Below are 111,419 nucleotides of genomic sequence, written 5' to 3' on the forward strand. Positions count from 1 at the left end.
CCGAACTCAGTAGTGAAACGATGCATCGCCGATGGTAGTGTGGGGTTTCCCCATGTGAGAGTAGGTCATCGTCAAGATTAAATTCCGAAACCCCAATTGCGAAAGCAGTTGGGGTTTTGTTTTGGGCTGTCGAAAAGGCTTTGGCATATCGCCATTGTTCATTCCGACAAATTTGCACAGTTATTTCTGAACCAGAACACTAGAATAGACGCCTGATCATTTTAGACTTAGAGCCCTATATGTCCGACCCGGTTGATATCACCCAGGTGTCCGACCTACCGCTAGAGGACCTGGTTGCCTGCCACGAGTGCGACTTGCTGATGCGCAAGCCAGAGCTTGCACACGGTGAAAAGGCCCTGTGCCCACGCTGCGGTTATGAGATGTACGCCCACCGCTACAATGTCGTCGAGCGCAGCCTGGCCTTGGTGATCGCAGCTTTGTTGTTATACGTCCCTGCGAACTTTCTACCCATCATGCAGCTCAATCTACTCGGGCAGTCTTCTGAAGACACGGTCTGGAGCGGCGTAGTCGCCCTGTTTAATACCGGCATGCAAGGCGTCGCCGTGGTGGTGTTCCTGTGCAGCATGGGCATTCCATTGCTTAAGTTACTGTGCCAACTGGCGGTCTTGCTCAGCATTCGTTGGAACGTAGGCCGCAACTACGGCCTGTTGCTGTACCGCATTTATCACCATCTGCGCGATTGGGGGATGCTTGAGGTCTACCTGATGGGCGTACTGGTGGCGATCGTAAAATTGGCCGACATGGCCGCCCTCAGCATCGGCCTGGGACTGGCCTGTTTTGTCAGCCTGTTGATGGTCCAGGTACTGTTGGAGGTGGTCATGTCACCTCATCAGATCTGGCAAGCGTTGTCCGGGGAGGACGAACATGCGGGCGATTGATGCTGGCATTCTGATTTGTACCGAATGTCACGAATTGAACAGGCAGGACCCAGACACCGACGAACAAACCTGTACCCGCTGCGGCGCGCTGGTCCACGCTCGCCGTCCGAACAGCCTGATGCGCACCTGGGCATTGCTGATTACTGCGGCAATTCTATATATCCCGGCTAACCTGTTGCCTATCATGACGGTCAACTCCCTGGGGCAGGGCGCGCCGAGCACGATCATGGCCGGCGTGATCGAACTGGTTCAGCACGGTATGTTCCCGATTGCCGCCGTGGTGTTTATTGCCAGTATCCTGGTACCAACCTTCAAGCTGGTAGGCATCGCGCTGCTGTTGTTCTCGGTGCAGCGTCACCAGCCGCTTTCTGCCCGACAACGCATTATCATGTACCGCTTTATCGAATTTATCGGCCGCTGGTCCATGCTGGATATCTTCGTGATCGCTATTCTGGTTGCGGTCGTAAACTTTGGGCGACTTGCTAGTATCGAGGCCAATCTCGGTGCTGTGGCATTCGCCAGTGTGGTGATTTTGACGATGCTTGCTGCAGTAACTTTCGATCCCCGACTGATTTGGGATAACACGGAGTCGGACGACGACCATGACTGATTTGCCAAAGGCTAAAACCCGCCCCGCTTCGAACTGGTCGGCCATTTGGGTGCTGCCGTTGATCGCCCTGGTGATCGGCGGGTGGCTCGGATGGCGTGCCTATACCCAGACGGGCATCGAGATCCAGGTGCGCTTTGAAAGCGGTGAGGGCATCCAGGTCAACAAGACCGAAGTGGTCTACAAAGGCATGACCGTGGGTAAGGTCAAAACCCTGGCCCTGGATGACGAGGGCAGCAATCGCGGGGTGATTGCCACCATCGAGATGAACAAGGATGTCGAGCAATATCTCAAGGCCAATACGCGCTTCTGGCTGGTCAAGCCTAGCGTTAGCCTGGCTGGCATTACCGGCTTGGAAACCCTGGTCTCGGGCAACTATATCGCCGCCAGCCCCGGCGACGGTGAGCCCACGCGCAAATTCAAGGCGCTGTCCGAAGAGCCTCCATTATCCGACGCCAAGCCCGGCCTGCACCTGACCGTCAAGGCCGAACGGCTCGGTTCGCTCGACCGTGGCAGCCCGGTGTTCTACAAACAGATCCAGGTCGGCCAGGTCAAAAGCTACCTGCTGTCCGCCGATCAAAACACCGTAGAGGTAAAGATCTACATCGAGCCAACCTACGCCAGCCTGGTGCGCAAACATACGCGCTTCTGGAATGCCAGCGGCATCAGCATCGACGCCAACCTGTCCGGGGTCAAAGTCCGCAGCGAGTCCCTGGCCAGCATCGTTTCCGGGGGCATCGCCTTCGCCACGCCGGAAAATCGCAAGGACAGTCCGCCCACCGATCCGAGCCTGCCGTTCCGCCTTTACGAAGACTTCGATGCCGCCGCAGCAGGTATCCGGGTCAAGGTCAAACTCAGTGACTTCGAGGGCTTGCAGGCAGGTCGCACCCCTGTGATGTACAAAGGTATCCAGGTCGGCAGCCTCAAGGCCCTGAAGGTGGACTCTGACCTATCCAGCGCCAGCGCCGACCTGACCCTCGACCCGTTGGCTGAGGACTATCTGGTAGAAGGCACCCAGTTCTGGGTGGTCAAACCGTCCATTTCCCTGGCGGGCATTACCGGTCTCGAAGCCTTGGTCAAAGGCAACTACATCGCCATCCGTCCCGGCGACAAAGGCGCTAGCCCCCAGCGCGAATTTGTCGCCCGGCCCAAGGCGCCACCGTTGGACCTGCGCTCCCCTGGCTTGCATCTGGTCCTGCTCACCGAGAGCCTTGGCTCCCTGGAAGTCGGCAGTCCGATCCTCTACAAGCAGGTCAAGGTTGGTTCGGTACAAAGCTATCAGTTCTCGCGCAAGCGCAAACAACTGGTCATCGGCGTGCATATCGAGAAAGAGTACGAAGGCCTGGTCAACGGTTCGACGCGTTTCTGGAACGCCAGTGGCGTGACCCTGACCGGTGGACTCACCGGCGGTATCCAGGTCAAAAGCGAATCCCTGCAAAGCCTGATGGCCGGTGGTATCGCCTTTGAAACCCCAGAGCCGAATGTGCCGCTGAGAAATCGCATCCCGCGTTTCCGCCTGTTTGCCGATCACGAAGCCTCCCGCCAGCGTGGCACCCTGATCACCATCAAGGTCGACCGCGCCGATGGCCTGCGCACCGATACGCCGATTCGCTTCAAAGGCCTGGACGTGGGCAAGATTGAAAGCGTCGATCTGAGCGCGGACATGCAGTCGGTGATGCTCACTGCACGCATCACCGAAGTACCTGAGCGGATCGCCCGTGCCGGCAGCCAGTTCTGGGTAGTCAAGCCTGAACTGGGCTTGATGAAAACGGCCAACCTGGAAACCCTGGTCACCGGGCAGTACATCGAAGTGCTTCCCGCGGTGAAGAGCACCGGCCCGCAAAAGAACTTTGTAGCCCTGGCCCAGCCGCCAGAGAGCAACGTGCAGGAAGCTGGCTTGAGCCTGGTACTCAGCGCTGCCCGCCGTGGTTCATTGAAAGTCGGCGTGCCGGTCACCTACCGTGAAGTCACTGTAGGCAAGGTCACCGGTTACGAGTTGGGCAAGACGGCGGATCGCGTGCTGATCCATGTGCTGATCGAGCCCAAGTACGCACCGTTGGTTCGCGGTGGCAGCCGTTTCTGGAACAGCAGTGGCTTTGGTCTGGACTTCGGCCTGTTCAAAGGTGCGACGGTACGCACCGAGTCTTTGGAAACCCTGGTCCAGGGCGGTATCGCCTTTGCCACTCCGGATGGCGAGCGCATGGGTAACCCGGCGCTGCCCGAGCAGACCTTCCCGTTGTTCGACAAGTTCGAAGACGAGTGGTTGATCTGGGCGCCGAAGATCCCCCTGGGTAAATAAATCCACGCCACAAAAAAGGCCGCGATCCAAAAGATCGCGGCCTTTTTAATACCTGTAGAGGCCCGCTTCTACAGGTTGTATCGCAACCGATCAGACCTCATCCAACTCCGGCTCATCGGCCTGCACATTGACCGTCGCCTTCACCACATCATGGCGGCGGATGTACTTCCAGTCCGCCTCATCAATGTAGATCCCGTTCGGCCCGCTGCCGCCTTCCAGGTCGATCGCCACCTGGGCGGAAACCTGCGGCTTCACACTGGCCAGGATCGGCACAAAGCCCAGTTGCAAGCTGGTTTCCAGCAAGGCTGCCTGGTTCTTCTCGTCGATATCCGCCGCCTCGTCGAGGTAGTAAGGCAGGCGCACACGACCGGCCTGGTCGCGGTCCATCAAGTGCAGCAACAAGTACATGTTGGTCAGCGCCTTGATGGTCATGGTGGTGCCGTTGGACGCGGCGCCATCGATGTCGGTGTGAATGATCGGCTGGCCATTGACCTTGGTAATTTCGAACGCCAATTCAAACAGGTCCTTGAGCCCCAACTGGTTATGGTTGGCGGCGACCAGGCGCGCCAGGTACTCCTTGGCCTCTTCGTTCTTGTTGTCCTGCTCGGCACTTTGGCTGAGGTCGAACACCGACAGGGTTTCGCCTTCCTCATACTGACCGGCACTGTGAATGATCTGGTCGATATGCTTGAGCGCTTCCTTGTTCGGTGCCAACACAATACGGAAGCTCTGCAGGTTGGACACCTGGCGCTTGTTGATCTCGCGGTTGAACAGCGCCAACTGATGCTCAAGGCTGTCGTAGTCGCTGCGAATATTGCGCAGGGTCCGCGCGATATCCGTCACCGCCGCACGGCGCGCCTTGCCCAGGGTCAGGGCTTCGTCCGTACGGTGCGCGTAAGCGTTGATCAACAGATGCAGGCGACGCTCCATATCGTCTTCGCTGTCAAACTTGGCCACGCCTTTGAGACGCACCTGTGCATACAGCGCGTCAATCTGCCCATCAGCACGCAGCAAACCCTGCCAGCTATCCTGGTAGTCATTGAGCAGCGGCAGCAGGTTGTCCATGGAGTCGTCGACCGGGTCCATGAACGGCGTGCCGAACGGCAGGTCAGCCGGCAACAACTGGCGACGGCGCAGGGCGTCATCCAGGGTGCGTTGCTTGGCTTCCATATCACCGATCTGCCGCCCTACCAGTTGCAGCTTGGCCGACAGCTGTTGCACACGTTCGGTAAACGCATCGCTGGAGCGCTTCAATTCGTCCTGCGCGGCTTCCATCTGTGCCAGGTGCTCCAGCTTCTCGCCTTCCTCGGCACTCAGGGTCTGGCTGCGACGGAAGTCTTCCAGGGCTTTCTGCGCATCCAGCACTTGCTGGTACAGCGCTTCAGTCTGGGTCTTGCTCGCCGCCCGGTCAGACGCTACCGCCTGCTGGGTTTTGAGTTGCTTGAGTTCTTTTTCCAGGCGCTCTTTCTGGTCGCGCAATGCCGCACGATCCGCCAGGGCTTGCAGAGCCGGCGGCTCGATATGCGAGATGTCGATGGACAGCCCCGGTACTTCAAAGCGCTCGCCCTTGAAACCATCGAGGATCAGTTCCAGGGATTTGACCCACTGGCCGTCCTCATCCAGGGTGATGCCATGCTCGCCCAGTGGCAGGCTGAACAGCGAACTGTTGAACAGGCGCATCAGACGTTCGACGTCCTGTTGCGAGAATTCTTCCCGCAGTTTGGCGTAGCTGTTGTTGTCGGCGTGATCGAGTTGCTGCTTGACCGACTTCAGGCGCTTTTCCAGATCGCGTAGACGCTCATCCAGATCCTCGGCGCTGAACTGTCGCGACTGCGCCAGGGCGCCGGCCAGTTCATCGTGCGCATCCTTGGCCGCCAGCAGTTGCTGCTCCAGGACCTTGACGTCATCCACCAGGGCAAAGCGATGCTTGAGCACCGACAACTCGCCCAGCCAGCGTTGAATACCAGTGATTTCCCGCTCCAGGCGCATCAGCTCCTGGGTGCCGCCGCGCTGGTCGTTCTGCAGCGCGTCTTGCTCGTTGCGGTAGTGTTCGGCCTGGATTGTCAGCTCTTCCTTGCGCGCACTGGCGTAGTCCGACCAGGTGCCTAGCAACGAGTCGAGCAACGGCGACAAGCGATGCAGCTTGCCACGTAGGATATCGCGCTGTTTCACGCCATTGGCCAAGGCTTCGACCAAGGGGCCGGCGGCGACCAGGGAGTTGTAGTCCTGCTCCATGCGCCGCACATCGCGGAAGGCTTCTTCGCACGCGGCGATGTAATCGACGCTACCCGAGCGCAGGCTGTGCTCGAACGCATCGAGGAACAGCTGCTTGAGCTTGGCTGCGGTGATTTCGCGCATGTGCAGCAGGTTGATAAACAGTGCGCGGAAGGTCTTCAGGCTCTGCTCGCTGGTAGAACGCAGCGGAATCAGGGTCAGGTCCAGCGGGATCGAAGTATGGCCACCCACCAGCAAGCGTCGCAGTTCATCGGGCTTGAGCTCATAGGCTTTCAGGCCTTCGCGCTCAAGGTTGGTGAACAGCTCTTTCTGGCGCAGGCAGGTGTCGTTCTTCTGATAGTGGGCCAGGTCCAGCTTGCCGGCGTAGGCAAAGAACTGGTGACCGAAGCCGCCACCCGGGCCGCGACCGACCACGCCGATCACATGTGGGCCGTGGGGCAGGGACACTTCGACAAGGATGTAGCTGGTGTCGGTGGCAAAGTAGAAGCGTCGCGACTGCTCAAGGGTGTACTTGCCGAAGCTCATGTCCGACATGCGTGCCAGGATCGGGAACTGCAAAGCGTTGATCGACGCTGATTTACCGAGGTTGTTCGCGCCATACACCGACAGCGGCTCTTCCAGCGGGAACAGGCCCAGGCTGTAGCCGGCGGTATTCAATAGGGCGAAGCGGCGAATGCCGTAGCGTTCCTTGCTCATGCATCGGTCTCCTGTTCTTCGGCAATGGCGCGGGCCAGGGCGTCTTCCTCGCTTTCTGCTTCAAATTCGCTCAAGTCCAGCGGGTCATCGGTCTGCAGCAGTTTTTCATCGCTGTCTTCGTCGATGATCACCGGCGCCGGCAACGGCAGCACGCTGTGCACGCTGGCTGCCAGGTCGCGGTCAGCCTGGACCGATAGGCACACGTCGAGGAAACGGTGCATCGGCGGCAGGAAGCGATAAATACCGTTGTCTTCACTGGCAAACCCGAGCTGGGTCATGCGGCGCATGATTTTTTCTTCCAACTCCTCAACGGTCTGCACCTCGGCCTGGATAAACAGGTCACGGTACTTCTCCAGCAACGATGGCAGTTCATCGCGGCCCAGGCTGCCACCATCGAGCACGGCAATCGGGTCGCGGCCCTGATCGGCCAAGTGCTCGACGATGATGAAGGTGAACAGTGCCAGGCGCTGTGCGGTCTTGTTCACCTGCGCGGCGGCCACGGCGGTGTCCGGCACGAAGTAGTAGAAACCCCGGGTATCGCACACCAGCTCAAAGCCCAGGGCCTTGAACAGCGTGCGGTACTGATCCTGGAAGTTCGACAGTTGCGCATACAGCTCTGGGTCGCGGCGGCTGACGTGGTAACCCTTGAACAACTCGCGAAAGATCGGCGCCAGTTGGGACAGTTCGGATAGATCAAGATGCATGAGGTGTGCTCGCAGAGTGCTCGGCCGCGTCGCTGGCCGGGAGCAGGGCGAATGAGCGCAGGCTGACCTGGTGCTCGTGAGTATGGTAATCCCGGCGTTCCAGGCGCTCGCGCTTGAAACGCTTCTCCCGCGACAGGCGCGAGAACCAGTACAGCAACTCGTCGGTAGCACCGTCCGGTTCCTGCTCCAGCAGCCAGGTCATCAGGTCCGGCATCGGCAGGGCGTCTTCGCAACGCTCCAGCATCTCCTTGACCGTACGCGGCGCACGCTGGGCTTCGCCCTTGTGGGATTTGTGCGCCTTGGGGAAACGCGCCGGTTTAGGTTCGAAGTTAGCCAGGGCATATACATAGGCTTCAACCTGGCTGGCACTGCCCAGGAAGGTGCTTTGTGGCCGGGTAAACATCGGCATCGCCGCTTGCGGCACCGCATCCAGGCCCTTGCGCCGGATCGCCGACAGGGCCAGCGCCGCGCCACGGGTCACGGCGTTGTGCCGGCGCGCCTCTTCGCGCAGCGGCAGCAGCAGCTCGCGGGCATGACGCAAGGTCAACTGGGCGCTGGTCTGCATTTCGAGGATGCGCGCGTGGGTGCGCAGCAACATATCGTCGTCCACCAGGTGGCCTAGGCGCTGCTGCTCGGTGAGCATGCGCAGCAGCACGTTTTCCACCTTGCGTACGCCTTGTTCGAAGGCGCCGTCGGCATTCACCAGTTGAATCATCGGCTCGACGTACTCGTCCCAGGTCGCCAGGACCTCGGCATAGCGCTGGCGCAACGGGATTTGCCGGTCACTGGTCTTGGCGCGGTCGGCCACGGCAGCGAGGGCCTGTTCGTCGTTGGCGAGTTTTTTCAGCACGTCGCGCACGCGCATGTCCAGCAGCCGCAGTTGGCGGGCCAGGTCATGGCCGTCGCGGATGTCGAAGGCGTCCTGGATATAACCGGCCAGGCGCTCGAGGTGGCGCAGGTAGGCTTCGATTTCCAGGCACAGGCCTAGCCGGTGCTCCTTGCGAAGATAGGCCAGGAAGTCATGGATCTGCGCGTTGAGCTCGAAACGGTTCGGGCTCTTGGCCACAGGCACCAGGATATCCAGGCGAATCCACACGTCCAGCAGGCTGGTGATGTCCTGTGGCGTGCTGTCCAGTTGTTGGGCGGCCAGTTGCGCGCGCAACTCGCCAAGGCTCAGGGTGCCTTGGTCGAAGTGTTCGCACAGTGGCTCAAGCAGGGCCCAGTGTTCGGCGAGGGCGCGCAAGACGCGCTTGGGTTCGATCATCGGAATGGCCGGCTGGTTGGCGATTAAAAGCAGCGATTGTACTGCATCAGACGCGGGATTTATCCACAGCCGGTCAGGGCGCCTTCGCGATGGGCGGTCAGGAATGCAGAGAAAAGCATCAACGGTGGGCGATCATCGTCGAAGGGCGGTAGAATCCACGCTCTTTAGTTATCCACAAGTGGCCGAGCCTTGCTTATCGAGTCCCGACGTCGCGCTTACTTGACCGCCATGCAGGTGGTCAACTGGCTGCCGCGCACCGAATTGCCCTTTGCCGCCCCGTCGCGGCCCGAACTGCTGCAAGCGCTGGAACCGTTCGAGCCATTCGACGCCTCGGGCGAGGAAGCAGCGGCGCCGGTTGCGGTGGTCAAGCCCACGGCTGAAGCAGCCGTGCGGCCATCGGAGCGGGTCAAGATCGAAGTGCCACGCCCTTCGACGGCGCCCAAGCCCGTTGCAGCGGCTGACGATACCCCGGCCCCGGTCGCCAAGGCCCCGGTCGTACCGCCACCGCGCTTTGCCTTGCAACTGCTGCGGGCCGGGCGCTGTTTGTTGTTGGTGGAGTTGCCGACCGGCGAACGTTTCCAGGCCCGTGATCCTGCCTATCTGCTGCTCAAGGACATGCTGCGCGCCGCCGGCCTGCCCGACAGCCCGCAGATCGTCGGCGAGCCCGTGCGCTGGCCGCTGCTGGTGCGCGGCAATATGGACCAGGGGCCGGACGCCGCACGTGACTTCGTGCAAGGCTTTGTTTCGGCCCGCCTGGAAGATGAACCCTGCGTGTGCCTGTGGCTGATCGGTCTGCCTGCCGTGCGATTTGCCGGCGAAGCCAATGCCGAGGCCTGGTACCGCGAACTGCAGGTCGAAGGCCTGGGCTCGGTCTGGGCCTTGCCGGGCCTGGAATTATTAATGGAAGAGCCACAGCGTAAGGCTGATGTCTGGCAAGCCATGCGCCGGCTGATGGCGCGCTGGAAAACAACCGATGAGTGAGGCTTTATCCTTCCGCCCGATGACCGAGGCTGACCTCGACGCCGTGTTGAAAATCGAATACGCGGCGTTCAGCCACCCCTGGACCCGTGGCATCTTTCTCGACGGGCTGGGCAAGTACCAGATCTGGTTGATGTTCGAAGGCGAGCAACAGGTGGGCCACGGGGTGGTGCAGATCATCCTCGATGAAGCGCATTTGTTGAACATTACCGTCAAACCGGAAAACCAGGGCCGCGGCCTGGGCCTGGCGCTTCTGGAGCACCTGATGTCCCGCGCCTATGCCGCCAACGCCCGGGAGTGCTTCCTGGAAGTGCGCGACAGCAATACCGGCGCATTCCGCCTGTATGAACGCTACGGGTTCAACGAAATCGGCCGTCGCCGCGATTACTACCCTGCCGTCGGTGGTCGCGAAGACGCAGTCGTCATGGCCTGCACCCTAGTCGACTAAACACCCAACCCCCTGTAGGCGCTGGCAAGCCAGCGCCTACAAGGGCCAGGTGTGTCAGCGGTTGCCGTCTATCGGGTCAACATCGGCCAACTCAGCCTCATCCAACCCATTACCGCCGCCAATCTCATCTTCATCGACGACACTCAGGTCCCAATCGGCCGGTTCGCCTTCACCTTCTTCCCGGGCGTCCCGCGCGCCATCTTCATGGATCAGGGTTTCGGGGCTCATATCATCATCCGTGGGCTCATGATCCGCCGTCGAAGCCCCAGTCATCCCGGCCTCGCGCACCCGTTCGTCGGGCATCAGGTGCTCGCGCTCAGCACGGGGGATCTCATCGCCGATTTCCGCCGTCGGCTCCTGCTCGTCAAACTCCAGCTCTCGCATCGAGCCCATGCGATCTTCGTTGTCATCTATCGGCTCGGGCTGCGTAGCGCCGTACGGACGTCGTGATTGCGTCATGGTCAATCCTCATGCTGTGGGGCCTATAGTGTGTGGACAGGCTCGGCGCTCCAAAGATTCAAGCTAATTTGCGTGCGGCGTGACCTGGGCGAGCGGTTGTCAGTCACAAAACTGCGCATCATTCCTGAGGCTTTCCCTGATGAACGAACTACAAGACCTGCTTGATAACAACGAACGCTGGGCGGATGCGATCAAACAGGAAGATCCCGAATTCTTCGCCAAGCTCGCCCGCCAGCAGACCCCAGAGTATCTGTGGATCGGCTGTTCGGACGCCCGGGTGCCCGCCAACGAGATCGTCGGCATGCTGCCTGGCGACCTGTTTGTACACCGCAACGTGGCCAACGTGGTGCTGCACACCGACCTCAACTGCCTGTCGGTGATCCAGTACGCGGTGGATGTGCTCAAGGTCAAACATATCCTGGTCACCGGCCACTATGGCTGCGGCGGTGTGCGTGCCTCGATGCAGGACCGCCAGTTTGGTCTGATCGACGGTTGGCTGCGCTCGATCCGCGACCTGTACTACGAGAACCGCGAAGTGTTGGCCCAGTTGCCCACCGAAGAAGAACGCGTTGATCGCCTGTGTGAACTCAACGTCATCCAGCAAGTGGCCAATGTCGGTCACACCAGCATTGTGCAGAACGCCTGGCACCGCGGGCAGAGCCTGTCGATCCACGGTTGCATTTACGGCATCAAGGACGGTCGCTGGAAAAGCCTCAACGCCACCATCACCGGGTTCGAGCAATTGCCGCCGCAGTACCGCCTGCGCCCGATAGAGGCGATTTAATAGCGTTTGCGCTGGCGCCACTGTTCCATGAACAGTTGGCCTTGCGGGTTCAGCGGCTCTTTTGCGCCGGTGATCCAGCCGCGGCAGTTACCGGCACCGCAGCGGCAAGCGAACTGGCGGAACAGTACATCTTCGGTGGTGGCGTAATCCATCGTCAGCAGCGTTCCGGGGCGAATGGCCTGGACCGACCATAGCTCCAGTTCGCTGATGTCGAGAAACACATTCGGATCGCACGAATGCAGGAGCAGGCCGCTGAACCACGGGTCGTACAAGTGGATGCGCGACGATATCTGCAGCGTGTGCAAGTGCCGTTCGCCCAATGCGTACCCGGAGATCTTCGCAATACGTATACGGCTCTTAAAGTCGACGCGGGTCTTGATGCCGGTTCCGCGACCATTGCGGGTGGTTACGACTTCGAACTGCCGGGGCGAGGGGTAACCTTTTTTGGCCAGCAGGTTGGCGAAGGGATAAATACAGTCGATCGCATCAGCCGGCGTATCTTCCATGACTTGGGTTTTCATAGCGTTCCTTGTCGGGCTGCATCGACCTCCTGATGTTGATGTAACTGCCAGTCATGCAGCAAATGGGCACGATCTAAGATTTACGCAAGTTGCAGCCGATATCTACTGTCAAATCTGACAGTAGATATCGGCGTTTTTTTGCGTAAGCCAATACGCACAAGCAGGACGCTTAAAGGGCGGGGGCTGGCACAGACGCTTCTGGTAGTGGGCTTTTCAGACGCTTGAGCTGAGTCCTCATTGTGACGGTGGCGCATTTTTCCCTGGCCTGGTCGCCGGACAGTTCGCGAATCGAGGTGTAGAACAGCTCGCAAGTCTGTTCCTTGCGTGTCACCTGCCAGGTATTCATACAGCCCTTGAGTAACACATTAGGGTCACTGGCCGGCTTCTGGCCCATGCCGGCCTGCCAGCAGGCCGCGCTCAGGTCCTGGCCCATGACTTTCAGACCGGCCTCGTCGGCCTTCTGTTCGTCACCGTCGTAGCTGTCCGGGTTGGCGGCGTACCAGATGTAACTGGGGTGATTGGCCCCCAGTACTGCGACTTTGCTGCCTTCGGCCGGGCTGATCTGCGCCAGGTCCAATACCCCGAGGGTTTGCCCGTACTGTTGCTGGATCCAGCTGCGCACGGGCGCGCCGAAGGCGACCATTGGCAATGAGCCTGTGGGGTGCAAACTCAGTTCCCGGACAATCCGGGTCTGGTACTCGCTGAAATAGCCGTAGACACCTTCCAGGTCCTTGCCCGCCGACGAGGGCGCGGCAATCGGCGCAATATCGATAATGGTCTGGTATTCCGGGGTCTGGGTTGCCGGTATCCCGTTGGCGGTCAGCAACGTAGCCCATCGATCGGTGGTGGCGGACTCCAGATAGTCCTGATAATGAGTCAGTGAATAATCCGGCGGGAAATGCATCAACTCGATGCTCTTGCGGTTCTCCAGGGCCATGCCCAACGGCAGGAACAGGTACCAGCTAAATTGCCACTTGCCCTCGCGGTTGAGCCGGCTGGCGCCCTCATAGGCCAGGTCGGCGGTGTTCAGCAACGCAGTCAGGGGTTGGTCATAGCCATCGGGCACGCCGGTAAAGTGGGCCAACACCTGATCCTGTCGGGTTTTCACGCTGACCCTGGCGCGGCTGTAGCCATCCCGCTGCAGGCTCTGGGTCAGGTAATGCTCCACCGTCTGCTCCAGCGTCCATGGCCGAAAACAGATCACACCGCAATTGTTGGGGTAGGCGAACAATTGCGTGACCCGTTGCGCGCTGCCTAGATTGAGTTCGACATCAGCGTGTAGGACCGTGCTCAAGGTGAGTACGGCGAAGGTGAAGGACAGCCTGATCAGTTTAAACATAGGTGTTTCCTTGTCAGCTAAAGCCCGTCTGCGCGGGATGAATGCCCACCCTCACACAGTAGCGGCTGACCGGGAAAATGCGTCGGGAAATGCGCTTTTTTGCATCCCCCGACACCACTGGCCCCTAAGGCATCACGGGCGGCATGTACTTCAACGTCGTCCCCAACGCCCACAGCAAAAACAGCACCAACGGCGTGTGCACCAGCAACTGCACAAACGAGAAGCCAATCAGGTCCCGTGCCTTGAGCCCCAGCACACCAAGCAACGGCAGCATGTAGAACGGGTTGATCAGGTTCGGCAGCGCCTCGGCAGCGTTATAGATCTGTACGGCCCAGCCCAGGTGATATTGCAGGTCATTGGCCACCTGCATCACATACGGCGCCTCGATGATCCACTTGCCACCGCCCGATGGGATAAAGAACCCGAGCACCGCCGAGTACACGCCCATCAGCAGCGCATAGGTGTCGTGGGAGGCAATGGAGGTGAAGAAAGTGGAGATATGGTGAGCCAGGGTCTGGCCGTCGCCGCCCTTGACCACGGTCATCAGCGCCGCGATGGAGCCGTACAGCGGAAACTGGATCAACACCCCCGTGGTGGTTGGCACCGCGCGGGCCACTGCGTCGAGGAAGCTGCGCGGGCGCCAGTGCAGCAAGGCGCCGACCATGATGAACAGGAAGTTATAGGTGTTGAGCCCCGAGATAGCGCTGATCGCAGGTTTGGTCGAGAACTCATGGAACAACCAGCCGGCCGCCAGCAGCGCCAGCAAAATGGTGAGCAATGGGCTGTGTTCCAGCCATTCTCCCGGACGGCTTGGCGGCTGTGGCTTGGGCAGGTTGAATGACGGGTCCACACCACAGGCCTTGGCGTCCCGCGCAGAGTTGGGGCCCGGTGCGGTGACGTAGGCGATGACCAGCGACACCACAATCAGCGCCAGCAACAGCACGCCCGATTGCCACAAAAAGATGGTGTCGGTGAAGGGAATGGTGCCGGTGATCGCCAGGATCGACGGCGGCAGGCTGGCCGGGTTTGCCTGCAATTGCGCGGCCGAAGACGACAACCCCAGCGCCCACACGGCACCCAGGCCCAGATAGGCCGCCGCGCCGGCAGCGCGATAGTCCATGCGCAAATCCGTGCGCCGGGCCAGCGCCCGCACCAGCAACCCGCCGAACACCAGGGACAGGCCCCAGTTGAGCAGTGAGGCAACCATCGAGATCAACGCCACCCACGCCACGGCCGAGCGGCCGTTTTTCGGGATACGCGCCAGGCGATCGATCAACTTCACAGCAGGCGGCGAGCTGGCGACCACATAGCCACCAATCACCACGAAGGCCATTTGCATGGTGAACGGTATCAGGCTCCAGAAACCATCGCCAAAGGCCTTGGCGGCGTCGGTGGGCGCAGCGCCCATACCCAGGGCGGCCACGGCGACAATAATCACGGCGAGGGCGGCAAACACCCAAGAGTCAGGAAACCAGCGTTCGGCAAAATTCGAGCAACGCAGGGCAAAGCGGGCATAGCGGCTTTCTTCGATAGGATCGGCCACGTTATTTACCTCTTGTATTTATTATGGGGCGGATTGCGGGCATCTTGGCCCACGGCCATTTATTTGGGAATGTTGTTATTTTCATGGATCAATGAGTAAACCGAATATATCGGCGGCGATTGCCAGGATCCGGTCCAGCTCATAACCTGCACGCCATTTTGTCTGTCTGCCGAGCTTCTCCATGACTGCCACCGCTTATCCACAGGCGCAGCGTTTTTCCCGCTCCGACTACAAAACCCTGGGCCTGGCCGCCTTGGGCGGTGCCCTGGAAATCTACGACTTCATCATTTTCGTATTTTTCGCCCTGACCCTGAGCCAGCTGTTCTTCCCCCCGGAAATGCCTGAATGGTTGCGCCTGTTACAAAGTTTCGGGATTTTTGTCACCGGCTACCTGGCGCGACCGCTGGGCGGGATCCTGATGGCGCACTTTGCCGATCACCTGGGGCGCAAGCGGGTATTCAGCCTGAGCATCCTGATGATGGCCTTGCCATGCCTGTTGATCGGAATCATGCCGACCTACGCGCAAATCGGCTATTTCGCGCCGCTGATCCTACTGGCGCTGCGGGTCTTGCAGGGCGCGGCGGTGGGCGGCGAAGTGCCCAGCGCCTGGGTCTTCGTCGCCGAGCACGCGCCGGCCAACCATCGTGGTTATGCCTTGGGGTTCCTGCAAGCCGGGCTGACGTTCGGTTACCTGTTGGGGGCATTGACGGCGACCTTGCTGGCGCAGATGTTCACCGCTGAACAAATCCTCGATTACGCCTGGCGCTTTCCGTTTCTATTGGGCGGTGTGTTTGGTGTGATCGGTGTCTGGCTACGCCGCTGGCTCAGTGAAACCCCGGTGTTCCTGGCCATGCAGGCGCGTCGCCAGGCCGGCGCCGAACTGCCGCTGCGCACGGTATTGCGCGCCCATCGCCAAGCGTTGCTGCCGGCCATGTTGCTGACCTGTGTGCTCACCTCGGCGGTGGTGGTACTGGTGGTGATTACGCCAACCATGATGCAGAAAACCTTCGGCATGAGCCCCAGCCACACCTTCGCATTGAGTGCATTGGGCATCGTCTTCCTGAATATTGGTTGCGTATTGGCTGGCCTGTTGGTGGATCGCATCGGCGCCTGGCGCGCGGTGCTGGTCTACAGCCTGCTGCTGCCGGTGGGCATCGCCGTGCTTTACGCCAGCCTGATTGCCGGCGGCGTGTGGCTGGGCGCGGCCTATGCCATTGCCGGATTGAGTTGCGGGGTGGTGGGCGCGGTGCCATCGGTGATGGTCAGCCTGTTCCCGGCGCCGGTGCGCGTGTCGGGGATTTCCTTCACCTACAACATTGCCTATGCGCTGTGGGCGAGCACTACGCCGTTGATGCTGATTGCGTTGATGCCCACCAGCCCATGGATTTGCGTTTTTTATTGTGTGGTGATGGGCGCGGTCGGCGTGGCCAGTGCAGTGCGGTTTGCCACTCGACCTGTTTTTTAAAGCCACCACCTTACAAATGTGGGAGCGGGCTTGCTCGCGAAAGCGGTGTGTCAGTCGGCACATGCATCAACTGACAGGCTGCTTTCGCGAGCAAGCCCGCGCCCACAGGAGGCAATCCATACCGAAGGCCAGGGTTTTAGCCAGGAATCGCTCACGCACTGACCGCTATTCGCGGTCCTCCAGCACGTAGCCGACCCCGCGCAAAGTGTGGATCAACTTGCGCTCGAACGGGTCGTCGATCTTTGCCCGCAGGCGGCGGATCGAGACCTCGACCACATTGGTGTCGCAATCGAAGTTCATGTCCCACACAAACGAGATGATTTGCGTGCGTGACAGCACCACGCCGCTCTGGCGCATCAGCAGGTGTAGCAGCGCGAACTCCTTGGTGGTCAGGTCAATGCGCTGGCTGCCGCGAAAAGCCCGGTGGCGACCCTGGTCCAGTTCCAGGTCGCCCACCCTTAGCACGTCCGGCACGGCGGCCTCGATACTGCGGCGCATCAGGGTGCGGACCCTGGCCAGCAGTTCGGGAAACTCGAAAGGCTTGACCAGATAGTCGTCGGCGCCCAGTTCCAGGCCCTTGATCTTGTCGGCCAGGCGGCCTTGGGCGGTCAGCATCATGATGCGCGTGTTGCTGGTCTGGCGGATCCGCTGCAACACATCCCAGCCGTCCATCAGCGGTAGGTTCACATCCAGAATCACCAGTTCATAAGCGTGTTGCCGGGCCAGGTGCAAACCGTCGGTACCGCTGGCCGCGCAATCAACCACATAGCCACTTTCGCTTAATCCCTGCTGCAAGTAGTCGGCGGTTTTCAGTTCATCTTCGATAACCAGGATTCGCATGTTGAGCGTGCCTCGGGGCAGGGGAAAGTAGCTGCAATTGCCGCGAAGGTTAAAGCAAAAGCCCGGACCAGAGCCTTTGCTAACGGATTTGTAATGTTCTGGCCACCCCCCTGATAAGTAGTGAAAGTTACATTGCCCCTGCTTGGATTTGTCCGCCAACTCATGGGTGTGGAACGCTTGTTATGCCAATGTTTTCAAGAACTATTGTGTGCTCCGTAGTGGGGTTATTGGCGATGGCCCAAGTGGCAAGCGCACAGACCCTGACCCTCGAATCGGCCCTGCAAAGTGCGTTTGCCGGCAACCCGGACCTGGCCGCTGCGCAATGGGAAATCGACATCGCCCAAGGCGGTCGTCAGCAGGCCGGGCTGATCCCCAACCCGGTGGCCTCCTGGGATGCCGAAGACACCCGCCGCAGCACCCGCACTACCACCGTCAAGCTGAGCCAGACCCTGGAGTTGGGCGGCAAACGCGGGGCGCGCATCGATGTGGCCTCGCGGGCACAAGAGGCCGCAGCCCAGGAACTGGAACAGCGGCGCAACGTGCTGCGGGCCGAAGTCATCGATGGCTTTTATGGTGCGCTGCGGGCCCAGGAACGCCTGGAGCTGGCCCAGCGCTCAATGGCACTGGCCGAGCGCGGCCTGGTGATTGCCAATGGCCGGGTCACGGCGGGCAAGGCGTCGCCGGTCGAAGCCACCCGCGCCCAGGTACAGGTCTCGGAAATCCGCCTGGAGCGCAGCCGCGCCGAGATCGGCGTGAGTGATGCCTATCGCCGCCTGGCGGCCATCACCGGCAGCGCCACTATCGGCTTTGAGCGCGTGGAGGCAGGTGCGGTGAATCCGCCGGCGCTGCCTTCGGCCACCCAACTGCTGGCGCGCCTGGAGAGCACTGCCGAGTTGCGCCTGGCGCAGCTACAAATCCAGCAACGGGAAGCCGGCCTGGGCCTGGAAAAGGCCCAGCGGATTCCCGACCTGGATGTCTCCATCGGCAGCCAGTACGACGCCAGCGTCCGCGAGCGGGTGAATCTGGTGGGCGTATCGATGCCGATCCCGCTGTTCAATCGCAACCAGGGCAATGTGCTGGCCGCCAGCCGCCGAGCCGACCAGGCACGGGACTTGCGCAACGCCACCGAGCTGCGCCTGCGCACCGAAACCCGCCAGGCCCTGGACCTGTGGTCGACCGCCGACAGTGAGGTGCGCACCTTCAACCAAGTGATCCTGCCCGCCGCCCAAAGCGCGGTGGACAGCGCCACCCGTGGCTTTGAGATGGGCAAGTTCAACTTTCTCGAGGTGCTCGACGCCCAGCGCACCTTGATCGCGGCCCGCACCCAATACCTCGCCGCACGCGCCCAGGCCACCGATGCCTGGGTGCGCATCGAACGGATTTACGGCGACCTCGCCCGCATTTGATCTTTCAGGAGTTTCCCATGAACAAACAACAAGGCCTGGCTTTGGCTGTTGCAGCGGCCATTGCCCTCGGGGCGATGGCGTTTTGGCCGGCCACCAGCGTGGCGCCTCAGGCACCGGTGGCGCACGCCGAAGCGCCGGAGGACGCAGAGGAGGAGGGTGTGCTGGTGCTCAATGAGCAGCAGATCCAGGCCGCCGGTATTCAACTGGCCAAGGCCCAACCCCGACAAATCAGCACACTGCTGTCGTTGCCCGGCGAGGTGCGATTCGACGAAGACCGCACCTCCCATATCGTGCCCCGTGCGGCGGGTGTGGTGGAGTCGGTCAAGGTCAATCTAGGGCAGAAGGTCAAGCAGGGCGAGCTGTTGGCGGTGATCGCCAGCCAGCAGATTTCTGATCAGCGCAGCGAGTTGGCGGCCAGCCAACGCCGGGTCGAACTGGCCCGCACCACCTTCCAGCGTGAGCGCCAGTTGTGGCAGGACAAGATCTCCGCCGAACAGGATTACCTGCTGGCGCGCCAGACCCTGCAAGAAGCGGAGATAGCCCTGAACAACGCCCGGCAAAAGATGAACGCCCTGAGTGGCAGCGCGGTCCTGGCCGGCGGCAATCGCTATGAATTGCGTGCGCCGTTTGCCGGGGTGGTGGTGGAAAAACACCTGGGCGTCGGCGAGGTAGTGAGTGAGACCAGTGCCGCTTTCACCCTGTCGGACCTGTCCCAGGTGTGGGTCACGTTTGGCGTATTCCCCAAGGATCTGAACAAGGTCCAGGTTGGTCGGCCGGTGAAGGTCAGCTCGGCGGAAATGGGCACCGAGGTGATGGGCACCGTGGCCTATGTCGGCAACTTGCTGGGCGAGCAGACGCGTACCGCAACGGTGCGGGTCAGCGTGGCCAACCCCGATGACTCGTGGCGCCCCGGGTTGTTCGTAGCGGTGCAAGTGGCGACGGATAGCTACCCGGCGGCGGTCACCGTGCCGGTGGACGCGATCCAGACCGTGGAAGACAAACCGTCGCTGTTTGTGCGCACCGCCGAAGGTTTCGTCACCCGCCACGTTGAACTGGGTGTCAGTGAAAACGGCTTTGTCGAAGTGCGCCAGGGCCTGGAGGCCGGCGCCGAGGTGGCGACCGTTGGCAGCTTCGTCCTCAAGTCCGAGCTGGGCAAGGCTTCGGCCGAGCACGCCCATTGATCCTGCGAGTGATTCCCCATGTTTGAACGTCTGATTCAATTTGCCATCGAGCAGCGCATTATCGTGCTGCTGGCGGTGTTGTTGATGGCCGGTGTTGGCATCGCCAGCTACCAGAAACTACCGATCGACGCGGTACCGGACATCACCAACGTCCAGGTGCAGATCAACTCGGCGGCGCCCGGCTTTTCACCGCTGGAAACCGAACAGCGCATCACCTTTCCTATCGAAACCGCCATGGCCGGTTTGCCGGGCTTGCAGCAGACCCGTTCGCTGTCGCGTTCGGGGCTGTCCCAGGTCACGGTGATCTTCAAGGACGGCACCGACCTGTTCTTCGCCCGGCAACTGGTCAACGAGCGCTTGCAGGTGGCCCGCGAACAATTGCCGGACGGTATCGAAACGGCCATGGGGCCGATTTCCACGGGGCTTGGGGAAATCTTCCTGTGGACCGTGGAAGCTGAAGACGGCGCACGCAAGGAAGACGGCTCGGCCTACACCCCGACGGACCTGCGGGTGATCCAGGACTGGATCATCAAGCCGCAGTTGCGCAACGTGCCCGGCGTTGCCGAGATCAACACAATTGGCGGCTTCGCCAAGGAATACCAGATCGCCCCGGACCCCAAGCGCCTGGCCGCGTACAACCTGACCTTGAACGACCTGGTGACGGCGCTTGAGCGCAACAACGCCAACGTCGGCGCCGGTTACATCGAGCGCAGCGGCGAGCAATTGCTGATCCGCGCGCCGGGGCAAGTGGCGTCCATCGATGACATCGCCAATATCGTGATCAACACCGTGGATGGCACGCCGATCCGCGTGCGCAATGTGGCCCAGGTCGATATCGGTCGTGAGTTGCGCACCGGCGCGGCCACCGAAAATGGCCGCGAAGTGGTGCTCGGTACGGTCTTCATGCTGATCGGCGAAAACAGCCGCACCGTGTCCCAGGCCGTGGCGAAAAAACTCGAAGAGATCAACCGCTCCCTGCCCGAAGGCGTGGTGGCGGTCACGGTCTACGACCGCACCAACCTGGTAGAAAAAGCCATCGCCACCGTGAAGAAAAACCTCTTCGAAGGTGCGCTGCTGGTGATCGTGATTCTGTTCCTGTTCCTGGGCAACATCCGCGCGGCGTTGATTACCGCGATGGTGATTCCCCTGGCCATGTTGTTCACCTTTACCGGCATGTTCACCAACAAGGTCAGCGCCAACCTGATGAGCCTGGGGGCCCTGGATTTCGGGATTATCGTCGATGGCGCGGTGGTGATCGTCGAGAACGCCATCCGCCGCCTGGCCCATGCGCAGCAACGTCACGGCCGCCTGCTGACCCGCAGCGAGCGCCTGCACGAAGTGTTCGCCGCGGCCAAGGAGGCGCGCCGTGCGCTGATCTTCGGGCAACTGATCATCATGGTGGTGTACCTGCCGATCTTCGCCCTGACCGGCGTTGCCGGGAAAATGTTCCATCCCATGGCGTTCACCGTGGTCCTGGCCTTGTTGGGCGCGATGATTCTGTCGGTGACCTTCGTGCCGGCGGCGATTGCGCTGTTCGTCACCGGCAAGGTCAAGGAAGACGAAAACTGGGTGATGCGCAACGCGCGCCGCGGTTATGCGCCGGTGCTGGATTGGGTGATGGCGCACCGTACCTGGGCGTTTGGCCTGGCGCTGTTGACCATCGTGATGTCTGGCGCAGTGGCCAGCCGCATGGGCAGCGAGTTTATCCCCAGCCTCAGCGAAGGTGACTTCGCCCTGCAAGCCTTGCGCGTACCGGGCACCAGCCTGACGCAATCGGTGCAGATGCAGCAGCAACTGGAAAAAACCTTGATGGCGCAGGTGCCGGAAATCCAGCGGGTATTTGCCCGTACCGGCACCGCAGAAATTGCCTCAGACCCGATGCCGCCGAATATTTCCGACGCCTATCTGATGCTCAAGCCCAAGGAGCAGTGGCCGGACCCGAAAAAATCCCGCGAAGCCTTGATCGCCGATATCCAGCGCGCCAGTGCGATTGTGCCGGGTAGCCAGTACGAGCTGTCGCAACCGATCCAGTTGCGTTTCAACGAGCTGATTTCCGGGGTGCGCAGTGACGTGGCGGTGAAGGTTTTTGGCGATGATCGGGACGTGCTGAACACCACCGCCGGGGAAATTGCCGAAACCTTGCGCAAGCTCGATGGCGCCTCGGAAGTGAAAGTAGAACAGACCTCCGGCCTGCCGGTGCTGACCATCAATATCGACCGTGACAAGGCCGCACGCTTTGGCCTGAATGTGGGCGATGTGCAAGACATCATCGCCGTCGCCGTGGGCGGGCGCCAGGCCGGCACGATGTACGAAGGCGACCGGCGTTTTGACATGGTGGTGCGGTTGTCGGAAACCCTGCGTACCGATATCGAGGGCTTGTCGCGGCTCTTGATCCCGATTCCGGCGCTGGCCGGCAATACCACGGGGCAACTGGGATTTATCGCCCTGTCGCAAGTGGCCAGCCTGGACCTGGTGCTGGGCCCGAACCAGATCAGCCGCGAAAACGGCAAGCGCCTGGTGGTTGTCAGTGCCAACGTGCGCGGGCGGGACATCGGCTCGTTTGTCGCAGAAGCCGAACGCGTGATGGCCGCGCAGGTGAAGATCCCCGCCGGCTACTGGACAACCTGGGGCGGCCAGTTCGAACAGCTCAAGGAAGCCTCCGAGCGCCTGCAGATCGTGGTGCCGGTGGCGTTGCTGCTGGTGTTCGGCTTGCTGTTCATGATGTTCAACAACCTTAAGGATGGGCTGCTGGTATTCACCGGGATTCCCTTTGCGTTGACCGGTGGGATCATGGCGCTGTGGTTGCGCGATATTCCGTTGTCGATTTCTGCCGGTGTGGGGTTTATCGCGTTGTCGGGGGTGGCGGTGCTCAATGGCCTGGTGATGATCGCGTTTATCCGCAACCTGCGTGAGGAGGGGCGTTCGTTGTCGGTGGCGATCAATGAAGGAGCCTTGACCCGCTTGCGCCCGGTGTTGATGACGGCGTTGGTGGCGTCCCTCGGGTTTATCCCCATGGCCCTGGCCACCGGCACCGGCGCTGAAGTGCAACGGCCACTGGCGACGGTGGTGATTGGCGGGATTATCTCGTCGACCTTGCTGACCTTGCTGGTGTTGCCAGCGCTTTACCAGTGGGCCCATCGGCGCGATGAAGAGCCGGTGTCTTGATCTCGCGCTGGACGGGCTTACTGTGGAGAGGGGGCTTGTCCCCCGTTGGGTGGCGAAGCCGCCCTAAAACCTGCTTGCTCGGTGTGCCTGGCGAAACTGGGGTGGACTTGTTGGGGCTGCTGCGCAGCCCAGCGCGGGGCAAGCCCGCTCGCCACAGTAGGGTGGTTGGCGCGGGAAATGTGGAGTTGCCGGCTTACTGTGGAGAGGGGCTTGTTGTGGAGAGGGGGCTTGTCCCCCGTTGGGGGGCGAAGCCGCCCTAAAACCTGCTTGCGCGGTGTGTCTGGCGAAACTGGGGTGGACTTGTTGGGGCTGCTGCGCAGCCCAGCGCGGGGCAAGCCCGCTCGCCACAGGGGGGGTGGCTGGCGCGGGAAATGTGGAGAGTTGCCGGCTTACTGTGGAGAGGGGGCTTGTTGTGGAGAGGGGGCTTGTCCCCCGTTGGGTGGCGAAGCCGCCCTGAAACCTGCTTGCTCGGTGTGTCAGGGGGAACTGGGGTGGGTTTGTTGGGGCTGCTGCGCAGCCCAGCGCGGGCGATGCGGCGTTCCGACAAGCCCGCTCGCCACAGTAGGGGGGCTGGCGCGGGAAATGTGGAGAGGGGGCTTGTCCCCCGTTGGGGGGCGGAGCCGCCCTGAAACCTGTTTGCTCGGTGTGGCAGGGGGTGGGGTTGTTGGGGCAAGGGAGTCGGTCTCTACGGGACTTGCGGGGTGGTGGACAGGATGGGAAATATCAGCCGGAACTGGGTCTCGCCGCCCGGTACGCTGCTGGTCTCGGCCTGGCCTTGGTGCAGGCTCATGATCGAGCGCACGATCGCCAGCCCCAGCCCGGTGCCGCCTTCGGACCGGGCGCGGCTGTTGTCGGCGCGGTAAAAGCGCTCGAACAGGTATGGCAGGTGTTGCGCTTCAATCCCCGGGCCCGGGTTGCTCACGGCCAGCGCTACATGCTGATTGTGGGTGTCGACCTGCAATGAAATCCTAGAGCCGTGCGGGCTATGGCGGATCGCGTTGGACAGCAGGTTGGAAATGGCCCGTTGAATCATCAGCCGATCACCCAGGACCCAAGCGTCGCCGGCCTGGGTCAACTTCAGTGCTTTGTCTTCGGCGCTCAAGGCAAACAGTTCCATGACCCGCAGCGTTTCATCCCGCAGGTTCACTGTGGTGAACGAAGCCCGCGCCGCCGGATGGCTGACCTGGGCCAGAAACAACATGTCGGCAACGATCCGCGCCAAGCGGTCCAGTTCTTCGGTGCTGGATTCCAGAGCCGATTTGTACTCGTCGGGCGCCCGGGCGCGAGATAACGTCACCTGGGCCTTGCCCATCAGGTTGGTCAAGGGCGCGCGCAGTTCGTGGGCCAGGTCGTCGGAGAATTGCGACAGCTGCTGCACACCGGCATCCAGCCGATCGAGCATCACGTTGATGCCCCGGGCCAGTTCGTTGAGTTCCCTGGGCAGATTCTCGACGGCCAGGCGATGGCTCAGGTCCTGGGTGGTGACTTTAGCGGCGACGCGGCTGAATTGCTGCAACGGGGCGAGCCCGCGCTGCACCAGCCACCACGCACCCATGCCAATCAAGATCAGCAACAGCGGCAGGGCGATGACCGTGGATTGCAGGTAGGCACTGAGCAACGCCTGGTCGTCAGAGCGATCCAGGGACAGTAACACCCGCACATTCTCCCCGGTGTGCAGGCGCATCAGGCTCGATGCGCTGAGGATCTGGTTGTCACGGCCATCGGTCCAGTTCAGAAAGCCCAGGGTTTTCCCGGCGGTAAAGTCCAGCAGCAAGGGCTCCTGGGGCCTGGCGCCGACGCTCAGCAGCACCGCGTTGGCGGGTGCCGGGCCGATGATGGTCAGGTAGAAGTTGTCATGGCCCATCACCAGGTCCAGCAGTGAATGGGGCCGGGCACTGATGTCGCGGGTGTTGAGGTCTTGCAGCAGGCTGTGCTGGATCTGCTCCATCTTGCTTTCCAGGCCCTTGCGCGCAAGGTTTTCCAGCTCATGGGTGAGGGCCAGGTACGCCAGACTTGCCAGCAACAACACCAGGCCGGCGCCCATCAGGCTGACGGTGAGCCCCAGGCGCATGGATAGACTGCCGGTTCTCATTGGCGTGCTTCCAGCACGTAACCCACGCCACGAATGGTATGGATCAACTTGACGTCGCTCTGGTCATCGACCTTGGCCCGCAGCCGGCTGATCGAGACCTCTACCACATTGGTGTCGCAGTCGAAGTTCATATCCCAGACCAGCGAGATAATCTGCGTACGCGTCAGAACCTCGCCGCTCTGGCGCATCAACACCTGCAACAGCGCGAACTCCTTGGTGGTCAGGTCGATGCGCCGCGTACCCCGGTAAGCCCGGTGGCGGCGCGGGTCCAGCTCCAGGTCGGCGACGCGGAATATCTCCGGCAACGCAATCGGCTCACTGCGCCGCAGCAACGAGCGCACCCTGGCCAGCAACTCGGGAAATTCGAAAGGCTTGACCAGGTAGTCATCGGCGCCCATGTCCAGGCCCTTGATCTTATCGGCCAGGCGCCCACGGGCGGTGAGCATCATCACCCGCAAGGTATTGTCGCGGCGCAACTGTTCCAGCACCTGCCAGCCGTCCTGGCCGGGCAGGTTGACGTCAAGGATCACCAGTTCATAGCGGTGCTGGCCGGCCAGGTGCAGGCCGTCGATGCCGCTGGCGGCGCAATCGACGACATAACCACTCTCACTCAAGCCTTGATGCAAGTAGTCGGCAGTTTTTGGTTCGTCCTCAACCACAAGGATACGCATGCAGATTGACCTCTTACTGATAAGCGAATAGGTGACGGGAGCTACACGGGATAACGGCTGTAGTCCGCAAAGTAGGAAAATTCTGAGCCTTGAAGTAGCTTCAGGGTCAAGGAGGGGGTTGGATAGCATCGAGCGGGCAAAAAAAAGCGCCCGTGAGGGCGCTAAAAATTCATCTCCTTCCAAAGGAGCTCCACAAAAAAAGCTTCAAGAGATGAATGTGCTCGGGGTACGCCGCTCAGATGGCTGTTGGGGCCGATGCATCCGAGGGCGCTGGATTTTGCTCGGCCACGGCTTGGCTGCCGTGGATCTGCTGCTGTTGCTGGCGAAACTCGGCCAGCCACTGGCGGGAACGCTCACCGCCGTCATCGGCCAGGGCCGCGGTGGATGCCGCACCGATTAAAACGCTGAATAAAATGTGCAGTGGCTTCATAAACTTTCTCCGCAAAAGACCCGTGCCGTTAGTTCGCGGTCGGTCGAGGCAGGCAGTATATGAAGGCCAACTTAACGAGAACGTGAGGCGCATATTACAGTTCTGACAGACTGCAAATTGTGAAGAAGTGCTAGTTAACGGCAAGTGAATGTAAGCACTTGCCGTTAAGTGTTATCAGAGGATGGCCAGCGGGTATTCAATGATCAGCCGGAATTCTTCCAGGTCCGATTCAAAGGCGCTGGAGCGTACCGTCGCCTGGCGAATGCGTACCGACAAGTCTTTCAGAGTGCCGCCCTGAAACACGTACTTGGCCTCGATATCGCGCTCCCAGCGGCGCTGGTCGGTGAGCGGGTCACCCATGGCGTCGCGGCGCATGTACACCGAGTTGGCGTTGCTGTAGTCAGCGCCGGTGCCCTTGCCATAGCGAGTCATGAACGACAGGCCCGGGATGCCCAGGGTCTGCATGTCCAGGTCATAGCGCAACGCCCACGAGCGTTCCTTGGGCGAGTTGAAATCGCTGTATTGGATCGAGTTGTCGAGGAAGATCGAATCTGACTGGCGCAGGTAATCGAAGTCATCGTTGCCGTTGTTGCGCTGGTGGGAAAGGGCCAGGCGATGGGCGCCGACCTTGACCCCGAGCTTGGCGCTCCAGATATTGTTGTTGAGCTCGCCCAGCAACCGCTTGCCCTCGTCCTGGGCGTTGTAATAGTTGAATCCGGCAAACATCGCCACCTCTTCCGTCAGCGGATAATTGACCGCTGTACCGAAGTAGTACTGGTCCCACGCGTCCTTGAGGCGGCTGCTGTAGAGGCTCAGGCTCCAGTGCTGATTGGCCTGGTAGTCGCCGCCGAAGTAACCGACCCAGGGCGCATTCACATTGCCTGCGTAAAACGTCGCGAAGCCCTCACGCATGCCGCTTTGGGTTGGCTGGCTCATGGCGTGCAAACGCCCACCTTGCAAGGTCAGGCCTTCCAGGCTGGTGTTTTCCAGCGTGACGCCACGAAAGCTTTCCGGCAGCAGGCGTGAGTCGCCGTAGTGCACCACCGGGGTTTGCGGGAAGACGTCGCCGACTTTGACCACGGTATCCAGCAGGCGCATTTTCAGCGCGCCGCCGAGTTTGCTGTAGTCGTCTTCGGGACGGTTGTCGCTGTCCACCGGCAACATACCGAATGAGCCCTTGGCGCCGCTGCGCCCGGTGCCGGAGTCGAGCTTGAGGCCGTACATCGCAAACGCGTCCAGGCCAAACCCCACGGTGCCTTGAGTGAACCCGGACTCGAACTTGCCGATCAGGCCCTGGGCCCATGCCTCTGAGTAGCCATTGCCGGTCGGGCTGGACTGGCCTTTGCGGTCATCGCGATTGAAGTAAAAGTTGCGCGCCAGCACGTTCAACGTACTGCCTTCGATAAACCCCTCGGGTTTGTCTTCTGCGGCCACGCCCGCCAGCGGTGTTGCGCTGGCCAGTGCCGCGATGATGGAAAGGGAAAGTGTGCGGTTAGTACGCATGTATCGCTCCTCGGTGTTGGCAGCTATGAGCTTTTTTAGTCGCCTGGGGCGTTCTTATTGGAGAGCTATCCCTGATGCGGGGAGCCCGGCTCATAGTTGCAAACAGCGAATAACGCCGAGGTGGCATGGGCATTACAATTTTGCTAGTTCAGCGGTTTATAACGGATACGTAATCCGCCCGTGAAGCTCCTGACAGGAAGCGTTAGTTACTCTCGATCCTGAACTTTCAACCACTTGAAGTCAGACGAGGACACTTTAATGAAGCGTTTAACACGAGCCCTGGGCGTGCTGGTTTTTTCTCTGTCCATGGCGGCAATGGCCGAAGGCGGTGGGGATCGCGCCATGGCGCAATTGATGCAAAACAACCAGGAGGCCATGGCGCGTTATGCCGCCGAGCAAGGCAAACCCGTGCCTGAAGTGCAGGCTTATCGCTACGGGATGAAGCTGGATATCGCCCGGGTGGTGAGTGTCACGCCGCCGGTTCGGACCTGCAAGGTCGTGCCCTCGCGCATGACCTATGAAGACTCCAGCGGTCAACTCAAGACCCTTGAGTATCAGGTCTTGGGCTTGTGCCGTAACAACGGCAGTTGAGGGACTGAAAAAATAGTTGAATCGGGGGCTCAAGTCCTCTTCAGAAAACGCCAGCAGCGCCGATGGTTAGACAATCCACTATTGACTGCCCTCCGGTGCTCCCCATGTTCAATACCCGCTTGAAGCAGGAGCTGTCCGCTCTTCGCGAAGAACTGTCCAGCCTGCAGCAGGTCAAGGAAAGCCTGGAGAGCGAGATGCTGGCCCTGAGCCTCGACCCCGAAGGCCGGATCGAGTCGGTCAACCAGAACTTCCTCGACGAAATGCTCTACAAGTCCAGCGACCTGCTGGGCCATGCCATCCATGGGTTTGTGCCAGAGCACGTGAAGCGCGACGAGTTCCAGCAGCGCTTCAGCAATGCCTTGAGCCGTGGCGAACACTTTGCCGGCACCGTGCGCCTGCTGCGTGGCAATGGCAAGGAAGCGTGGTTGCGCTCCATCGTGCAGCCGGTGCGGGGCGCGGATGGGCGCATCAAGCGGTTTTCGGTGTACTCCAGCGACTTGACCCGCACCATCGAGGCGTCCCGTGAGCACGAAAACCTGATCACCGCGCTGGTGCGTTCGACGGCGGTGATCGAGTTCGACCTCAATGGTCACGTGCTGGCTGCCAACGAGCGTTTCCTCCAGGGCATGGGTTACAGCCTGGCGCAGATCCAGGGCAAACATCACCGTATGTTCTGTGAGCCCCAGGATTACAACAGCGCTGAATACCAAGCCTTCTGGAAACGTTTGAACGACGGTGAATTTGTCGCTGGCCGCTTCAAGCGCGTTGACGCCCATGGCCGCGAAGTATGGTTGGAGGCGTCCTACAACCCGGTTCTGGATGCCAACGACCGGCTGTACAAAGTGGTCAAGTTCGCGACGGTGATCACCGACCAGATCCATCAGGAACGCGCGGTGGCCGAGGCTGCCAACATTGCCTACAGCACTTCATTGCATACCGACAGCAGTGCCCAGCGCGGTACCGCCGTGGTCACCCAGGCGGTGGAGGTGATGCGCGACCTGGCCAAGCACATGGAACAGGCTGGCGAGGGCATCGAGGCCCTCAACGCCCAGTCCCAGGTGATTGGCACTATCGTCAAGACCATCAGCGGGATTGCCGAGCAGACCAACCTGCTGGCGCTCAACGCCGCGATTGAAGCGGCCCGTGCCGGCGAGCAGGGGCGCGGGTTTGCGGTGGTGGCCGATGAAGTGCGGCAGTTGGCCTCGCGTACCAGCAAAGCCACGGAAGAAATCGTCGGCGTGGTGCGTCAGAACCAGGACATGGCCCGCGATGCCGTGGCGCTGATGACCGATGGCCGGCTACAGGCCGAGCAGGGTTTGTCCCTGGCGGCAGAGGCGGGCACGGTGATCGTCGAGATCCAGGACGGCGCGCAGAAAGTGGTGAGTGCCGTTGGCCAGTTTGCCAACCAGTTGTCCACCTAGACGCAAGACCAGCCAATCAGGGGGCATGAACCTCGAACAGCAACAGGTCGAACCATTGCCCGTCGAGCAGGAACGCCTTGCGTGAATGCCCATACTGGGTAAAGCCGCTGCGCTGCAACACCCGCAGCGAGCCCGGGTTCTGCGGGCGTACAGTGGCTTCGATGCGCTTAAGGGCATGCTCGCCAAAGGCTTTTTCCAGGCCCAGCGCCACGGCTTGTCGCGCCAGGCCACGACCGGTGAACTCGGCCCCCATGCGGTAGCCCAGGGACGCCGAGTGATAATAGCGGCGGCGCACTTGGGTAAAGTTGATCCGCCCCACCAGCACGCCGTTTTCGCGGATCAAGTATTGATAGGCGCGGTCTTCGCTGGCCTCCAGCAGCGCGCTCTCGATGGCGCGCTGTACGCCTTCGACGCTGTAGTACGCTTCGGGCCGGGCATTGATCCAACTTTCGAAAAAGTCCCGATTCGCCAGCTCGAACGCCAGTAACTCGTTCACGTCATCCCACTGTGGGGGCGTCAATGTCAGGTTCATCCCTGGAAAACCTCTTGGTGGTGGCCGCGCAGTCTTTCTTCTCACACTCGGGGCGCTGGATTCAAGCGCTGCCTACCAGTGCGCCTGTGCCAATGCATCGGCAAAGGCGATCAGCTTCGGCGAGTACTGGCGCGAGGGTGGATACACCAGGGAAATTGCGCGGCTGCGCCCAGCGAAGCCTTCCAGGATCGGCACCAAGCGCCCGGCAGCGAGGTCGTCGCGCACGGCAAAGTCCATCACTTGGGCAATACCGAATCCGCCCACCGCGCCGTCCACCAGGGCATCGCCAATGTCGAAGATCAGCCGCCCCTCGACGCTGACATCGCGCACCTTGCCGTCGAGCATGAACTGCCAGTCCACCATCCGCCCGCTGCGCAGGTTGCGCACGGTCAGGCAACTGTGGTCGTGCAGTTCTTCGACGGTTTGCGGGGTGCCAAAGCGCGCCAGGTAGGCGGGGGAGGCGACGGTCACCCAGCGCAGGGGCGTCAAGGCCCGGGCGATCAGGCGCTGGTCGTGGATCTCGCCGGTACGCAGCAGGGCGTCGAAACCCTCATCGACGATATCCACCAGACGGTCGGTCATCACCGCTTCGATGCGCAGCTCGGGGTAACGTAAGGTCAGCTCACCAATGACCGGCATCACCACTTTGCGCCCGAACAGCGACGGGGTGCTGATTTTCAGTAAACCCGAGGGCGTGCTGCGACGGTCGAGCAGCAGCTTTTCGGTCTCGGCCAGCTCGGCCAGCAATGGCGCGCTGCGTTCATACAGCATTTGCCCATCCGGGGTCAGGCTGACGCTACGGGTGTTGCGTTGCAGCAGGCGTACGCCCAGCTCGGCTTCCAGGCGCGAGATGGCGCGGGACAAGCCTGATTGGGTGAGCCCCAGGTCCCCGGCGGCGCGAGTGAAACTGCGGGTTTCGGCGACGCGGACCAGCAGGCGAACGGCGTTCAGATCCATGATTAAAGTCATAACTGAAAGAGTGATATGGCTATTTATCATCTGCTGGGCATGAAAGACACTGGCCGCACTCTTTTTTGGACAGGATGTTGTGATGCCCGCCATTCCCTCAAGTCGTCCCTCGAGCTGGATGCTGATGTTGCTGGCCACTGCCCAACTGATCATCGCCCTGGACGCGACCATTGTGTTTGTTGCCTTGCCGCAGATCGGCAGCCACCTGGGCTTTTCTGCCCAACAGTTACAGTGGGTGGTCAGCGCGTATACCGTGGCGTTTGGCGGTTTTCTATTGCTCGGTGGCCGGGCCACGGACCTGCTGGGCAAACGCCGTTTGTACCGGGTGGGCCAGTCGTTGTACGCGCTGTCGTCGTTGGCGGCGGTACTGGGCGGCAGCGCGTTGTTGCTGGTGCTGGCGCGCGCGGTACAAGGGGTGGGCGGTGCGCTGCTGTTTCCGGCGACCTTGGCGTTGATCAACACGCACTATGCGCAAGGGCCGCAGCGCAACCGGGCCTTTGCGGTGTGGAGCGCAGCGTCGGCCGCCGGGCTGGCGTTGGGTGCGTTGTTGGGCGGCGTGCTGACCCAATGGTGGGGTTGGGAGGCGGTGTTTCTGGTCAACGTGCCCTTGGCGGGCGGCTGTGCGCTGGCGGCGCGCTACTGGATCCCCGCCGACGGCGAGCGCAGCCGAGGTCGCAGTTTTGATGTGAGTGGTGCGTTGACCGTTACCGTCGGCGGCACGCTGCTGGTGTTCGCCCTGGTGCAGGGACCGGAATGGGGCTGGACGGCGCCCGCGACCCTGGGCTGCATGCTGTTGGCGCTGGCCTTGCTTGGGCTGTTTGCCTGGATCGAACACCGTGGCCGCGATCCGTTGATGCCACTGCGTCTGCTGGGCTACCGCGAGTTACGCATGGCCATGGTGCTGACGGCGGTGTTTATGAGCAGCTTTGGCGTGCAGTACTACTTCCTCGCGTTGTACTACCAGCAGGTCTACGGCTACAGCGTGTTGCAGGCCGGGCTGGCGTTCTTGCCGGCGACATTGGTGTGTACCCTGGGTATCTGGCTGGCCGAGCGCGCGCTGGTCAAAATCGGCTTGCGCAACACCCTGGTCAGCGGCCAGTTGGCCGGGGCGCTGGGGATTGCCCTAGTGTGCCTGGCGTTGCCCACGGGGGTGGGGTTCTGGTCGTTGTTGCCGGGGATCTTTGTCTTGAGCCTTGGCCAAGGCATGACCTGGACCGCGATGTGGGTGGCCGCAGGCCTTGGCGTCAAGTCGGGAGAGCAGGGCGTGGCGGCGGGCATGGCCTCGACCACGCAACAGATCGGCGGCGCGCTGGGGTTGGCGGTGCTGGTGTCGCTGGCCAATGCTGGTGGGGCGACAGGTGTGGGGCAAGCCCAGGGGATCGAGTTGGCGTTGTGGTGGAGCGCGGGGATTGCGTTGGTGGGAGCGATGGTGGCATTGCGACTGAGGTCATCGCGGCCGGGACCGGTTCTGGAGGCCGCTTAGGGTTTCTGTAGGAGCGAGCTTGCTCGCGAAGAGCTTAACTGCACGGCGTTTATCCTGGATAAACGTGGCGTTCTCAGGTTTTTCGCGAGCAAGCTCGCTCCTACAGTTTAGCGGCCGAGCATCTTCACCCAGCGCGACGGCGGTATGCCGAAGGTGCTGCGAAACTGTCGGGTCATGTGGCTCTGGTCGGTGAAGCCGGCGATCAGCGCCGCATCCACCAATGACTGACCCTGGCCCAGCAGGTTGCGCACCAGATCCAGGCGGCGCATGGTCAGGTAGCGGTAGGGGCTGGTGCCGAACAACAGGCGAAAATCCCGCGACAAGGCCCAGCGGTCCCGCCCGCAGTGCGCGGCCATTTCATCAAGGGTGATGCTGCACCCCAAGGCGCTGTGGATAAATTCCCGGGCCCGTTCGGCGGCCTGGTAATCAAAGGTCTTGCGGCTGACGCTGATACCCGACGCGTTGTTCAGGGCATGGGCCAGGTCGAACAACGCGTCCTGCTCCTGCATCGGGTCCAGCGGGCAATCGAGTTGCTGCACAAAGGCCTGGCAGGCCCGGTGCAGCCATGGGTCGTTGGACAGCCCGTTGTGGATAAAGGGCAACGGCTTGCCGCCGAGAATCTGCTGGATCAGCGCCGGCTCTACATAAATCATCCGGTACTTGAAGCCTTCGTCGCTGCCAGCCCAGCCATCGTGGACCTCATCAGGATGGATCACCATGGTCGTGCCTGGCAGGCTGTGGGTCTGGCTGCCGCGATAATGAAAACTCTGTACGCCGAACAATGTGTGGCCAATGGCGTAGGTGTCGTGGCGATGAGGGTCGAAGCCAAACCCGGAAAAATACGCTTCGATCCGCTCCAGGCCACTGCCATGGGGCGCACGGTGCAGCCAGTCGATATTCGCGGTGAGTTTGCCCATGGGATGTTTTTCGAAAGATGTCGGATGGAGTGACGTTAACTGAGTCTGAGGTGGCTGTCTGCCGGGGTCTTGTACGATTGTGCGCGGTCGCAACGGTGGCGAAGCGCTGACGGCCCGTGGTAATAAGCCTTACTTTCTACAGTGAGGCCGGGTCATGAGTCAGTTGCGGGTAGGTATTATTTTTGGTGGCCGTTCGGCTGAGCACGAAGTGTCGTTGCAGTCGGCACGCAACATCGTCGACGCCCTCGACCGCACGCGTTTCGAACCGGTGCTGATTGGCATCGACAAGGCTGGCCACTGGCACCTCAATGACACCTCGAACTTCCTGCTCAACCAGGAAAACCCTGCGCTGATCGCCCTCAACCAGTCCAACCGCGAGCTGGCGGTAGTGCCGGGCAAGGCCAGCCAACAACTGGTGGAAACCTCGGGCCAGGGCTTGCTGGAGCATGTCGATGTGATCTTCCCGATCGTCCACGGCACCCTCGGCGAAGACGGTTGCCTGCAAGGATTGCTGCGCATGGCGGATCTGCCGTTCGTGGGTTCCGATGTACTGGGTTCGGCGGTGTGCATGGACAAGGACATCAGCAAACGCCTGCTGCGCGATGCCGGTATCGCCGTGGCGCCCTTTATCACCCTCAACCGTGGCAACGCGGCGTGCACAACCTTCGACCAGGCCCGGCAAAAGCTCGGTTTGCCGCTGTTCGTCAAACCGGCCAACCAAGGCTCCTCCGTGGGCGTGAGCAAGGTGGTTGACGAGGCCGGCTACCTGGCCGCTGTTGAACTGGCCTTGGGCTTCGATGAAAAAGTACTGGTGGAATCGGCCGTCAAAGGCCGGGAAATCGAATGCGCGGTGCTGGGCAACGAGCGTCCCGTCGCCAGCGGTTGCGGCGAGATCGTGGTCCGTGACGGCTTCTATTCCTACGACAGCAAATACATCGACGACCAGGCCGCGCAAGTGCTGGTGCCGGCCGACATCAGCGTCGAGGCCAGCGAGCGCATCCGTGCCCTGGCCGTTGAGGCGTTTGAAGTGCTGGGCTGCGCCGGGCTGGCGCGGGTTGATGTGTTTCTGTGTGAAGACGGTGAAGTCTTGATCAACGAGGTCAACTCATTGCCCGGTTTCACCCGCATCAGCATGTACCCCAAGTTGTGGCAGGCGGCGGGGATGAGCTACAGCGAACTGGTCAGCCGCTTGATCGAGCTGGCGCTGGAGCGGCACACTGCACGCAAGGGCTTGAAGATCAGCCGCTAAGGGACGGACCAAGGACTGTGGCGAGGGGGCTCGTCCCCCGCTGGGATGCGCAGCAGCCCCAAAACCAGCCACCTCGGTGTGCCTGACACTACTCGGTGGGCCTTATTGGGACTGCTGCGCAGCCCAGCGGGGACGAGCCCCCTCGCCACCCGGGCTGGCTCTCAATCACCCAACGCCTCACCCTCACGCCGTGGATCTGCGCCGCCACTCCAGGTCGCCTTGCCCTGGGCATCGCGCACTCGCACGATGGCCTGGGTACCGCTGGTCATATCGATCTCGCTCAAGGCGTGCCCACGGTCCTTGAGGGCCGCTTTCAATTGCGCGCTGAACAGCCCTTGCTCCAGCTCGGTCGCGCCGTTGCGGCTGCCGAAGTTGGGCAGGCTGATGGAGGCTTGCGGGTCGAGGTTCCAGTCGAGCATGCCCACCAGGGATTTGCTCACGTATTCGATGATCTGCGATCCGCCGGGAGAGCCGACCGTGGCCAGCAGCTCGCCGCTTTGGCGGTCGAAGACCAGGGTCGGCGCCATGGACGAACGCGGGCGTTTGCCCGGCTCGATACGGTTGGCCACTGGCTGGCCGTTTTCTTCGGGGATAAAGGAAAAGTCCGTCATCTGATTATTCAGCAGGAAGCCCTGGACCATCACGTGGGAGCCGAACGCGGCTTCGATGGTGGTGGTCATCGACACCGCGCCGCCCTGGTCATCCACGGTGACCACTTGCGAGGTGGATATACGCAGTGGCGAGCGATCCGGCGCGTAAGCCACCTGAACCCCCGCCGGTTGGCCGGGCTTGGCCACGCCCATGCTGCGCTCGCCAATCAATGCCGCGCGGCTGGCCAGATAGCCGGGGGCGACGAGGCCCGCGACCGGTACGGGAACGAAGTCTTCATCGGCCACATATTGTGCGCGGTCGGCGTAGGCCAGGCGATCGGCCTCGGCAATCAGGTGCACGGCGGTGGGCACAGGTTCCAGGCCAGCGGCAGTCGTTGTCTTCACAGGTTTGAGCGGCGCCAGGGCCCAGCGCGGGTCGCGGGCTTCGAGGGCCTGCAAGGTGCCGAGGATCTGCGCAATGGCCACCCCGCCCGAAGACGGCGGCGGCATGCCGCACACCTGCCAGCGCTTGTAGTCGGTACACAGCGGCGTGCGCTCCTTGGCGCGGTAGGCCTGCAGATCGTTCAACGCGAGGCGGCCAGTGTTGTGATGGCCCTGGACCTTGCGTGCAATCTCCTCGGCGATCGGACCGTGGTAAAGCGCGTCGGGCCCTTCCTTGGCGATACGTTTGAATACATTGGCCAACGCCGGGTTTTTCAACAGGGTGCCCGTGGCTTTCGGGCTGCCGTCGGCATTGAGAAAATACGCCGCCATGTCTGGTGACTGGCTGATGTAGCGGTCGGCGGCGATCAGGCTGTGCAGGCGCGCAGAAATCGCAAAGCCTTGCTCGGACAGCTGGATCGCCGGCGCAAACAACTGCGCCCAGGGCAGGCGGCCGCTTTGTTCGTGGGCCATCTTCAGCGCGCGCAGGACACCAGGGGTGGCGACCGACCGACCACCGATCTGCGCCTGGGCAAACGCCATCGGCGTGCCGTCGGCATTGAGCAGCATATCGGCCGTGGCGCCGGCCGGTGCGGTTTCACGGCCGTCATAGGCCCGAACCTGCTTGCCATCCCACAGCATGATAAAGGCGCCACCGCCGATCCCCGAGGACTGCGGCTCCACCAGTGTCAGCACCGCCTGCATGGCGATGGCCGCATCGATGGCCGAGCCACCCTGGCGCAGAATCGTGCGCCCGGCTTCGGCTGCCAGCGGGTTGGCTGCCGCCGCCATATGGCTCTCGGCGTGACGTACTGTCATATCGGTGCGATAGCCCGAACCCAGCTCCGGGGCGGGCGGCAAGTCGGGGCTGCTGGCGCTGTGGCAGGCGCTGAGGCTGAGGGCGGCGACGATCACCGAAAGGCTGGTAAGGCGCTGCAAGCGTAGGTTGAAAAGCACGCGCTGAACTCCGTTCATTTTGAGAATGATCTGTTGTCCCTGGGGTGATGCTTTGCGGGTAAGTCGCACCTGGCAGATATCTGCGGGGAAGGAGGGCGGACACTAACAGCGGGGATGCAGGAGCGTCAAAAACCGATGGGTAACAGAATCGATATTGCGCAAGTCCCATGGGGGCAAGACGCGTTCATTACCGATTGGGCCTTAACGCCCATGTGCGCCCCCATCATGCTGCGCTGCACCGCGAGCATGATGGTTGACTGAAGGATTAGCGTTGGTGACGCCGTGGCAACATGCGTGTCAGGGTGTTATCCCGCAGCCAGTAGTGATGGAGCAATCCGGCGCCAGCGTGCAGGCCGATCAGCCAGTAGCCGGCGCTGCCGAGCAGCTCGTGCCAGTACTTGAACTGCTTGGCCAGGTCGGGATTGACCGCCAGTAGTGTCGGCATCTGGAACCCCCAATACGGGAACGGTTTACCGCCAGCGGTGAGCATCAGCCAAGCCAGTAATGGCGTGATGATCATTAAGCCATAGAGGGCCAGGTGCATCAGGTGTGACAAGCCAGATTGCCAGGTCGGTGGCTGGGGGGTGATAGGGGGGCGCGGCGTCAGGCGGCCTAACAGGCGCACCCAGACCAACGCAAAAATGCTCAGGCCGAACACCCCGTGCAAGCCGAGCAGCAGGCTTCTTGCGTCGCTTCCTCGGGGCATAAAACCCTTGAGTTCGATGCATGCGTACACGCAGACAAACAGCACCAGCATCAGCCAGTGCATGATGATCGACAGTCTTGCATAACGGGTGACGACCTTATTGGTGGTCATAAAGGGCCTCGTGACTCAGCGTAAGTGGCGGCCAATGGGTTTGGCGGCCTTGATCCGGTTGCGTCGAACCGATGGGCACTTTGCAACACCCGTCTTAAGACATTCTGAAGGCAGCCTTCTCACCTTCAGACTTCGTTAAGAAATGGCTTGGATACTCCTCCCACACCTATTAAGGGAGGCGTCTTGCCCATGACCCTTGTTGACTGGAATATCCGCCTGCCCCTGCACTTTGGTCAGGCCCACGTGCCGCAAATGACACTCTCAAGTGCGTTGCCGGACGACCCTCAGCGCCCGTTGTTCGAATCGTTTATCCAACAGCGCTTTCAAAAAGCCCACGGTGCCGACATCCGCCATTTCATGCCTGAGCTGTTTGGGATGCACAACGGCGATGGCGAGCTGTGCGCAGTGGCAGGGGTACGCCGCGCGCAAGTGGAGCCGCTGTTTCTTGAGCGATACCTGGATCAACCCATTGAGCCGCTGATCAGTGCGGCGGCAGGTCGTGATGTGGAGCGCACCGGGATTGTCGAGGTTGGCAACCTTGCCGCCAGCGATACCGGCAGTGCACGCCTGAGCATCGTGGCCATCACCTATTTGCTGGCCATGGGGGGCCTGGAATGGGTGACCTTTACCGGCAGTATCGGCCTGGTCAACAGCTTCCACCGCCTGGGTTTGAAACCGGTGACCCTGTGCGCCGCCGATCCGGAGCGCCTGGGGGACGACCGTCACAGTTGGGGCAGTTACTACGAGAGTAAGCCTTGGGTACATGTGGGCAACATCCGCAGCGGGTTTGTCCATCTGCGCAACATGGGGCTGTTCAACCGCTTAGGGCTGTCGACCTCGATGGAAGGAGCTTTTCATGTCGCTTGAATTGCAACGATTTAAACAAACCTTGCTCCAGCATGCCGAGCGCGAACCCAGCGGCGTCGCGCTGTGGGGCGATACCCTCAAGCTTGACTACGCCACCCTCTATGCGGAGGTGATGTATCGCCAGCAGCGCTTGCGCGATGAGCATGTGCAGGTGATCGCGCTGGCCCAGGACAACGGCGTCGAAGCCATGCTCTGGGACTTGGCCATTTTGTTCGAGGGCCTGACCTGCGTGACGCTGCCACCGTTTTTCAGCCCGGCGCAGCGTGCCCATTGCCTTGAGCAGAGTCAGGCCGAACGTGTGATCGCAGGGCCGGAGCTTGCGCACGAGTTAATTGCCGGCGGTTATCACCAGCAGGGCGAGTTCTGGTGCCGCACGTTTAGTGGCCCCAACCAGATGCCTGCCGGTACCGCCAAGCTGACCTTCACCTCCGGCACCACCGGTACCCCCAAAGGCGTGTGTCTGAGTGCGCAAAGCCTGCTGCGGGTTGCACGGGAGTTGGACCAGGCGAGTAAATCCAGCGATTCGCGGCATCACCTGTCGCTGCTGCCGCTGGCGATCCTGCTAGAGAATCTCGGTTGCTACGCCGCGCTCTACGCGGGGGCGACGTTGAGCTTGCCGAGTCAGGACGTCCTGGGCATTCAAGGCGCCAGCAGTGTCGATGTCCCGCGGCTGCTGGGTTGCCTGGCCGCTCGCCAGCCGCAGAGCCTGATTTTGGTGCCGCAACTGCTGCAACTATTGGTCGGTGCTGCCGAACAGAAGGGGTTCAATCCGCAGAACCTGCGCTTTGTAGCGGTGGGTGGGGCGCGGGTGTGCGAGGACTTGCTGCAGCGTGCGCAGCGCGTGGGGGTGCCCGTCTATGAAGGGTACGGATTATCGGAGTGCGCCTCGGTGGTCTGCCTGAATCGTCCCGGTCTGTGCCGCCCGGGCAGCGTCGGCCAACCCTTGCCCCATGCGCAAGTGAAACTGGCCGAGGACGGAGAAGTGTTGATCAAGGGCACGAACTTGCTCGGCTATCTCGGTGAGCCCGCCTACAGCGAAGAGTGGTGGCCGAGCGGGGATATCGGCGAGTTCGATTCCCAGGGCTTTCTCTACCTCAAGGGGCGCAAGAAACATCAGTTCGTCACCAGTTTCGGGCGCAACGTCAACCCAGAATGGGTTGAGTCCGAACTGACCCAGCGCAATCACATCGCCCAAGCCTTTGTGTACGGCGAGGCGCTGGCGCGCAACCACGCCTTGCTCTGGCCCCATCGACCCGATTGCAGCGATGCGCAGTTGGACTTCGCGGTCGCCCAGGCCAACGAGACCTTACCCGATTACGCCCGGGTGCATAGCTGGACGCGCCTGACCCAACCATTCACGGCTGCCAATGGCCTGCTCACCGCCAACGGCCGTCCGCGCCGCGATGCCATTGTGGCGCAGCACCGCACACAACTCACTCAAGCCGTTCTTTCCCAGGAATCGATGTCATGAATTTTTTCGACGAGCTGCAAGACGCCACGCAACAGGAGCGTCACGAACTGTTCAACCTGCCCATCATTGTCAGTGCGCTACGAGGCGATGTGAGCCTTGAGAGCTATCGGGCGTTTCTGGTCCAGGCTTATTACCACGTGCGCCATACGGTGCCGCTGATGATGGCATGCGGTGCGCGTCTACCCGCCCGTCTGGAGTGGCTGCGCAAAGCCGTGTGTGAGTACATCGAAGAGGAGTACGGCCATGAACAGTGGGTGCTCGACGACATTGTCGCCTGTGGTGGCGACCGCATTGCCGTACGCGATGGCCAGCCGTCGCTGTCGATTGAGTTAATGGTCAGTTATCTCTATGACCTGATCGCCCGTGGCAACCCGGTCGGCCTGTTTGGCATGGTCAATGTACTCGAAGGCACCAGCATTGCACTGGCAACCCACGCGGCGGGCAGCATTCGCACGCGCCTGGGGTTGCCGGAAACGGCCTTCAGTTATCTGAGCTCCCATGGCTCGCTCGATATTGAGCACATGCAGACCTATCGTCGCCTGATGAACCAGCTGGAAGATCGGGACGATCAAGAGGCGGTGATTCACGCCTCGAAAGTCGTGTATCGCTTGTACACCGATATGTTCCGCGGCCTGTCCCGCGATGTGGAGGGGCAACATGCAGCTGCATGACGCGCGGGTGGTCGTGGCCGGTGCCAGCGGTGGCATTGGCCTGGCCATCGTCGGCGCCTTGTGCGCGGCCGGCGCTCGGGTCTTGGCCGTGGCCAGGCATTCGCAAGCATTGGCGCCCCTTTTGGAGCGCTATCCGCAGCAGATTGCATGGGTGTCCGCCGACCTGACCGTCTTGAGCGAGCGGCGTAAGGTGTTTTCGATGGCACAGACCATGGGCGATATCAACTTGCTGATCAACGCCGCCGGGGTCAATCACTTCGGCATGATCGAACAGCTCGATGACAGCGAGATCAACGCAATGCTGGCGGTGAATATCAGCGCGCCGATCTGCCTGACCAAACTGTTGTTGCCACTGCTCAAACAGGCGGACAGCGCCATGGTGGTCAACGTGGGCTCCACTTACGGTTCGATCGGTTATCCAGGTTATGCGAGTTACTGCGCGACCAAGTTTGCCTTGCGTGGTTTTTCCGAAGCGTTGCGTCGGGAACTGGCAGACACCCGGGTCAGTGTCCTGTATGTGGCACCCCGCGCCACGCGCACGTCGATGAACAGCGAGTCGGCACAAGCCCTCAATGATGCACTCAAAGCCAGTGTGGACGATCCGCAGGCCGTGGCTGCAGCGGTCATCCACGCGATTGCCGGTGACCGTCGTGATCTCTACCTGGGGTGGCCGGAGCGGTTTTTCGTGCGCCTCAACAGTCTGCTACCGCATTTGGTGGATCGAGGCTTGCGCAAGCAATTGCCGCTGATCCGACACCTGAGCAAAAAAACTGACAGCGAGCCGCCAACATCATGAAAAAAATCTATGCCTGCCTACTCCTGGGCGTATTGAGTCAGAGCGTGTGGGCGCTGGACGCCGCCGATCAGCAGCGCCTGAGCGATATTCAGCAGCGTTGGGCACACATCCAGTATGAAATACCGCAGGACCAGCGCGCCGATGCATTCGAGCAACTGTCCTCGCAAGCCAGCACATTCACCCGCGAACGTCCGGCCGTCGCCGAAGCCTGGATCTGGAAAGGTATTGTCACCAGCAGTTGGGCCGGTGCGCAGGGTGGGCTCGGCGCGCTGGGCAAGGCCAAGGATGCCAAGGCCGATCTGGAAAAGTCCTTGAGCCTTGACCCTCAAGCCCTTCAAGGCTCGGCCTATACCAGTTTGGCGGCGCTGTATGATCGTGTTCCGGGTTGGCCAATCGGCTTCGGCGATAGTGAACAGGCAGAACAGTTGCTCAAAAAGGCGCTGCAGCTTAATCCTGAGGGCATCGACAGCCTGTACTTCTGGGGCGATCACCTCTACCGTCAGAAACGCTACGCTCAAGCCCGGGACGCGCTGCAAAAAGCCCTGCAGGCACGCCCTCGGCCAGGCCGTGAAAGCGCCGATGCCGGCCGTCGCGCGGAAATCGCCGCGTTACTGGTGGACGTGAACAAGAAACTCAAATAACAGGAGTTCATGTGCGGCTATTACTGATTGAGGATGACGAGGCGCTCGGCGAAGGCATTTATCAAGCGCTGGGGCGTGAAGGCTATACCGTCGACTGGCTCAAGGACGGCAGCAGCGCCTTGCATGCCTTGCTCAGTGAAACCTTCGATCTGGCGGTGCTTGATCTGGGACTGCCGCGCATGGATGGGCTTGAAGTGTTACGTCGTCTGCGCGACAGCGGTTCGATCCTGCCCGTGCTGATCCTCACCGCTCGGGACGCGACGGAAGACCGCATCGCCGGGCTCGATGCCGGTGCCGATGATTACCTGATCAAGCCGTTCGATCTGGCAGAACTCAAGGCACGTTTGCGTGCCTTGTTGCGGCGCAGTGCCGGGCGCGCCCAGGCGCTGATCGAGCACGCCGGTATCAGCCTCAACCCCAGTACCCAGCAAGTCAGCTATCAAGGCATGCCGGTCGCATTGACGCCCAAGGAATACCAACTGCTCCACGAACTGCTCTCGCCACCGGGCCGGGTCATGACGCGCGACCAGTTGATGCAACTGCTCTACGGCTGGAACGAGGAAGCGGAAAGCAACACGTTGGAAGTGCATATCCACCATTTGCGCAAAAAGTTCTCTACCGACCTGATCCGCACGATTCGCGGGGTGGGTTACCTGGTGGAGGAGCGCCTGTGAGCTCAATCCGCCGCCGCACGCTGACACTGATCATCGGTTTGATGCTGGCAGGGCTGGCGGTGTTGAGTGTGTTCAACTTACACGACAGTAACCATGAAATTGCTGAAGTCTATGATGCGCAGCTGGCGCAAAATGCTCGCCTGCTGCAGGGCGTGATGCGGATGCCGATGACGGGGCAAGCCCACCGCGATCTGTACCAGCAGTTCAACGAGGCGCTGGCTGAGGCTGTGCCGCGAGCCGATGGCCATCCTTATGAAAGCAAGATCGCCTTTCAGATCTGGAGCCCCGAGGGGGCAGTACTCGTTCACACCGCCAGCGCGCCCTCATTAAGCGCGCCGCCGACCCAGTCGGGCTTCAGCGACATCACCGACCTTAAAGGCCGGCAGTGGCGCGCGTTCATGCTTGAAGACAAACAGAATGGCGTGCGTATCTGGGTTGGCGAGCGTAACGACGTACGCGCTGACCTGGTGGGGCGTATTGTCCGTCACACCCTTTGGCCGAACGTGTTGGGCAGCCTGATCCTCGCTGCAATGGTCTGGGTCGCTATCGGTTGGGGTCTCAAGCCCCTGGCGAACATGGCGGCGACCCTGCGCTCGCGCCACAGTGGCTCATTGGAGCCGTTGCAACTGACTCCTCTGCCCAGTGAGCTTGAGCCCATGCAGGCGGCGCTTAACCGTATGCTGGGGCAGATCCAGGAAGCGCTCGGCCGCGAACGCCGATTTATTGCCGACGCCGCCCACGAAATGCGCACCCCGCTGGCGGTGTTGCGGGTGCATGCGCAAAACCTGCAGGAAGCCGGTACCGAGCAGCAGCGCCGTGAGTCACTGGCGTTCCTGATCGCGGGTGTCGACCGGGCCAGTCGCCTGGTCAACCAACTGCTGACGATGGCGCGCCTTGAACCCAAAGCCATGGCGCCGGTATCGCAACACATTGATTTGGGTAAGACCGTGCGCAACAGCCTGGTAACACTCACGCCATGGTTGCTGAGAAAGCGGCTGGAGTTGGATTTCGACGACTCGCAGTCCCATTTCTCGGTAGTCGCAGATGCTGCCTCCATCGATATCGCCCTCAATAACCTCATCACCAATGCCGCCAACTTCTCGCCGGAACACGGGGTGATCAGCGTCAGGCTTAGCCAGTCCGAAGGTTTTTGTCATCTGATCGTCGAAGACCAGGGGCCGGGAATTGATGAGGAGCAGCGCGCACGCTTGTTTGAACGCTTTTATAGCGCTGGCAACCCCGAAGGGGCAGGGCTGGGGCTGAACATCGTGCATGCGATTTCGACGCGTTTGGGGGGAAGGATCACCCTTGCCAATCGAGAGGAGGGTGGGCTGCGGGCTACTTTATCGATTCCGATGAAAGGCAGTGATCGGCACATTGATTCGAATTTATAGTGAATATTTAACGTTAGAAAATATCGACGTATTGACTCTTTTGCGCGCTATTCGATGGATTTATAAGAAATTAGGCCCGCTTTAAATATGTGGGGTTAGGCTTGAGTTGTAACAAGGGCCTTTCTAAATGATAAGGATTTGCATTACGCTCCGCGACCTTTAGTGCTCCGTCTTGGTGCATATCGGCTCAACAAGGACTGTTTGCAATGAAAAATCCCCCCTACCTTTTCAGCTCTCTTTTCCTGTCCGTCGGCATGCTGATCGCCGCCCCGGCGTTGCAAGCAGAAGAGATTGGCGAGGTCGATAAACACGCCGTCACAGAACTCGACACCTCGTTCGTCACCGCCACCGGCGGCGCCACGGATCTGCGCGATGCGCCGGCCAGCGTCAGCGTCATTACCCGCGAAGAAATCGAGCGCCAGCCCGTATATGACCTCAATACCCTGCTGCGGCGTGTTCCGGGTGTGACCGGTGGTTTCGGTCCGGTGGGCGAGCAATCGAAAATCAAACTGCGTGGCTTGGACGACAAGTACACCTTGATCCTGGTGGATGGCAAACGCCTCGGCGGCTCGGGGGATTTGAGCTATCGCCGCGACCTGGCGCGCCAGGACCTGAACTGGATCACCCCGAACATGATCGAGCGCATCGAGATCGTGCGCGGGCCCATGTCTTCGCTGTACGGCTCGGATGCCATGGGCGGGGTGATCAACATCATCACCCGCAAGGTATCGAGCACCTGGAGCGGTTCGGCCAACGTCAACACCACGATTCCCGAAGATTCCGACCGCGGCCAGACCACCCAGACCAGCCTCAACCTGTCCGGGCCTTTGACCGAGTCCGTGGGCCTGCGCCTGGGCGCCAACCTGACCCGGCGTGCCGCCGATGAGGTCACGGCGCGCCTGGATAAGGATGGCGAGTTCATGTACGGCGACGGCGCGGGCGGGGCCAAGGACCACAGCGTCAACGCCTTGCTCGACTGGAAAATCAATGATGAGCAAAGTCTGTCGTTCGAGGCCGTGCATGGCGTCGAGCGGTCCTGGTCGAGCAAAAAGACCTTCGGTGACTGGGGCGAAACCATCGGTGGCAGCTTCGGGCCTGGCCGTCTGATTCGCGACAGCTTCTCCGTATCCCACAACGGGGACTGGAGCTTCGGTACCTCGAAAGTTGATCTGTACCTGAACAAGTTCAAGAACGATATCGACTGGGGCAAGTCCAGCGCCGAAGAAAAAATCGCCGAAGGCAGCCTGAACATTCCGTTTGAATTCCTGCTCAGCCAGCGCATGACCGTGGGCGGGCAGTGGAAGCGTGAAGAACTGACCAATAGCGACACCCTGGGCACGGTGCCCGTGGACTATCAAGGCGTTGCAGTCGCCGGTTCTTCGCTCAAGGGTGACTATTCGGCCGCGTTTATCGAAGATGAGTTGTACCTGCTCGACAACCTGGCGCTGACCCTGGGCAACCGTTTCGACCACAGTGAAGACTACGGCAACCACAACAGCCCGCGTGCGTACCTGGTCTACCATCCGCATCCGGACTGGACCGTACGCGGTGGTGTGTCCAAGGGCTTTCGTGCGCCAAGCCTGAAAGAGGGGAGCGCCGGTGCCGCCACCGAGTCCGGCGGTCGCGGTTGCGGTTCGTTGAAACCCCTGGGTTATGTGAGCGGCAGTTGCTGGATGGCCGGCAACCCGAACCTGTCGCCAGAAACCAGCGTCAACAAGGAGATTGGCGTGTCGTTCGATCGTGACGGTTGGGAGGTCAGCCTCACCTACTTCCACACCGATTTCGAAGACAAGATCGAATACGCACCACTGGGCCAGTTCCAGGGGCGCTGGTGGACCATGCTGGAAAACGTCGAAGAAGCCCGGACCCGAGGCTGGGAAGGCTCGGTTCGCGTCCCGCTGACCGACTCCCTGGATTGGCGCACCAACGCCACCTACATGCTGGAGAGCAAAAACCTGTCCACCGGCGAAGACCTGATCAGCGCGCCCAAGTTGTCTGCCTTCAGTGCGCTCAACTGGCAAGTCACCGACAAGCTCAACACCGAACTTTCGGCGCAGCATGTCGGCAAGCAGCGGGGTATTGGCAATGACTTCGTCAAGTCGTACACCACCTACGACCTGACGGCGAACCTGGCCGTGACCAAGTGGTTGACGTTGAATGGCGGCGTGCAGAACTTGCTGGATGAAGATGCGCGTGATGGTTCGACGACGTTCTATGTGCCGGGCCGTGCGTTCTTTGCCGGGGCGACCACTTACTTTTGAGGGGTAGCTAAGTCATGGCCCGCGAGCGTGAGTAGCTCGTGGGCTTGCTCTCGAAGATTTCTGCGGGCATAAAAAAACGGCTTACCTTTCGGTAAGCCGTTTTTAGTACTTGGTGGTACACAGACATTTGAACCAGATAAATAAGTTAATGTTTTAATTGATTATTTGCTTTTTCATATTTTCAAGGGATACATCTGGGGATACACGGTGCTGTCTGCTGGGGGTGTTTTTGGGCAGGTTCACGCTAGATGAGAAAGCCGTCCTGGCTCATCGCTCTATCCCCGACGAACGGTAACGTCATCGTGACAAACTCGCCCACATGCAAAGGTGTGGTCATCATCATCACTCCTTTGATGGTTCAGTCCAGAGATGACCCGATTATCTCGTTCCTCACTTTTGAGGAGCCATCTCCGCACTTTTGCGGCGATGATGGTGCTGGCGCCGTGTAGCAGTTCCACCACACAGAGGCGTTCTTGCCAATCCCCGCGCCAGCACCACCCCGGATCAGGGTAGTGATGACGCTTGTATAGGATGGAGCTCAGGGTAAACGGATTGAGTGTTTAGTGGCGATTGGCCCATCTTTTAGCAGGTTGAGGCAGCCGCTCACCTTCTGTAAACGACGAATGACGCCTAAACAAAGATTGATCTTGAAAAAGAAAAAAATCAGGAGTAAAAGACGCTTAATCAGCATTTTTTTGCGGGAAATCCGCAAAAAAACACGTTTTAAGCATCGTAGGGGCAAAAATGCTCATTGAGTTCAGCGTCAAAAATTTCAAGTCAATCAGGGAGCGTCAGACTCTTAGCATGGTGGCGTCGAAGTATTACAAGGAGTTTATTGATGAGAACACTTTTGAAGTGGATTCTGAGGAGAAGTTCCCTCGCCTTTTAAAAAGCGCGGTGATTTATGGGCCGAATGCATCCGGTAAAACTAGCCTAGTAGATGCTATGACTTTTGTAGATTGGATGGTTGGTCATTCTGCAAAGGAAAGTCGATTAGAAGACGGTGTGAGCGTAATCCCTTTTCGACTCTCCTATGAAAGTAGAAGCTCAGACTCGGAGTTTGAGGTTAACTTTTTCGAGGAGGGAGTAAGGTACGAGTTCGGTTTTACTGCGAACTCAGAGCGAATTACTTCCGAGTGGTTGTACGCATACCCGTCGGGAAAGATGCAGCGTTGGTATAAGCGGGAGTATGTAGCTGAAAGTGATCAGGATTCATATGTTTGGAGCAAGCTATTTAAAGGTGGTCGCAGAAGGACTGACTGGAGATTAAATACGCGGTCTAACTCGCTGTTCTTGTCGGCTGCAATCCAACTTAATAATGAGCAGTTGCGACCAGTATATAATTGGTTTACGAAAAGACTTGCTACTATGGATCCAGCAAACTTGACTGCAAGTTATACTATGGAGCGGTTTGATGATGCTAAGAAAGACATTCTCTCATTTCTTAGTGGTGCTGATTTGTTTATTTCTGACATAAGGATTGAGCGACGTAAGTTCGATCCTTCGGAAGTTCCAAATGATATGCCGTCGGCCTTTCGAGATGAATTTATTAAGACTATGAGTGGTCGGGAGATTGCTGAGCCCAAGTTCTACTTAGATTCCATTGATGGCTCTGGCCCCGTGGAATTTGATGATGATGAGATTTCCGCAGGTACTAAGGCTCTTTTTAAATTCTCTGGTCCTTGGCTTGATGTCATGCGTAACAAGCGTGTACTGCTCGTAGACGAGCTCGATAGCAGCTTGCATCCTTTGGTTGTCCATCAGCTTATTGAAAGTCTGAATTCGAAGGGCACACAAGCGCAGGTCATTTTTACGACCCATGATACATCGATTCTCGGGCAGAATATTTTGCGCCGGGATCAAGTTTGGATGATTGACAAAGATGAGTATCAATCCTCTGTTTTGACGCCGCTGTCTGATTATTCCGTGCGAGAGGATGAAGCACTGGAGAAAGGTTACTTGGCGGGGCGATATGGCGGAATTCCATTTGTTAAGGATTTTTCGAATGGGAACTGACAACATACATCATAGGAAAAAAGCTCAATCGTTTGAACGAAAAAAGCCTGTGAAAGAGGCAGGTAAACGCTTTTTAATAGTGTGCGAAGGTGAAAAAACAGAGCCGAACTATTTTAAAGAGATTCGGCACGACTTGAGGTTGCAGACGGCCACCGTCGAGATATGTGGAGAGTGCGGCTCTGATCCTATTTCGGTTTATCAACATGCTGTTGATCTCTTCGAGAAGGAGAAGGGCGCGAGTTTTGATACCGTCTTTTGTATAATTGATAAAGATAGTCATAAAAATCTGGATAGGGCAATTGGGCTTATTAACGCAAAGGAAGGAAAGTTTGTTGCGGTCTTATCCTATCCATGTTTTGAATATTGGTTGCTGTTACATCACGTGCTGCATAGAGAATCATTTGTTCGAACTGCAAAAAAATCTATAGGGGAATCGGTTTTTAGTGAGCTAAAGAAGCACGATAAGTCGTACGCGAAAGGGGGTAAAGGCGTCTGGTTGAGATATAAGGAAAAGCTTTCATTCGCCATCAATAACTCGCGGGAAATGAAGAAGGTCGCCGATGCTTCAGGGAATCCCAATCCGTCGACTAATGTTCACGAACTGGTTGAGCTTCTAACTAATTTAAATAAGCCAGGTGGGCATAAGGCTTAGTGAATACATCCACTTTGCCCTGGCATCACGTGCTGACGGTGAACAGGGTAAAGTTGCTATTACTCAATATTTAACAAATTTCGGATTTGTCCGAGAGCATATTCGCTTCGAGCCTAGACTGCTACGCTTCCGCCTCAGGTGTTGATGCTGGAGCCTGAACAAATCGCGGCCTGCTAATGAGCCGCAGATTTCATCAGCCGGACGCGAGCAACTACCCGGAATGGGAGGGCTGGCTCGGCTGGCAACCCGAGCGGCTTCCGCTCCAAGGTGAACAACTCGTTTACCACCTGCTCCGACCTGCTGTCAGGTCGTTGGAAGCCCCGGAAAATACTTGACGAGCATCAAGCACCAGCACGGCACCTTTAACGCTGGAAGCGGTGCATTGCTTGGGCTGCGGGCAACTTGCCCTTGTTCTGTCGTCGGGAATCCGTCTAGGGCCTGTCTAATATTGCCTGGCGCGCTAAGCATTTTTCTGGCCCGGTATTTCACCACCCCATCGCGCCAGGATATTGATCGATCACCCACCTTGACGGCCGCCTCACGAATTTAGACGGAGCCGGTGCTGGTCAGGCAGCCCGAATGCTCGCAAAGCCTTAACCTGCTTGGCTTTCAGCGTTCCAACCACTGGTGGCGCCAGATAAATCCGTCAAGACCTGTCAAGAATTTCGTCAAGGCTGGTCAAGGATTCTGCTCTCCGAACCGTCCGCCACGGGTATGCCCAAAATTCTGGACGTGGTTGGTATCTGGACTGCTACGCCGATCTGTCGGAGCCCTTGATCGCTGGAGCTCCCGGCCTGACTCAGGTTGCATGCCGCGCCGCGATCCGTCCAGAACTGTCCAGAATTATTTGCCTCCTCACGACTGCCCCAGGCTGCCGGCGACGGTTAGCTCAGCAATGCCCTGGCGAATGAACACCAGGTTCTCGTCGAGCGTTTCTAGCGCGCCGCGCACGTTGTTGGCAATGTCAGCCGATCCGCGCTGCTCGACCCAGTTGGAAAGCTCCTCCACCGCGGCGCCCAGGGCGAGCTGGTTTTGATTGAGGCGGTCAAACAGGCTGGCGATCAGTTTGGTGTCCGTCATGGTGGCTCTCCGTGTTTCGAGAGAGCGTAGCACTGGCGCCGCGAATGCCTGGAATCACCTTTACGTGGTTTGCGTCTGCCGGCGGCAAAGTGGCCTGGCGATGTGATACGGGATTTCCCCGCATCTACCGCGTGAGCCCCGCCCGCATTTGTCGCTGCGCGTTCTCAGGCGGCCATGCTCGCCGAATCCGTCTCATGCCTGTCTCACATTCGCCAGCGATTCGGTAAAGGCCGGGTAAAAGTAGGTGGGCCGAAAGCGCCGTATCCGTCTGGGGTCTGTCAGGGGTATCAGCGGCCGCGGTGCGCTTGTTTGACGGGCTTGGCACGCGATAAGCCTCAGACGCCCACCCGGCGTGGGTTTGGTCTGATGGCTGCCTCGCATTCCGTCAAAGCGTAGTCAAAGTGGAGAGCCAAGTTTTACACGCATTGCGAAGCGCCGGGGAACCGTATGAATCTCCAAGGCCACACCCCATGCTTCCACCACCTCATCAGCGGAGAGCAGTCCGGTTGAGCTGACGCTTCCAGTCGCCTGGATCGTTATGTCCCCCAGCACGGCCATGTAGGCGGCGATGGTTTGTGGCAGAACTAGAAAGCCGGAACCATGGCTGTCGTGAACCATGAGTTCGTCCCGGCCGAGTGAAACACTGTGGAGAAGTGCCCGATAAGTGCGATGGGTGAATTTGGACAGTTCCTGATAGAAGACTCTGCGTTCAGTAGCCGCTTCTACTCCGTCTAATGCTTCGATCAGCTTCCGGATTTCGCCATGAGAAATCGTTTCGTTCGCATACCACTTCTTCAAAGCCAATTCGGCCTTTGGGGATGCTGCGTGCAAATAGCGCATCACGTCGATCGCTTCAACTGCGTCACGGAAGACTCGCGCAACGGGGCGGTGTCGTGTCTCCTTCAGTAAGGCCACGCAGTCTAGGAGTGATGCCAGCAAGTCCATGGTGATAAGCCAAGTCGCCTTCTGCAGCGACTGCTCGTCGCGATGGTATTTCAGCGTGTGCGGCCTGAGGCGTTTGATGATTTCGCGAAGCAGGGCATCGCATTCCCTGAGGAATTGCCGTTGGGCTTCGTGCTCATACGGGTTGTCATAAGCCTCTTGGGGATGTCGGCCCCAAACGATACTTGGCATTTTGTTCTCTCTGAAGGTTCCGATGTTCAATCATGGGAGTTTCCCCAGCGGGGGTAAACGTCTTGCACCAGACAGCCAGACACTATTCCGGCGAACGCCTAGGTTGCCAGTCAAAAAGCCTGCGTTTGGTGGAAACCTCAGTGGAAACCAGCGCCTGGCAACCGTCACTTTTGATAACAGGCCGGCGGCCGGGTTCGCACCAGGTTCGCGTAAGAGGGTGCGAACCAGAAGTGCGAACTTGGTGCCGGTACGCTTCGGCGGGTGCGTACCAATCGTGCGTACCTGGCTGCGTTCCAGCGCCCCACTGTTCGCTTCTACGGGAAGTTCGCGCACTCCAAGTGCGTGAAAAGTCTGCGTGAAACACTGAGCGAAGACACGCTGGCCGGAACTTGGTTACAGCCTTCAATGGGGTGTTTCGGCAAAGAAAATTTGATGCGTCAGTGACCAGAGAGAGCGGTCACCGGTGATGGTCATCGCTCTTGGTCACCACCCGGATATCCGCCTGAATCAGCTCCAAACCGTGGGTACCAGAGTGGATACCGTTATCGAAGGCTGATTTTTCTAAATCAGGACCGCGTTTCCGAGATCTTTGCTAAAGCAAATTGTCTCAATTGGTCAGACATTCTGAGATTGAGTTCAGCAGATCGCTCTCAAACAAATTAGCCTCCATCCTGAGCCGGTGGTCAAGCCTCTGAAAATGCGACATGAGCTCTGCCCGATATGCACATCTTGTCTGAATTCCCACCCCTCTGATTACCGAGTTACGTAGCGATCCGGCAATGCTACCTAAACCGTTTATGGCTTGAAGCTCATTGTGACTGCGGAGAACTGAACTCAGCAAATAACGCTTGAACGAATCGGAAATTTTTTCGCTAGGAATGATTATCTGCAGCATGTCGCCCAAAGACTTTGTGGCTTCTTTTGAAATGAAGTGCCTATCAAAATTTTTGATATTTTTTGTGGTCTCTGGAATTTCTGAATCATCGACAAAGGAAGACTGCAAGGACCAATCCGAGGTGATACTTATCAGACGATATAGTAGGTAGTGAAAGGGGGTAGGCCATTCGTTGAGTGAGTCTTCCACTGGAGTCGATGGCATTTGCTTGATTATTTTTTGTACAAAATGTCTAAAGTAGTGCAACCACATATGGTCTTGTAGGCCTTGATGAATGCCCTCGTGAACCATGATTTCAAACATAGTAATTCCGGAATTTATCGGGCAGCGAAATCTACCAGAATCAGAATAAGACCCCAGCTCCTTATTCAGTTTGATGGCAAGTTTGCTGTCCTCATCCAGACGCCGAAATACCGCGTCACCGATCGCTTGGTACAAGCCGTTGTTAACCGCGTCTGTAGCATTTGCGAAGAAGTGCCGCAGGAGACGATTACTCTCCGGCAGCGCTAGTCGGCTCCCTCTATTTAGGTTTCGGCTGTTCTTTAACTCGACGTAGAGACGACTGCCCGGTGTTTCGAGCATGGCATCCACACACTCCTCAATAAAGTCGGAGCGAATCGCTTCGTCAGCCTTAAGGAGTTTTAGGGCAAAGAAGGGATGGGTGACCGCAATATAGTTGATCAACTCGGGTGAGGTGACTAGGTTTTGGAGTGTTTCGCGGGCCAAGAAACTAGCATCGTCATGCTTCGATACCCAAGCCCTCAATGCTGTTAACGCCTTCCTCAAGTTTTGTCGCCAGGTTCGTCGGGCAACGGGTTTCTCGCTACGCATGAGAGCTGCTAAATCTACAGAGGGGGCATTAATGCGATCAATGACCCTAACGAGCCACGGAGTGTCTGTGCATATACGAATAAGCTTTGATAGTTGTGGGTCAATATAGAAAACCAGCTCGGCATGACGTTTGGTAAATAGGAGGTTTTCGATGAGATCGTGGAAGATACGAATTTTCCCTTTTACCAGTCGAGGGGACCGGGTTCTCCAGAAGAAATAGACTGCGATAGCTAGAAGCAGGAGATATACGACGCTTGAAGTGTTAAGCCCCCATCGCCACGGCCCGAAGCTATAAAAGAGACCAAGTTTTTGTAACGTGGGCGCAAATACTAGGTAGTGGACGAGCGTAAGAACAGATATCCCAAAAAACCAATCTAGCCATGAAACACAGAAGCGGAACTGTAACCGGCTGCTTTGCGGAATGAGTGCCCATACAGCGGCGATAACGCCCAAAATGGTCAGTAGAATTGTCGTGTCGACGTCGGCTGATACGGTCATCTAGGGCGTTATTCCTTAAGGTGGACGGCTTTGAACTTTGACGAGACGCAGCCATCCTGAGTTCGGTAGAGCGGCTACTGTAGGTGCCAATTGGTCTCTCGTCATTATGTTGGCTTTCAGAAGGGTCAAAATTGATGGCGCTAGACCTTCCGGGCTGGTGAATGTGGCTACTATTTTTGGCATACAGAGTGGCTCGCTACCGATCTGGTCAAAGCCAATTACTTGTCAAAACCTCTCATCGAGCGCGCACCAGAACCTAACAAAACCTAATGTCGGACCGAGTACGGAGCCTGACGCCATGTTGAGAAATGTTGAGATGCGGCCGGCCCTGAGCTGATGACAGCGCTCGCGGCCTGTTAGCAAAAGTTAGTCCCAGGGGAGCTGGCCAACCCGTCACCCTGTTAAAAATTGTCAAGGCTGGCGGGCGTAGGGCGACTCCGTGACGGAGATTCCTACGACGGATGGTAACCAGGCGGGGTGGTTACTTTTGGTGGTTACCTGCGTGGTTACTGGGTCGCGCCCACGGCGGCCTCATCGAACATATTCAAACCTTTGAACAGCCGAGAAATATAGCTTGTCGATGTCAAAACCATTAATGAAAGGATCTTGGCAGCCCTGGGCACGGTATAGGTAGGTCAGGTTGCACACAGTCTTCGCTGCGAGCTTGATGATGTCGTCGTCGTGAACTTGATTAGCCTGAGGCTCATATGTGTATCGGCTGCTGGTGAATAGGTTGCTGTTGATCCCTAACGTTTCCAAGTCATGCAGATCAAACAGAAAGCTTCGGATCTCGGGGGCTAGCGCTTCAGCAAATTGAAGTAAGCCGTGGCCGTTAGAGCCTTTTGGCAGAAGCTCCCTGTCGTACTGATAGCTCTCGTTCAACGTCCCCGGATTTCCAGCGACGATCGCGAAAAAGCTTTTGAGGCAGATTTCAAGCGAGAGAGCGGAAAGGACGCAGGCCAAGCCCATTCGCTCTTGAGCCGCTGTAGTCCCAACAGAATAGTAATCGTAGGCCGTTTCAATCATGTAGGGCCTGAAATCTACTGTGGGTAGACCTTGAACGTCAGGGCAATAGCGTAATTCCATTTGCGTAAGCCTTTTGTCGATTGCAGAGACTTCTTGCGATGAGCTCGGCGAAACAGACGACTTGGTCTGAGTGAGACCATATCGTCTGTCTCAAAGCGTGACAAAGCCGCCCGGAGGCGGCCCTATCTTTTCGTTACAGCGTGGTAGGCAGAATGTCTAAAACACCGTCGCCGCTTGTTGATACGCGGTAGTTTTTCACCTTTCCGTCCGTGACGATTGCCTCTCGCTCTTGCCTTTCCGCGCCCATCCCGCAGATGCCGCTTCCTTGGTATGCCGCACCGACTACGACCGAGCCAGCAGGGACATGGAGGGCAACCCTTTCTCCAGGCTTGAGTAATGCGGCCACTTTTCCGTCTAAGAAAAGGCCCACCGAGCAAAGACTTCCCGTATGGCCCGAGTCGCGGGTCACCGACAACGTGCCTGTGCCTGGCACGTCTTTCTGGTATGCAAGAACCCTTTCAGGCGGTACCGCGACAGCGTTTTTGATTGGCACCGGGGAAGTGGCACAGCCTGCCAGAAGGGCGGCAAATAGTGCTGTTATTGCAGCGATCTTCAGCATGAGAGCTCCTTTTCATGAGATGCAACAATAGCACTGTCTAAGTTCAGACTTGATCCTCGGCATAAATTGCGGCGCTGATGATCGCGCCGCCCCACCGCCGGTGGCCAATGCAAAGCGGTACCGGGTTGCCCGAGGCTGTGGTGTTTTTCGCTGATCCGAATGCGTACCCGGGCACGTTCTCCGGCGCCGCGCTGGTCTTGAGACCACCAGCCTGTGGGCTGAGCATTTGGATAATGCCGCCGATGGACATTGCAGCGCCTGCCGAATACAGAAAGGGTGACGCAGCAGCGAACGGCGTGAAAGACAGTACGTATGCTGCTGCAATCAATATCCCGCCGACGATTGTCTGAAGGGAACCCGCGCGTTTACTACCTGTAATTACTGGTGCAATGGTGATGTCGCCGGTTCCGTTGTAGTTCAACTCTTTCTCGCCAATATTCCGTTTTTCGCGGAACACTGCGAACTCTAAACCTCGGGATTTGGCGTTCGATATATAGCGCTCAAATCCGGGGATCTGAACGCATAAGGCTTTGACGGCTTCCGCTGGGGTACGCACAGCCAATGGATAGGACTTGCCGAACTGGCGAAGGGCACCGCGAAGCTTGAAGTTGATGACAGGGGTGTATTCGATCACTGAAGCGGCCATGGTCTGTTTCCTCTACTTGTCATTGGTGGTGTGGGTTGGTACTTCGGCGCCGATCTGCATTGCAAGCAGCATTCGGGATGCCATGGCGTCGTCACGGATAGCCTTTTCGCGGCGCGGGTCAGGGTTCCAGGCTGAGCAGTGGGTAGATGCGTATTCCTTGGCGAATGGGTTTATGGCTTTCAGCAGGTCAGCGGCGATGACGGCCTCTTGCTCCGTGTAATACGGGCCGTCGATTCCGTCACGCCCACCCTTGACGATGTGATTGACTCCCCAAACGACATACCCGGCAATCATCTTTGGATCACTGGCAAAGTCCGTAATCTTGCACGCCTCGGCGAAGCGCTCCCTGTACGTGGGTGCCTGGCCCGTTATGTTGCTGTCTTGGTCTGTCATGTTTCCTCTATGCGCCGCTGGCGCTGGTCATGGGCTGGTGCCCGGTGGTGTTGCTCGGTGTCGCGCCACGTTTTCGTGAATCGCAAAACGTGGCGCGGAAAATGGGCAGTTGCCGACGATGCTCAGGGCGGGCGGGAGCTTTGGGCCGAACGGCGCACCAGGGGCGAATGGGTCGGGTAGTTGGTCTTCTGGGCATTCCCTGATGAATCGGATCATGGCGGCGTGGCAGGCGCGATACAGCGGGCCACCGGCGCCCCATTCGTCGCTCTTGCGGTCGGCGCTGTCCTCTAGCTGGGATAGGTAGGCCACTCCGCGAAGGCTGGTGTCACCGTCTGCGCTAGCCCGATGGCGATGTACTGGGTTGACGCCCAGCAGGTCGCACATCTGGTCGAAGCCCAGCGCCTGCGCCAGCCCCTCGCGGTCGAACATTAGTGATTGGCCAAACCCTGCGAGTGCGCTCCACGCTCCGCTGCGGGTAGCTTCCTGGTGTTCGCTGGCCTGCTCCTCCAGTTCGGCAATGGTCTGCCGGGTGAATGGGAGAAATGCTTTCAGCTTTCCCGCTTGCCGGCGTAGGGCTCGCCGTTCACCGCGGATAACGTCGAGCTGGTCAGCAATGGCGCGACATATTCGCCGGGTGGTGATGAGCTGCGTGGCGGCGCTGATGCCGGGTTTCATACCGATGTTGCACAAGCGGGTGATAAGGCTGGGCGTCATTGGTACGTCTCCATAGGCGTGTTGTCGTAGCTGGCGCGCAAGTGGGCGCCAGCCGTGCAATAGCGGCCGGTGGGCGCGTAGCAGCTCCGACAAACCATGATGTGGTTGAGGTAGTGGTCACGGGCTTGTCGCCATTCGGGCGTGGCAGTGGCGGCGCTTGCGTGCGGGCTTGTAATGAGTCGGGGAGCGCGCTCGACAGGGTTGGCCAGCACCAGGCGTGGGCGAGGCCGACTCCCCAAAATTGGTGAGTCGATACCTGCAATGGCTGGCGGCATGTGATCGAGCAAGCCGGAAAGGAGACTCATGGCGTCACCTCGGCCTGATTGCTCCATTGCCCATATGTGTCTCTAGAAAAAAATCGGGGGAACGGGGGAACAGTGGGAACAGCCAATGTTTCCGGGGCTTTCAGAGGGGATTTCTGTTCCCCACTTTTTTTTGTGGGGAACGGTGATAACCAAATTCTGGAAAACGCAGACACGCTTATATTCAAAAACATGTTTGTGTTCCCCCTGTTCCCCATACATTCAATAAGGGGGAACGGCCGCAGCCCACGGTTTTACTGGCTGTTCCCCCGTTCCCCCTGTTCCCCACGTTTATAGGTTCCTGTGAACTCGGGCATTCGTACTTGGTGGATTTGGTGGTCATGCGCCGGCCCCTTCGCTGTCCATGGCTTCTGGGTCGATCACGTACAGCCGCGCCGATCCGCCGGCGGGGATGCGGTACTTTTTGGTTTTGCGGCTATCGCGGTCGGTGTCGCGTTTGGCCAGGGCCCCGCCAACCTCCAGTGCCTTGACCACGCGGGTGAGGCCGAACCCATGGGCGGCCTCGATCAGCGCGGACTTGTTGAACAGATAGAGCCGCTTGCCGGCCACCAGCTCCCAGTATCCGGCGCGGTTGAATACCTTGGCGTCCACCTCCGCTGCGTCGACATCGGAGAATCGGCTGCTGCCGTGCTTGTCGATAAAATCGATGATGCCGGCCAGGATCTGGCGGTCTTCTGCGTTGCCTCCGCCGACACGGGAGAGCCATTCCCCGTAGAGCAAGCGGCAGTCGGAGAGGGCGGTGCCCGGCTCCCATGGCAACAGGCCGTAGGCGATGGCCATCTCGCCCGCCAGAGCGATCACGGCGAACCGGTCAGCCACGCGGCCGGCCTGGGCGTTGTCCTCGACGAATTGGGCGCGGATGCCGTCAAAATCACTGAGCAGCCCGGGCTTATCGTCAGCAGCGACCAGGTGCTCCACAAACGCTGGTCCAAGGTGGCCGTGGTGGGCGCCGACCGCTACGGTGAGCTGCCGGTGAAAGTCCGCTCCCTCAAGCCCGTGCAATTCGTCGAAGGCCCGGTGTGTGCGGGTACCGGCGTTCACGTCGACCATGCGCAACTCGGCGCCAGCGTGGGCGGCATTGCCGGATATGGCCGCGTGTTCAGAGAGCGAGCGCTCGCCGCTGGAGAGTGTCAGCAGGCGCCAGCTCAATTTGGCGCGGCCTTCGCGCTCACGGGTCATGGTGCCTTTACCCTGGCCGTTGGCGAGGGAGTAGGCCATTTCCTGTACGCGCTTGGGATCAGCACGCTTGATCTCATCCAGGGGGAGGATGGTGTCATTGCGGCTCGACGCTTCGATCTCCAGGCCACCCTTGGTCATGTCCCAACTGGCGGCGAACACGCCCGGGTCGCCCCATACCGACGACCCGATCAGTTGCGCCAGCGACTTGCCGCTCGAGCTATCGCCCACCAGGTGAACACCACCGCCCAGCACGCCCACCAAGCTCAGCAATGGGCCGGCCAGTGAGCAGCCGATCGCTAGTGTCAGCACCGGGTTGCCCGCGCACTTGGCGGCCACCTCCGATTGCCACAGCGCCAGCTCGCCGCGCCGGCTGAAAAGTACCTGAGCCTTGTTGCTGGCCTGGTACCGCACATTGGCGCTGCCGATCGTTCGCCCAGGCAGCACGAACGCTCCCGATTCATGCCAGCCCGGCCGGCTGGTGGTGGCAAACACTTCTGCAGGATGCTGGTCGAGCAGGTACTCCATGAACGTGCCGCGTTTCTTGAGGGCGATAATGACGCCCATCCCGAACAATGCGCGCCGGGCGTCCTCGCCGCTGCCGCCGAACACTTCCATGGCGATGATCCATTCCTTGATGCCGCCCTCAGTTACCAGGCGCAGCAACCGCCCCTCGCTGCCGTCGTCGCTGTTGGTGGTTCGGGCCACGACTGTGACAGGGCTGGAGATCCACTCATCGGTGATAGGCCGGTCGCCGGTATCGCCCTCGGCGTCGTCCTGATCAGCCGCGGCGCGCTTGAAACTGTGCCAGTAGACGCCGGGGCGCAGCTTGCGGCCCTTCTCATTGATCACCCAATGCTCATACACCGCCCAGCAGGGGCGATCTGGCGCAATGGTCGCCGCGTCCGGCCGAAGGTTGATCACGTTGGTGTCAGGCTTGGACATGGGCGAGTTTCCAGTTGGCGAGGTCGTTGAAGTCGGTGAGGTCATCGGGGGCGCCTTCGGGCCACTCGGGGAAAGCCACTTGGCCACCCACGGCCGCCGCCGCAGCGTTTGCCGCTGCGCGCCCCGGGTTGCCATCGGTGAGCCGGTCGTCGTCGCCGGCGATGACGATTGGTTGGCCCGGGTATCGAGCGCGAAGGGCCATCGCCGCCGGGATCAAGTTGCCCGCGTTCATGGCAGCGGCAACGACATAGCCGCCGTGCTGGTGGAGGCTGGCGGCCGTCGCCCAACCTTCGCAGATGCAAAGCACAGAACCTGGCTCGATGATGCCCAGCGGCGAATAGGTGCCTTTGATCCGGCCGCCGAACAGGAAGCGCTTGTCGCCGTCCGGCCCGATCTTTTGCAGGTTGACCAAGCGCCCATCCAGGTACAGCGGGATCAGCAGGTCAGCGCCACGCTGGCGCAGGCCGTAGGAGCGAACTGCCTTGGCTACCAGATACGGGTGGTCGGGGGAGGCGCGGCGCGCATTGCGCCACCAGTGGTTGGCCTTCTCGGCGGCCTGCTGCTGGCGCTGGTGTTGCTCGGCTTCGCGCTGGCGCCGGGCTAGATCAACCCGCTCGCGGATTTGTGCGGCTTCGCGAGCGTCCACCGGTTCGCGACTACACCAGGTGCTGGCGCCACCGGCTTTCCAACTGCCGAAAGCGCCGGATGCAATGCCGTCCAGGTACAGCACATACCAGCCGTTGAGCGAGCCAGGCTTATCCTCCGGCACACGGAATCGGTGGATTGCACCGTCGGGCTCTGGTAGCCAGTCGAGAGGGCCATAGACGGCCTGGAGCGCATCACGGAATTGGATCGTTGCGTCTGTCATGCGGCCCCCTTCGGCGGGGTAAACCGCTTGGCCAAGCTCTCCAGTTTCTGAGTCAGGCGCTCCAACTCATCGCATTGGCGGCCTTGGTCGCCTTCCGAAATGCGCAGTTCCAAGAAGCCAACCAGTGTTTCTACCAGCAGCACATAGCTGGCGCTGTCGATATGAGCGCCAGCAGTGGGTGGGCCGCCAGTGCCCGTACGCTTGATTGGTGTCACGTCACCCATGGCTGACCTCCCGGCGATCAGCGCCAGCAAAGGCCCGGCAAACTTGACCGTTGTTCACACCGTGCCAGCGGGTAATGTCGTCAATTGAATCAACCAGGCATGCCGTCACTTGGGCGCCAGCACTACGCATAACTACGCGCCCGCACTCGGCGTCGGCCTCGGTCAAGAACGGTCCCAGCAACGCCTTGGGCACCTTCGGGTGGGTTACGAACCAAAGCTCGGCAGCTTCTTTTAGGCAAGCCGATCCCGTAGACGCTGATGCGCCGTTTTGAATTTTCATGCTTAACCTCTTAGGTCAGGTCGCTATATCGATTCTGAACATGACGGCATTGCCGCCTTGGAATGGGTGGTGGTCATTTACGATCTACCGGCCGGCGTGGATCTGGCCCGGCCAACTCATCAGCCAGATCGCCGCGGGCAATTCGGAATGCTTGCTCCATGTCTTCGACCGAACGCACACCTTGATAGGTGAGTTGACCGACAGCCGCCTTGGCTGGACCAGGAAAGCGTGTATTGAGTAGCTCCATTCCGTTCACCGCCTCCTCCTCGGATTCAAAAGGGGCGATCATTCGCGAATACAGCAGGCCATTCTTCTCAACGGCGGGCGTGTAGACGAACCAATAGGCTTGGCGTACGTCGTGGGCGCGGTTATCGGTCGACATTGAATATCTCCCGGTGGTTGATCGGTTTGGCGTCTTCGATCTCTTGATCAGTTTTCCAGTGGTTCGACATAAAGCCGTGCGAATGCAGATGGATCTCGGCCATCAGATCGCGCATGCGGATATTGATCGGTCGGCTGCTGCCGCCGAGGGATGGTGCGATCGCCTGGGTGTAGATAGTCCGGAGTTCGTCGAACAACTCACGAGCGAGACGCATACCGCGCTGCTCGCTTGGGGTAAGAGCGGAGGTGCTGATCACCACTCCGGTGCGGGGCGAGTCGCCGTTGATTAGAGTTTTCATGCCGAAACCTCCCGCGATTCATCCTCGATGTCTTCGAGGTCTTTATCCTCAACCCAGGCAACGCCATGGCGCTTTGCGCGCAAGCCATTCACAGCGGCAATAGCGATGCGATCCACGAAGCCGATCTCAAGGCACGTAAAGCGGCCACACATTGCGCCTAACGCTGACTTGATGGCCCAAAGCGCCTCATGCTCGTCGTGCGCGGCAAGCTCGACGATCTCGTCGTTGAAGAAAGCCATTCCCTTTTCCCAGTCGGCAGCCGCGCCGGGGTTGCCCAAGGGCCAGTTGATGAGTCGGCCCACATCGTCGCGCCTGGTGAAGCTGAGGTCGTCGCGGGTTTTGATTGACGTTTTCACTGGCCACCCCCAGCGCCCACGGCAGCATACCCGGACAGAGCGGTGGAAATTGCCTCGTGGTTACAGTCGGCAGTGTTGGCGCCATCAGCGGCCAGGTTCCACGCAATATCCACCAGGTTGCGGATGTGCTGGCTCGTGCCCTTGTCTGCAAGTGCGGCATACAGCAGGGATTCAAGCTTACCTAGGATGACCTGTGCGCTGCCTAGATCCTCAAGCGCGTCGTGGGCGATCTGATGGATGGTGCGGGCGGGAGTATTCATTCCGCCCCCCCGGCAGACTCCAGGGTACGAGCGATGGCCATGTGGGCGTTGTAGCGGGTGAGACGAACGGAAAGTGATGAGTTTGCGCGGAGGGCGCTCAGGGCCATGCGGCGGTGAGCAAATGCGCGAATTGCGGGCGGAATTAGGGCGTGCATAGGTGGAGCTCCCGTATCAATTTGAGAGCTGCCACGTTCGCGACCAAACGAATGGGTGGCAGCCGTGCGCAGGTTGGTCGACCGGAGATACAGAAACCCGGCACACCCGAAGGTGTCCTGCGCACAGCCGCCATAAAACGAAACTGCGGGCGTAAAAAAAGCGCCTGCAATCGTAATAGGGGCGCTGTTGCGCCTGTATCTGCTCGGGCGACCAAACCCGGTCGCTGAATTTGCAGCGACGGACGAACCATACCGACGAGCACGATTGCTTGCAACCAAAGTTATCGACCGCTCATCGCCGATCGTGAGCGCGGCGTTCATGCTGCCACCGGGCGACGGGGGGCATTTGTGCCTTTGAGCATAGCCAGCACGCTCTTGGCGCGTTTGTATTCGGTGGGCGGCAAACTGTAGCGAGTCACAAGGCAAGGCAGCCCCCAGTGGTTCGGCACGCGCTCGGTCTTGCGGGCGAACTTCAGACCATAGCCGTGGGTCAAGCTGCTGATTGTGCTGTGGAGGCAATGATCGCCCAGGCGCTCGGCCTCGAAGCGGTTGAGGCTGCGATCCTGGAGCAAGTACGCAAGGACGCGGCTGATCTTCGTCGGCGCTTTCCCGGTGCTGGTGGTACTATCGGCGTGAGATTTTTCTTGGCTGGCCTTTATGGGTTGGCCTTTTTTTTGGTCGGTCATTTATGCCGCCTCCCCTCGCAAGGCGATGCGTTGGCGCACCCAGGCGTGGACCTCGGCCAGCACAAAGCCAACTGGCGAACCACGCGACTTGCTGTTGCTCAGCGGCACAGGGCGGGGGAAGGTCGGATCGTCTTTTAGGCGCTTGTAGACGGTGGGACGGGCGAGGCCGGTGATGGCTTCGAGATCCGGCATGCGAATTAGGGTGATTGCCGGATCGAAGTTTTGCGCTGCTGCTGTAGAAGGCTGATGTGCTGCGTGGATGGTGTGCATTTTACGTTTCCCGATATTGATGTAGACGGGAAACAGGTTGATTGTTGCGATGAGGTGTCAGATAGAGGTGACATAGTGGCATGACATACTGTCACCCAGCGTGTCACCCCAGCGCGTCATGCCTCAGGAAGCGAATCTGGCTTGATTGCCCCGGCCAGGGCGATTGTCTTCCTGGGTGGGGTGGAGCCTTTCCCAATGCTAAGCCCCAGCAACTCACATAGCTCAAGCTGGACTTCGTTCTGTGTTGGCTGGCGCTTGTCTCGGGTGTATCCAGCCCAATACTTCAAGGCCGCATCCCGCATAGCTAAAAGCTCTTTCGTTTCGTAAGGGAAGGATAGGGCTGCGTCATGAGGCTGTGGTGTGGTGGCACTCCATTCCGGGCTATCTACCTGGTTGCGGTGATCGGCAGTCTTGGAAAACAACTGATGACGCAAAGACGCCGCAGTATTTTCGGCGTCTTCTGCCCGGCGATCTGCTGCGTTCCTGGCCCGCCGCTCACTCTCTAGATCCGCGCGTAATGCTTCTAGCTCCTGCGAATGGATAGGTGCCTGATTCATCTTCTTTGCGTTAAGCATGACGAAGAGAAGCTGAGCTTGAAGGGCTTCAACTATCGCTGATCCACGATCAAGCTCGCCCTGAATCATTTCTCTAGTCTCATCGGCATCTAGGGCGAGCTTAACGACGGACATAGTCATGCTTGAGACTTCGATTAATGCTCGCTTGAGAGCTGTAGCGACCTCGGCCAGTTCTGGCGTCTCAAATAATGGGAAATCTTCAACAAGTCGGTCTATGTCAGCAACGTACTCCTGTGCGCTGACGCCCAGAGCTTTGATCTGAACTGCTAATTCGCTCACTTTTCGCTTCCCATAGCGGCCCATATTTATGATCGGCCAGCCAGGCAGATGGGTGTCCGCGTTTCGCCCCGTCGGGCTAGGCTGGTCGAAACTCTTTGAAAGTCAGTGCGCTGGTTATCCGAACAGTATTGGCATTAAGTCTATATCTGTACATGGCGAATAGTAAGCAACCAGTCAGGCACGCTTGCCAAAGTCACCTTGGACAACAACGCCACCGGCGAGGCCATCGAGGTAGTTCGCATACCATTGCATCATCACCTTGCGCTGCGGCAGGTACTGGGCCTTGTTGTATACGCCGGCAACGCCAGGCTTTTTGTGTGATAACTGGGCCTCGACGTGGTTCTCGTCGAACCCGTTCTCGTTGAGCACCGTCGACGCGATATGCCGGAAACCGTGACCTGTTTGTCGGCCTTCATATCCCATTCGGCGCAGCGCCATCAGAAACACGGTGTCACTGCGTGGTTTGGTGTGGTCGCTACGGCCGGGGAACAGAAGGGGATAGCTGCCGGTGTACTGGCGCAGCTCCTCCAGCGCCTCGATCGCCTGAGACGAAAGCGGCACCAGGTGCTCAAGTCCCTTTTTGCGGCCTTTGCGCTCGACTGGGATCGTCCAGACCTTCTTGGCGAAATCGAACTCCGACCACTGCGCCTCGCGCAGCTCGCTGGGGCGCACGGCGAACAGGCTCAGCAGGCGCAGGCCGAGGCGCACATCGTGGGCGTGCGGATAGGCAGCGATGGCGCGAATCAGGCCGGGAAGCTCATCGGGTGAAACGTGGGCATAGTTTTCGGCCTTGCCGGACTGGAGATATTTTTGCAGCCCCTCAAGCGGGTTATGGGTCGCCCGGCCAGTTACCCGGGCCAGATCGTAGGCGTCTCGGCAGTACGAACGAACTCGGCTCATTTGCTCAAGGATTCCCTGCTGCTCCATGCCGCGCAGAAACTCCATCCACTCAAGCGGAGTGATGTCGGCGTAGGGGCGTTTGCCGAACACCGGGAAGACGTGACGTTCCAGGGCTCCGATGATTCGCTTGGCGGTGCCCGCATCCCAGTTGGTGAGACGTGAGGCGTACCACTCTCTCGCCAGCGGTTCGAATGTCTCGCCGGCGATATCCCTCTCTGCTTTCTTGCGGGCCTGCTTGGTAACGATCGGGTTTTTGCCGTCGGCGGCATCGGAGCGCAATTCGGCAGCTTTCTGTCTGGCGACTGATCCGCTCACCTCGGGGTAACCGCCAAGCCCAAGCCATGACCATTTGCCGTCGGGCTTCTTGTAACGAAGCTGCCAGGACTTTTGGCCATCAGGCTTCACGCGGAAATAAAGGCCGCTCCCGTCCAGCTCGCGATACTCGTTGGCATCAGGCTCCAGGCCGGCCAATGCGGTATCGGAAAGGGGGCGGCGTTTTATCTCGGATCGCTTCATTTTGGCTTGTATCCCCTCGGTTCAATTATTTGTCGAGGATACACAGGGGGATACACGGAGGGAAGGTATAGGGGGATACAAGGAGAGATAGCCAGAAACAAGAAAGCCCGCACTAGGCGGGCTTCTTGAGGTTGTTTATAGACTCATGGAGACATCTGTAAACAGGTACTTGGTGGCTACACAGGGACTTGAACCCCGGACCCCAGCATTATGAATGCTATGCTCTAACCAACTGAGCTATGTAGCCAAGTGGCGCGCATTATTCGCTCAGAACGAAGAAGCGTCAAGCGCTTTTTTGAAAATTTATCTACGCTATCAACTGTTTAAGCAAAAACGCCGGGTCAGGCGACCAGTGGCTGGGTTTCGCGCAGCTCCCAAAGCCGCAAAGATAAAAGTGTGGGAGCGGGCTTGCCCGCGATGGCGGTGTATCAGGTTAGCCGTACTTGACTGACACGCCGCCTTCGCGAGCAAGCCCGCACACATTTGATCTGCGGTGTTCTACCGTCGGCGTACTAGCTTGCTGGCCCTTTACAAGGCATGAGCGCTGCATCGATTCACCTACTCGTTAGCCTGCTAACGGGATAGCCTTCCTGCCCCAATAAGTGGCACATTGTCACACCTGCACCTGTGCATCCATCTGCTGTACGGAAACGTTCCTCATGGCTCTTACCAATTCCCAGCCTTCAGTGGCTACGACACCGGCCGCCGGACAATCCAGCCCGTTGGTCATGTCTATCATCGGCGCCGTGGCGCTGGCGCACTTGATCAATGACCTGATCCAGGCGGTGTTGCCGTCGATTTATCCGATGCTCAAGGAAAGCTATGGCCTGACCTTTACCCAGGTCGGCCTGATTACCCTGACGTTCCAACTCACGGCGTCCTTGCTTCAGCCTTGGGTGGGTTACTACACCGATCGCCATCCCAAGCCGTTCCTGCTGCCGTGCGGGATGATCTGCACGCTGATCGGGATTCTGATGATGTCCCAGGTCGGCAGTTTTCCACTGATTCTGCTGGCGGCGGCCTTGATCGGTATCGGTTCCTCGACCTTCCACCCGGAAGCATCCCGCGTGGCGCGCCTGGCATCGGGTGGCCGCTACGGCCTGGCGCAGTCGACCTTCCAGGTGGGCGGTAACGCCGGCTCGGCCTTTGGCCCGTTGCTGGCGGCGGCGATCATCATTCCGTTTGGCCAGGGCAATGTGGCCTGGTTCGGTTTGTTCGCGGTGTTTGCCCTGGGTGTGCTGTACGCGATCAGCCGCTGGTACCGCAACCACTTGAACCTGTTCAAGCTCAAGCAAGGCCAGGCCGCGACCCATGGCCTGTCGAAAAACCGCGTACTAGGTGCGCTGGTGGTGCTGGGGCTGTTGGTGTTTTCCAAGTACTTCTACATGGCCAGCTTCACCAGCTACTTCACCTTTTACCTGATCGAGAAGTTCGACCTGTCGGTGGCCAGTTCCCAACTGCATCTGTTCCTGTTCCTTGGGGCGGTGGCGGCGGGCACGTTCTTTGGTGGGCCGATTGGCGACAAGATCGGCCGTAAGGCGGTGATCTGGTTCTCGATCCTGGGCGTGGCACCGTTCACCCTGTTGCTGCCCCATGTCGATCTGTTCTGGACCAGCGTGCTCAGTGTGGTGATCGGTTTTATCCTCGCCTCGGCGTTCTCAGCGATTGTGGTGTACGCGCAGGAATTGGTACCGGGCAATGTGGGGATGATCGCCGGGGTGTTCTTTGGCCTGATGTTCGGGTTTGGCGGGATTGGTGCGGCGTTGCTGGGCTATCTGGCGGACATCCACGGCATCGAATACGTGTACACGCTGTGCTCGTTCCTGCCGCTGCTCGGGGTGCTGGCGATTTTGTTGCCGCGTTCGAAAAAAGCCTGAAACCGGGAGGTTGGCCCTATCCCTGGGCGATCCCTCTCCTACTGGAACGGGTGAGATTTTGTCGCGCGTTTCAGTTGTTCCCGTGCCCGGGACAGGCGCGAACGCACGGTACCGATCGGAATCGCCAGGGCATCAGCGGTGTCCTGGTAGCTGCCGTCGGTTTCCAGTGAGGCATACAAGGTGTTGCGCATTTCCAGGGGCAGGTGCTGGATCGCATTGAGGGTGTTTTCCAGCCGGCGGCTGATCTCGAATTGGCGCGCCAGGTCCTGCTCTTCGTTGTGCCCATGGGACAACGATTCATCGAACTCGCAATGCACCGGCTTGGCATAGAGCCGGCGAAAGTGATTGCGGATCAAATTCAGCGCGATCCCGCACATCCAGGTACTCAGTGACGCCTGCGCGCTGAAGTGATGACGGTTACGCCATGCCTCCAGATATGTCAGTTGCAGGATATCGTCCGCATCCTCCGGGTTCAGTACGCGTTTATGAATGAACCGGCGCAGGCGTTTGTGGTGGTCATCGGACAGATCTTGGATGGATTGGCTTGGGTCGCGGGGCAGATTGACTAAAACACTGATTGGGATATCCATGATTTTTCCTCAGGGTATAAACGGTCGAAATGGTTTCGACGAGAACCCTGTTAGCACCGCTTGTGCCAAGCGGAAATAATCACTATCTATTTGATAAATATAAGGAAATATCTTGTTTTAGGTGTTTTTTGTGCAATCGCTTGCGCAAAGCATCGTGGGTTTGTGCCGGTATTTTCATGGGGCATGGGAAGCGGATGAGGATGGAACCGGATCGGACCTTCCAGCCACACAAGGATACGAATCTCTTGCTATGGCATTCCCATGAAAGTCGATCCCAACCTTGATGTGCAAAATCCCGCGCACCTGAATCAACCGGCACCGGCACGGATTGAAAATGGGCCGCCCTCTCAGATAAGCGCCCCCGTGGCGGACGATCTCAGTGCGCTGTTCAGCCAAGAGGTGGAACTCAACACCAAGGCGCTGGGCAAGCGCCAACTGGGCTTGCGCGCCCCGGCGGCCGAGCAGTTGACTCAGCTTTATGAGCAGTTGGGGCATCCGGCCCAGGCGAAAATGGCGACCATCGCCCGTAATGTCAGGGTCCAGCTGCTGCTCGGTGCCGGGGTCGGCAAGATGATGGACATCAGCGGCAACGACCCGGCGCGGGCCTATGTGGTGCTCAAGCACGTGGCGCTCCAGGCGGACGCCGAGGGACGCCCTGCGGAAGCCACCCTGGCACGCACTTCCCTGGCGGACCTGGAAGCCCATTACAAACCGCAGATCCAGGCCGGGCTGAACACTGCATTGGCGCTGCAGGCGGGCAGTGATGACCCGCAGTTGCGCCAGGCTGTGCGCAGCATGTATTACACCAGCGTGGTCTCCACCCAATCGTTGGCGACCCTGATGCAGTCATTGCTGGGGCTGTTCGGTGAGGGGGACTTTGCGACCGGGTTGAAGCTGATCCGCCGGGCCCTGGCCGATGATATTGCCGCGCAGACCTCGTCGGTCGACCGGGGCCAGTTGCGGACCTTGCTGTTGGGCCTCAACGACTGCAGTCGATTGAGTGGCGTGCTCGCGCGCTGCAAGGAGTTGATCGGGCAGTCCCTTCTTTTGTACCCCGAACTGCATCTGGATCCGGTGGGCCTGTTGCAGCGTTTGCTGGGGTATGCGGCCAGCGGTCTCACGCCCCACGAAATCAAGCACCTGGCCCGTGACCTGGGGGGCAGTGAGCTGCCTCACCAGTTGAGCTGCCTCAGTGCCTTTTTCCCGGAGCTCAAGGCCCTGCCTCTGGCCTGGTGGTGTGATGCAAGACGGCGCGAAGAAGCGTTGAACAGCTACAAGCAGGTGCTGCTTGAATACGCCGCGCAGGAGCGAGGCTCGCGCCATACCCACACCTGGCCGGGATTGAAGGCATGAGTGCGTTGCGGGCAATCAATGCGGTGCTGTTGAAGGTTGCACAACGCGCCGAGGTGCTGGGCGCGGTGGTGGTCATGGCCATCGTGTTTATCTTTATCGTGCCGCTGCCCACCTGGCTGGTGGATATCCTGATTGCCCTCAATATTTGTATTTCGTGCCTGTTGATCGTGCTGGCGCTGTACTTGCCGGGGCCGCTGGCCTTTTCTTCGTTCCCCTCGATTCTGCTGCTGACCACGATGTTTCGCCTGGCGCTGTCGATTGCGACCACACGCCTGATCCTGCTGGAGCAGGACGCCGGCGACATTGTTGAGGCGTTCGGCAACTTTGTGGTGGGCGGCAATCTGGCGGTGGGCTTGGTGATCTTCATGATCCTGACCCTGGTCAACTTCCTGGTCATCACCAAGGGCTCGGAACGGGTTGCGGAAGTGGCGGCACGTTTTAGCCTGGACGCGATGCCAGGCAAGCAAATGTCCATCGACAGCGACCTGCGCGCCGGTCTGATCGACGGCAACCAGGCCCGGGACAAACGCGAGCAACTGTCGCGCGAAAGCCAGTTGTTCGGGGCTATGGACGGCGCGATGAAGTTCGTCAAGGGGGACGCCATCGCGGGCCTGATCATTGTGGTGATCAACTTGCTGGGCGGCTTTGCCACCGGCATGTTCCAGCATGGCATGAGCGCCGCCGACTCCATGGCGTTGTACTCGGTACTGACCATTGGTGATGGCCTGATCGCACAGATTCCGGCCCTGCTGATCTCGCTGACGGCCGGCATGATCATCACCCGCGTGGCCCCGTCCGGCCGCAGCAAAGGCAGCAACAACATGGGCGCCGAAATTGCCCGGCAAATGACCAGCGAACCCAAGAGCTGGATGATTGCGTCGGTGGGCATGCTCGCTTTCGCGACGCTGCCGGGAATGCCCACGGTGGTATTTATCCTGATTTCGCTGATGACGGGCGGCCTGGGTTATTTCCTGATGCGCCAGCGCCAGCGTGAGGAGCAGTCGCAGCAGCCGGCCAACGATGCCGTCCCGCCCGAGCAGAACGGGGTGGAAGACCTGCGCGGTTTTGATCCATCGCGCCCGTACCTGTTGCAGTTTCCGGTGGCCCTGCAGGAGAGCCCGCTGGTGACGGAAGTCATCCACGGCGTGCGCCAGAGCCGCAACAGCCTGGTTACCCAGATTGGCTTGACGCTCCCACCGTTCGAAGTCGAGTTTGCGCCGGCGCTGGCTGACGATGAGTTTCGCTTCTGCGTGCATGAAGTGCCCCTGTTGAAGGCCACACTCGGTCATTGGGTTGGCGTAGAGGTTGCGGCACTGGCGGCGGAGCCAGAAAGCGGGAGCAGGGGCCTGGTCGAGCGCGATGAACAGGATTGGGTGTGGTTTGCGCCCGACGATCCTGTGCTTGCCGATGAACACTTGCCGCGCTCGACCGCATACAGCCTGCTCCAGGAGCGGATGACGCGGGCGATGTTGCTCAGCGGCCCGCAGTTCCTCGGGATTCAGGAGAGCAAGGCGATTCTCAGTTGGCTGGAGTTCAATCAGCCGGAGTTGGTGCAGGAACTGCAGCGGATCATGCCGCTTTCACGGTTCTCATCGGTGTTGCAGCGCCTGGCCGGTGAAGGCGTACCGCTGCGGGCCGTGCGGCTGATTGTCGAGGCCCTGATCGAGCACGGCCAGCATGAGCGCGAACCGGAAGCCCTGACCGACTATGCGCGCATTGCCCTCAAGTCGCAGATTCTTCACCAGTACAGCGAAGCCGACGGCCTGCATGCCTGGCTGCTGTCACCCCACACCGAAAACGTGTTGCGCGATGCCCTGCGCCAGACCCAGACGGGTGTGTTCTTTTCCCTGGATAACGAAAGCAGTGCGGCGCTGGTCAGCCTGCTCAAGCAAGCCTTTGTCGTGCGCCCCAAGAGCAAAAGCGTGTTGCTGGTTGCACAGGACCTGCGCAGCCCCATGCGCACCTTGCTGTTGGAAGAGTTCAACCATGTGCCGGTCCTGTCGTTCGCCGAGTTGAGCGCTTCGTCCAAGGTCAAGGTGCTGGGGCGCTTTGATCTTGCCCAGGACAATCTGTTGCGCGAGGAGGTGGCATGAAGACGTCAGGGGTGGTTGCCCAGGCTTTTGAACAAGTCGTTGTCATTGCAACGGTCATGAGGCTTGGCGATGTTTGAGCTACGTGTGCTTGATGGTTCGCGCCAGGGAGCGGCGTTGCCGTTGTTTGGCGGGCAATGGAGTATTGGTGCGCATCCGGATGCTGACCTTTCGCTGTATGACGAAGGGATTGCCGAGCGCCATGTGCTGCTGCGGTGTATCGAGCAGCACTGGTCGGTCCAGGCTCAAGAAGGGTTGGTGCGGGCCAGTGACGGTCAGCTCCTGGCCCAGATTGCCGACCTGGCACTGGGCGTTCCTTTTTCCCTTGGCAACATTCGACTGTGCGTCACCCTGGCCGATCAGCCTTGGCCGCAAGCCTCACCTGCCGAGCCGATTGCGCCAGTGGCCAGGCCTGTGAATGAGGCGGTACCGGCGCTGGTGTTGTCGTCGATATCCGGGGCGCAGCAGAAACGGTTGATCAGCCTGGTGGTGGTGATCGCGGCCATCATCATGGTGGTGGGCCTTACGACGACGGGAGAGCATGAGGCCCAGGCGTCGTTGATGGCGGCGCCCAGTCAGAAAAACGAGCTGGGCTCAGCCTACGAAGTGCGCCAGCAACTGCTGAAAATGCTCAACGAGCGTGAGCTGGGCAATCGCATCCGCTTGCAGGTGATCAATGGCCAGGTGACGCTCGAAGGGGAAGTTGCCCAGGAAGAAATGGGACTGGTGTCGCGCATGCTCAATCGTTTTGGCGAGCAGTTCGATACGTCTGTGCCAGTGATCAGCCGGGTCAAGGAACGTAGCACGGTACTGCCTTTCAAGATTCTGCAGATCGTCGGCGGGCCGAATGGCCATGTCGTCCTGGATGAAGGCAATCGGCTGTTTGTCGGGGATGAAGTGGATGGCTTGCGGCTGGTTCTGATCGATAACACCAAGGTGGTGTTCGACGGCCTACAACGCTATGAGGTGCGCTGGTGAGTGCCGACCTGCAGACGCGCCTGCAAGCCTGGGAGCAGGAGCGAGCGCAGGCGCTGGCCAGTTTTGCGCCGGTCTCGGTGCGCGGGCGTATCCAGCGCGTCAACGGCATGTTGCTGCAATGCCGTTTGCCTCAGGCGCGTATCGGCGATTTGTGCCAGGTTGAAAAGTCCACCGGCGACTACATGCTGGCCGAGATCATCGGTTTCGATCAGCAGGATGCGGTGCTCAGTGCCTTGGGCAATCTTGAAGGCGTGCGGGTGGGCGCCAGTGTCGAACAGTTGGGCGTCTCGCACCGAGTACGCGTCAGTGATGAGCTGTTGGGCCAGGTGCTGGACGGCTTTGGTCGTCCGATTACGGGGGAGGGCGCCAGTGCATTTGTCGAGGCGCACGCCGAAGACACCAGCCTGGTGTTGTGCGAGGCGCCCTTGCCCACCGAGCGACCCCGGATCCACCGGGCACTGTCCACCGGGGTGCGCTCGATCGATGGCCTGCTGACCCTGGGTGAAGGCCAGCGCGTTGGCCTGTTTGCGGGCGCCGGCTGCGGCAAGACCACCTTGCTCGCCGAGATCGCCCGCAACGTTGACTGTGATGTGATTGTGTTCGGCCTGATTGGTGAACGAGGCCGTGAGCTGCGCGAATTTCTCGATCATGAACTGGATGATCAGCTGCGCGCCAAGGCGGTGCTGGTGTGCGCGACGTCCGACCGCTCAAGCATGGAGCGCGCCCGTGCCGCGTTCACCGCGACGGCACTGGCCGAAGGTTATCGACGCAAGGGCCTGCGGGTCCTGCTGCTGATCGACTCCCTGACCCGTTTTGCCCGGGCCCAGCGTGAAATCGGCCTGGCGGCTGGCGAACCGCTGGGGCGAGGCGGTCTGCCGCCTTCGGTGTACAGCTTGCTGCCACGTCTGGTGGAGCGTGCCGGGTTGACCCGCGAGGGGGTCATCACGGCGATCTACACCGTACTTATCGAGCAGGACTCCATGAGCGATCCGGTGGCCGACGAAGTGCGCTCGCTGCTTGATGGCCATATCGTCTTGTCGCGCAAATTGGCCGAGCGCGGCCACTACCCGGCGGTGGATGTGCTGGCCAGCCTTTCGCGGATTCTGAGCAACGTCGCCGAACCTGCGCATATCCAGGCCGGCACCGCACTGCGCCGTTTGTTATCGGCGTATCAGCAGATTGAGTTGATGCTCAAGTTGGGCGAGTACCAACCCGGCAGCGATGCCCTGACTGACCTGGCGGTGGACAGTCGCCAAGCGGTGGACGGGTTTTTGCGCCAGGACTTGCGCGAGCCCGCGCCGATGTCGATGACACTCGACCAACTGATGAGCCTGACAACCCATGTCCCTTTCTGAAATCGACACCTTGCGGCGACTGCGCCGGCATCGGGCAGACCGCGCCGAGCGTGCGTTGCGTGAGGCCAAGCGGCATCAGCAAGCCCTGTTGGTGCAAATCCAGCAGGCACAGGAGGCACTTGAGCAAACGCGCCTGCAGGAGATCGAGAAAACCGCCGAGTTGCTGGGTAAACATCAAGGCCAGGTGCTCTCATTGCAGCAACTCAAGGCCTGGAGCAGCCAGGAGCGCACCTTGTCCGCAGGGACCCGCCGCGAGGAAGGCCAGTTGGATCAATTGCATGGCCAGCGGGAGGAGCACGTGGTGCATATCGCCAGTGCACAGAAACAGGTGAGCCGATGCCTGCGCGAGGTCGAGAAACTTCAGGAGTTGTCGGTTTTATTGAGGCAGGAAGAGGTACAGGAAGAACTATGACCCAAGTCCAAGCAAGCAAGCCTGAACGCCCGCGCCCGCGTGAGCCGCGCGCGGACCAGGAGCCTGTACCGTCGGGGGGCGTGCCCTGGGAGCAGGGACGGTTATTTACCCAACTGCTGGACAGCGATGCCGAGGGGGCGGGCTACGGCACCTCGGCAACGGCAGCCGGGGTGGCGGGCGATAGCATGATGATCGAGGCAATGACGGCGCAATTGCTACCCCGGATCCATGGGAGCGCGCAATGGCCGCTGCAGGCGGTGCTTTACCTGCCGCGTCTGGGGCGGATCAGCGCCAGTGTGCGCCGTGAACAGGGGCAGTGGAACATCGAGCTGGCGGCCGAGGAGGAGCTTGCCACGCGTTGGCTGGGCGATGTGCGCCAGCGCTGTGAGGAACGTCTGGCCGAGGCCCTGGGCGCGCCTGTCGCGTTACACCTGACCCATGTGGGCGCGACATGATCATGCCGGCGCTCGCGATTCCCTTGGTCAAAAGCGCCACGGTTGCGGCACGCCTGCGCCTGGGGCGGGGCCTGCGTATGCCGTTTCAGGTGACAGGCCAGCACGGTGAGCTGCTGCTTGAGCCTGGACGTGCGCCCAGGAGCGCCGCTGCGCTGTATTTCGAAACGGCCTGTGGGCTGCTGGCCTTCAGCGAGCCAGGGCCGATGTTCAGTCTTCTGGGGGAGTGCCCGGTGACGCTCGCCGAGGCCGGCAATGATCCGGACTCCTGGTTCTGGGAACTGTTCCAGCACCACTTGAGCCCTCAGGTGCGAGCGCTGTTTGGTTACCTGCGGCTGCGGGCCGTCCCTGGAAAACTGAATTTCGGTTGTCGGCTCACGGTGACGTTGGGGGCCTCCCGGGTGGTGGGCTACCTGTTGCTGGCCCCCGAGAGTCTGTTGGCATTGTGTGATGCGGGGCGCTGGCAACCTACGGCCCTGCCGTTGCCGGCCTCGTTTCAACTGACGATTGCCGTGACGCTGGGGCGGTTGAAACTGCCCCTGAGCCAAGTTCGCGGCCTGCGTGCCGGCGATGTGGTGATGCTGGAGCAGGCTTTTTTTGATGTGCACGGCAATGGCCAGTTACGGATTGGCAAGCATCGCCTGCATGGGCGCATTGACGATGAATCAGGGCCTGTGGGCCTGACACTTGTATCTATCGAGGAAACGTCTGTGGACGAGGATCTTTCAGCACAACACTACTCGGGGTATGACGAGCATGACCTTGATGAACCCGTGGTAGATGTTTTTGGCCATGAGCCTTTCGACGAGTTGAGCATGGCCTTGAATGTGCGCTGTGGCACCCTGAACCTGACGCTCGGGGAGCTGCGCAACCTTGCGCCCGGTGCGGTGTTGAGCATCGCGGGCTACGCTCCCGGCATGGCGGGGCTCTACTACGGCGATCGGCCGATTGGCCAGGGCCAGTTGGTCGAGATGGATGGACGCCTGGGCCTGCAGTTGTCCCGTGTGATTTTCGCGCGATGACGTTCCAGGGGGTCGAGCCCGTAATCCTCGCGTTATTCATCGGCGCACTGGCCTTGATGCCGATGCTGTTGATCGTCTGCACTGCCTTTCTGAAAATCATCATTGTGCTGATGATCACCCGTAACGCCATCGGCGTGCAGCAAGTGCCGCCGAGCATGGCGCTCAACGGCATCGCGCTGGCGGCGACCCTGTTTATCATGGCGCCGGTGGGGTATGCCATTGCCCAGAACGTCAAGCAAGCCCCGGTGGACTTGAGCAGTGTGCAACGCTTCCAGGAAACGGGGCTGGTGGCCATCGAGCCGCTGCGTCTGTTCATGACCCGCAACACCGACCCGGACGTCCTCACGCACCTGCTGGAAAATACCGCACGCATGTGGCCGCCGGAAATGGCGCAGAACGCCCAGCGCGAAGATCTCATATTGCTGATTCCGGCCTATGTGATTTCACAATTGCAGGCCGGGTTCGAAATCGGTTTCCTGATCTATATCCCCTTTATCGTCATCGACCTGATTGTCTCCAATCTGCTGCTGGCCCTGGGCATGCAGATGGTTTCGCCGATGACCATTTCCCTACCCCTCAAGTTGCTCCTGTTCGTATTGGTTTCTGGTTGGTCACGGCTGCTCGACAGTCTGTTCCTTTCTTATTTGTGAGTGACCTATGGAACCGATTGTACTGTTCAAGCAAGGCATGCTGCTGGTGGTGGTGCTCTCGGCGCCGCCGCTGATTGTCGCGGTGATCGTCGGGGTGATGACCTCCCTGGTGCAGGCCCTGATGCAGGTACAGGACCAGACGTTGCCCTTTGGCATCAAGCTGGTGGCCGTCGGCATCACCCTGATCTTGACCGGGCGCTGGATTGGCGTGGAGTTGATTCAACTGATCAACATGACATTCGACATGATTGCCCGCTCGGCACTGAACTGAGGAACCCCCGTTGCTCCTTTACCTTGAGTTTTTGCCCAGCCTGTTGATCAGCATGGCGCGCATCTACCCGTGCATGTTCCTGGTGCCGGCTTTCTGTTTCCAGCATGTACGCGGGATGACCCGGCACACGATTGTGATGGTCGTGGCCCTGTTCCCCACACCCGGCATTCATGCCGCATTGATGGGCAAGGACTACTCCGCGTTGATGCTTGGCGGTCTGGTCCTCAAGGAAGCGGCCCTGGGATTCTTGCTCGGGGTTTTGCTGTTCATGCCGTTCTGGATGGTCGAGTCGGTAGGCGCGGTGCTCGATAACCAGCGTGGCGCCCTGGCGGGCGGGCAACTCAACCCTTCGCTGGGGCCGGATGCGACACCGGTCGGGCACCTGTTCAAGCAGTTGGCGATTTTCCTGTTGATCACAACCCTTGGGTTGGGCGTGCTGACGCAAGTGATCTGGGACAGCTACCTGATCTGGCCACCCACGGCGTGGGTGCCCTTGCCGGCGGTCAATGGCTTTAGCGTGTTCCTTGGCCTGCTCGGCGATACCTTCGTGCACATGATGCTCTACGCGGCGCCCTTCATTGCGGTGTTGCTGCTGCTGGAGTTCGGTTTTGCCTTGCTTGGGCTCTACAGTCCGCAGTTGCAGGTGTCCACCCTGGCCATGCCGGCCAAGAGCCTGGCGGGCTTGGCTTTCCTGCTGCTGTACTTTCCGTTGTTGGAGGACTTGATCGCCGGGCGCATGGGCCTGCTGATGGACCTCAAGCATTCTCTTGGCCTGATGTTTCGGGGCCCGGGGCAATGAGTGACTCCGGCGAGAAAAAACACGCGGCGAGTCCCAAGAAACTCCAGGACCAACGCAAGAAAGGCCAGGTTGCCCAAAGCCAGGACGTGGCCAAACTGTTGGTGCTCACCGCGATCAGCGAGATCGCCCTGTTTACCGCCGAAACCAGCCTGCAGCGCTTCCAGCAGATGATGGCGTTGCCGTTTTCGCGCGTGGGCCAGCCGTTTGTGCGCGCTCTGGAAGAAGTGCTGATGGACGGCCTGGTGGTGTTTTTTTCGTTCGGCCTGTTGATGTGCGGTGTGGCGATCGCGGTAAAGCTGATAAGCAGTTGGATGCAGTTCGGCTTGCTGTTCGCCCCGGAAAGCCTGAAGCCGGATTTCAACCGCCTCAACCCACTCAGTCAGCTCAAGCAAATGTTTTCTGCGCAGTCGGTGATCAACCTCTTGATGGGGCTGGGCAAGGCGCTGTTGCTCTCGCTGATCCTGTATGTAGTCATCGCCCCCTCGCTACAGGTGCTGATCAACCTGGCCACCAGCGATCTGCAGAGCTACATCGTGGCGCTGATCGCCCTGTTTCGTCACTTGCTGCATGCCTGCCTGGGACTGTTGTTGGTGCTCGCTCTGATCGACTGGAGCATGCAGAAGTATTTCTTTGCCAAGCGCATGCGCATGACCCAGGTGGAGGTGGTCAAGGAGTACAAGGACATGGAGGGCGATCCCCACGTCAAGGGTCAGCGCCGCTCCCTGGCCTACCAACTCGCCCAGGAAGAGCCGAAGGTCAAGCTGCCCAAGTTGGAAGAGTCCGACATGCTGGTGGTCAACCCGACGCACTTTGCCGTGGCGCTGTACTACCGGCCTGGTAAAACGCCGCTGCCGATGTTGGTCGACAAAGGCACCGATGCCCAGGCGCGCCAGTTGATTGGCCGGGCCAAGGCCGCTGACGTGCCGGTGATCCAGTGTGTGTGGCTGGCGCGCATGTTGTATGAGCGAAAGCTGGGGGCGCCGATTCCCCGGGAGAGCTTGCAGGCGGTGGCGCTGATCTATCGCACCTTGCGTGAACTGGATGATGAGTCCAAGCGCCAGACCCTGGAGTTACCGGAGCTTGCGCGCCGCTAGGGCGCGCGGCGTACATCCAGGGCTTCGAGCTTGGCCAGTGAGAGCAGTCGGCTGACGATGTCATCGAGCGACTGGCCGTTGGGCACCAGTGCATGCCAGATCACCAGGCTGCCCTTGGCATCGAGATAGACAAAGCATCCATCGAACACCATGGCGTGGACGAAGCGTCGTTCCAGCACCCGCTGTACCTGGCCGGCCTGCAGCGCCTCAGGTGCAATCTGCAGGGCCAGGCCGGGCTTCTGGCCGGCGTTCAACCGGCACAGGCCGATGCCCGGGCACAGAGGCTGGTGAGCGACGTTGCCGCTCACCAGATTGTCCAGAAGTACCTGGCGACGCCCATCATCGTCGGGTAATCCCATGGCGGTCATTGCTCCAGCGAGATCGTCTGATAGTCCGACCTTTCGCCTGATGGGCCGGGTTCGACGCGCATCTGCGCCGGCCACCAGACCACCAGCTTGTTAGCGCTCGATTGCGGACGGGAGCAGGAGTTGCCTTTGCACGTCGGCGTACAGCCGGCCATAAGCAGCGCAAGGCCCAGGAGAGTGATGCAGGAGAGTCGCTGTTTCATGGCGCAGTCTTCCGTGTTGGCGTGAGCAGGGAGGGGCGGGTTACACCGATATGTTCATCCTTCACCACCGGGCGCATGGCGATGAACACCTCCGCCTCTTCACCCGGTTTGAGCCAGGCCCGTGGCCAGACGCTGACGGCCAGGGTCTGGGAATTGCTGCATTCGCTCTCATCGATGCGCACGTTGCGATTGAACTGATTGCGCATCACCACCACCGCCACGTTGAACTGCGGGCCGGCGTACCACTGGCTGCGTTCGGTATTGAGCGCCAGCAGGTCACGGGTGTTGCACAAGGTCCCCAGGCCCAGCGGCATGGGCGCGGCTTTGAAGGCGTCAGGCACTTGTCCGGTGACGAGGTGGGCGAGGGCGCTGGTGATTGCGCTGCGCTTGATCACCGGTGGGTGCTCGGCATAGCGCCTGGCCAAGGGGTTGAGGGCCGCCTGCAGCTCTACCTGATCGTCCGCTGGCAAGTAACGTGACGGGTCGGCCTGGTCGCCGATGACGCGGGGGGTGAGGATAAACAGGCGTTCACGTCGGTTGTTCTGCCGCTCGGTGGAAGAGAACAGTGTCTTGCCCAGCAACGGTATGTCCCCCAGCAGCGGCACCTTGTTTCTTTTATCGGTGCTTTCGGTGACATGGAACCCGCCGACCACCAGCGAACGTTTTTCCGCCATCACCGCCTGGGTGCTGACTTTGCCCCGGCGTACATCGGGACCGATCCGTTCGGGGTTGGACTCGTCGAAGTTGCCGTCTTCGATATCCACCGCCAGATGGACCTGGTGCTTGCCACGGGTGGTAATGACCCGTGGCACCACTTGGAAACTGGTGCCCACGGTGATAGGCAGGATGGTCGCGTTTTCGACGCCGGCCGTCAGGTACTGAGTGCGGTTGAAGTCAATCACCGCAGGTTGGTTTTCCAGGGTCAGCACCGAAGGGTTGGACACCATGGTCGCCAGGCCCTTGGCTTCCAGGGCTCGTATGTCGGCGTAGAAACGGTCGCGCTTTTCCACCGACAGTTGCGCCGATGTCCCAGGCGCCATGTTCACGCCGCCGAGAAAACGGCTGTTCTGAAAGCCCCAGTTGACCCCGAACTCTCGCAGTTGCGTACGCTCGATATCGAGGATGATTGCGTCGATCTCCACCAGTTTGCGTGCCACATCGAGCTGGGCGATCAGCTCGCGGTACATGGCCTGGCGCTCCGGCAGGTCGTAGATCAAGACGGCATTGTTGCGCACATCCGCTTCGACACGAATTCGGCCTCTTGCAGCGGGGGCTCTGGAGGTCAGCGCCATGCCGGGTTCCATCTGCCCAAGGGGCGCCTGTGCGCCGAGCATCTGGTTCAGCATCGGGTTGCTCAGCCGGGGAAGGATCGGGGTGATGGGCGAGGGCTGCGCTGCCGAGGCCGGGCGTGGGCTCATTGACGACAGTACGGAGTTGTCCCGGGGCTCCAACAGCCCGCGTAGCATGCTGGCAACACCCGCGATGACCAGCTTTTCTCCACGATAATCAATCGGGCGATCCGCCGCGTTGGCGAATTTCAGCGGGAAAGTCAGCACGCTCTGTTTTTCATCGGGAGATTTTCGCTGGCTGCTGAATTGCCTGATCTGTTCGATGTACCGCTTGGGGCCGGATACCAGCACCACGCCATCTTCAGGGAGTTCTCCCCAACCGAAACGGTTATCGAGCAGGCCAATGTCCGTCAATGCCTGCTTGAGGTCCGCAACGGTTTGCGATGAGACCTCCAGGCGCGAGGACTGCTGCTGGTCCAGGGTGCTGATGTACAGCGTGTTGTTGTACATGTACCACTGGAAACGATGTTCTACCCCCAGCCGGTCAAGCAACGACTGTGGGGTATTGGCGCGTATCTTGCCGTTGACGTTGCCTTCCAGGTGGCCATCGATCTGAATCTGCGTGCCAAAGGTCTGGGCGAAATCCTCCAGTACCTCACGCACCTGCTTATGTTCAGCTTCATAGGCGTACGCGGTTCTTTTCCATTCGGCGGGGATCGCGGCGAGCGGGCTTTGCACGGGCAAAAACAACCAGGGCAGTACCAGCAGGTAGCGCCAATGAGGGCCTTTTTGAGGGGCGGCGGGCGAGACGGCGCGCAAGCGGGTGCGCTTGTGGTTCTTGTTGGACATTGGATGTTCTCTGATTAGTGCGGCAGCGAGCGAAGTGACGTGGGTTGGAACCGTGGGCCCTGTTTTGCAAGACGCGCGATCATTGCGCGCCAGGTATCGCGCTGGTTGAGCAGGGCTTCGAGACTGTCCAGCAACGGCTTCTCGCTGGTGCTTTCCTGTAGACACTGAGTCAACCAAAGCGCACCCGTTGCAGGCGCCTGTGCGAGTGCACCTTGAAAGTGACTCAGGCTTGCGTTACCCAGGTGAATCCAGGTGTTGAGGTGTGATTTATCAGGCCGCTCCCGGGTCAGTTGGACCTGCAACAAGAGGGTGTTGGAGCCGTGGCGCAGGAGTATTTCGTCATGGTCTTCGATGAGCCTTAATTCTTCGGCGCGGCTGTTCAACCAGTTGGTAATGAGCGCCTTCACTTTATTGCCCGCTGTCCAGGCCCGCCTTCAATAGCATATGTCTTGCCCTGATATGTTCATTGAAAACGTGTTCGGATTTACGGTTGGTCATCACCAGTTCATAGAACAAATCCATGTCCTCCGGGGATCCAGAGTTCTGCTCCATCAAATCGCGTACATCGTTTCTGCTGCGCTTCGCATCGCTAAGAAGTTGCTCTCTGTAACCTGAGTAGTAGTTCATGGATTTGCTCCTTTTTTGTGTTTCCTCTCTGTGGTTTGTATTTCGAATTGGTTCCAGATGTAGCCGTTTATTTGGGGCATGTACGTGGTTGAAAATCAGGCATCCAACCGTGTGCTGCTGGGGTCTAGAAAACTGTCGCGCATGGCGGCCCAGCCAATGCAAAAGTCCCCTTCTTCGGTTTGTAACAGCAGGGTCTGGGGTTTGACGGTATCGTCAGCACGTAGCGCCCAGAGTGTGTTGTTGTGGTCGGCGAGAGCCTGCCGTACGGCCTCCAGCTCCTGCGGGTGGCACAGCAATGCCGCCCTGACCATCGGCACCTGGCTGGCCATCAATTGTCTGATCAACGCTGCCATGCGTTGTGGCGGGGGCGTATCTTCCAGCAGGAGATGAATCGCCTGGTTGGCGATTGAAGAGGCATATCGTTCGAGGTTGTCGTACATCGCCTGGCGTTCGACCTCCCAGCGTTTGAACTGCGCATCGGCACGTCGCCAGATTTCAAGGCCGGCCTGCTCCAGCAGTTTTTCCCGCTGCTTTTCTGCCAGCTTCAGCAATTGCCTGGCCTGGGCCTTGGCATGCTCCAACGTGTTATGGGCATGGGCGTAATTGGCCAGGGTTTCGCGGGGGATCAGGGTTTCGGTAAAGGCGGCGGAACCTTTGGGCAAGTCGATTTTATGTCGGCAAAACATTCTGTTCAGTCTCCATGGTCCTTGGTGCTAGGCGCGTTGCCGTCGCTGTGGATCGTCGCAATACGCCAGACCACGGCATGCCAGAGGGTATCGAGGCGGCTGTAGGAGTCACCGAGCGAAAGGGCTTTTTTCTCCAGCTCCAGAACGCGTCGGCGAGGGAATCTCAATCTGATGCGTTGCCAGGTGGCAGGGCTGACCCAGGTACGTAGCAGTTGCAAGGGGTCGTCATCGGGCTGCAGCATATCTGGAGGCAATGCCTTGGACAGTCTGTTGCACCACTGGTGGAGGTTTTCATTCAACGCGCTTGCGTAGGCCGGGCGACACGCGCTGTCAATCAACGCCAGCACCAGGTCAAGTTGCTCCGGCGAGGCGAGCGCCAGTTGCAGCAGTGTGGGCTGAGGCGTGGGTGGCAGGCAGGGGGCTATACCGTAGAGTCTGGCTACCCACAGGTGTCGGCTGTGATGAAGTGCACTGCGTGCCGTGTGCTCATCAGCCGTTCGCCAATCTTCACGTGAATGCAGCCAGGGGGTTGCCCACCACTGGGCCCATGCCAGGTTACTCATCGTGCGAGGATGGTCCGCTCGTTTGGGCATGCGGCAGCGCTCGCTGACCCCTGATCCGCCAGAACGTCACGGCGATAATGAGCAGCACTAAAACGATCATGGTGAAGGTGACGCTGGCCCGCCAAAAGCCAACGTCATCGCCCGGCACCAGGAACGGACCGAAATAGGCCAGGCGTTGCTGCTCCAGATAGGCTGTCGCCGGAACGAATACCACCGTCAGTTTTTGCGGATTTTCGACGGCGTTGGTCATGCCAGGAATGCTGCTGGAGACCATCCGGCGCACACGGGCCTGGATGTTGTCGGGGTCAAGCCGAGGGTCATGCTTGATGAACACTGATGCAGAAGCCGGTTGTACCGGTTCGCCCGGTGCAACCCGCTCGGGCAGCACTACGTGTACGCGGGCAACGATGACGCCGTCGATGTTCGATAGCGTGGTTTCCAGTTCCTGGGACAAGGCATAGATATAGCGCGCTCGCTCCTCGAGCGGGGTTGAGATGACCCCTTCCTTGCGAAAGGTATCGCCCAGGGTGGCGCGGGCTGTCTTGGGCAACCCGACGGCTTCCAGGGTACGTACGGCCCGCCCGATATCGGAGGCATTGACCACGACGACCACACCGTCTTTGGCGGGGACTTTGGTGGCGCGTATATGCTTGTCTGCCAACTCCGCGATGACTTCATTGGCTTCCTGCTCGGAGAGTTGGCGGTGAAGTTCGACGCGGTCACTGCAGGCATTGAGCATGAATGACAACGCTAGCGTTAACGTAATAAACCGTAGGCGAGTCATGTTTATCTACTGAAGGTTGCAGATTTTATCGATGCCTTGTGCGGTTTTTCCGACACTTTTAACGAGAATTTGCGTCAGCAGCAACGTGTCGGAAAGTTGCTCCGGATACTTTCGCGCTTCATCAAATTTATTCTCGCCGCTCAAGGCTCGCAGACTTTTGGTCATGCGCTGGGTGACAGAACTCAACCGGTCGGATGCTTCGGAAAGCATGCTTTGTGGCGTCGTGTAGTTTGTCGCCGCACTAGGTTGTGCGGAGGGCTCCATGATCGAGGCGAAATAGTTGACATCGCTATGGGCGATTGATGATTCCTGTGCGCTTGAGGAACCACTGAGATGATCATGTTCAGCAGAGCGTACTCGTCCTATAAACATATGGCGCCTATTACGTCAGTATTTTGGGGGGGCTTATTGTTGTTGATGAAGTGGCTGAAGTGACCTTCCCGCAACCCGTTGCGAGGAAGGTCAGAGGGGCGCCAGACTGATTACAGACGCAGAGCATCAGAGGCTGTTTTGATACCTGCGGTGTTTTGGTTTACCGCAGTTTTCCATGCGTTTTTCACACCGTCAGCCCTCTTTTTCGCTTCTGCAGCTTCAATGCCTGCGTCCGCCTCCTCTGCTGTCATGCCACCTGTGCTGCTACCGTAAGGGGTCGACCCGTAAGAGCCCATTGCACCAATAGTCATATTGTTTACTCCGTATTTAACGTTGATCTCTCTGGACTTAAGCGATGTTGAGAGGTGATGTGTCACATCGAGTGTCGCTGTCCATAATTTATGTGGCGCAGGAAATGTATGCGTTCCAATTGCATCGTCAGGGTATGTTTCAAAAGGTGTAACTTTTCCAGAGCGTTGCCCGTTCGCTATGCAACGCAGTTATGTCAGTGATATTTCCAGTTGCTTCATTCGGTAATAGAGCGTGCGCTTGGCCACACCTAACTCGACGGCCACTCCATCAACATTATGGGCATGGCGGTTCAGCGACTCTTCAATCAGCACTTTCTCGATTTGTTGTAGACGCTCCTTGAGCGGCAATTCCAACTCCTGGCGCTTTGTTACCGCAGCACAGAGGGGGGGGAGTCCCAGGACGAAGCGCTTGGCTGTCGAACGTAGTTCGCGCACGTTCCCCAACCAGGAATGACAAAGCAGTTGTGAAAGCAGAGCGTTGGGAGGTGAGGGCACTGGGCACTTGAAGTACTCAGCCTCCTGCCGGATCATTTTCAGGAACAGGGGGATGATGCGTTCGGGTTGCTGCCTGAGTGGCGGGAGGTTGATGTTGACCACGTTCAGGCGAAAATACAGATCGCGCCTGAAGGCGCCTTGAACGACCATCTCATGCAAGGACTGTTGGGCAGACGCAATGACGCGCATGTCTACGGGGATAAACCGAGTCGAGCCCAAGCGTTCAACCCCCCTGGATTCCAATACCCGCAGCAACTTGGCTTGCAGGGGAAGTGGCATGCTGTCTATTTCGTCCAGGTATAAGGTGCCCTGATGCGCGGCTTCGACAGAACCTGCACGCGATTGCATGGCCCCGGTGTAGGCGCCGCTGTTGACCCCGAAGAGTTGGCTTTCGGCAAGGCTCTCCGGTATGGCCGCACAGTTGACCGCGACGAAGTTCCCCCGTCGTCCTGAAAGGCAATGAACACGTTGCGCCAAGGTGTCCTTGCCAGTGCCTGTTTCCCCAAGCAGCAGAATGTCGATGTTGAGCGGGGCGGTGTTATTGATGGTTGTCTCGATGTCTGGACAATCATTGAACGGGGTATCTGGTTCAACTTCACTTTGATAGGAGGCCGACATGTTGCTATTGCTCCAATAGAGTTGTCGCTTCACTATTGTTTGAATTTGCTAGTGATATGGGGCAGTAGACCGGAAAATGTCCAGGTTGTCATTGCGAAAGGAGAGTGGGCTAGGTCATTGTTTTGTTTGGATTGTTAAGGAACTTGAGTTGGAGGAATATTCAAGTTTTTGTAGGAATGGTGTTTGCAGTTCTGTGTAGGGGAAGTCCTAAATATTTTATGATTATTATTTAATGGGTAAGTTATGTACATGAAGTGTCTGTTTGTAGCTCTTCATGTGCATTTTATTAAAATACATAACAGTGTCTTGATATGTCACGCGGTGCTGCAGTTGCTGGAAAGTCCATGTCGTAAATGAGCCGCCCACAAAAAAGCCGATGCAGGGCATCGGCTTTTTTGTGGGCGGCAGGTGCCGTCGGTCAAGCGTTACACGTTGAAACGGAAGTGCATTACATCGCCATCCTTGACGACGTATTCCTTGCCTTCCAGGCGCCATTTACCGGCTTCCTTGGCCCCGGCTTCACCCTTGAACTGGATGAAGTCGTTGTAGGCGATCACTTCGGCGCGGATAAAGCCTTTTTCGAAGTCGGTGTGGATCACGCCCGCAGCCTGTGGCGCGGTGGCGCCGACCTTGACGGTCCAGGCACGGACTTCTTCGACGCCGGCGGTGAAGTAGGTCTGCAGGTGCAGCATTTCGTAGCCTGCACGGATCACACGGTTCAGGCCAGGCTCTTCCAGGCCCAGGGCCTCGAGGAACATGTCTTTCTCTTCGCCGTCTTCCAGCTCGGCGATTTCCGCTTCGATCTTGTTGCAAACCGGCACAACCATCGCGCCTTCTTCTTCGGCAATGGCCAGGACCACGTCGAGCAGAGGGTTGTTCTCGAAGCCGTCTTCAGCCACGTTGGCGATGTACATCACAGGCTTGGTGGTCAGCAGGTGGAAGCCCTTGATCACGGCCTTTTCGTCGACGCTCATGTTCTTCATCAGGCTGCGTGCAGGCTTGCCCAGGGTGAAGTGAGCAATCAATTGCTCCAGCAAGGCCTTCTGCACCACTGCGTCCTTGTCGCCGCCTTTGGCATTACGCGTCACCTTTTGCAGTTGCTTCTCGCAGCTGTCGAGGTCGGCGAAGATCAGTTCCAGGTCGATGATCTCGATATCGCGTTTCGGGTCGACGCTGTTGGAGACGTGAATCACGTTCTCGTCTTCAAAGCAGCGGACCACGTGAGCGATGGCATCGGTCTCACGGATGTTGGCCAGGAACTTGTTGCCCAGGCCTTCACCTTTCGACGCACCGGCTACCAGGCCGGCGATGTCGACGAACTCCATGGTGGTCGGCAGGATGCGCTTGGGATTGACGATGGCGGCCAGGGCCTCCAGGCGCGGATCGGGCATCGGCACGATACCGGTGTTGGGTTCGATGGTGCAAAAGGGGAAGTTCTCCGCCGCAATACCGGACTTGGTCAGGGCGTTGAACAGGGTGGACTTGCCGACGTTAGGTAGGCCGACGATGCCGCAATTGAATCCCATGGTGTTTCCCCTCGCAAAAAAGTCAGGCCTTCTGGCTGTGCAGGTTTTTCATCGCACGGTTCCATTCACCGGCGAAGATATCCGGCAGCACGCCGAGGGCAAAATCGATGCTGGCATCGAGTTTTTCCTGTTCGGCGCGTGGCGCACGACCCAGGACGAAATTTGAAACCATACTGGCAACGCCTGGGTGGCCAATGCCGAGCCGCAGACGGTAAAAGGTATTCTGATTGCCCAGCTGCGCAATGATGTCGCGCAGGCCATTATGACCGCCATGGCCGCCGCCTTGCTTGAGCTTGGCAACGCCAGGTGGCAGGTCCAGTTCGTCATGGGCCACCAGGATTTCTTCGGGTTTGATCCGGAAGAACCCCGCAAGCGCCGCGACAGCCTGGCCGCTGCGGTTCATGTAGGTGGTGGGAATCAGCAGACGAACATCCTGACCCTGATGCGAGAAGCGTCCGGTCAGGCCAAAATATTTGCGATCGGCCACAAGATTGACGCCTTGGGCGTGGGCGATGCGCTCAACAAAAAGGGCCCCCGCGTTATGCCGGGTCTGTTCGTATTCGGCGCCTGGATTTCCCAGGCCAACGATCAGTTTGATGGCAGTCACGACAGGGGCCCTTCCTTTGGAGTTGTGGATAACATCGCCGCAACCTCGTTGCGGCGAAAGTGGACGACAGGAGCTCACTTATCCAGAGATAAACTTCGCGTTATCGCCCGCTTTCTCGCTACGTTTCGGTCCGCGATGTTTCCTCAAGCTCCGACGCTGCAGAGAGCATTACTCTGCAGCGGTTTCGCCTGCTTCATCTTCTGCTACAACACGTGGCGCGTGGACGTTGGCAACAGCCTTGTCGTCGTTGTGAGCCAGTGCAACGAACTCAACGCCTTTAGGGGCCTTGAGGTCGGACAGGTGAATGATGGTGCCGATTTCAGCAGCCGACAGGTCGACTTCGATGAACTCAGGCAGATCTTTCGGCAGGCAGCTTACTTCCAGCTCGGTAGTGGTGTGGGAAACAACGCCACCTTTCTTGACCGGAGCTTCTTCACCAACAAAGTGCACAGGCACGATAGCGGTCAGTTTCTGACCAGCAACAACGCGTACGAAGTCAGCGTGCAGTACGTGACCTTTGGCCGGGTGGCGTTGCAGAGCCTTGATGATAACGTTCTGCTTTTTGCCGCCAACGTTCAGTTCGATAACGTGGCTGTAGGCAGCATCGTTTTCGAGCAGTTTGGCAACTTCTTTAGCCAGCATGCTGATGGATTCAGGGGCTTTTTCGCCACCGTAAACTACAGCTGGAACCAGGCTTGCGAGACGACGCAGGCGGCGGCTCGCACCTTTCCCCAGGTCGGAACGCAGTTCAGCATTCAAAGTAAAATCGTTCATGTTGTATCTCCAAAATAACCACATTCGCCCCAGCGTTTGCGACCAGCGCTAAAGGCGATATGGGCAAAAAAGCCCCGCCCCAGCATGGTGCTGGGGCGGGGCGCTTTTCGTCAGGTTGATGCTGCCAAGGTTTGACCCTTAGCGGAACATCGCGCTGATCGATTCTTCATTGCTGATACGGCGAACCGCCTCAGCAACAACCGGTGCGATATCCAGTTGACGGATACGCGCACAGGCTTGAGCAGCGGCGGACAACGGGATGGTGTTGGTCACCACCAGTTCGTCCAGCACGGAGTTCTCGATGTTCTCGATCGCTCGGCCCGACAGCACAGGGTGTGTGCAGTAGGCGAAGACTTTAGCCGCACCGTGCTCTTTCAAGGCTTTTGCCGCGTGGCACAGTGTGCCGGCGGTATCAACCATGTCATCGACCAGAATACAGGTACGCCCTTCGACATCACCGATGATATGCATCACTTCAGAGTGATTGGCTTTCTCACGGCGTTTGTCGATGATCCCGAGGTCCACGCCCAGGGACTTGGCAACAGCTCGTGCACGCACGACGCCACCAATGTCCGGGGACACGATCATCAGGTTTTCAAAGCGCTGGTCTTCGATGTCATCCACCAGTACGGGGGAGCCGTAGATGTTATCTACCGGAATATCGAAGAACCCCTGGATTTGGTCAGCGTGCAGGTCAACCGTGAGAACACGATCGATACCTACCACGGTCAGCATGTCAGCGACGACTTTCGCGCTGATAGCCACACGTGCGGAACGCGGACGGCGATCCTGACGGGCATAACCAAAGTAAGGGATTACAGCTGTGATTCGAGTCGCTGAGGAGCGGCGGAAGGCATCAGCCATCACGACGAGTTCCATCAGGTTATCGTTGGTCGGAGCGCAAGTCGGCTGAATAATGAAAACATCTTTACCGCGGACATTTTCATTGATCTCGGCTGTAATCTCGCCGTCGGAAAATTTACCGACAGAGATGTCACCGAGAGGGATATGCAGCTGACGTACAACACGCCGAGCCAGATCGGGGTTAGCATTCCCCGTAAAGACCATCATCTTGGACACGCGCAGTACCTAGAGGCTGAGGGTAACCTGGATGAGTATAGAAAATGGCAGGGGCGGCTGGATTCGAACCAACGCATGGCAGGATCAAAACCTGCTGCCTTACCGCTTGGCGACGCCCCTGTATCTGTTGCAACGAGTACCCAGTACTCGGTTCCTTTTAGAGCAGACTTTGCAGCTTGCGATGCAACATCGAAACGTTGCTTCCCTTTGCTACAAACCCTGTAAGGGTCTCTGTAAGAAGGGCCGAGACTTTATCAGCTTCAGCTTTGTTTGGGAAGCCCCCAAACACACAACTTCCAGTTCCGGTGAGTTTTGCTTCGGTAAATTTACCTAGCAAATTCAATGCGTTACGTACATCTGGGTAACGCCTTGCTACCACCGGTAAGCAGTCATTTCGACTGTTTCCCTTGGGAACGGGGCGCACTTTAATGGGAGAAGAGTTACGTGTCAACAACGGATCTGAAAAAATTTCTGCTGTACTTACAGATACTTGCGGAACAAGCACGACATACCACGGCTCTTCGGGCTCAACAGGGGTGAGTTTTTCCCCGACACCCTCAGCAAATGCGGCGTGTCCACGCACAAAAACCGGGACGTCGGCGCCCAGTGTCAGGCCCAGTGCGGCCAGGCGATCTTCATCCCAACCCAGCTGCCACAAGTGATTGAGACCGAGCAGGGTGGTTGCGGCATTCGAGCTGCCGCCGCCGATGCCGCCACCCATGGGCAGGATTTTATCGATCCAGATATCGATGCCCAGCGGGCAGCCGGATTGTTCCTGGAGTTTTTTTGCCGCCTTCACGATCAGATTGCTGTCGTGGGGCACATCGGCAAATTCGGTGTGCAGTTGAATCACCCCGTCGTCGCGTACGGCGAAGGTCATCTCATCGCCGTAGTCGAGGAATTGAAACAACGTCTGCAACTCGTGATAGCCATCTTCACGACGACCGAGGATGTGCAGCATCAAATTGAGCTTGGCCGGAGAGGGCAGGGTCAGGCGTTCGGTCATGTCACTGCCCCAGCTTGCGTGGTTGCCAGTCCTTGATCACCAGCGTGACGTCAAGGTTGCTGCCGTGCAGCTTGATACGTTCGGGCAGCCAGTAGCCGCTCTGTTCCACATAACTGAGGTACTCAACCTGCCAGCCATCCTGTTCCAGAGTGGCCAGGCGGCTATCGCCATTGAGGCTCAAGCGGCTCTTGCTGTCAGGCGCGGGCAGGCCGCGAACCCACCAGACCAGGTGCGAGACCGGCAACTTCCAGCCGACCTGCTCTTCAAGCAATGCCTCCGGGGATGGCGCTTCATAGCGGCCCTGGTTGGCCACTTCGAGGCTAACTTGCCCCGGTCGCCCGGTCAGGCGTGCGGCGCCACGGCCCAGGGGGCCAGAGAGGCGGATGTCGTAATAGTCCTGGCGTTGCAGCCAGAACAAGGTGCCGCTGCCCGAATCCTTCGGTGCGCGCACGCCGATCTTGCCTTCGATCTGCCAGCCATCAATGCTGCTGAGCTGATCCTTGTGCTGGCGCCATTGCGCCGGGTTGCCCTGGCCTTCGACGGACTCACGGGCACCGAAGCCCGTACAACCGGCGAGCAGGGCGATAAAACTGAAAACGATGGCGTGGCGCAAAAACATAGAATTAAAGAGTCTCGGATCCGGTCAGGCGCTTGATGGTGCTGCGCAGGATAGGGCTGTCGGGTTGTTCCTTGAGGAACTTGGCCCAGATTTTTCGGGCTTCGCGCTGGTTGCCTTTGGCCCAGAGCACTTCGCCCAGGTGTGCGGCGACTTCCTGGTCGGGGAACCGCTCCAGGGCCTGGCGCAACAGGCGTTCGGCTTCGTCGAGGTTGCCCAGGCGGTAATTCACCCAGCCCAGGCTGTCCAGCACTGCCGGGTCTTCCGGGTTGAGCTGGTGCGCCTGTTCGATCAGGGCCTTGGCCTCGGCGTAGCGCGTTGTACGGTCTGACAAGGTGTAGCCCAGGGCGTTCAGTGCCATGGCATTGTCCGGATCGCGCTTGATGATCAGGCGCAGGTCCTTTTCCATCTGCGCCAGGTCATTGCGTTTCTCGGCCTGCATGGCGCGGGTGTACAGCAAGTTCAGGTCGTCGGGGTATTGCAGCAGGGCCTGGGCGAGGATTTTCCAGGCGCGCTCCCCTTGATTGTTGGCCGACAAGGTCTCGGCCTGGATCAGATACAGCTGGATGGCATAGTCCGGCTCGGCATCGCGGGCAGCAGCCAGGCGTTTTTCGGCTTCGTCGGTACGGCCGTTGTTCATCAGGATATCGGCCTGGCGCAGTTGCGCCGGCAGGTAGTCGTTGCCAGGGCCGACCTGAGCGTATTCGATCAGCGCGCCTTGCGGATCATCCCGCTCCTCGGCGATGCGCCCCAGGTTCAGGTGGGCCGAGTCAACATGACTTTCCCGGGCGATCAGGTCTTCCAGATAGCCCTTGGCCTCTTCCCAGGCCTTGGCTTCCAGGCAGACCAGCGCCAGGGAGTAGCGTAGTTCGTCATCGTCCGGGTATTGCTGGACCAGGCTGGCGAACTCCACCTTGGCGTCTTCCATGCGGTCTTGTTCCACCAGCATGCGTGCGTAAGTCAGGCGCAGGCGCTTGTCGTCCGGATACTTCTTGATGCTCTTTTGCAGCAGCGGCAAGGCTTCCTTGCCCCGGTTTAGGCTTTGCAGCAGGCGTGCGCGCAAAAGCAGTGGGGCGATTTCGCCTTCTTCCGGCGGGTTTTGCTCCAGCAGCTTGAGGGCGGCTTGCGGTTCGTCATCCTGTTGCAGCAGCAGCGCTTTGCCAAATACCAACTGGCCGTTGCTCGGGTGCTTTTGCAGCAGGCGGTCGAAACTCTTCATCAGGCCGTCGCGGGTGTCCTGGTCGGTATCGGCCGCTGAAAGGGCGAGGAAGTCAAAATGGGTATCGCCCTTGCCCTGCAAGACTTTCTCCATATAGACCATGGAGTCGTCGTAGCGCCCGGCCCGCGCCAGTTGGATCGCCGCGGCACGCTGGGCTTCCAGGTCGTCCGGGGCGTTTTTCGCCCAGATCAGCGCGGTATCCAGGGCAGCCTGGTCGGCGCCCAGGTATTCGGCGATGCGAAATGCTCGCTCGGAAATCCCCGGGTCCTGGGTGTTGATGGCCTGGGTCACGTAGTTATCCAGGGCAATGTCGAAACGATTGCGCTGGCCGGCGAGCTCCGCGCTCAGCAGGCTGAACACCGTTTCTTCGCTGAACGAGGAATAAACCTTGGGTTTTTCAGGGGCGGGGGTGCTGTCTTCCACCGGCGCAGGACTCTGCGGCGATACGGGGGCCATGGACTGGCAGCCGCCGAGGAAGGCAAGGGCAAGGAGCAACGCGGAAGATCTATTCATATAGGAAGAGGACGACTAACCTGCGGTCGGATCATCATGACACAAGCCCTCGGCCAAACATAACCGGGGCACTCGGATTGCCTTAAATGCTCTCCCTGTAGGGGCGAGCTTGCTCGCGAAAAACGCAAAGGCGCCGCGTTTACCCAGGGTGCCAGCGTTATCGTTGACGATTTTCGCGAGCAAGCGCGCTCCTACAAAGGGCCTTTATAGACGCAAGGCATTAGGACAATAGACGACGGTGGTTGTTCTGGATGAGTCGAAGTAGGACAATTGTCGGCTTCTCGACATCATCAGCGATATTGAATGGCCTTCCTTGCTCTGGGTATCAACCACAAGACTGCTTCTGTAGACGTCCGCGAGCGCGTGGCGTTTACCCCGGAGCAATTGGTTGAGGCTTTGCAGCAGCTGTGCCGGCTCACCGACAGCCGCGAAGCTGCGATCCTTTCCACCTGCAATCGCAGCGAGCTCTATATAGAGCAGGAACATCTTTCGGCGGATGTCGTGCTGCGCTGGCTGGCTGATTACCATCATTTGAGCCTGGATGACCTGCGCGCCAGTGCTTATGTGCATGAAGATGATGCGGCAGTTCGTCACATGATGCGTGTTGCATCCGGGCTTGATTCGCTGGTGTTGGGCGAACCGCAAATCCTCGGCCAGATGAAGTCGGCCTACGCCGTGGCCCGCGAAGCCGGGACCGTGGGGCCGTTACTGGGGCGTTTGTTCCAGGCCACCTTCAATTCGGCCAAGCAGGTACGCACCGATACGGCGATTGGCGAAAACCCGGTCTCCGTGGCATTTGCTGCCGTCAGCCTGGCCAAGCAGATCTTCAGCGACCTGCAGCGCAGCCAAGCCCTGCTGATCGGCGCGGGCGAGACCATCACCCTGGTCGCCCGGCATCTGCATGACCTGGGCGTCAAGCGTATCGTAGTGGCCAACCGTACTCTGGAGCGCGCCAGCATCCTGGCCGAAGAGTTCGGCGCCCACGCGGTATTGCTGGCTGATATCCCGGCCGAACTGGTGCGCAGCGATATCGTGATCAGCTCCACCGCCAGCCAGTTGCCGATCCTGGGCAAGGGTGCGGTGGAAAGCGCCTTGAAGCTGCGCAAGCACAAACCGATTTTCATGGTGGATATCGCCGTTCCCCGGGATATCGAACCGGAAGTCGGCGAGTTGGACGACGTTTACCTCTATAGCGTCGACGACCTGCATGAAGTGGTCGCCGAAAACCTCAAGAGCCGCCAGGGTGCTGCCCAGGCCGCCGAGGAAATGGTCGCGATCGGCGCCGATGATTTTATGGTGCGCCTGCGCGAGCTGGCCGCCGTGGATGTACTCAAGGCCTATCGCCAACAGGGCGAGCGCTTGCGTGACGAGGAATTGCTCAAGGCCCAGCGCCTGCTGGCCAACGGTGGAAACGCTGAAGACATCTTGATGCAATTGGCCCGTGGCCTCACCAACAAGCTGTTGCATGCTCCCAGCGTACAGCTTAAAAAACTGACAGCCGAAGGCCGCCTCGATGCGCTGGCCATGGCCCAGGAACTCTTTGCCCTCGGTGAGGGCGCGTCAGACAGCTCTTCGGATAAAAAACCGCAATGAAAGCGTCACTGCTCAATAAACTGGACGTGCTCCAGGACCGTTTCGAAGAACTGACCGCCTTGCTCGGCGACGGCGAGGTTATTTCCGATCAAACCAAGTTCCGTGCCTATTCCAAGGAATACGCCGAAGTTGAGCCGATCGTGACCACCTATTCGCAACTGCTCAAAGTGCAGGCCGACCTCGAAGGCGCCCAGGCGCTGCTCAAGGACAGCGACCCGGACATGCGTGAAATGGCCGTGGAAGAAGTCCGCGAAGCCAAGGAAAAGCTCGTTGAACTGGAAGGCGACCTGCAACGCATGTTGCTGCCCAAGGACCCTAACGACGGGCGCAACGTCTTCCTGGAAATCCGCGCCGGTACCGGCGGCGACGAAGCGGCGATCTTCTCCGGCGACCTGTTCCGCATGTATTCGCGTTATGCCGAGCGTCGCGGCTGGCGTGTGGAAATCCTCTCCGAGAACGAAGGGGAGCACGGCGGCTACAAGGAAATCATCGCCCGGGTCGAAGGCGAGAACGTCTATGGCAAGCTGAAGTTCGAGTCCGGCGCCCATCGCGTACAGCGCGTTCCAGCCACCGAGTCCCAAGGCCGCATCCACACCTCGGCCTGCACCGTGGCGGTATTGCCCGAGCCGGACGAGCAGGAAGCCATCGAAATCAACCCGGCGGACTTGCGTGTCGATACATATCGCTCGTCCGGCGCCGGTGGCCAGCACGTCAACAAGACCGACTCGGCAATCCGCATCACTCACTTGCCGTCCGGTATTGTGGTGGAGTGCCAGGAAGAGCGATCCCAGCACAAGAACCGTGCGCGGGCCATGTCCTGGCTGTCGGCCAAGCTCAACGACCAGCAGACCAGCGCCGCGGCCAACGCGATTGCCAGCGAGCGCAAGTTGCTGGTGGGCTCGGGTGACCGTTCCGAGCGCATTCGCACCTATAACTACGCCCAGGGCCGGGTCACCGACCATCGGGTCAACCTGACCCTGTATTCCCTGGACGAAATCCTTGCCGGTGGCGTGGACGCAGTGATCGAGCCGTTGCTCGCCGAATACCAGGCCGACCAACTGGCCGCGATAGGTGAATAAATGACCATTATTGCCAGCTTGTTGCGCGCCGCCGAGCTGCCCGACTCGCCTACCGCCCGTCTGGATGCGGAGTTGTTGCTGGCGGCTGCCTTGGGCAAGTCCCGCAGCTACCTGCACACCTGGCCGGAAAAAATCGTCAGCAGTGAAGACGCGCTGCGCTTTGCCGACTACCTGCAACGTCGCCGCGGCGGGGAGCCGGTGGCCTATATCCTCGGCCAGCAAGGCTTCTGGAAGCTTGACCTGGAAGTCGCGCCACACACGCTGATCCCGCGTCCGGACACCGAACTGCTGGTGGAAGCGGCCCTGGAGTTATTGCCCGCCACCCCGGCCAACGTCCTCGACCTGGGCACCGGCAGCGGCGCCATCGCTCTGGCCCTGGCCAGCGAGCGCCCGACCTGGCGCGTAACGGCGGTGGATCGCGTGCTCGAAGCCGTGGCCCTGGCCGAGCGCAATCGCCAGCGCTTGCACCTGAATAACGTCACGGTGCTTAACAGCCATTGGTTCAGCGTCCTGAAAGATCACACCTATCACCTGATCATCAGCAACCCACCCTATATTGCCGACAGCGATCCGCACCTGGTGGCGGGCGATGTGCGCTTCGAACCGGCCAGCGCGTTGGTTGCAGGCCACGATGGCCTGGACGACCTGCGGCAGATCATTGCCCAGGCGCCGCTGCACCTGGAGGCCGGTGGCTGGTTGCTGCTCGAGCATGGCTACGACCAGGCACCTGCGGTGCGCGACCTGTTGCTGGCGCAAGGTTTTGCCGAGGTCCACAGCCGTATCGACCTCGGCGGCCATGAGCGCATCAGCCTGGGACGCCGGCCGTGCTGACCGATCAGGAGCTGTTGCGCTATAGCCGACAGATTCTGTTGCAACAGGTCGATATCGAAGGCCAATTGCGCCTGAAAAACAGCCGTGTATTGATCGTCGGTCTGGGTGGTCTCGGTGCTCCGGTGGCCCTGTACCTGGCCGCCGCCGGCGTAGGTGAACTGCATCTGGCGGACTTTGATACCGTCGACCTGACCAACCTGCAACGCCAGATCATCCACGACACCGACAGCGTTGGCCTGAGCAAGGTCGATTCGGCTATCCGCCGCTTGAGCGCGATCAACCCCGAGATCCGGCTGATTGCCCACCGCGTGGCGCTGGACGTTGATTCGTTGGCCGCTGCCGTAGCCGGCGTGGACCTGGTGCTCGATTGCTGCGACAACTTCAGCACCCGCGAAGCGGTGAACGCGGCGTGCGTGGAAGCGGGCAAACCCTTGGTCAGCGGTGCGGCGATTCGCCTGGAGGGCCAACTCTCGGTGTTCGACCCGCGGCGCCCGGAAAGCCCGTGCTACCACTGTTTATACGGGCACGGCAGCGACACCGAACTGACCTGCAGCGAAGCCGGCGTCGCCGGTCCGCTGGTGGGCCTGGTCGGCAGCCTGCAAGCCTTGGAAGCCCTGAAACTGCTGGCCGGTTTTGGCGAGCCCCTGGTCGGCCGCCTGCTGCTGATCGACGCCCTGGGCACACGTTTTCGCGAGCTGCGGGTCAAGCGTGATCCCGGTTGTAGCGTCTGCGGTAGCCAGCATGGTTAAGGATGCACCGATTGGTGTATTCGACTCCGGGGTCGGCGGCCTGTCGGTGCTCGACGAAATTCATCGTTTATTACCCCACGAGTCGCTGCTGTACGTGGCGGATTGCGGGCATATCCCCTACGGCGAGAAAACCCCGGCATTCATTCTCGAACGTTCGCGAGTGGTTGCAGAATTTTTCCGCGAGCAGGGCGCCAAGGCCTTTGTGATTGCCTGCAACACGGCAACCGTGGCGGCGGTCGCGGATTTACGTAGTGATTATCCGGATTGGCCACTGGTGGGCATGGAGCCGGCGGTCAAGCCAGCGGCTGCCGCGACGCGCAGCGGTGTGGTCGGGGTGCTGGCCACCACGGGCACCTTGCAAAGCGCCAAGTTCGCCGCGTTGCTGGATCGCTTTGCCACCGATGTGCGGGTGATTACCCAACCTTGCCCGGGGCTGGTAGAACTGATCGAAGCCGGCGACCTGAACAGCCCGGCGCTGCGCCAGATGCTACAAGGGTATGTGGCGCCGCTGGTCGAGGCAGGGTGCGACACCATCATCCTCGGTTGCACCCACTATCCTTTCCTCAAGCCACTGCTGGCGACGATACTGCCACCGTCGATCATCCTGATCGACACCGGTGCGGCAGTGGCGCGTCAGTTGCAGCGTCTGCTGGGCGAGCGCCACCTGCTGGCCGACGGCAATCCCCGGGCCACGCAATTCTGGACCAGCGGAGATCCGCAGCACCTAAGAAATGTCCTACCCACACTATGGAAATTCAGCGGCGTTGTGCGAAGCTTCGCCCTGTGAAAAATTCGTGAAATGGCGGGTTTTTCAGCTGAACTTCTGCGTTGTCCGTGATTTCTATAGCTCTTGATGAGCAATACAAAACCATACAACTTCGTTTGGAAAGGATGTTTCTTATGAAGCGCTTGTTCTGTTTGGCCGCGATTGCGGCCGTTTTGGTAGGGCACTCTGTTTCTTCCCAGGCTGCCGGTCTGGAATTTGGGGTGGGGCATACAAGCGATTCGACCATGACCTATCGTCTGGGCCTGCAATCTGACTGGGACAAGAGCTGGTGGCAGAGCGATGTCGGGCGCCTGACCGGTTACTGGAGCGGCGCCTATACCTTCTGGGAGGGTGATGAGCGCGCCAGTGTCAGCAGCTTGTCGTTTTCGCCGGTGTTTGTGTATGAGTTCGCCGGCGAGTCGGTGAAACCCTATATCGAAGCGGGGATCGGCGTGGCGCTGTTCTCACGCACCAAGGTGGAAGACAACAACATTGGCGGGGCTTTCCAGTTCGAAGATCGCCTGGGCTTTGGCTTGCGCTTTGCCGGTGGGCACCAGGTGGGGATTCGTGCCACGCACTATTCCAACGCCGGTATCAGCAGCCACAACGATGGTATCGAGAGTTACTCGCTGAACTACACGATGCCGCTCTGATATTCCCCAAGCACTGCAGACCCCATGTAGGAGGGGGCTTGTGTGGGAGCCGGGCTTGCCCGCGATGCAGACGACTCGGTGCTTCAGGCAAACCGAAGTGATGCTATCGCAGGCAAGCCAGCTCCTACACAAGCCCGCTCCCACATTTGACCACCACCGTTTTCAGAATCAGCGGTAGACCGTCGCAATCCCCTGGCGCTCTTCAAGGCACTCCGGCGCGCCCATCTCGAATTCCCGGCAAATCAGCGGTCGCTTTTCATAGATCGTGCACATCATCGTGTCGCGATCCAGCGCGGCGCACCAGCCGTCGTCCAGGCGCAGCATGACTTCGCCGCCCCAATCGTCGGTGTCGATAAAGCGATCAGGCACGCCGGTGTCGGTGATCAGCATGACTTCCAGTTGGCAGCAGCAGGCTGCGCACGTGGAGCAGGTGACGGCGGGTTCGGTGATTTGGGTGTGGGGGATGGTGGTCATAGGCGCGCAGTGTAAGGCAAGCCGGTCGGGTGCGTGTGAAAGCTCTGACGGACGTCAGCGTGCGAGCCGGTGCAGGCCAGGAAATACCACGGCCCAAAGCAGTGCGATTGCCATCAGGGTCGGCGCCGTGGCAAACCCGAAACTCACGCCTGCCAACTGGCTGCCGGCGTAGTACGACAGCGACCCTCCCGCAGCCCCCAGCAGGCTTGCGCGCCACCAGGGCCGGGCGCTCCAGGCCAGGCAGTGGCGCAAGGTGGTTGCCAGCAGCGCCCACAGCACGATCAACCACCAAGGAATCAACGGGCCCGGTTCGCTGAACTCGAACACACCTACTGTGCGCAATAGCGTGTCGAGCAGGGTGCCGAGCACGGTCACGCTCAAAATCAGCCGCCCTTCAACGGCCCACGAAGTTATCCACAGCAGGTGGATTGCCAGCACGGCCAGCCCGAGCAATAGCCACAAGCTGTCGCCACCCATCACACAGGCAAACCAGCCGCACTGGAACAATGCGGCATTGGCCAGGTTTTTAAGCATTGAAACGCCCGAGCAACGGTTGTGTCACCGCGCAGGGCTTGGCCAGCAGCAATTGCGCGGTGCCGATGGTGCGTTCCATAAAGCCGCCTTCGCAGTAGCACAGGTAGAACTCCCACAACCGCAGGAAGTATTCGTCGTAGCCCAATTCCGTCAGCCGGCCATGGGCGCGGCGAAAGTTCTCATGCCACAAACGCAGGGTTCTTGCGTAATGCAGGCCGAAGTCTTCCATGTGCAGCAAGTTCATATCGGTGTCGCGGCTGACGATCTGCAACATCTTCTGCACACAGGGCAGGGCGCCGCCGGGGAAGATGTAGCGCTGGATAAAGTCGACGCTGCCCTTGGCCTGCTCATAGCGTTGTTCGCGGATGGTGATGGCCTGCAGCAACATCAGCCCGTCGCTCTTGAGCAAGTGCGCGCATTGCTTGAAGTAGGTGGGCAGGAAACGATGGCCCACGGCCTCGATCATTTCAATGGACACCAGCTTGTCGTACTGCCCGCTCAGGTCGCGGTAGTCCTGCAGCAGCAGCGTCACCTGATTCTGCAAACCCAAGGCCTGGATACGTTGTTCGGTGTAGGCAAATTGCTCTTTGGACAAGGTGGTCGTGGTGACCCGGCAACCGTACTGCTGTGCTGCGTACAGGGCCATGCTGCCCCAGCCGGTGCCGATTTCCAGCAGATGGTCCGAGGGTTTGAGTGCCAGTTTCTGGCAGATGCGCTCCAGCTTGTTGAGTTGTGCCTGCTCCAGCGTATCTTCGGTGGTCAGGAACTGCGCCGCCGAATACATCATGGTCGGGTCGAGAAACTCCTGGAACAGGTCGTTACCCAGGTCATAGTGGGCTGCGATGTTTTTTTGCGAGCCTTTGCGGGTATTGCGGTTGAGCCAGTGCAAGCCTTGGGTGAAGGGGCGGGCCAGCTTGGCCAGGCCGCCCTCGAGGGCGTCCAGTACATCAAGGTTGCTGACCATCACGCGCACCACGGCAGTCAGGTCCGGGCTGCTCCAGAAACCATGGATGAACGCCTCCCCCGCGCCGATGGAGCCGTTGGCAGCCACCAGGCCCCACACTGCCGGGTCGAGGATCTGGATCTCACCCAACAAATGCGCTTCGCGGGCACCGAACACTTGGCGTTCGCCGTCTTCGATCACCACCAGTTGGCCATGGCGCAGTTTGCCGAGTTGGCGTAGCACGGCCTTGCGCAACAGCGCGCCGGTCAGGCCGTTGATGTTCAGGCGGTGGGATTTGACCGATAAGCTAGGGGATTTCATGGTGGCGATCCTTGGGATACCCAATTGCACAGGCGTCATCGGCCGCCTGATGGGGAAAAATCGGTGTGCGTTTAAGTAGCAGGCGCAGGGCTTGCCAGTAGATAGCCAGGCAGGTCTTGGCGGTCATCCACGGAAAGCGCCGCAAGTAGCGATGCAGGCTGGCGCGGTCGAGGGCTTCGCGTTGCAGGTTCAAGGTGGCGTCGAACACCTTGGTCTCGCCTTGCCAGTCGGCCATATGCACCCCCAGGCGCTGGCCGGGCGGGCTGAAGCTCATGCGGTACTCCAGATCCCTGGGCAGGAACGGCGAAACATGAAAGGCCTTGGCCACCGCGAAATGCTGATGCTCGGCGCCAGCCCGTGCCTGGGCTGGCAGCACATAGTGATAGCGCTCGCGCCACGGGGTGTTGGTCACTTCACAGACAATCGCCGCCAGTTGCCCGTCGCTCTCGAAGCAGTAGAAGAAACTCACCGGGTTAAACGCCAGGCCCCAGCTGCGGGCCTGGGTCAGCAGGCAGATATTGCCTTGGGGGGTACGCCCCAGCGCCGTAGCGACCAGTTGACGTACGGCATCGCTCAAGCAGGTGCCGTCGCGGGTCAAGTCACGCAGGTAATCCTGCTGGCGAAACGCAAAGGGCGCGAAGCGGCCATGGCCGGCCAATGGTGATAGCCCCAGGACCTGTTCCTGTTCGCTGAGGTCCAGGTATAGCAGGCCGATGCGATAGCGAAAGGCATGGCCCTTTGGGGTGAATCGCCGGTGGGCAATCCAGCCACTGTATAGGGCGCTGTTCACAGGGTCTCCCCAAACGCCTGGGCCACGCGCAGAGCGCTGACCACGCCGTCTTCATGAAAGCCGCTGGCCCAGTAGGCGCCGCAATAATAGGTGTGCTGGGCGCCATGCAATTCTTCCCAGCGTGCCTGCGCCGCTACCGCCGCCAGGCTGTATTGAGGATGGGCATAGGTGTAGCGGGCAAGGATTTTCAGCGGGTTGATAATCGCTGTCTGGTTGAGGCTCACACAAAAGGTGGTGTCGCTGTCGATCCCTTGCAGAATGTTCATGGCGTAGGTGACGGCTGCCGGCTTGTGCGTGCTGGCGTCCAGCCGATAGTTCCAGCTGGCCCAGGCCAGGCGGCGATCGGGCAGCAAGCGGGTGTCGGTGTGCAGGACCACGTCATTGTCGGCGTAGGTTATCGCCCCAAGGATCTGCTGTTCAGCCAGGCTGGGGTCGTCCAGCAAAGCCAGGGCCTGGTCGCTGTGACAGGCGAAGATCACTTTGTCGAAGATCTCACGGCCATCGGCACTGTGGATCACTGCACCTTCTGGCGTGCGCTCGACTTTCTGTACCGGGCAGTTGAGGCGGATGTGTTGGCGAAACGAATGGGTCAGTGGCTCGATATAACGGCTGGACCCGCCTTCGATCACGCACCATTGCGGCCGGTTGTTCACCGACAGCAAGCCGTGGTTCTTAAAGAAACGCACAAAGAACTGCAGCGGAAACGCCAGCATGTCCGCCAGGGACATCGACCAGATCGCCGCGCCCATGGGCACGATGTAGTGGCGGATAAAGCGCGGGCCATAATTGCCCGCCTGCAAGTATTCACCCAGGGTCATCTGCGCGCTGATGCGTTGCTCCTGCAAATCCAGGGGCGCCTGGCGGTTGAAGCGCAGGATGTCGCGCAACATGGCCCAGAAACTCGGGGACAGGATATTGCTGCGCTGGGCGAAAAGGCTGTTGAGGTTGTTGCCGTTGTACTCGACGTTTTCCTCTGGGGCGCAGACCGAGAAGCTCATTTGGGTTGGTTTGAACGGCACGCCGATTTGCTGCAGCAGGCGGATGAAGTTGGGGTAGGTCCAGTCGTTGAACACGATAAAGCCGGTGTCCACCGCGTACTGTTTGCTATCGACGACCACGTCTACCGTGTGGGTATGGCCGCCAATCCTATCGGCGGCTTCGAACAGCGTGATGTCATGGCGGCGGCTGAGCAGATAGGCGCTGGTCAGCCCGGAAATACCGCTGCCGATAATGGCGACTTTCACAGGTCGTCCTTGTGCGGCGGCGGGCTGCGCAGCATGCGCTTGCCGATGATCAGTTGCGCGCGGTTCGGCAGTTTCGACAACGGCCACAGGGTGGCGATAAACAGGGCTGGGAAGGCGATCTCCAGCGGGCGTTTTTCAAGTTTGCTGAAAATATGCCGTGCGGCTTTGTCGGCCGGCCAGCTCAAAGGCATTGGGAAATCGTTGCGTTCGGTCAGTGGGGTATCGACGAAACCGGGGCTGACTACCGTGACATCAATGCCTTCGGGCGACAGGTCGATGCGCAGGGATTCAAACAAGTAGCGCAGGCCGGCCTTGGACGCGCCATAGGCTTCGGCCCGGGGCATCGGCAGGTAGGTGACGGCACTGGCGACGCCCACCAGGTGCGGAGTTTTCCCAGCACGCAGCAGCGGCAGCGCGGCTTCGATGCAATAACTGCTGGCCAACAGGTTGGTGCGCACCACGTGTTCGATAATCGAGGCATCGAACTGCTTGGCATCCACATATTCGCAGGTGCCGGCATTGAGGATCACAGTGTCCAGGGCGCCCCAGGTTTGCGCGATCTGTTCGCCGATTTCCCGTACCACCTGGCTGTTGGTCAAGTCGCCGGCTACCACCAGCACTTGCCCGGGGTAACGTTGGGCAAGTTGTTCCAGCGGCGCCTTGGAGCGCGCACTGAGCGCCACCTGCGCACCACTGCCGAGCAACTCTTCGGCCAGTGCGGCACCGATGCCACTGCTTGCCCCTGTCAGCCAATAACGCCGTGGCGATTTCAGGCTCATGCCATTCTCCCTTTCAACCAACGGACCAGCCGGCCAAGTACCGGCAGGTGTTCGTAAAGCAGCGCTCCGGCATCAAAGTAATCGCGGTGCCGGTAAACCTTGTCGTGCCATAGCAGGTAGGAGCAGCCCTGCACTTGAATCTGTCGGCCGCCCGCCAGGCGCGGGTGGCAGAAGCTCATGGTCCAGCGCAGATAACCCTCGCCATCGGCCACGTGGTCGAAGGCGTGGAAGTCAAAATGCAGTTGCTCGACGTTGCTGTAAAGCTCGGCGAAGTACGCCTTCAGCGCGCCGATACCTTGGACCTGATGCAATGGATCGGTAAACGATATGTCCTGGCTGTACAGGCTGTCGAGCAGGTGCAGGTTGTGTTTGTCCAGGCGGGCGAAGGACTGGGCGAACTGGCGCAGGAAGTCACTCATGCACGCCTCCCACCGCCTCGCGCGAAGGCAGGGCGCGAAAGGCCGCCAACGCTCGCTCACGGGAATGCTTCAGGTCGACGATGGGCCGTGGGTAGTCGGCCACGCCAAACAGGCCGCCGACAGCGTCGGGGTTGTGCACTTCCTTTTTGTTCAAGCCCGCCAGCTGCGGTAGCCACTGCTTGATAAAGCGCCCTTCGCCGTCGAATTTTTCAGACTGGCTCAGCGGGCTGAAAATGCGGAAGTACGGCGCCGAATCAGTGCCGGTGGACGAACTCCACTGCCAGCCGCCGTTGTTGGCCGCCAGATCGCCGTCGATCAAGTGCCGCATGAAAAAGCGCTCGCCTTCGCGCCAGTCGATCAAAAGGTTCTTGGTCAGGAACATCGCCACCACCATGCGCAGGCGGTTATGCATCCAGCCGGTTTCCAGCAGTTGGCGCATCGCGGCGTCGATGATCGGCAGGCCGGTGCGCGCCTCTTGCCAGGCCGCTAGGTCAGCGGGGGCATGGCGCCAAGCCACGGCTTCGGTTTCCGGGCGAAACGCGCGATGGCGCGACACCCGTGGGTAGCCCACCAGGATATGTTTGTAGAACTCGCGCCACAGCAGCTCGTTGATCCAGGTGATTGCGCCGATATCGCCGCTTTCGAATTCACCTTGGTTGCTTTGTAGCGCGGCATGCAGGCACTGGCGCGGCGAAACCACGCCAGCAGCAAGGTACGCGGACAATTGACTGGTGCCGGGTTTGGCCGGGAAGTCGCGTTCGTCCTTGTAGTAGCTGATCTGCGCGTCGGCAAAGTGCTCAAGGCGCCGCTGTGCCTCATCTTCACCGGCCGGCCAAAGTGCGCGCAGGGTGTCGCTGGGCGGGGCAAAACCCTTGACCTGTTCGGGAACGGCATCGCTGGCCAATGCCAGCGCGGCCTGGGCCTTGGGGGTTGGCACTCGACGTGGCAGGGCGCTGTGCAGGCGGTTGTAGCAGACCTTGCGAAACTGGCTGAACACTTGGAAGTAGGTGCCCGTCTTGGTCAGCACGCTGCCGGGCTGGAACAGCAGTTGGTCCAGGTAGCTGTGAAACCCCAGCCCTTGTGCTTCCAGGGCCATGGCTACGGCAGCGTCACGCCGGCTTTCGTGGATCCCGTACTCTTCGTTGACGTGCACGGCCTGGACCGACAAGGCCTGGCATAACTCAACCAATACCTGTGGCACTTGGTCCCACGTATCCGCGTGGCGGATCAGCAGCGGGATATTCAATTCACCCAGAGCCTGGCTCAGGCACTTGAGGTTGCGCAGCCAGAAGTCGACTTTGCACGGTGCGTCGTCATGGGCTAGCCATTGCTCAGGCGTGATCAGGTACACCGCTGCCGTCGGGCCACGCTGGCAAGCGGCCGCAAGGGCGGTGTTGTCATGCAGGCGCAGGTCGCTGCGCAGCCAGATCAGGTGCATTTAAAGAAGCCCACGCTGGATCAAGAGTTGATGGGCCGACAACGGGTCTTCGGCCAGTAACAACTGAGGAATGTCTTGGGTTAATACCGCCAACTCGGCCTGGTGGATGCACACCGTTGGTCCGACGATAAGAGCTGGGCAACGGGTGCCGCTCAAGAGTTTCGGCAGGGCTGCCAGATTGATGGCCTTGCTTGAGTACAGCAGCACGGCGCGGGGCTGCAAGTGTTCGACGGCCAAGGCCAGTTCGCCACTGGGCAACGGCCAGTCGAAGACCTCCACCGGGCAATCGGTGCTGCTGGCCAGCCAGGCGCTCAGCCACAGGTGCGGCTCCAGCGGCAGGTCGGAATGATTGATCAGCAGCAGCGGCGGACCATTGAGCTGGCGATTGTTGTGATACATCCGCGCGCCAAATTTGCTGCGCAGCCAGGAGTGAAAAAATACCCGCTCCATCTGTGCGCCGAACTGCCCTTGCCAGCGCTGTTCCAGCTCGTTGAGCAGCGGCAACAGCAGTTGCTCGCACAGGGTGCGCGGTGGGTAAAGGGCCATGGCCTGGTTGAACACATCATCCACCCGTCGTTCGGCCAGTTGAGCGATGGCCTGCACCAGCGTCTGGCGCAGACTCTGCCATTCATTTTCGGCGCTGCCTTCCACCGGCTGGGCGTTGTCGATCAATTGCTTGACCTGGCTGACCGGCACGCCACGGTTGAGCCAGGTCAGGATGGTCTGGATGCGCTGTACATGTTCGGCGTTGAACAGCCGGTGGCCCTTGGGGGTGCGCTGCGGCACGATCAAGCCATAGCGCCGCTCCCAGGCGCGCAGGGTCACCGCGTTGACCCCGGTCTGGCGCGCCACTTCGCGAATCGGCAGCCAGCCTTGTGCCAGGGCCAGGGCCACGTCTTCGACGGGTGGGGTTGGGTGTTGCAAGGAAACATTCATGGGTTAGATCGCATTACGCAGGCTGAGGTTTTCCGGATGCGGCTGCAGGTAGGCCTGTTGCGCGATGTAGCGGTCCGGGTGTTGGCGAAAGTGATGTTTGAGCAAGGTCAGCGGTACCACCAGCGGCACGATGCCGTGACGGTATTGGCCGATCAGGGTTTGCATTTCTTGTTTGTCGTCGGCGCTGAGGGCTTGCTTGAGGTAGCCGCTGATGTGTTGCAGCACGTTGGAATGGGTGCCACGGGTCGCGCACCTTTTCAGTGCGCTCATCAGTTCGCTGAAATAGCCGGTAGCCAGGTCTTGCAGGTCGCAATCCTTGCCCATGCTGCCCAGCAGATGGCCGAGGCTCTTATAGTGGGCCGGGCTATGGGCCATCAGCAGGTATTTGTAGCGCGAGTGGAAGGCCAGCAGGCGGTGACGGGTCAATCCCTCGGCCAGCAGTTGCTGCCAGGTGGCATACACAAACACCCGGGTCAGGAAGTTTTCGCGCAGTACCGGGTCGTGCAGGCGACCATCTTCTTCCACCGGCAGGTTGGGGTGGCGGGCACAGAATGCCTGGGCATAGATACCGCGCCCGCCGCCATCTACCGGGGTGCCGTTGTCGCGATAGACCTTGACCCGTTCCAGGCCACAGGACGGCGACTTCTGCATGAAGATATAGCCACACAGGTCTGTATGCTCGGCGGCCATTTGTTGACCATAAGCGTCCAGCGGGGCGGTCACATTCAGTTCACGGTGCACGGTGCCCACGGCTTGCGGTTGCTGCGGATCGCCTACCAGGCGGATCGGCTCGCGGGGGATGCCCAGGCCGATGGCGACTTCGGGGCACAGTGGCACGAAGTCAAAGTATTCACCGAGTGTCTGGCTGCACAGGGGGGATTGCTTGTGCCCGCCGTTGAAGCGCACGTTCTCGCCAAGCAGGCAGGCGCTGATACCAATCTTGGGCTTGCCGGTGGCGGACACAGGGGTGGACATGGCAAAACCTCTACAAGATTCCTGTACAGACTTTAATTTCTGTACAACTAAATCTCATCATAGGTCTGATGCTGTACAAGTCAAATCATTTGTACAGGTTTTTACTTCCAGCCGATTTTCCACCGTTCGGCATCTTGCAGGCTTTGCCAGGCCAGGCGCTCTGCGCGGCGGGTGAGGACGGCTTGCAGTTCAATCTCCAGCACGCTGCCTTCGTCATCGCGAAACAATTCGGTGACCAGGAAATGTTTTTCCTTGTGCCGAGGCTGGGTGGCTGTCCATTTCGAGAGCAGCAATTTCGCCGGGTTGATGCGGTTCATTGCAGGTGTTCCAGCAGGCGCCGCGCCGCTTCCTGGCCGCTGAGCCACGCGCCTTCGACCCTTCCAGACAGACACCAGTCGCCGCACACGTACAGGCCCAGGTCGGCGTCTGCCAGCACTCCCCATTCATGGCTGCCAGCCGGGCGGGCGTACAGCCAGCGATGGGCGAGGCTGAAGGAGGGCGCTGGCATGCTGCAGTGCAGCAATTCGGCAAAGGCGCCGTGCAGCAATTCGATAATGGCTTCCTTGGGCAGGTCCAGGTGCTTTTTGCTCCAGGCACTGCTGGCATGCAGGATCCAGGTGTCGGGGGTGGCATCGCGTCCGGGTTTGCTGCGGTTGCGGGCCAGCCAGTCCAGGGGGCTGTCCTGTACAAAGCAGCCTTCCATCGGGGTATCCAGCGGCGTGTCGAAGGCCAGGGCGATGGCCCAGGTCGGGTCCATTTTCACCCCGGCGGCCGTGCTCGCCAGTTTCGGCGCTGCCGCCAGTAGGGCAGTGGCCTGGTGCGCCGGGGTGGCGATGATCACGTGGCTGAAGGGGCCATGATTGCCGCCGTCGGCGTCCAGCAGGTTCCAGTGTTGCTGGCCCTGGAACACTTCGGTGATACGGCAGCCAAACTCCACCGGCAGGTCATCGAGCAGGGCGCGGGTGATGGCACTCATGCGCGGGGTGCCGACCCAGCGGGTCTGTTCATCAGGAGAAGGGCTCAGTTGGCCGGATTGGCAGTTGTAGAGCTGCGGTTCCCATTCGGCAGCCCAGCCATTGGCTTGCCAGCGTTGCACTTCATTGACGAAGCGTCGGTCGCGCGCGGTGAAGTATTGCGCGCCCAGGTCCAGTGCGCCGGCCTCGCTGCGCTTGCTGGACATGCGTCCGCCACTGCCTCGGCTTTTATCGAAGAGTTGTACAACGTGCCCGGCATCTTTTAACGCTCGGGCGGCCGAAAGTCCGGCGATGCCGGTACCGATGATCGCGATGGGAACAGTCATGGGAGGCCTCGTTTTACCTTTGGGTACAGACTACGCCGACACCAATAGCTGTACAATATTGTTTTTTGGTATAAGTTTCGGCATGCCTGAATGTGTTGCGTGACCTATGGTTAAACCTAGGTCGCGCCGATTAAAAAAGATCCCTGCTTATAAAATAGACCAGCGACGCCCGGCCAACGTTACAGGAGGAAGATCTCATGCACATTTTGCTGACCGGCGGTACGGGTCTGATCGGCCGCCAGCTCTGCCAACATTGGAGCGCCCAGGGGCATCAGTTGACAGTGTGGAGCCGCAATCCCGCGCAGGTCGCCACGTTGTGCGGTGCGCAAGTGCGTGGCGTCGCCCGTCTGCAGGATGTAACGCAGCCGGTGGATGCTGTTATCAACCTGGCCGGTGCGCCGATTGCCGATCGCCTCTGGACCCACAAACGCAAGGCGTTGCTGTGGAGCAGCCGGATCAGCCTGACGGAAACCTTGCTGGCCTGGCTTGAGGGCCTGGCAGTGAAACCTGCGGTATTGATCAGCGGCTCGGCGGTGGGCTGGTACGGCGATGGCGCTGAGCGCGAGCTGACCGAAGCCAGCGGCCCGGTGCAGGACGATTTCCCCAGCCAGTTATGCATTGCCTGGGAAGAAACCGCCCAGCGCGCCGAAGCCTTTGGCCTGCGGGTGGTACTGGTGCGTACTGGCCTGGTGCTAGCTGCCGAGGGCGGCTTTTTGTCGCGGCTGTTGTTGCCCTTCAAATTGGCGCTGGGCGGGCCTATCGGCAATGGTCGGCAGTGGATGCCGTGGGTGCATATCAAAGATCAAATCGCCCTGATTGATTTTCTTCTACACAAACCTGACGCAAGCGGTCCTTATAATGCCTGCGCGCCCCAGCCGGTGCGCAATCGCGAGTTCGCCAAGGCCCTGGGCCAGGTCCTGCACCGCCCGGCGTTCATGCCCATGCCGGCGTTTGCCTTGCGGTTGGGGTTGGGCGAGCTGTCCGGGTTACTGCTGGGTGGTCAGAAGGCAGTCCCCGAGCGCCTGCTGGCTGCCGGTTTCACTTTTCAGTTCACTGAGTTGCACGCGGCTTTGGACGACTTGTCCAGCCGCCTCTAGAGATAGGATGTTGCATGACGGATCACGCGTTGTTACTGGTCAACCTGGGTTCACCGGCGTCCACTTCGGTGGCCGATGTGCGCAGCTACCTCAATCAGTTTTTGATGGACCCGTATGTGATTGACCTGCCGTGGCCGGTCCGGCGCTTGCTGGTGTCGCTGATCCTGATCAAGCGTCCCGAGCAGTCGGCCCACGCCTACGCCTCAATCTGGTGGGACGAAGGCTCGCCGCTGGTAGTCCTCAGCCGCCGCCTGCAGCAGCAGATGACCGCCCAGTGGACCCAGGGTCCGGTGGAGCTGGCAATGCGCTATGGCGAACCCTCGATCGAAAGCGTACTCACCCGCCTGGCCGGGCAGGGCATCAGCAAGGTCACGCTGGCGCCGTTGTATCCGCAATTTGCCGACAGCACCGTAACCACGGTGATTGAAGAGGCGCGACGGGTGGTGCGGGACAAGCAGCTCGACCTGCAGTTCTCGATCCTGCAACCGTTCTACGACCAGCCCGAATACCTCGACGCCCTGGTGGCCAGTGCCAGGCCGCATTTGCAGCAGGATTACGATCACCTGCTGTTCAGCTTCCACGGTCTGCCGGAACGGCATCTGAACAAACTCAACCCCGGGCACTCGCTTGAAGGCAGCGGTGACTGCTGCGCCAATGCCTCGCCCGTGGTGCGCACTACGTGTTATCGCGGGCAGTGTTTCAGCGTCGCCCGTGACTTTGCTGCGCGCATGGGCCTGGCGGACGATAAATGGTCGGTGGCATTCCAGTCGCGCCTGGGTCGGGCGAAGTGGATCGAACCCTACACCGAAGCCCGCCTGGAGGCATTGGCCCAGCAAGGGGTGAAGAAGTTGTTGGTGATGTGCCCGGCGTTTGTCGCCGATTGCATCGAGACCCTGGAAGAGATTGGTGATCGCGGCCTGGAACAGTTCCGCGAAGCCGGGGGCGAGGAGTTGGTGCTGGTGCCGTGCCTTAATGATGATCCGCAGTGGGCGGTGGCGCTTAATACCTTGTGCGAAAGAGCGCCTGTCAGCCTTTAGCGTGGCAGCGGGCTCGTGTGGGGCCGGCTTATGTGGGAACTGATGTGGGAGCTGGCTTGCCTGCGATAGCATCACCGAGGTCCGATAGACATACCGAGGTGTCCGCATCGCAGGCAAGCCAGCTCCTACACAAGCTGGCTCCCAGATGGGTTCAGTGGGGGTTATTCGTGGTGCGGTTGGCCGAGGAAGGTCAATGAGCTGAACAGCGCGCGGGTCTGCACTTCGCTGTCATCTTTGACTGACACTTCCACCTGCGCCGCAATCACATTCAACGCCTCGTTGCGCACCAGTACCTGGGCCCGGCCATCCTTGTCGGTCTCGGTACTCAAGGTGTTAGGGGCGCTGCGGTAGTCGCCAATCAACTTGATCCCCGCAGCAGGCTTGCCATCGATCAACACCCGCACCGGCAGGGATTTACCGGGGCCGACGGTGAGCGGGTCGACCTCGGGCACGATCACCATCCTCAATTGATCCAGCTTGGGCAGCTTGGCCCCGGCCTGATAGATCGCCAGGCTGTACTTCAGGGCCTGGGTGGTTTCGAGGGCGCCGGGTACCTGGCTGCGGCCCTTGTTCACCCACTTTTTGTCCGGGGTTTGTGACCACAAGCCGTTATCAAAGGCCACTGCCAGCACCGCAGGCGGCTTGAGCGGCTGCAGGCGTGCCTGATCGTCCAGGCGTTGCACTGTCACCGGGATCATCCGGCCACTGGCGTCATAGGCCCAGGCACCGCTGACCTTTTTCGCCTTG

113 protein-coding genes and 2 tRNA genes (1 of these 115 running past the window's edge) are annotated in these 111,419 nt (G+C 59.8%); 44 read left to right on the forward strand and 71 right to left on the reverse strand.

What is annotated here, in order from left to right; all coding sequences use genetic code 11:
- Window positions 1–239 precede the first annotated feature (239 nt).
- Genes HBO09_RS18485 through HBO09_RS18495 form a run of 3 tightly spaced genes read left to right on the forward strand, consistent with a single transcriptional unit; the run spans window position 240 to window position 3,805 of the window.
- Window positions 240–899, forward strand: a complete 660-nt coding sequence (locus tag HBO09_RS18485) for a paraquat-inducible protein A (RefSeq protein ID WP_169996032.1) — start codon at window positions 240–242, stop codon at window positions 897–899.
- Window positions 886–1,509 carry a paraquat-inducible protein A gene (locus HBO09_RS18490; protein ID WP_029295837.1) on the forward strand — a complete coding sequence of 208 codons (624 nt, stop codon included), beginning with the start codon at window positions 886–888 and terminating at the stop codon, window positions 1,507–1,509. Before HBO09_RS18485 ends, HBO09_RS18490 begins: the two co-directional genes overlap by 14 nt.
- Window positions 1,502–3,805: an MlaD family protein gene (locus HBO09_RS18495; protein ID WP_169996034.1), complete on the forward strand. Its 2,304-nt coding sequence runs from the start codon at window positions 1,502–1,504 to the stop codon at window positions 3,803–3,805. The genes HBO09_RS18490 and HBO09_RS18495 overlap by 8 nt, the downstream gene beginning before the upstream one ends.
- A gap of 90 nt (window positions 3,806–3,895) precedes the next feature.
- On the opposite strand, the gene mksF is transcribed toward HBO09_RS18495, so the two are convergent.
- Genes mksF through mksB form a run of 3 tightly spaced genes read right to left on the reverse strand, consistent with a single transcriptional unit; the run spans window position 3,896 to window position 8,704 of the window.
- Window positions 3,896–6,736 (reverse strand): Mks condensin complex protein MksF, encoded by a 2,841-nt coding sequence (gene mksF / locus HBO09_RS18500; protein ID WP_169996036.1) that lies wholly within the window; start codon window positions 6,734–6,736, stop codon window positions 3,896–3,898.
- Entirely contained in the window at window positions 6,733–7,440 is a 708-nt protein-coding gene (gene mksE, locus HBO09_RS18505; protein WP_169996038.1) for an Mks condensin complex protein MksE, read from the reverse strand. The genes mksF and mksE overlap by 4 nt, the downstream gene beginning before the upstream one ends.
- Window positions 7,430–8,704 carry an Mks condensin complex protein MksB gene (gene mksB, locus HBO09_RS18510; RefSeq protein WP_029295829.1) on the reverse strand — a complete coding sequence of 425 codons (1,275 nt, stop codon included), beginning with the start codon at window positions 8,702–8,704 and terminating at the stop codon, window positions 7,430–7,432. The genes mksE and mksB overlap by 11 nt, the downstream gene beginning before the upstream one ends.
- 228 nt (window positions 8,705–8,932) lie before the next feature.
- On the opposite strand from mksB, the gene HBO09_RS18515 reads away from it, so the two are divergent.
- Window positions 8,933–9,685 carry an energy transducer TonB gene (locus HBO09_RS18515; RefSeq protein ID WP_169996308.1) on the forward strand — a complete coding sequence of 251 codons (753 nt, stop codon included), beginning with the start codon at window positions 8,933–8,935 and terminating at the stop codon, window positions 9,683–9,685.
- The gene (gene rimI / locus HBO09_RS18520; RefSeq protein ID WP_003188286.1) at window positions 9,678–10,130 is read left to right on the forward strand and encodes a ribosomal protein S18-alanine N-acetyltransferase; all 453 of its coding nucleotides are present in this window, start codon (window positions 9,678–9,680) and stop codon (window positions 10,128–10,130) included. Before HBO09_RS18515 ends, rimI begins: the two co-directional genes overlap by 8 nt.
- Window positions 10,131–10,184: 54 nt before the next feature.
- Here the strand turns inward: rimI and HBO09_RS18525 are convergent, their stop codons facing one another.
- On the reverse strand, window positions 10,185–10,589 hold the full coding sequence (locus HBO09_RS18525) for a serine kinase/phosphatase (RefSeq protein ID WP_169996040.1): 405 nt from the start codon (window positions 10,587–10,589) through the stop codon (window positions 10,185–10,187).
- A 139-nt stretch (window positions 10,590–10,728) separates the two neighbouring features.
- Between HBO09_RS18525 and can the strand changes: the two genes are divergently transcribed.
- Complete coding sequence (gene can / locus HBO09_RS18530) at window positions 10,729–11,373, forward strand: carbonate dehydratase (protein ID WP_029295821.1); 645 nt, start codon at window positions 10,729–10,731, stop codon at window positions 11,371–11,373.
- On the opposite strand, the gene HBO09_RS18535 is transcribed toward can, so the two are convergent.
- From HBO09_RS18535 to HBO09_RS18545, 3 genes are all read right to left on the reverse strand, one after another.
- Entirely contained in the window at window positions 11,370–11,894 is a 525-nt protein-coding gene (locus HBO09_RS18535) for an SET domain-containing protein-lysine N-methyltransferase (protein ID WP_169996042.1), read from the reverse strand. The two genes, can and HBO09_RS18535, sit on opposite strands and share 4 nt — an antisense overlap.
- 169 nt (window positions 11,895–12,063) lie before the next feature.
- Complete coding sequence (locus HBO09_RS18540) at window positions 12,064–13,233, reverse strand: hypothetical protein (protein WP_169996044.1); 1,170 nt, start codon at window positions 13,231–13,233, stop codon at window positions 12,064–12,066.
- Between the two features lie 124 nt (window positions 13,234–13,357).
- On the reverse strand, window positions 13,358–14,776 hold the full coding sequence (locus HBO09_RS18545) for a TIGR00366 family protein (RefSeq protein ID WP_169996046.1): 1,419 nt from the start codon (window positions 14,774–14,776) through the stop codon (window positions 13,358–13,360).
- 181 nt (window positions 14,777–14,957) lie between these two features.
- On the opposite strand from HBO09_RS18545, the gene HBO09_RS18550 reads away from it, so the two are divergent.
- The gene (locus HBO09_RS18550) at window positions 14,958–16,241 is read left to right on the forward strand and encodes an MFS transporter (RefSeq protein WP_169996048.1); all 1,284 of its coding nucleotides are present in this window, start codon (window positions 14,958–14,960) and stop codon (window positions 16,239–16,241) included.
- A gap of 165 nt (window positions 16,242–16,406) precedes the next feature.
- On the opposite strand, the gene HBO09_RS18555 is transcribed toward HBO09_RS18550, so the two are convergent.
- Window positions 16,407–17,081: a heavy metal response regulator transcription factor gene (locus tag HBO09_RS18555; RefSeq protein ID WP_169996051.1), complete on the reverse strand. Its 675-nt coding sequence runs from the start codon at window positions 17,079–17,081 to the stop codon at window positions 16,407–16,409.
- 182 nt (window positions 17,082–17,263) lie between these two features.
- Here HBO09_RS18555 and HBO09_RS18560 point away from each other — a divergent pair, with 182 nt between their 5' ends.
- Genes HBO09_RS18560 through HBO09_RS18570 form a run of 3 tightly spaced genes read left to right on the forward strand, consistent with a single transcriptional unit; the run spans window position 17,264 to window position 22,833 of the window.
- Window positions 17,264–18,487, forward strand: a complete 1,224-nt coding sequence (locus tag HBO09_RS18560) for a TolC family protein (RefSeq protein WP_169996053.1) — start codon at window positions 17,264–17,266, stop codon at window positions 18,485–18,487.
- 17 nt (window positions 18,488–18,504) lie between these two features.
- Window positions 18,505–19,668, forward strand: a complete 1,164-nt coding sequence (locus HBO09_RS18565) for an efflux RND transporter periplasmic adaptor subunit (RefSeq protein WP_169996055.1) — start codon at window positions 18,505–18,507, stop codon at window positions 19,666–19,668.
- Window positions 19,669–19,686: 18 nt separating this feature from the next.
- A complete protein-coding gene (locus HBO09_RS18570) occupies window positions 19,687–22,833 on the forward strand; it encodes a CusA/CzcA family heavy metal efflux RND transporter (protein ID WP_169996057.1) in 3,147 nt (1,048 codons plus the stop codon).
- 685 nt (window positions 22,834–23,518) lie between these two features.
- Here HBO09_RS18570 and HBO09_RS18575 read toward each other — a convergent pair.
- The 4 genes from HBO09_RS18575 to HBO09_RS18590 form a co-directional block, all read right to left on the reverse strand.
- A complete protein-coding gene (locus HBO09_RS18575) occupies window positions 23,519–24,925 on the reverse strand; it encodes a heavy metal sensor histidine kinase (RefSeq protein ID WP_169996059.1) in 1,407 nt (468 codons plus the stop codon).
- Window positions 24,922–25,596, reverse strand: coding sequence for a heavy metal response regulator transcription factor (locus HBO09_RS18580; RefSeq protein ID WP_169996061.1), 675 nt, complete (start codon window positions 25,594–25,596; stop codon window positions 24,922–24,924). The genes HBO09_RS18575 and HBO09_RS18580 overlap by 4 nt, the downstream gene beginning before the upstream one ends.
- A 235-nt stretch (window positions 25,597–25,831) precedes the next feature.
- The gene (locus HBO09_RS18585; RefSeq protein ID WP_169996063.1) at window positions 25,832–26,026 is read right to left on the reverse strand and encodes a hypothetical protein; all 195 of its coding nucleotides are present in this window, start codon (window positions 26,024–26,026) and stop codon (window positions 25,832–25,834) included.
- Between the two features lie 174 nt (window positions 26,027–26,200).
- Complete coding sequence (locus HBO09_RS18590; RefSeq protein ID WP_169996065.1) at window positions 26,201–27,529, reverse strand: OprD family porin; 1,329 nt, start codon at window positions 27,527–27,529, stop codon at window positions 26,201–26,203.
- A gap of 258 nt (window positions 27,530–27,787) precedes the next feature.
- Between HBO09_RS18590 and HBO09_RS18595 the strand changes: the two genes are divergently transcribed.
- Together HBO09_RS18595 and HBO09_RS18600 are read left to right on the forward strand one after the other, a co-directional pair.
- Complete coding sequence (locus tag HBO09_RS18595) at window positions 27,788–28,120, forward strand: DUF2790 domain-containing protein (protein WP_169996067.1); 333 nt, start codon at window positions 27,788–27,790, stop codon at window positions 28,118–28,120.
- A 104-nt stretch (window positions 28,121–28,224) separates the two neighbouring features.
- Window positions 28,225–29,541 carry a PAS domain-containing methyl-accepting chemotaxis protein gene (locus HBO09_RS18600; protein ID WP_169996069.1) on the forward strand — a complete coding sequence of 439 codons (1,317 nt, stop codon included), beginning with the start codon at window positions 28,225–28,227 and terminating at the stop codon, window positions 29,539–29,541.
- Between the two features lie 16 nt (window positions 29,542–29,557).
- On the opposite strand, the gene HBO09_RS18605 is transcribed toward HBO09_RS18600, so the two are convergent.
- Window positions 29,558–30,073: a GNAT family N-acetyltransferase gene (locus HBO09_RS18605; protein ID WP_169996071.1), complete on the reverse strand. Its 516-nt coding sequence runs from the start codon at window positions 30,071–30,073 to the stop codon at window positions 29,558–29,560.
- A gap of 72 nt (window positions 30,074–30,145) precedes the next feature.
- Window positions 30,146–31,030 carry a LysR family transcriptional regulator gene (locus HBO09_RS18610; protein WP_169996073.1) on the reverse strand — a complete coding sequence of 295 codons (885 nt, stop codon included), beginning with the start codon at window positions 31,028–31,030 and terminating at the stop codon, window positions 30,146–30,148.
- A 94-nt stretch (window positions 31,031–31,124) separates the two neighbouring features.
- Between HBO09_RS18610 and HBO09_RS18615 the strand changes: the two genes are divergently transcribed.
- Window positions 31,125–32,525 (forward strand): MFS transporter, encoded by a 1,401-nt coding sequence (locus HBO09_RS18615; protein WP_169996074.1) that lies wholly within the window; start codon window positions 31,125–31,127, stop codon window positions 32,523–32,525.
- Window positions 32,526–32,632: 107 nt separating this feature from the next.
- On the opposite strand, the gene HBO09_RS18620 is transcribed toward HBO09_RS18615, so the two are convergent.
- Entirely contained in the window at window positions 32,633–33,442 is an 810-nt protein-coding gene (locus HBO09_RS18620) for an AraC family transcriptional regulator (protein WP_169996076.1), read from the reverse strand.
- A 154-nt stretch (window positions 33,443–33,596) separates the two neighbouring features.
- Here HBO09_RS18620 and ddlA point away from each other — a divergent pair, with 154 nt between their 5' ends.
- On the forward strand, window positions 33,597–34,691 hold the full coding sequence (ddlA, locus tag HBO09_RS18625) for a D-alanine--D-alanine ligase (RefSeq protein ID WP_169996078.1): 1,095 nt from the start codon (window positions 33,597–33,599) through the stop codon (window positions 34,689–34,691).
- Between the two features lie 161 nt (window positions 34,692–34,852).
- On the opposite strand, the gene ggt is transcribed toward ddlA, so the two are convergent.
- A complete protein-coding gene (gene ggt, locus HBO09_RS18630; protein WP_169996080.1) occupies window positions 34,853–36,697 on the reverse strand; it encodes a gamma-glutamyltransferase in 1,845 nt (614 codons plus the stop codon).
- Window positions 36,698–36,944: 247 nt separating this feature from the next.
- On the reverse strand, window positions 36,945–37,496 hold the full coding sequence (locus HBO09_RS18635; protein WP_169996082.1) for a cytochrome b: 552 nt from the start codon (window positions 37,494–37,496) through the stop codon (window positions 36,945–36,947).
- Between the two features lie 189 nt (window positions 37,497–37,685).
- On the opposite strand from HBO09_RS18635, the gene HBO09_RS18640 reads away from it, so the two are divergent.
- From HBO09_RS18640 to HBO09_RS18685, 10 genes are all read left to right on the forward strand, one after another.
- A complete protein-coding gene (locus tag HBO09_RS18640; RefSeq protein WP_169996084.1) occupies window positions 37,686–38,363 on the forward strand; it encodes a thermostable hemolysin in 678 nt (225 codons plus the stop codon).
- The gene (locus tag HBO09_RS18645) at window positions 38,353–39,834 is read left to right on the forward strand and encodes an AMP-binding protein (RefSeq protein WP_169996086.1); all 1,482 of its coding nucleotides are present in this window, start codon (window positions 38,353–38,355) and stop codon (window positions 39,832–39,834) included. The genes HBO09_RS18640 and HBO09_RS18645 overlap by 11 nt, the downstream gene beginning before the upstream one ends.
- Window positions 39,831–40,505 carry an iron-containing redox enzyme family protein gene (locus HBO09_RS18650; protein WP_169996088.1) on the forward strand — a complete coding sequence of 225 codons (675 nt, stop codon included), beginning with the start codon at window positions 39,831–39,833 and terminating at the stop codon, window positions 40,503–40,505. The genes HBO09_RS18645 and HBO09_RS18650 overlap by 4 nt, the downstream gene beginning before the upstream one ends.
- Window positions 40,492–41,301, forward strand: coding sequence for an SDR family oxidoreductase (locus HBO09_RS18655; protein WP_169996090.1), 810 nt, complete (start codon window positions 40,492–40,494; stop codon window positions 41,299–41,301). Before HBO09_RS18650 ends, HBO09_RS18655 begins: the two co-directional genes overlap by 14 nt.
- On the forward strand, window positions 41,298–41,942 hold the full coding sequence (locus HBO09_RS18660; RefSeq protein ID WP_169996092.1) for a tetratricopeptide repeat protein: 645 nt from the start codon (window positions 41,298–41,300) through the stop codon (window positions 41,940–41,942). The genes HBO09_RS18655 and HBO09_RS18660 overlap by 4 nt, the downstream gene beginning before the upstream one ends.
- Window positions 41,943–41,953: 11 nt before the next feature.
- Window positions 41,954–42,616, forward strand: coding sequence for a response regulator (locus HBO09_RS18665; protein WP_169996094.1), 663 nt, complete (start codon window positions 41,954–41,956; stop codon window positions 42,614–42,616).
- Window positions 42,613–44,010: an ATP-binding protein gene (locus tag HBO09_RS18670; protein WP_169996096.1), complete on the forward strand. Its 1,398-nt coding sequence runs from the start codon at window positions 42,613–42,615 to the stop codon at window positions 44,008–44,010. Before HBO09_RS18665 ends, HBO09_RS18670 begins: the two co-directional genes overlap by 4 nt.
- Before the next feature lie 206 nt (window positions 44,011–44,216).
- Window positions 44,217–46,271, forward strand: a complete 2,055-nt coding sequence (locus HBO09_RS18675) for a TonB-dependent receptor (protein ID WP_169996098.1) — start codon at window positions 44,217–44,219, stop codon at window positions 46,269–46,271.
- Between the two features lie 744 nt (window positions 46,272–47,015).
- Window positions 47,016–48,287 (forward strand): ATP-binding protein, encoded by a 1,272-nt coding sequence (locus HBO09_RS18680; protein ID WP_169996100.1) that lies wholly within the window; start codon window positions 47,016–47,018, stop codon window positions 48,285–48,287.
- The gene (locus HBO09_RS18685; RefSeq protein ID WP_169996103.1) at window positions 48,277–48,939 is read left to right on the forward strand and encodes an RloB family protein; all 663 of its coding nucleotides are present in this window, start codon (window positions 48,277–48,279) and stop codon (window positions 48,937–48,939) included. Before HBO09_RS18680 ends, HBO09_RS18685 begins: the two co-directional genes overlap by 11 nt.
- An 855-nt stretch (window positions 48,940–49,794) precedes the next feature.
- Here the strand turns inward: HBO09_RS18685 and HBO09_RS18690 are convergent.
- From HBO09_RS18690 to HBO09_RS18790, 21 genes are all read right to left on the reverse strand, one after another.
- Complete coding sequence (locus HBO09_RS18690; RefSeq protein ID WP_057010581.1) at window positions 49,795–50,019, reverse strand: hypothetical protein; 225 nt, start codon at window positions 50,017–50,019, stop codon at window positions 49,795–49,797.
- Window positions 50,020–50,415: 396 nt separating this feature from the next.
- Window positions 50,416–51,183, reverse strand: a complete 768-nt coding sequence (locus tag HBO09_RS18695; protein ID WP_169996105.1) for a hypothetical protein — start codon at window positions 51,181–51,183, stop codon at window positions 50,416–50,418.
- Window positions 51,184–51,760: 577 nt separating this feature from the next.
- Window positions 51,761–53,377 (reverse strand): hypothetical protein, encoded by a 1,617-nt coding sequence (locus HBO09_RS18700; RefSeq protein WP_169996107.1) that lies wholly within the window; start codon window positions 53,375–53,377, stop codon window positions 51,761–51,763.
- A gap of 531 nt (window positions 53,378–53,908) precedes the next feature.
- Window positions 53,909–54,463, reverse strand: a complete 555-nt coding sequence (locus HBO09_RS18705) for a hypothetical protein (RefSeq protein WP_169996109.1) — start codon at window positions 54,461–54,463, stop codon at window positions 53,909–53,911.
- Window positions 54,464–54,596: 133 nt separating this feature from the next.
- Window positions 54,597–55,022, reverse strand: a complete 426-nt coding sequence (locus tag HBO09_RS18710; RefSeq protein ID WP_169996111.1) for a hypothetical protein — start codon at window positions 55,020–55,022, stop codon at window positions 54,597–54,599.
- 43 nt (window positions 55,023–55,065) lie between these two features.
- Window positions 55,066–55,668: a tail assembly protein gene (locus HBO09_RS18715; protein WP_122463550.1), complete on the reverse strand. Its 603-nt coding sequence runs from the start codon at window positions 55,666–55,668 to the stop codon at window positions 55,066–55,068.
- Between the two features lie 12 nt (window positions 55,669–55,680).
- Window positions 55,681–56,061 carry a hypothetical protein gene (locus HBO09_RS18720; RefSeq protein ID WP_169996113.1) on the reverse strand — a complete coding sequence of 127 codons (381 nt, stop codon included), beginning with the start codon at window positions 56,059–56,061 and terminating at the stop codon, window positions 55,681–55,683.
- A 27-nt stretch (window positions 56,062–56,088) separates the two neighbouring features.
- Window positions 56,089–56,775 carry a hypothetical protein gene (locus tag HBO09_RS18725; RefSeq protein WP_262381281.1) on the reverse strand — a complete coding sequence of 229 codons (687 nt, stop codon included), beginning with the start codon at window positions 56,773–56,775 and terminating at the stop codon, window positions 56,089–56,091.
- A gap of 641 nt (window positions 56,776–57,416) precedes the next feature.
- A complete protein-coding gene (locus tag HBO09_RS18730; RefSeq protein ID WP_169996115.1) occupies window positions 57,417–59,219 on the reverse strand; it encodes a DUF927 domain-containing protein in 1,803 nt (600 codons plus the stop codon).
- On the reverse strand, window positions 59,206–60,087 hold the full coding sequence (locus HBO09_RS18735) for a toprim domain-containing protein (RefSeq protein ID WP_169996117.1): 882 nt from the start codon (window positions 60,085–60,087) through the stop codon (window positions 59,206–59,208). The genes HBO09_RS18730 and HBO09_RS18735 overlap by 14 nt, the downstream gene beginning before the upstream one ends.
- Window positions 60,084–60,311: a hypothetical protein gene (locus tag HBO09_RS18740; protein ID WP_169996119.1), complete on the reverse strand. Its 228-nt coding sequence runs from the start codon at window positions 60,309–60,311 to the stop codon at window positions 60,084–60,086. Before HBO09_RS18740 ends, HBO09_RS18735 begins: the two co-directional genes overlap by 4 nt.
- Window positions 60,304–60,591, reverse strand: coding sequence for a hypothetical protein (locus HBO09_RS18745; protein ID WP_169996122.1), 288 nt, complete (start codon window positions 60,589–60,591; stop codon window positions 60,304–60,306). Before HBO09_RS18745 ends, HBO09_RS18740 begins: the two co-directional genes overlap by 8 nt.
- A gap of 73 nt (window positions 60,592–60,664) precedes the next feature.
- Entirely contained in the window at window positions 60,665–60,973 is a 309-nt protein-coding gene (locus HBO09_RS18750; RefSeq protein ID WP_169996124.1) for a hypothetical protein, read from the reverse strand.
- Window positions 60,960–61,271: a hypothetical protein gene (locus HBO09_RS18755; protein WP_169996126.1), complete on the reverse strand. Its 312-nt coding sequence runs from the start codon at window positions 61,269–61,271 to the stop codon at window positions 60,960–60,962. The genes HBO09_RS18750 and HBO09_RS18755 overlap by 14 nt, the downstream gene beginning before the upstream one ends.
- A complete protein-coding gene (locus HBO09_RS18760) occupies window positions 61,268–61,627 on the reverse strand; it encodes a hypothetical protein (protein WP_169996128.1) in 360 nt (119 codons plus the stop codon). The genes HBO09_RS18755 and HBO09_RS18760 overlap by 4 nt, the downstream gene beginning before the upstream one ends.
- Window positions 61,624–61,887, reverse strand: coding sequence for a hypothetical protein (locus tag HBO09_RS18765; protein ID WP_169996130.1), 264 nt, complete (start codon window positions 61,885–61,887; stop codon window positions 61,624–61,626). The genes HBO09_RS18760 and HBO09_RS18765 overlap by 4 nt, the downstream gene beginning before the upstream one ends.
- Window positions 61,888–62,359: 472 nt before the next feature.
- Window positions 62,360–62,728 (reverse strand): hypothetical protein, encoded by a 369-nt coding sequence (locus HBO09_RS18770; protein WP_169996133.1) that lies wholly within the window; start codon window positions 62,726–62,728, stop codon window positions 62,360–62,362.
- Window positions 62,729–62,998 carry an AlpA family phage regulatory protein gene (locus HBO09_RS18775; RefSeq protein ID WP_169996135.1) on the reverse strand — a complete coding sequence of 90 codons (270 nt, stop codon included), beginning with the start codon at window positions 62,996–62,998 and terminating at the stop codon, window positions 62,729–62,731.
- A 116-nt stretch (window positions 62,999–63,114) separates the two neighbouring features.
- Entirely contained in the window at window positions 63,115–63,852 is a 738-nt protein-coding gene (locus HBO09_RS18780; protein ID WP_169996137.1) for a hypothetical protein, read from the reverse strand.
- Between the two features lie 174 nt (window positions 63,853–64,026).
- Window positions 64,027–65,268 (reverse strand): tyrosine-type recombinase/integrase, encoded by a 1,242-nt coding sequence (locus HBO09_RS18785; RefSeq protein WP_169996139.1) that lies wholly within the window; start codon window positions 65,266–65,268, stop codon window positions 64,027–64,029.
- A gap of 170 nt (window positions 65,269–65,438) precedes the next feature.
- Window positions 65,439–65,515 (reverse strand) — tRNA-Met (locus HBO09_RS18790).
- Window positions 65,516–65,927: 412 nt separating this feature from the next.
- Here HBO09_RS18790 and HBO09_RS18795 point away from each other — a divergent pair.
- Window positions 65,928–67,145, forward strand: coding sequence for an MFS transporter (locus HBO09_RS18795; RefSeq protein WP_032857819.1), 1,218 nt, complete (start codon window positions 65,928–65,930; stop codon window positions 67,143–67,145).
- Window positions 67,146–67,183: 38 nt separating this feature from the next.
- Here the strand turns inward: HBO09_RS18795 and HBO09_RS18800 are convergent, their stop codons facing one another.
- Window positions 67,184–67,735 (reverse strand): RNA polymerase sigma factor, encoded by a 552-nt coding sequence (locus HBO09_RS18800; RefSeq protein WP_169996141.1) that lies wholly within the window; start codon window positions 67,733–67,735, stop codon window positions 67,184–67,186.
- A 261-nt stretch (window positions 67,736–67,996) separates the two neighbouring features.
- Between HBO09_RS18800 and sctW the strand changes: the two genes are divergently transcribed.
- From sctW to sctU, 11 genes are all read left to right on the forward strand, one after another.
- Window positions 67,997–69,088, forward strand: a complete 1,092-nt coding sequence (gene sctW / locus HBO09_RS18805) for a type III secretion system gatekeeper subunit SctW (RefSeq protein ID WP_169996143.1) — start codon at window positions 67,997–67,999, stop codon at window positions 69,086–69,088.
- Complete coding sequence (gene sctV / locus HBO09_RS18810) at window positions 69,085–71,181, forward strand: type III secretion system export apparatus subunit SctV (protein ID WP_169996145.1); 2,097 nt, start codon at window positions 69,085–69,087, stop codon at window positions 71,179–71,181. Before sctW ends, sctV begins: the two co-directional genes overlap by 4 nt.
- A gap of 69 nt (window positions 71,182–71,250) precedes the next feature.
- Window positions 71,251–72,156, forward strand: a complete 906-nt coding sequence (locus tag HBO09_RS18815; RefSeq protein ID WP_169996147.1) for an FHA domain-containing protein — start codon at window positions 71,251–71,253, stop codon at window positions 72,154–72,156.
- Window positions 72,153–73,511 (forward strand): FliI/YscN family ATPase, encoded by a 1,359-nt coding sequence (locus tag HBO09_RS18820; RefSeq protein ID WP_169996149.1) that lies wholly within the window; start codon window positions 72,153–72,155, stop codon window positions 73,509–73,511. Before HBO09_RS18815 ends, HBO09_RS18820 begins: the two co-directional genes overlap by 4 nt.
- Window positions 73,498–73,923, forward strand: a complete 426-nt coding sequence (locus HBO09_RS18825) for a YscO family type III secretion system apparatus protein (protein WP_169996151.1) — start codon at window positions 73,498–73,500, stop codon at window positions 73,921–73,923. The genes HBO09_RS18820 and HBO09_RS18825 overlap by 14 nt, the downstream gene beginning before the upstream one ends.
- Window positions 73,920–74,378 carry a type III secretion system HrpP C-terminal domain-containing protein gene (locus tag HBO09_RS18830; protein WP_169996153.1) on the forward strand — a complete coding sequence of 153 codons (459 nt, stop codon included), beginning with the start codon at window positions 73,920–73,922 and terminating at the stop codon, window positions 74,376–74,378. The genes HBO09_RS18825 and HBO09_RS18830 overlap by 4 nt, the downstream gene beginning before the upstream one ends.
- Window positions 74,375–75,397, forward strand: a complete 1,023-nt coding sequence (locus HBO09_RS18835; protein WP_169996155.1) for a FliM/FliN family flagellar motor switch protein — start codon at window positions 74,375–74,377, stop codon at window positions 75,395–75,397. Before HBO09_RS18830 ends, HBO09_RS18835 begins: the two co-directional genes overlap by 4 nt.
- Window positions 75,394–76,047, forward strand: a complete 654-nt coding sequence (sctR, locus tag HBO09_RS18840; RefSeq protein WP_169996157.1) for a type III secretion system export apparatus subunit SctR — start codon at window positions 75,394–75,396, stop codon at window positions 76,045–76,047. Before HBO09_RS18835 ends, sctR begins: the two co-directional genes overlap by 4 nt.
- Before the next feature lie 7 nt (window positions 76,048–76,054).
- On the forward strand, window positions 76,055–76,318 hold the full coding sequence (sctS, locus tag HBO09_RS18845; RefSeq protein ID WP_169996159.1) for a type III secretion system export apparatus subunit SctS: 264 nt from the start codon (window positions 76,055–76,057) through the stop codon (window positions 76,316–76,318).
- Window positions 76,319–76,328: 10 nt separating this feature from the next.
- Window positions 76,329–77,117 (forward strand): type III secretion system export apparatus subunit SctT, encoded by a 789-nt coding sequence (gene sctT, locus HBO09_RS18850; protein WP_169996161.1) that lies wholly within the window; start codon window positions 76,329–76,331, stop codon window positions 77,115–77,117.
- Window positions 77,114–78,211 carry a type III secretion system export apparatus subunit SctU gene (gene sctU, locus HBO09_RS18855; protein ID WP_169996163.1) on the forward strand — a complete coding sequence of 366 codons (1,098 nt, stop codon included), beginning with the start codon at window positions 77,114–77,116 and terminating at the stop codon, window positions 78,209–78,211. The genes sctT and sctU overlap by 4 nt, the downstream gene beginning before the upstream one ends.
- On the opposite strand, the gene HBO09_RS18860 is transcribed toward sctU, so the two are convergent.
- The 19 genes from HBO09_RS18860 to HBO09_RS18945 all read right to left on the reverse strand — a co-directional run bounded on the left by HBO09_RS18860 (window position 78,208) and on the right by HBO09_RS18945 (window position 92,714).
- Complete coding sequence (locus HBO09_RS18860; protein ID WP_169996165.1) at window positions 78,208–78,570, reverse strand: transcriptional regulator; 363 nt, start codon at window positions 78,568–78,570, stop codon at window positions 78,208–78,210. The two genes, sctU and HBO09_RS18860, sit on opposite strands and share 4 nt — an antisense overlap.
- A 5-nt stretch (window positions 78,571–78,575) precedes the next feature.
- Complete coding sequence (gene hrpT / locus HBO09_RS28990) at window positions 78,576–78,779, reverse strand: HrpT family type III secretion system protein (RefSeq protein ID WP_262381283.1); 204 nt, start codon at window positions 78,777–78,779, stop codon at window positions 78,576–78,578.
- Window positions 78,776–80,917 (reverse strand): type III secretion system outer membrane ring subunit SctC, encoded by a 2,142-nt coding sequence (sctC, locus tag HBO09_RS18865; RefSeq protein ID WP_169996167.1) that lies wholly within the window; start codon window positions 80,915–80,917, stop codon window positions 78,776–78,778. Before sctC ends, hrpT begins: the two co-directional genes overlap by 4 nt.
- 14 nt (window positions 80,918–80,931) lie before the next feature.
- Window positions 80,932–81,324: a type III secretion protein gene (locus HBO09_RS18870; protein ID WP_169996169.1), complete on the reverse strand. Its 393-nt coding sequence runs from the start codon at window positions 81,322–81,324 to the stop codon at window positions 80,932–80,934.
- A gap of 1 nt (window position 81,325) precedes the next feature.
- On the reverse strand, window positions 81,326–81,544 hold the full coding sequence (locus HBO09_RS18875) for a hypothetical protein (protein WP_169996171.1): 219 nt from the start codon (window positions 81,542–81,544) through the stop codon (window positions 81,326–81,328).
- Between the two features lie 95 nt (window positions 81,545–81,639).
- Window positions 81,640–82,230, reverse strand: coding sequence for a type III secretion system stator protein SctL (gene sctL, locus HBO09_RS18880; protein WP_169996173.1), 591 nt, complete (start codon window positions 82,228–82,230; stop codon window positions 81,640–81,642).
- 5 nt (window positions 82,231–82,235) lie between these two features.
- Window positions 82,236–82,793, reverse strand: coding sequence for a type III secretion protein (locus HBO09_RS18885; protein ID WP_169996175.1), 558 nt, complete (start codon window positions 82,791–82,793; stop codon window positions 82,236–82,238).
- A complete protein-coding gene (gene sctJ / locus HBO09_RS18890) occupies window positions 82,786–83,577 on the reverse strand; it encodes a type III secretion inner membrane ring lipoprotein SctJ (RefSeq protein WP_169996177.1) in 792 nt (263 codons plus the stop codon). Before sctJ ends, HBO09_RS18885 begins: the two co-directional genes overlap by 8 nt.
- Before the next feature lie 6 nt (window positions 83,578–83,583).
- Window positions 83,584–83,949 carry a hypothetical protein gene (locus HBO09_RS28995; RefSeq protein WP_262381284.1) on the reverse strand — a complete coding sequence of 122 codons (366 nt, stop codon included), beginning with the start codon at window positions 83,947–83,949 and terminating at the stop codon, window positions 83,584–83,586.
- A 110-nt stretch (window positions 83,950–84,059) separates the two neighbouring features.
- Complete coding sequence (locus HBO09_RS18900; RefSeq protein WP_169996179.1) at window positions 84,060–84,260, reverse strand: hypothetical protein; 201 nt, start codon at window positions 84,258–84,260, stop codon at window positions 84,060–84,062.
- Window positions 84,261–84,449: 189 nt separating this feature from the next.
- Window positions 84,450–85,373: a sigma 54-interacting transcriptional regulator gene (locus tag HBO09_RS18905; RefSeq protein ID WP_169996181.1), complete on the reverse strand. Its 924-nt coding sequence runs from the start codon at window positions 85,371–85,373 to the stop codon at window positions 84,450–84,452.
- A gap of 425 nt (window positions 85,374–85,798) precedes the next feature.
- Window positions 85,799–86,899: a redox-regulated ATPase YchF gene (gene ychF, locus HBO09_RS18910; RefSeq protein WP_057437736.1), complete on the reverse strand. Its 1,101-nt coding sequence runs from the start codon at window positions 86,897–86,899 to the stop codon at window positions 85,799–85,801.
- 22 nt (window positions 86,900–86,921) lie between these two features.
- Window positions 86,922–87,506 (reverse strand): aminoacyl-tRNA hydrolase, encoded by a 585-nt coding sequence (gene pth, locus HBO09_RS18915; RefSeq protein WP_003208389.1) that lies wholly within the window; start codon window positions 87,504–87,506, stop codon window positions 86,922–86,924.
- Window positions 87,507–87,674: 168 nt separating this feature from the next.
- Window positions 87,675–88,280, reverse strand: coding sequence for a 50S ribosomal protein L25/general stress protein Ctc (locus HBO09_RS18920; RefSeq protein WP_029295688.1), 606 nt, complete (start codon window positions 88,278–88,280; stop codon window positions 87,675–87,677).
- Between the two features lie 138 nt (window positions 88,281–88,418).
- On the reverse strand, window positions 88,419–89,360 hold the full coding sequence (locus HBO09_RS18925; protein ID WP_003171603.1) for a ribose-phosphate pyrophosphokinase: 942 nt from the start codon (window positions 89,358–89,360) through the stop codon (window positions 88,419–88,421).
- Between the two features lie 45 nt (window positions 89,361–89,405).
- Window positions 89,406–89,480 (reverse strand) — tRNA-Gln (locus tag HBO09_RS18930).
- A gap of 37 nt (window positions 89,481–89,517) precedes the next feature.
- Window positions 89,518–90,366 carry a 4-(cytidine 5'-diphospho)-2-C-methyl-D-erythritol kinase gene (ispE, locus tag HBO09_RS18935; protein ID WP_169996183.1) on the reverse strand — a complete coding sequence of 283 codons (849 nt, stop codon included), beginning with the start codon at window positions 90,364–90,366 and terminating at the stop codon, window positions 89,518–89,520.
- 1 nt (window position 90,367) lies between these two features.
- Complete coding sequence (gene lolB, locus HBO09_RS18940; RefSeq protein WP_169996185.1) at window positions 90,368–90,985, reverse strand: lipoprotein insertase outer membrane protein LolB; 618 nt, start codon at window positions 90,983–90,985, stop codon at window positions 90,368–90,370.
- Window positions 90,986–90,989: 4 nt separating this feature from the next.
- Complete coding sequence (locus HBO09_RS18945) at window positions 90,990–92,714, reverse strand: tetratricopeptide repeat protein (RefSeq protein ID WP_169996187.1); 1,725 nt, start codon at window positions 92,712–92,714, stop codon at window positions 90,990–90,992.
- A gap of 303 nt (window positions 92,715–93,017) precedes the next feature.
- Between HBO09_RS18945 and hemA the strand changes: the two genes are divergently transcribed.
- From hemA to HBO09_RS18975, 6 genes are all read left to right on the forward strand, one after another.
- Entirely contained in the window at window positions 93,018–94,307 is a 1,290-nt protein-coding gene (gene hemA / locus HBO09_RS18950; protein WP_169996188.1) for a glutamyl-tRNA reductase, read from the forward strand.
- Complete coding sequence (prfA, locus tag HBO09_RS18955) at window positions 94,304–95,386, forward strand: peptide chain release factor 1 (protein ID WP_169954857.1); 1,083 nt, start codon at window positions 94,304–94,306, stop codon at window positions 95,384–95,386. Before hemA ends, prfA begins: the two co-directional genes overlap by 4 nt.
- The gene (gene prmC / locus HBO09_RS18960; RefSeq protein WP_169996190.1) at window positions 95,387–96,217 is read left to right on the forward strand and encodes a peptide chain release factor N(5)-glutamine methyltransferase; all 831 of its coding nucleotides are present in this window, start codon (window positions 95,387–95,389) and stop codon (window positions 96,215–96,217) included. It begins immediately after the preceding gene.
- On the forward strand, window positions 96,211–96,966 hold the full coding sequence (locus tag HBO09_RS18965) for a molybdopterin-synthase adenylyltransferase MoeB (protein ID WP_169996192.1): 756 nt from the start codon (window positions 96,211–96,213) through the stop codon (window positions 96,964–96,966). Before prmC ends, HBO09_RS18965 begins: the two co-directional genes overlap by 7 nt.
- Window positions 96,959–97,753 (forward strand): glutamate racemase, encoded by a 795-nt coding sequence (gene murI / locus HBO09_RS18970; RefSeq protein ID WP_169996194.1) that lies wholly within the window; start codon window positions 96,959–96,961, stop codon window positions 97,751–97,753. Before HBO09_RS18965 ends, murI begins: the two co-directional genes overlap by 8 nt.
- A gap of 113 nt (window positions 97,754–97,866) precedes the next feature.
- Complete coding sequence (locus HBO09_RS18975; protein ID WP_169996196.1) at window positions 97,867–98,385, forward strand: acyloxyacyl hydrolase; 519 nt, start codon at window positions 97,867–97,869, stop codon at window positions 98,383–98,385.
- Window positions 98,386–98,553: 168 nt separating this feature from the next.
- Here HBO09_RS18975 and HBO09_RS18980 read toward each other — a convergent pair whose 3' ends face one another.
- The 12 genes from HBO09_RS18980 to HBO09_RS19035 form a co-directional block, all read right to left on the reverse strand.
- On the reverse strand, window positions 98,554–98,859 hold the full coding sequence (locus tag HBO09_RS18980; protein ID WP_169996198.1) for a YkgJ family cysteine cluster protein: 306 nt from the start codon (window positions 98,857–98,859) through the stop codon (window positions 98,554–98,556).
- Between the two features lie 54 nt (window positions 98,860–98,913).
- The gene (locus HBO09_RS18985) at window positions 98,914–99,393 is read right to left on the reverse strand and encodes a DUF2878 domain-containing protein (RefSeq protein WP_169996200.1); all 480 of its coding nucleotides are present in this window, start codon (window positions 99,391–99,393) and stop codon (window positions 98,914–98,916) included.
- Window positions 99,386–100,657, reverse strand: coding sequence for a cyclopropane-fatty-acyl-phospholipid synthase family protein (locus HBO09_RS18990; RefSeq protein WP_169996202.1), 1,272 nt, complete (start codon window positions 100,655–100,657; stop codon window positions 99,386–99,388). The genes HBO09_RS18985 and HBO09_RS18990 overlap by 8 nt, the downstream gene beginning before the upstream one ends.
- On the reverse strand, window positions 100,644–101,447 hold the full coding sequence (locus HBO09_RS18995; RefSeq protein ID WP_169996204.1) for a DUF1365 domain-containing protein: 804 nt from the start codon (window positions 101,445–101,447) through the stop codon (window positions 100,644–100,646). The genes HBO09_RS18990 and HBO09_RS18995 overlap by 14 nt, the downstream gene beginning before the upstream one ends.
- Window positions 101,444–102,691, reverse strand: coding sequence for an FAD-dependent oxidoreductase (locus HBO09_RS19000; RefSeq protein ID WP_169996207.1), 1,248 nt, complete (start codon window positions 102,689–102,691; stop codon window positions 101,444–101,446). Before HBO09_RS19000 ends, HBO09_RS18995 begins: the two co-directional genes overlap by 4 nt.
- Window positions 102,688–103,470, reverse strand: coding sequence for an SDR family NAD(P)-dependent oxidoreductase (locus tag HBO09_RS19005; protein WP_169996209.1), 783 nt, complete (start codon window positions 103,468–103,470; stop codon window positions 102,688–102,690). Before HBO09_RS19005 ends, HBO09_RS19000 begins: the two co-directional genes overlap by 4 nt.
- Entirely contained in the window at window positions 103,467–103,889 is a 423-nt protein-coding gene (locus HBO09_RS19010) for a nuclear transport factor 2 family protein (protein WP_169996211.1), read from the reverse strand. Before HBO09_RS19010 ends, HBO09_RS19005 begins: the two co-directional genes overlap by 4 nt.
- Window positions 103,882–105,327: a deoxyribodipyrimidine photo-lyase gene (gene phrB / locus HBO09_RS19015; protein ID WP_169996213.1), complete on the reverse strand. Its 1,446-nt coding sequence runs from the start codon at window positions 105,325–105,327 to the stop codon at window positions 103,882–103,884. The genes HBO09_RS19010 and phrB overlap by 8 nt, the downstream gene beginning before the upstream one ends.
- Window positions 105,328–106,263 carry a MerR family transcriptional regulator gene (locus tag HBO09_RS19020; RefSeq protein ID WP_169996215.1) on the reverse strand — a complete coding sequence of 312 codons (936 nt, stop codon included), beginning with the start codon at window positions 106,261–106,263 and terminating at the stop codon, window positions 105,328–105,330.
- A gap of 3 nt (window positions 106,264–106,266) precedes the next feature.
- Window positions 106,267–107,238, reverse strand: coding sequence for a DUF523 and DUF1722 domain-containing protein (locus HBO09_RS19025; RefSeq protein WP_169996217.1), 972 nt, complete (start codon window positions 107,236–107,238; stop codon window positions 106,267–106,269).
- Window positions 107,239–107,339: 101 nt separating this feature from the next.
- Window positions 107,340–107,555 (reverse strand): TIGR02450 family Trp-rich protein, encoded by a 216-nt coding sequence (locus HBO09_RS19030; RefSeq protein WP_169996219.1) that lies wholly within the window; start codon window positions 107,553–107,555, stop codon window positions 107,340–107,342.
- Window positions 107,552–108,538 carry an FAD-dependent oxidoreductase gene (locus tag HBO09_RS19035; protein ID WP_029295620.1) on the reverse strand — a complete coding sequence of 329 codons (987 nt, stop codon included), beginning with the start codon at window positions 108,536–108,538 and terminating at the stop codon, window positions 107,552–107,554. Before HBO09_RS19035 ends, HBO09_RS19030 begins: the two co-directional genes overlap by 4 nt.
- A gap of 197 nt (window positions 108,539–108,735) precedes the next feature.
- Between HBO09_RS19035 and HBO09_RS19040 the strand changes: the two genes are divergently transcribed.
- Window positions 108,736–109,635 carry a TIGR01777 family oxidoreductase gene (locus tag HBO09_RS19040; protein WP_169996221.1) on the forward strand — a complete coding sequence of 300 codons (900 nt, stop codon included), beginning with the start codon at window positions 108,736–108,738 and terminating at the stop codon, window positions 109,633–109,635.
- 14 nt (window positions 109,636–109,649) lie between these two features.
- A complete protein-coding gene (gene hemH, locus HBO09_RS19045; RefSeq protein WP_169996223.1) occupies window positions 109,650–110,672 on the forward strand; it encodes a ferrochelatase in 1,023 nt (340 codons plus the stop codon).
- Window positions 110,673–110,833: 161 nt separating this feature from the next.
- Here hemH and HBO09_RS19050 read toward each other — a convergent pair whose 3' ends face one another.
- A protein-coding gene (locus HBO09_RS19050; RefSeq protein ID WP_169996225.1) for a DUF4198 domain-containing protein crosses the window boundary here: on the reverse strand, window positions 110,834–111,419 show its 3' portion. The gene runs 134 nt beyond the window's last position; 586 of the gene's 720 nt are visible here — the last part of the coding sequence; its start codon lies beyond the right edge, outside the window — the gene reads right to left on this strand; the stop codon is at window positions 110,834–110,836.

It is taken from the genome of Pseudomonas sp. WS 5027, assembly GCF_012985695.1.
GTDB classification, from domain to species: Bacteria; Pseudomonadota; Gammaproteobacteria; order Pseudomonadales; family Pseudomonadaceae; genus Aquipseudomonas; species Aquipseudomonas hygromyciniae.

What these genes read in the sequence shown, in the direction of transcription:
- HBO09_RS18485 (WP_169996032.1), top strand. Translation starts at nt 240, where the DNA reads ATGTCCGACCCGGTTGATATCACCCAGGTGTCCGACCTACCGCTAGAG.
- HBO09_RS18490 (WP_029295837.1), top strand. Translation starts at nt 886, where the DNA reads ATGCGGGCGATTGATGCTGGCATTCTGATTTGTACCGAATGTCACGAA.
- HBO09_RS18495 (WP_169996034.1), top strand. Translation starts at nt 1,502, where the DNA reads ATGACTGATTTGCCAAAGGCTAAAACCCGCCCCGCTTCGAACTGGTCG.
- mksF (WP_169996036.1), bottom strand. Translation starts at nt 6,736, where the DNA reads ATGAGCAAGGAACGCTACGGCATTCGCCGCTTCGCCCTATTGAATACC.
- mksE (WP_169996038.1), bottom strand. Translation starts at nt 7,440, where the DNA reads ATGCATCTTGATCTATCCGAACTGTCCCAACTGGCGCCGATCTTTCGC.
- mksB (WP_029295829.1), bottom strand. Translation starts at nt 8,704, where the DNA reads ATGATCGAACCCAAGCGCGTCTTGCGCGCCCTCGCCGAACACTGGGCC.
- HBO09_RS18515 (WP_169996308.1), top strand. Translation starts at nt 8,933, where the DNA reads ATGCAGGTGGTCAACTGGCTGCCGCGCACCGAATTGCCCTTTGCCGCC.
- rimI (WP_003188286.1), top strand. Translation starts at nt 9,678, where the DNA reads ATGAGTGAGGCTTTATCCTTCCGCCCGATGACCGAGGCTGACCTCGAC.
- HBO09_RS18525 (WP_169996040.1), bottom strand. Translation starts at nt 10,589, where the DNA reads ATGACGCAATCACGACGTCCGTACGGCGCTACGCAGCCCGAGCCGATA.
- can (WP_029295821.1), top strand. Translation starts at nt 10,729, where the DNA reads ATGAACGAACTACAAGACCTGCTTGATAACAACGAACGCTGGGCGGAT.
- HBO09_RS18535 (WP_169996042.1), bottom strand. Translation starts at nt 11,894, where the DNA reads ATGAAAACCCAAGTCATGGAAGATACGCCGGCTGATGCGATCGACTGT.
- HBO09_RS18540 (WP_169996044.1), bottom strand. Translation starts at nt 13,233, where the DNA reads ATGTTTAAACTGATCAGGCTGTCCTTCACCTTCGCCGTACTCACCTTG.
- HBO09_RS18550 (WP_169996048.1), top strand. Translation starts at nt 14,958, where the DNA reads ATGACTGCCACCGCTTATCCACAGGCGCAGCGTTTTTCCCGCTCCGAC.
- HBO09_RS18555 (WP_169996051.1), bottom strand. Translation starts at nt 17,081, where the DNA reads ATGCGAATCCTGGTTATCGAAGATGAACTGAAAACCGCCGACTACTTG.
- HBO09_RS18560 (WP_169996053.1), top strand. Translation starts at nt 17,264, where the DNA reads ATGCCAATGTTTTCAAGAACTATTGTGTGCTCCGTAGTGGGGTTATTG.
- HBO09_RS18565 (WP_169996055.1), top strand. Translation starts at nt 18,505, where the DNA reads ATGAACAAACAACAAGGCCTGGCTTTGGCTGTTGCAGCGGCCATTGCC.
- HBO09_RS18570 (WP_169996057.1), top strand. Translation starts at nt 19,687, where the DNA reads ATGTTTGAACGTCTGATTCAATTTGCCATCGAGCAGCGCATTATCGTG.
- HBO09_RS18575 (WP_169996059.1), bottom strand. Translation starts at nt 24,925, where the DNA reads ATGAGAACCGGCAGTCTATCCATGCGCCTGGGGCTCACCGTCAGCCTG.
- HBO09_RS18580 (WP_169996061.1), bottom strand. Translation starts at nt 25,596, where the DNA reads ATGCGTATCCTTGTGGTTGAGGACGAACCAAAAACTGCCGACTACTTG.
- HBO09_RS18585 (WP_169996063.1), bottom strand. Translation starts at nt 26,026, where the DNA reads ATGAAGCCACTGCACATTTTATTCAGCGTTTTAATCGGTGCGGCATCC.
- HBO09_RS18590 (WP_169996065.1), bottom strand. Translation starts at nt 27,529, where the DNA reads ATGCGTACTAACCGCACACTTTCCCTTTCCATCATCGCGGCACTGGCC.
- HBO09_RS18595 (WP_169996067.1), top strand. Translation starts at nt 27,788, where the DNA reads ATGAAGCGTTTAACACGAGCCCTGGGCGTGCTGGTTTTTTCTCTGTCC.
- HBO09_RS18600 (WP_169996069.1), top strand. Translation starts at nt 28,225, where the DNA reads ATGTTCAATACCCGCTTGAAGCAGGAGCTGTCCGCTCTTCGCGAAGAA.
- HBO09_RS18605 (WP_169996071.1), bottom strand. Translation starts at nt 30,073, where the DNA reads ATGAACCTGACATTGACGCCCCCACAGTGGGATGACGTGAACGAGTTA.
- HBO09_RS18610 (WP_169996073.1), bottom strand. Translation starts at nt 31,030, where the DNA reads ATGGATCTGAACGCCGTTCGCCTGCTGGTCCGCGTCGCCGAAACCCGC.
- HBO09_RS18615 (WP_169996074.1), top strand. Translation starts at nt 31,125, where the DNA reads ATGCCCGCCATTCCCTCAAGTCGTCCCTCGAGCTGGATGCTGATGTTG.
- HBO09_RS18620 (WP_169996076.1), bottom strand. Translation starts at nt 33,442, where the DNA reads ATGGGCAAACTCACCGCGAATATCGACTGGCTGCACCGTGCGCCCCAT.
- ddlA (WP_169996078.1), top strand. Translation starts at nt 33,597, where the DNA reads ATGAGTCAGTTGCGGGTAGGTATTATTTTTGGTGGCCGTTCGGCTGAG.
- ggt (WP_169996080.1), bottom strand. Translation starts at nt 36,697, where the DNA reads ATGAACGGAGTTCAGCGCGTGCTTTTCAACCTACGCTTGCAGCGCCTT.
- HBO09_RS18635 (WP_169996082.1), bottom strand. Translation starts at nt 37,496, where the DNA reads ATGACCACCAATAAGGTCGTCACCCGTTATGCAAGACTGTCGATCATC.
- HBO09_RS18640 (WP_169996084.1), top strand. Translation starts at nt 37,686, where the DNA reads ATGACCCTTGTTGACTGGAATATCCGCCTGCCCCTGCACTTTGGTCAG.
- HBO09_RS18645 (WP_169996086.1), top strand. Translation starts at nt 38,353, where the DNA reads ATGTCGCTTGAATTGCAACGATTTAAACAAACCTTGCTCCAGCATGCC.
- HBO09_RS18650 (WP_169996088.1), top strand. Translation starts at nt 39,831, where the DNA reads ATGAATTTTTTCGACGAGCTGCAAGACGCCACGCAACAGGAGCGTCAC.
- HBO09_RS18655 (WP_169996090.1), top strand. Translation starts at nt 40,492, where the DNA reads ATGCAGCTGCATGACGCGCGGGTGGTCGTGGCCGGTGCCAGCGGTGGC.
- HBO09_RS18660 (WP_169996092.1), top strand. Translation starts at nt 41,298, where the DNA reads ATGAAAAAAATCTATGCCTGCCTACTCCTGGGCGTATTGAGTCAGAGC.
- HBO09_RS18675 (WP_169996098.1), top strand. Translation starts at nt 44,217, where the DNA reads ATGAAAAATCCCCCCTACCTTTTCAGCTCTCTTTTCCTGTCCGTCGGC.
- HBO09_RS18680 (WP_169996100.1), top strand. Translation starts at nt 47,016, where the DNA reads ATGCTCATTGAGTTCAGCGTCAAAAATTTCAAGTCAATCAGGGAGCGT.
- HBO09_RS18685 (WP_169996103.1), top strand. Translation starts at nt 48,277, where the DNA reads ATGGGAACTGACAACATACATCATAGGAAAAAAGCTCAATCGTTTGAA.
- HBO09_RS18690 (WP_057010581.1), bottom strand. Translation starts at nt 50,019, where the DNA reads ATGACGGACACCAAACTGATCGCCAGCCTGTTTGACCGCCTCAATCAA.
- HBO09_RS18700 (WP_169996107.1), bottom strand. Translation starts at nt 53,377, where the DNA reads ATGACCGTATCAGCCGACGTCGACACGACAATTCTACTGACCATTTTG.
- HBO09_RS18705 (WP_169996109.1), bottom strand. Translation starts at nt 54,463, where the DNA reads ATGGAATTACGCTATTGCCCTGACGTTCAAGGTCTACCCACAGTAGAT.
- HBO09_RS18710 (WP_169996111.1), bottom strand. Translation starts at nt 55,022, where the DNA reads ATGCTGAAGATCGCTGCAATAACAGCACTATTTGCCGCCCTTCTGGCA.
- HBO09_RS18715 (WP_122463550.1), bottom strand. Translation starts at nt 55,668, where the DNA reads ATGGCCGCTTCAGTGATCGAATACACCCCTGTCATCAACTTCAAGCTT.
- HBO09_RS18720 (WP_169996113.1), bottom strand. Translation starts at nt 56,061, where the DNA reads ATGACAGACCAAGACAGCAACATAACGGGCCAGGCACCCACGTACAGG.
- HBO09_RS18725 (WP_262381281.1), bottom strand. Translation starts at nt 56,775, where the DNA reads ATGACGCCCAGCCTTATCACCCGCTTGTGCAACATCGGTATGAAACCC.
- HBO09_RS18730 (WP_169996115.1), bottom strand. Translation starts at nt 59,219, where the DNA reads ATGTCCAAGCCTGACACCAACGTGATCAACCTTCGGCCGGACGCGGCG.
- HBO09_RS18735 (WP_169996117.1), bottom strand. Translation starts at nt 60,087, where the DNA reads ATGACAGACGCAACGATCCAATTCCGTGATGCGCTCCAGGCCGTCTAT.
- HBO09_RS18740 (WP_169996119.1), bottom strand. Translation starts at nt 60,311, where the DNA reads ATGGGTGACGTGACACCAATCAAGCGTACGGGCACTGGCGGCCCACCC.
- HBO09_RS18745 (WP_169996122.1), bottom strand. Translation starts at nt 60,591, where the DNA reads ATGAAAATTCAAAACGGCGCATCAGCGTCTACGGGATCGGCTTGCCTA.
- HBO09_RS18750 (WP_169996124.1), bottom strand. Translation starts at nt 60,973, where the DNA reads ATGTCGACCGATAACCGCGCCCACGACGTACGCCAAGCCTATTGGTTC.
- HBO09_RS18755 (WP_169996126.1), bottom strand. Translation starts at nt 61,271, where the DNA reads ATGAAAACTCTAATCAACGGCGACTCGCCCCGCACCGGAGTGGTGATC.
- HBO09_RS18765 (WP_169996130.1), bottom strand. Translation starts at nt 61,887, where the DNA reads ATGAATACTCCCGCCCGCACCATCCATCAGATCGCCCACGACGCGCTT.
- HBO09_RS18770 (WP_169996133.1), bottom strand. Translation starts at nt 62,728, where the DNA reads ATGACCGACCAAAAAAAAGGCCAACCCATAAAGGCCAGCCAAGAAAAA.
- HBO09_RS18775 (WP_169996135.1), bottom strand. Translation starts at nt 62,998, where the DNA reads ATGCACACCATCCACGCAGCACATCAGCCTTCTACAGCAGCAGCGCAA.
- HBO09_RS18785 (WP_169996139.1), bottom strand. Translation starts at nt 65,268, where the DNA reads ATGAAGCGATCCGAGATAAAACGCCGCCCCCTTTCCGATACCGCATTG.
- HBO09_RS18795 (WP_032857819.1), top strand. Translation starts at nt 65,928, where the DNA reads ATGGCTCTTACCAATTCCCAGCCTTCAGTGGCTACGACACCGGCCGCC.
- HBO09_RS18800 (WP_169996141.1), bottom strand. Translation starts at nt 67,735, where the DNA reads ATGGATATCCCAATCAGTGTTTTAGTCAATCTGCCCCGCGACCCAAGC.
- sctW (WP_169996143.1), top strand. Translation starts at nt 67,997, where the DNA reads ATGAAAGTCGATCCCAACCTTGATGTGCAAAATCCCGCGCACCTGAAT.
- sctV (WP_169996145.1), top strand. Translation starts at nt 69,085, where the DNA reads ATGAGTGCGTTGCGGGCAATCAATGCGGTGCTGTTGAAGGTTGCACAA.
- HBO09_RS18815 (WP_169996147.1), top strand. Translation starts at nt 71,251, where the DNA reads ATGTTTGAGCTACGTGTGCTTGATGGTTCGCGCCAGGGAGCGGCGTTG.
- HBO09_RS18825 (WP_169996151.1), top strand. Translation starts at nt 73,498, where the DNA reads ATGTCCCTTTCTGAAATCGACACCTTGCGGCGACTGCGCCGGCATCGG.
- HBO09_RS18830 (WP_169996153.1), top strand. Translation starts at nt 73,920, where the DNA reads ATGACCCAAGTCCAAGCAAGCAAGCCTGAACGCCCGCGCCCGCGTGAG.
- HBO09_RS18835 (WP_169996155.1), top strand. Translation starts at nt 74,375, where the DNA reads ATGATCATGCCGGCGCTCGCGATTCCCTTGGTCAAAAGCGCCACGGTT.
- sctR (WP_169996157.1), top strand. Translation starts at nt 75,394, where the DNA reads ATGACGTTCCAGGGGGTCGAGCCCGTAATCCTCGCGTTATTCATCGGC.
- sctS (WP_169996159.1), top strand. Translation starts at nt 76,055, where the DNA reads ATGGAACCGATTGTACTGTTCAAGCAAGGCATGCTGCTGGTGGTGGTG.
- sctU (WP_169996163.1), top strand. Translation starts at nt 77,114, where the DNA reads ATGAGTGACTCCGGCGAGAAAAAACACGCGGCGAGTCCCAAGAAACTC.
- HBO09_RS18860 (WP_169996165.1), bottom strand. Translation starts at nt 78,570, where the DNA reads ATGGGATTACCCGACGATGATGGGCGTCGCCAGGTACTTCTGGACAAT.
- hrpT (WP_262381283.1), bottom strand. Translation starts at nt 78,779, where the DNA reads ATGAAACAGCGACTCTCCTGCATCACTCTCCTGGGCCTTGCGCTGCTT.
- sctC (WP_169996167.1), bottom strand. Translation starts at nt 80,917, where the DNA reads ATGTCCAACAAGAACCACAAGCGCACCCGCTTGCGCGCCGTCTCGCCC.
- HBO09_RS18875 (WP_169996171.1), bottom strand. Translation starts at nt 81,544, where the DNA reads ATGAACTACTACTCAGGTTACAGAGAGCAACTTCTTAGCGATGCGAAG.
- sctL (WP_169996173.1), bottom strand. Translation starts at nt 82,230, where the DNA reads ATGTTTTGCCGACATAAAATCGACTTGCCCAAAGGTTCCGCCGCCTTT.
- HBO09_RS18885 (WP_169996175.1), bottom strand. Translation starts at nt 82,793, where the DNA reads ATGAGTAACCTGGCATGGGCCCAGTGGTGGGCAACCCCCTGGCTGCAT.
- sctJ (WP_169996177.1), bottom strand. Translation starts at nt 83,577, where the DNA reads ATGACTCGCCTACGGTTTATTACGTTAACGCTAGCGTTGTCATTCATG.
- HBO09_RS28995 (WP_262381284.1), bottom strand. Translation starts at nt 83,949, where the DNA reads ATGTTTATAGGACGAGTACGCTCTGCTGAACATGATCATCTCAGTGGT.
- HBO09_RS18900 (WP_169996179.1), bottom strand. Translation starts at nt 84,260, where the DNA reads ATGACTATTGGTGCAATGGGCTCTTACGGGTCGACCCCTTACGGTAGC.
- HBO09_RS18905 (WP_169996181.1), bottom strand. Translation starts at nt 85,373, where the DNA reads ATGTCGGCCTCCTATCAAAGTGAAGTTGAACCAGATACCCCGTTCAAT.
- ychF (WP_057437736.1), bottom strand. Translation starts at nt 86,899, where the DNA reads ATGGGATTCAATTGCGGCATCGTCGGCCTACCTAACGTCGGCAAGTCC.
- HBO09_RS18920 (WP_029295688.1), bottom strand. Translation starts at nt 88,280, where the DNA reads ATGAACGATTTTACTTTGAATGCTGAACTGCGTTCCGACCTGGGGAAA.
- ispE (WP_169996183.1), bottom strand. Translation starts at nt 90,366, where the DNA reads ATGACCGAACGCCTGACCCTGCCCTCTCCGGCCAAGCTCAATTTGATG.
- lolB (WP_169996185.1), bottom strand. Translation starts at nt 90,985, where the DNA reads ATGTTTTTGCGCCACGCCATCGTTTTCAGTTTTATCGCCCTGCTCGCC.
- HBO09_RS18945 (WP_169996187.1), bottom strand. Translation starts at nt 92,714, where the DNA reads ATGAATAGATCTTCCGCGTTGCTCCTTGCCCTTGCCTTCCTCGGCGGC.
- hemA (WP_169996188.1), top strand. Translation starts at nt 93,018, where the DNA reads ATGGCCTTCCTTGCTCTGGGTATCAACCACAAGACTGCTTCTGTAGAC.
- prfA (WP_169954857.1), top strand. Translation starts at nt 94,304, where the DNA reads ATGAAAGCGTCACTGCTCAATAAACTGGACGTGCTCCAGGACCGTTTC.
- prmC (WP_169996190.1), top strand. Translation starts at nt 95,387, where the DNA reads ATGACCATTATTGCCAGCTTGTTGCGCGCCGCCGAGCTGCCCGACTCG.
- murI (WP_169996194.1), top strand. Translation starts at nt 96,959, where the DNA reads ATGGTTAAGGATGCACCGATTGGTGTATTCGACTCCGGGGTCGGCGGC.
- HBO09_RS18975 (WP_169996196.1), top strand. Translation starts at nt 97,867, where the DNA reads ATGAAGCGCTTGTTCTGTTTGGCCGCGATTGCGGCCGTTTTGGTAGGG.
- HBO09_RS18980 (WP_169996198.1), bottom strand. Translation starts at nt 98,859, where the DNA reads ATGACCACCATCCCCCACACCCAAATCACCGAACCCGCCGTCACCTGC.
- HBO09_RS18985 (WP_169996200.1), bottom strand. Translation starts at nt 99,393, where the DNA reads ATGCTTAAAAACCTGGCCAATGCCGCATTGTTCCAGTGCGGCTGGTTT.
- HBO09_RS18990 (WP_169996202.1), bottom strand. Translation starts at nt 100,657, where the DNA reads ATGAAATCCCCTAGCTTATCGGTCAAATCCCACCGCCTGAACATCAAC.
- HBO09_RS19005 (WP_169996209.1), bottom strand. Translation starts at nt 103,470, where the DNA reads ATGAGCCTGAAATCGCCACGGCGTTATTGGCTGACAGGGGCAAGCAGT.
- HBO09_RS19010 (WP_169996211.1), bottom strand. Translation starts at nt 103,889, where the DNA reads ATGAGTGACTTCCTGCGCCAGTTCGCCCAGTCCTTCGCCCGCCTGGAC.
- phrB (WP_169996213.1), bottom strand. Translation starts at nt 105,327, where the DNA reads ATGCACCTGATCTGGCTGCGCAGCGACCTGCGCCTGCATGACAACACC.
- HBO09_RS19020 (WP_169996215.1), bottom strand. Translation starts at nt 106,263, where the DNA reads ATGAATGTTTCCTTGCAACACCCAACCCCACCCGTCGAAGACGTGGCC.
- HBO09_RS19025 (WP_169996217.1), bottom strand. Translation starts at nt 107,238, where the DNA reads ATGTCCACCCCTGTGTCCGCCACCGGCAAGCCCAAGATTGGTATCAGC.
- HBO09_RS19030 (WP_169996219.1), bottom strand. Translation starts at nt 107,555, where the DNA reads ATGAACCGCATCAACCCGGCGAAATTGCTGCTCTCGAAATGGACAGCC.
- HBO09_RS19035 (WP_029295620.1), bottom strand. Translation starts at nt 108,538, where the DNA reads ATGACTGTTCCCATCGCGATCATCGGTACCGGCATCGCCGGACTTTCG.
- HBO09_RS19040 (WP_169996221.1), top strand. Translation starts at nt 108,736, where the DNA reads ATGCACATTTTGCTGACCGGCGGTACGGGTCTGATCGGCCGCCAGCTC.
- hemH (WP_169996223.1), top strand. Translation starts at nt 109,650, where the DNA reads ATGACGGATCACGCGTTGTTACTGGTCAACCTGGGTTCACCGGCGTCC.